The following is a 113,634-nucleotide window of genomic DNA, read 5'->3' as shown; positions in this document are numbered from 1 at the left end:
GAATCTTCTAAAACAACTAATCTCTACTTACAAGACCACTTTCACTTTTCCAGCTATTAACTGAAGAAATTCTGCTGTCTTTATAATCTACTTCTGTTAGATTATCTTCCGTCCAAAAAAACCATTTACCAGTTTTTTGACCCCTTTCGTATTGTCCGATCGTTGTCTTCTCACCTTCCTTGTTGTAAGAAACCCATTCTCCATGGAGTTCTCCGTCCTTGTACGTACCTTCCTGTCTAATATTTCCATCTTCATAATAAAACGTTCCTTTAATTAAATCTCCCTGTTGTTCAAAAACAGGCTCCTTCTCTTGTGCCATCACGGCACTGCTAACGACTAATGCGCCTATCAGCATCATTTGTTTTATCTTCTTCATCGCAGTTCTTTTTTAATGATTACTTTACAAATATAGCATATTATTTACAATTAAGCAATAATTACGTAACCTTAACTTAACATTGGAGATTCAATATATTTACAATGAGACATTTATATGATTTACATTTCCAGATATCTGCGGAAAAGCCTTTGACTTTTATATATTATTAATTACTTAAAAACGCCAATAACTTGTTACTTTTGCACCACTTTAAAATTTAAGGATATTATGTACAGAAGTCATACCTGCGGGGAAATAAGCTTAGCAAATAAAGGCCAGGAAGTTCAACTTTCAGGATGGGTCCAAAAAATAAGGAACAAAGGCTTTATGGTTTGGGTGGATCTAAGGGATCGCTATGGTATAACCCAATTGATTTTTGATGAAGAACGTTCTTCTAAAGAACTAATGGAAAAAGCAGGAAAACTGGGACGTGAATTCGTGATCCAGGTTACCGGGGAAGTAATTGAGCGGGAATCAAAAAATCCGAATATTCCAACCGGCGAAATAGAAATTCTAGTCTCCCAACTAAATATCCTGAATACTTCCCTTACCCCTCCTTTTACTATTGAAGAAGAAACAGACGGAGGTGAGGATTTAAGAATGAAATATCGTTATCTGGACATCCGTAGGAATCCGGTAAAAAATAAATTGGTATTCCGTCACAAAGTCGGGATGCAGGTAAGAAATTATCTTTCACAAGCTGGTTTTATTGAAGTTGAAACACCATACCTTATCAAGTCCACTCCTGAAGGGGCACGGGATTTTGTGGTGCCAAGCAGAATGAATGAAGGTCAGTTTTACGCACTTCCCCAATCTCCGCAGACTTTTAAGCAACTGCTTATGGTAGGCGGAATGGATAAATATTTTCAGATCGTAAAATGTTTCCGTGATGAAGATTTGAGAGCCGACAGGCAACCGGAATTCACACAAATCGATTGCGAAATGGCTTTTGTAGAACAGGAAGATATCCTGAATATTTTTGAAGGACTTACCCGGCACCTGCTCAAAGAAATAAATGGGGTCGATATTAGTGATTTTCCGAGAATGACTTATGCCGAAGCTATGGCAAAATACGGAAATGACAAACCTGATATCCGCTTTGGAATGGAATTCGCCGATCTTAATAAACTTGCAAAAAACAAAGGCTTCAATGTTTTTGACCAACAGGAACTTGTAGTAGGCATCGCTGTTCCCGGAGCTGCTTCTTACACCCGTAAAGAAATTGATAAACTTATTGAATGGGTAAAACGACCTCAGGTAGGTGCAAACGGACTTGTTTGGGTAAAATATAACGAGGACGGCAGCTTAAAATCTTCTGTAGATAAATTCTATTCTTCTGAAGATCTTCTTGGCTGGGCTCAACAAACAGGGGCAAAAGCTGGGGATCTTATCCTTGTAATGGCCGGCGACACAGATAAAACCAGAACGCAACTAAGTGCTTTAAGAATGCACCTTGGAAACGAGTTGGGTTTACGAAATCCTGATGAATTTGCTCCGCTGTGGGTTCTGGATTTTCCACTTTTAGAATGGGACGAAGAAACCCAGAGGTACAACGCGATGCACCATCCCTTTACTTCGCCTAAAAAAGAAGATATTCCGTTGTTGGAAACGAATCCCGGAGAAGTACGGGCAAATGCCTACGATCTTGTCCTTAACGGAAACGAAATTGGAGGTGGTTCCATAAGGATCCACGATAAAAAGACGCAGTCCAAAATGTTTGATTACCTTGGATTTACAGAGGAAGAAGCAAAAGAACAGTTTGGCTTTTTAATGGAAGCTTTTCAATACGGCGCTCCGCCCCATGGTGGAATAGCTTTTGGCTTCGACAGGCTTGTGGCTATTCTTGGCGGACAGGAAACCATTCGGGATTTTATTGCTTTCCCAAAGAACAATGCAGGTCGTGATGTTATGATTGATGCTCCCGCAAAACTGGACGAAGAGCAATTAAAAGAACTACATCTTAAGCTGAGGTTATAAGAGCTATCCTGGATTAAGCAGAATTTTTGTTCCTAATTTAAAACAGAATTTGCGTGGCAAAATCCGTTAAAAATTTGTTGCCGTGGTTTTTAAACTGGAAAACCAAAAATTTAACGCACCATCAGTTTTTGATGGTGCTTAGTTCTTTAATTGGATTTATCTCAGGGCTCATTGCTGTAACTATAAAAAACCTTACGCATTATATTCAGGCTTTACTGGAAGGAGAGCTCGTTATTAATTACCATAACGCTTTCTACTTCATCTTTCCCATTTTTGGTCTTGCGCTCACGCTTATAATTATCAAATTCTGGTTTAAAAAAGAAGTGGGAAATGGTATCCCCACTACCCTGCACGCTATTTCGAGAAAAAGTGGGATTATGCGCCGCTTTCAGACATATGCTTCTCTTATCACCGCTCCATTAACCGTGGGGTTTGGAGGTTCTGTTGGGCTGGAGGCTCCAACTGTGGTAACCGGAGCATCTATAAGCTCCAACATTTCCCGCATCTTTAAACTGAACCAGGCTTCCCGAACTTTGCTAATTGGCTGTGCCGCTGCCGGGGCAATGTCAGCTCTTTTTAAAGCTCCAATTGCCGCAATTATATTTGCTATAGAAATCTTTAGCCTGGATCTAACACTGGTTTCCATGATTCCCTTATTGCTGGCATCAGTTTCGGCTATTCTCACTACGTACTTCTTTACGGGCTCAGACATTATTTTGCACTCACAGCTTTCCGATGAATTTCAGATTTCCCAGGTTCCTTTTTATATTCTTCTGGGTGTTCTGGCTTCTTTATGTTCAATATATTTCACTAAAATTTATTTCAGGATTAATCATTTCTTCAGCAGGATAAAATCTCCTTTTTACAGGTTGCTCATTGGAGGAGCTGCTTTAGGAATATTAATATTTTTCATTCCGCCTCTTTATGGTGAAGGTTACGACGTAATCAACAATTTACTTCAGGAAAATTACATGTACGCCCTTCAGAATAATATATTCGGAAACCTGAATGATAGTATTTGGGTGGTCATTGCATTACTTGCAGGGCTGGTTGTCTTCAAAATTGTGGCGACTTCCCTTACACTTGGCGCGGGTGGTATTGGCGGAATTTTTGCTCCGGTGCTTTTTATGGGAAGTGCCATGGGCCATTGTTTTGCACTTATCATCAACAATTTAGGATTTCTAGCCAGACCATTATCTGTAAGTAACTTTACAATGGTGGGAATGGCAGGACTTATGGCGGGGATTATGCACGCACCACTAACAGCTATTTTCCTTATTGCCGAACTTACCAGCGGATACGAACTTTTTGTACCTCTTATGATCACGGCCGCAATTTCTTTTATGATCACTTCCCAATTTCAGCCACACTCTGTGTATACACTTGATCTTGCAAACCGCGGGGAATTAATTACCCACAATAAAGATCAAATGGTATTAACTTTGCTGAATATAAGAGGGGTTATTGAAACCAATTTTGTAACAGTGGATATTGAGGCGAGTTTAGGTGACGTTATCCATAACGGGGTAATAAAATCCTCCCGGAATCTTTTTCCGGTTGTGGACGAAAATGGTCATTTTATGGGCATCATCCTCCTGGACGACATTCGGCCGGTAATGTTTAATCAAAAACTCTATGACGAAATTACGGTAAGGGAGCTTATGCAGGTAGCGCCGGAAGTAATTGATATAAGCAAGGACAGGACGAAGGATATTATGAAAAAGTTCCAGGACAGTGATGCATGGAACCTTCCTGTAATTGAAAATGAAAAGTATATAGGATTTATCTCCAAGTCCAAACTTTTGACCGCCTACAGACAAAAATTAATTGAAGTAACAGTATAACATATGAACACGATTTTAAAGATTTTAGTAATAGCTATTCTTGTCGCCATTGGTGTAGGTTTTTACTACAAATCAGAAGGGAATGATCCTTTAGGAGACGCTGTAATTGGAGTTGCCGTCTTGGCAAGCGCCTTTATTTTAATGCCTATCTTCCTCTACGTGAGATGGAAAGGAAAAAAACTGGAAGACTACACGCTCTCTGAAAAGAACATGAAAAAGATGCGCGAGAACAACCGAAAATAGAAAGTTAAATCCTAATTTTTTCAAAATTCTCAGAAGATCTTGCCGCCATGTCAAATTTATTATACTAAGTTTGTACTTTAATAATATTTATTTTTTTATAATGGAAGGTACAGTAAAATTTTTCAATGAGTCCAAAGGTTATGGATTCATCACTAACGACGAAACCGGAAGAGACATCTTCGTTCACATTACAGGACTTGACGGCGAAACTCTTCAAGAGGGTGACAAAGTAGAGTACGAAGAAGTGGAAGGAAGAAAAGGAGTAAACGCAAGCAATGTGCGCGTTATAGAATAACATATTTTCTATTGAAGACTTCAAAAAGCCGCTCTAGCGGCTTTTTTTAGTTTTATATCTCTGCAATTTCCGGAGGATCATATTTAAGAGGTGCCTTAAAATGTCAATTATCGACCTGCTGAAGTTTTCCGGTCCAAAACGAAACAAAATAGTCTCTCTCCCGCCTCCACTTTAAAATTCTAAATCAATATTACTTCTGGAGCTGTGCTTTCATGCCTTTCAGCATTTCTGTGGTAAGAGCTTCAATGTCAAAATTATGGTTCCAGCCCCAATCCCGGCGCGCCTGGGAATCATCTATGCTGGATGGCCAGGAATCTGCTATCCGCTGCCTGAAATCAGGTTTATATTGAATAGTAAATTCCGATAATTGCTTTTTAATTTCTTCAGCAAGTTCTTTGGGCGTAAAACTCATAGCCGAAAGATTATAGGCAGACCTGATTTTTATTTTTTCTGAAGGGGCTTCCATAATGTCAATTGTCGCTTTTATGGCATCTTCCATATACATCATGGGAAGCGACGTGTTCTCTGAAAGAAAAGAAGTGTATTCGCCCTTTCTCACTGCTTCATGAAAAATCTCAATTGCATAATCTGTCGTGCCGCCGCCGGGAAGTGTTCTGTAACTAATAATCCCTGGATAACGGATGCTTCTCACGTCTACACCATAAATCCTGTGAAAATATTCGCACCAGCGCTCCCCTGTTTGTTTACTAATCCCATAAACTGTTGAAGGTTCCATAATGGTATTTTGCGGCGTTCCGTTCTTTGGTGTTGTAGGCCCAAATACGGCAATACTTGATGGCCAGAAAACTTTCTCGATCTTTTTATCCTTTGCCAGGTTCAGCACATTAAAAAGAGAATCCATGTTTAAATGCCAGGCTTTCATTGGTGCTTTTTCGGCAGTGGCACTAAGCATGGCCGCCATAAGGTAGACCTCAGAAATGTCATATTTCTCCACTATCTGGCCAATTTGTTCAGCATTGGTGGCATCGGCAACTTCAAAAGGACCGGAATTCATCAAATCTGACTTACCTTCTCTTATATCGCTGGCGATTATCTGCTCATTTCCGTGGATTTCCCTCAGTTTCAGGCTTAATTCGGTGCCTATTTGTCCGCTGGCGCCTATAATCAAGATTTTTCCGGCCATAGATTTCATTTTTTTGCAAATATATCCATTATCACAGAGATTTCTGCAATGAAAAACCTTAAAGCTATCCTATTTTTGAAGTTCTTCTAATCTGTTGAATGATAAATTCTTCAGCTGAAATTCCATGCTTTATTTTCTTCCGAAGAAAAAAGCGATGCTCTTAAAATGGCAATTATCGACCTTCTGTTTTGTTTCCCGCGGAATTAGCCTAAATTTATATCCGGAATTATCACGAAAGGATCTTTTCCAAAAATGCAGTCAAAAGTTTACATGAAGAAAATAGCCTTTATTTTAGGTTTGTTATGCCTGGTGTCCTGCAAAGACAAGCAGGTAGAGGATACTGCCACAACGGAGGTAGACACCACAGAATTTGGAAGGCAGATAGAGGTCACCAACGAGCAGGTACTGCTTTTGCCGGAAGCCCGCGAGTATGCCGCGCAGTGGATAGAATATATTACTGCACAAAATGAAATTGAAAATTTTAAAAATGCCACGCTTCGCGAAGTGATGGATAATGCTGCTCCCCTGGCAGAAATTATGGCATCTTTACAAAATTCGGTGCCAGATTCTTTACGATCTACAGCCGTGGAATCACGATTAAATGTGCTCACTACAAAATCTTTATTGCTGAATCACGCAGCTTCCAAAAGAAAGCCTGATCCTGAGGAAATTGAAGAGATTGCAGAAGAAATCCCTTCAGAATTTAATTATCTGAAGATCCAGATGAACGAAAATTTCCTGAAAACGCTTCAGGATTTTGAAGATGAACTGGATTTGCCGCAGGAGGAAGAGGAAGAGGAAAATGATTCAGTTTCTATACGCAGTCGCCGGATATTAAACGATTCTTAGACCTTCAGTTTCTCAATTTTAATTCCCTATGAAGAAGCTTTTAGCATTTCTGTTTCTCATTATTACCAGCTGCAATTGTTATGCTCAAACTGCTTCTAATGCTGAAGTTTCTGCAAAAAAGCAGGCAGAACAGACCCTTGACTTTTGGCACCAGGCTGCTGCAAACGCAAATTTTGAAGCTTACTTTAGTTTAATGACAAAAGATGCTGTTTTTATTGGTACAGATGCTTCTGAAAACTGGCAAAATAAAGACTTCAGGGAATATGCAAAACCATATTTCGATAATGGGAAAGCCTGGAGTTTTAAAACGCTGGAAAGAAATATTTACTTTGGGAAAAACGGAGATTATGCCTGGTTTGACGAACTGCTGGACACGCAAATGGGAATTTGCCGCGGGTCGGGAGTTTTAGTTAAAAAGGACGAAAACTGGAAAATTAAGCATTACGTTCTTTCTATTACCATCCCCAATGAAAATGTAGATGAAGTTATTGCGATAAAGAAGGAAACAGATCAAGAACTGCAATCCCAACTTCAGAAGAATTAGGGTTCTTTGGCATCAATTCTGCATAAATTATTCACGCTGAAGATATTTACCTTTTTATTACTTTAGCTCAAAATTTTTAAATTTTAGAAACCACATGAATACACTTAAAAATGTTTTACTATTTTCTGTTCTTGGCTCGGCCGTACTTACCGGTTGCAAGAATGAGGATAGAACGGCGCAAGCCGAAGAAGAAGTCCGTGGGATTAACCTCGCCTATATGGACACTACCACAAATCCAAAGGAAGACTTTTTTAGATACGTAAACGGAAGATGGCTTGATTCCACTGAAATTCCGGAAGACAGAACCTCATGGGGAAGTTTTTATGAGCTTCGCCAAAGAACCGATGACGATGCGCTTAATATTCTTGAAGCAGCTTCTTCCAGCGATACTTTAAATCCTGACGGTGACCAGGCGAAAGCGGTTTACCTTTACAAAAGTATTATGGACACCGTTTCCAGAAACGAAATGGGTATTGAGCCTATAAAGCCATACCTGGCCAAAATCGATTCTATTAATAATAAGGAAGATTTACAGCAATTCCTTGTAGATATGAGTGAATACGGCAGTGCCGGTTTTTTCTCTTTCTACGTTGGAGCAGATAGAAAAGACAGTAACATGAACACGGCTTATCTTAATCCTTCAGGATTAGGGCTGCCTGACAGGGATTACTATGTTGCAGACGATTCAGATTCTCAGGAGAAGAGAGAAAAGTACAAGGAATATATTGCAGAAATGCTTCAGTATTTAGATTATTCTGAAGAGGAAGCCACTGCAGAAGCAGAAACTATTCTTGCTTTTGAAACCAGCCTTGCACAACCTCAGCTTGACAAAGTTGAACGTCGTGATGCCAGAAAAACGTACAATCCAATGACGGTAAATGAACTTCAGAATACTGTTCCTGGAATGCAGTGGGAATCTTTTTTTGAAGGAATTGGCGCTAAAGACCTGGACACAATTATTATTACCCAGCCAGAATACATGAAGTCTCTTCAGAACATCATTGCCCAGAATTCTGTTGAAGACTGGAAAGCATATTTAAAATGGAACCTTTTTAACGATGCTGCTTCTACTTTAACAACAGAACTTGAGCATGAAAACTGGGAGTTTTATGACAAAACTTTGCAGGGAGCACAGGAACAGCGACCACGTAACGAAAGAGCGCTAAGTACAGTTAATGGTACTGTTGGAGAAGCTTTAGGAAGGCTTTACGTAGAACAACATTTCCCGGCAGAAGCTAAGGAAAAAGCCCAGGAAATGATTGGAAATATCATTAAAGCCTACGAAAACAGGATTAATGAACTTCCATGGATGAGTGAAGACACCAAGAAAAAAGCTTTGGAAAAACTGGAGAGTTTTACTGTAAAAGTTGGATATCCTGATGAGTGGGAAGATTACAGCGCACTTGAAATTAAGAGTCCTGAAGAAGGAGGTTCTTATTTCCAGAACCTGATGAATGCCCAAAGATGGAGAGTTGAAGAAAACCTTGCAGAACTTGGACAGCCTGTTGACAAGAGTGAGTGGTATATGCCACCTCAAACCGTGAATGCTTATTACAACCCAAGTTATAACGAGATCGTATTCCCGGCTGCCATTTTACAGCCACCGTTTTACGATTACAAAGCTGATGCTGCGGTAAATTACGGCGGAATCGGAGCTGTTATAGGTCACGAAATTTCTCACGGATTTGACGATAGCGGTTCCCGTTTTGATGCTGAAGGAAACCTGAACAACTGGTGGACAGATGAAGATCTTAAGCAATTTGAAGAACTTGGAAGCGATCTTGCAGATCAATACAGCGCAATTGAAGTTCTGGACAGTGTTTACATTAATGGTCAATTTACTTTAGGTGAAAACATCGGAGATTTAGGCGGAGTAAATGCTGCATACGACGGACTACAGATTCATCTTGAAGAGCATGGAAATCCTGGTGAGATTGATGGATTTAGTCCGGAGCAACGTTTCTTTATGTCCTGGGCAACCGTATGGCGTACAAAAATGCGTGACGAAGCTTTAAGAAACAGGATTAAAACAGATCCTCACTCACCGGGAATGTACCGTGCGTATGTTCCGTTGCAAAATATCGATGCTTTCTATGAAGCTTTTGATATTGCAGAAGGAGATAAAATGTACATCAAACCTGAAAACCGGGTGAAGATCTGGTAATATTCAGTAGACTTATAAATAACGAGAGCCGGAAAATTTTCCGGCTCTTTTTCTTTTTAGGTGTTATTGGCCGGGAAAAGATAAAGACCGCTTCGCTGAAAGAAACAAGAATTAAGACTTCAAAACTTTTGATAGGCCTTTTTCCTATTTGAAAAAATAGTTGTGTTCTTCAACATATATATTTTTACAATTAACTGGTTATGGGAACCAATGTCACATCGAGCGAAGTCGAGATGCTTTTAACTTTGGATCTTCCCTTCGACAGGCTCAGGGGGACTGTAACTTCAATTAATTTTTTAGCGTTTTTCGATCGTCAATCACAGAGTCAGGCTGAGCCTGTCGAAGCCCACTACACCAGACTTACCTTCCAATAATATTACTTTCTTCAGAAGTGATAAAAAGCATCTTTTAAATGTTCAATTTTAGTTCCTGCCTGGTTCTTAATGATTGCAATAACATCAAAACGGACTTCCAGATCCAGTTCCTGCTCTTCAGCAAAATAATTCACGGCTTTCAGTAATTGCTGAATTTGTTTCTTCTTGATAAATTCCTGGGGATCACCAAAGTCTGGCGTGCTTCGGGTTTTTACTTCCACTGCAATAAGTGAATTGCTCTTTCTGGCAATAATGTCGACTTCAGCTTTCTGGTAAACAAAATTCCTGGCGACAATAGTATATCCGTTCTTCTGCAGAAATTCGGCAGCCATCTCCTCCCCTTTTTTCCCGAGCAAATTATGTTTTGCCATAGCACTTAAATAAAAAACCTGACAAATTTAATTTAAAGCCTGATTTCAAGCAAGTTAAATCTTTCTAGATTTCTTCAGGACAATAGCCTGCACCTTTAAATTCATATTCTTGATCTCCTGTGGTGATGCTTTTACTACATGATCTCCGTAAAATTTATCTGCAGGTTCATTTTCGGCACCCAGGAACACACGTAGATCAGAATCTTCCAATTTACCGCCATTCCAGACAACTGCGCCGCTGTAATCCCAGCCAAAGCCATAGAAGGAAATCGGAACTTCATTAATCCTGTTTAGATCTTCATAGGTGCTACCAATTTTTATACCCGAGGCAGAATGCCATTTCCCCTCTTCAGTAAAACGAATATCAAAAATTTGCTGATCAGAATTCCACGTGATATGCATTTCATCTTTAGTCCCGGGATAAAGAATTGCGTAAGAACGTTCTACTGTTCCTTCATCATATAAATTAGTTCCTTCTTCTATATTAGCATCGGGATAACGTTCTTTTACCTCCTTCAGGTCATAATCCATAAGATTTTCTGCCACAAATTTGTCTGGTGTATCTGTAGTTGCTTTTTTTGTGCTGTTACAGGAATAAAGACCAACAAAGGCCATTATAAAAAGTAATTTTTTCATGTTATAAGTTTTGCTTCCGCAGTATATAGTGCGAAAATTGCCATTTTTATAGGGTGGCATAAATGTAAAAACTATTCCTTCAGAAGAATGGTCTTTTACAAGAATTTAACTCGTAATATACAGCAGTTGCTTACCTTTACAAGCTCAAAAAAAGATTAGGAATAAATGAACAACTCTCCACAGAGATATACGATCACCGCCGCTTTGCCATACACCAACGGTCCAATTCATATTGGCCATCTTGCAGGTGTTTATGTTCCCGCCGATATTTATGCACGTTACCTTAGAATGCACGGCCAGGACGTGGCTTTTGTATGCGGAAGTGATGAGCACGGGGTGCCAATTACCATAAAAGCGAAAAAAGAAGGGGTCACTCCGCAGGATATTGTGGATAAATATGACGCTATTATCAAGAAATCCTTTAAGGATTTTGGGGTTTCCTTTGATAATTATTCGCGTACCTCTGCAGATATCCACCACGATACTGCTTCAGATTTCTTTAAATCCATGTACGAAAATGGCAAATTTATCGAGGAGACCACAAAGCAGCTTTATGATGAAAAAGCAGGACAATTTCTTGCAGATCGATTTGTAACCGGAACCTGCCCCAAATGTGGAAATGAAGAAGCTTACGGTGACCAGTGTGAGAGCTGCGGAACGTCGCTTAACGCGACAGATTTAATTAATCCGAAATCTGCGATTACAGGAGCTACGCCTACGCTTAAAGAGACCAGGCACTGGTTTTTACCTTTGGATCAATATGAAGACTGGCTGAAAGAGTGGATTCTGGAAGGACATAAAGCCGACTGGAAGACGAATGTCTACGGACAGGTAAAGTCGTGGATTGATGATGGCCTAAGGGCCCGCGCTGTAACCCGTGATCTTGATTGGGGAATTCCTGTGCCTGTGGAAGGTGCTGAAGGAAAGGTGCTTTATGTATGGTTTGACGCCCCAATCGGTTATATTTCTTCTACCAAAGAATGGGCAGCGCGTGAAGGCAAAGACTGGGAGCTTTACTGGAAAGATGAGAACACGAAACTTGTCCATTTTATAGGAAAAGACAACATCGTTTTTCATTGTATTATTTTCCCGACGATGCTGAAGGCGCACGGAGACTATATTCTCCCCGATAATGTTCCGGCAAACGAATTTCTGAACCTGGAAGGCAAAAAACTTTCCACCTCTAAGAACTGGGCGGTCTGGCTGCACGAGTATCTTGAAGATTTTCCGAATCAGCAGGATGTGTTGCGCTATGCTCTAACCGCAAACGCACCTGAAACGAAGGATAACGATTTTACCTGGAAGGATTTTCAGGCAAGGAACAACAACGAATTAGTTGCCGTATTTGGTAATTTTATAAATCGTGTAGTGGTTCTTACCAATAAATATTACGACGGAATTGTTCCTGAACCAAATGAATATTCTGAAGTTGATGAAGCCACAGTTGCTGAATTAAAAGCATATCCAGCAGTGATCGCCAGCTCGATTGAAAAATACCGATTCCGTGAAGCTCAGGGGGAATTGATGAACCTTGCACGCTTAGGAAATAAATATCTAGCCGATGAAGAGCCGTGGAAACTGATCAAGACTGATGAAGACCGGGTGAAAACAGTAATGTACGTGGCATTGCAAATAGCTTCTGCCCTTGCAACTTTGAGCGAACCATTTTTACCTTTTACGTCCACTAAACTAAAAGGAATCCTGAAGATAACAGATGCCGTAGAGCACCAGGGCGAGGAAGAAGCGCAGTGGGATAAAATCGCCACAAAAAAATCTTTACTTCCGGCAGGACACCAAATTGGAAAAGCGGAATTGCTCTTCAGCAAAATAGAAGATTCAGAAATTGAAAAACAACTGGAAAAACTGGAAGCTACAAAAACTGCCAACGCAGCCGAAAATCAGAAAGTGGAGCCGCAGAAGGAAATTGCGAATTTCGACGATTTCACAAAAATGGACTTGAGAGTCGGAACAATTATCGAAGCTCATAAAATGCCGAAGACCAAAAAATTACTGGTTTTAAAAGTCGATACGGGACTTGACAAAAGAACGGTAGTTTCGGGTATTTCAGAGCATTTTAATCCTGAAGATATTATCGGCAAGAAAGTAACTGTCCTTGCCAATCTCGCTCCCAGAAAGTTACGCGGAGTAGAAAGCGAAGGCATGATCCTAATGACTGAAAACGCTGAGGGGAAACTGGTTTTTGTAAATCCTGATGAAGATGGCGTTGAGAATGGAACGACGATAAATTAGTAATACAAGTCTAAAGGAGCGAAGTCGAGGGGTTGGTTACAAGCAGGATCTAGGTACTAACGCCGTTCTCGACTTCGCTCGAACTGACACCCTGATGAGGATAGAAAACGAAGAAAATCAAACTGAAAACGATTGTCCCCCCGAGCGGAGTCGAGGGGTCTGTTGAAAGCAATAAACACTCTTTATTATGAAATTGTACTATGTCTACATCGTAGAGTGTAACGATAAACTGCTTTACACAGGAATAACCAACAACATTTCGCGCAGACTGGCAGAACATAATTCTGATAAAAATGAAAATAGTTTTACCTACAGCAGAAGACCGGTTGAACTTATTTTCCATCAAGAATTTAACGATGCAAATCAGGCAATTTATTTCGAGAAAAAGATAAAAAAATGGAGTGCTCAAAAGAAAAAAGCACTTGCAAATGGTGATTATGGTCTATTACAAATTCTCGCCGAATGCAGGAATGCTACTCACTACAAAAATAAAGCCGGGAAAGAATAGTTCTCGACTCCGCTCGAACTGACACTTTAGAGGCGAAAGAAAAAAGAAAGATCAGTTTAAATACAAATGTCTCCCCGAGCGAAGTCGAGGGGTTCGTTAGAAGTAGGAAACTTTCTTAGGTACTAACACCGTTCTCGACTTCGCTCGAACTGACACCCCGAGTACAATAGTAAAACGTAAAAAAAGCAGCCTGAAAATAAATGTCTCCCCGAGCGAAGTCGAGGGGTTCGTTAGAAGTACGAAACTTTCTTAGGTACTAATCCGTTCTCGACTTCGCTTGAACTGACAAAAGGGGAGAGCCACGAACTAACAAAAACCAAAAAAACATTCTTAGCTTTGCGTTCCTGAATCAGATTTCAATTACTTATAAATGCTCAAAATCGCTTACCATTCCATCTATAAACACCCTTTGCCTGAAGGTCACCGGTTTCCGATGGAGAAATATGAGCTTTTGCCACAGCAGTTGCTACTGGAAGGGACCTGCAGCGAAGAAAATTTTTTTGAACCTGAAATTCCGGAGGATGAGCATATTCTTACTGTGCATGATTCGGATTATTATTACCGGCTGAAAAATCAGGAGTTGAGTGCGCGGGAGGTTAGGAAGACAGGATTTCCGCTTTCAAAAGCGCTTTACGAAAGGGAAATTATTATAGCCGACGGCACGATGAAGTGTTGTCATTTTTCACTGGAACACGGAATTTCTTTCAACATTGCCGGTGGCACGCACCATGCGTATTCAGATCGTGGCGAGGCTTTTTGTCTTTTAAATGATCAGGCGATTGCGGCACGTTATCTTCAGAATAAAAAATTAGCGGAAAAGATTCTAGTCGTAGACCTGGACGTTCACCAGGGAAACGGTACTGCTGAAATTTTTCAAAATGACCATTCAGTTTTTACTTTTTCGATGCGCGGAAAAGGCAATTATCCGTTTAAAAAAGAGAAATCAGATCTTGATATTGAAGTTCCGGACGGTTCGGGAGACCAGGAATATCTTCAGCTTTTAAAAGAAACACTTCCGGAGCTAATCGAAAATGAAAATCCGGACTTTATCTTTTACCTCAGCGGTGTAGACATATTGGAAACGGACAAACTCGGCAGGCTATCCTGCAGCGTCGCGGGTTGTAAGGAACGTGACCGATTCGTGCTTCAGCTGTGCAACGAACTTTCTATTCCCGTACAATGCAGCATGGGCGGCGGATATTCGCCCGACATTAAGACTATTATCGATGCTCACGCCAACACCTACAGGCTGGCGCAACAAATCTATTTTTAGCTGAATTTTATCTTTAAAGAGACCTATCTAAAACCCCAAATCAACCTTGAATTTGTTGAAATTATGAAAGAAAACAATAACTGACGCAGAAAATTGCTTCAGGAACATTAAGCTAAGCATGGATATTTCAATTTATACCTATATTTAAGCCTAAAACACACTTATGAGGCCTTCAACTATATTTCTGATTCCATTTTTATGCTTTTTTCTGAATTTTTCAGCTGTTGCCCAAATAAATGACGAAAATTCAGGTTCAGAGAAGATCCGAATCAATCAAATTGGATTTTATAACGAAGGTCCTAAAATGGCAATTATCGTCACTTCAGATGCTACCGACTTCTCTATTCTTACGGCAGATGATAAAAAAGAAGTTTTTTCAGGAAAACTCAGTGATGCTAAGGAATGGCCACATAGCAAAGAAATAGTAAAACAAGCAGATTTTTCTTCCGTAGAAAAGTCGGGGGAATATATTTTGCACGTTTCGGGAACTGGCAGCAGTCATCCTTTTGAAATAGGTGAAAATGTGCATTTTGAGCCGGCAAAGGCAAGTATGAAAGCGTTTTATTTTCAGAGAGCTTCCACAGATTTACCCGCAGAATACGCCGGAAAATGGGCAAGGGAAGCTGGCCATCCCGACGATCAGGTTAAAGTTCACAATTCGGCGGCCACAGAAAATCGTCCGGCGGGATCTACAATTTCCAGCCCCGGAGGCTGGTATGATGCAGGCGATTACGGAAAGTATATCGTAAACAGCGGAATCACCATGGGAACGCTGTTTTCACTATATGAAGATTTTCCGGAATACCTCGACACCCTGAATCTCAATATTCCCGAAAGCAATAACAATATTCCCGATTTTCTTGATGAAACATTGTACAACCTAAAATGGATGATGACAATGCAGGATGATGACGGCGGAGTTTATCATAAACTCACCAGTGCAAACTTTCATGGTGCAGTCGCGCCCCAAGATGCCACTTTGCAGCGTTGGGTAGTGCAAAAAGCAACAGGGGCCACCTTAGATTTTGCAGCGGTAACTGCGCAGGCGGCAAGAATATTTGAGGACTATAAATATGAACTACCGGGATTATCAGATTCGCTGCTGGTGATGAGTGAAAAAGCCTATCGCTGGGCGAAAGAAAATCCGGAAGTATTTTACCGCCAGAGAGAATTACAAGATCCTGAAATAAGCACCGGCGCCTACGGAGACCACAGTTTTAAAGATGAACTCCAATGGGCGGCGACAGAGCTTTTTATCACCACCGGAAAAGAAAACTACTACAAAGACGCCGACCTGGAAAGCTCTCTGGAATCTGACTTTGGGATTCCTGCATGGCCAAATGTAAATACCCTTGCCCTCTACTCCCTTGCGAGGCATAGCGATAAATATCAGGATAGTGAGCTTGTAGATATAGACGCAATAACGAATCAGCTTAAGAAAATGGCCGATGATCTGGTTCAATCTTCAGAAAATTCAGCTTATGCGATTCCGATGGGAACCGATGAGTCAGATTTTGTCTGGGGAAGCAATTCAACAGCAGGAAATCAGGGAATACTTCTTTTAAACGTGTATAAAATGACAGGCGACGAGAAATATCTCAACGCTGCAAATGATAATCTGGATTACCTGCTGGGAAGGAATGCCACGGGCTTTTCCTTTTTAACGGGTTTTGGCGAGAAAGCTACAAGAGATCCGCACCACAGGCCTTCTGAAGCTGACGATAACGAAGATCCCGTTCCGGGGCTCCTGGCCGGAGGACCAAACCCCGGGCAACAGGATATAGCCGGTTGCGGAGATAAATATACAGCTGCGCATAAACATCCGGCGACTTCGTATATCGATGACCGCTGCAGTTATGCGAGTAATGAGATCGCGATTAACTGGAATGCACCCTTTGTGTATCTCTCCAATGCGATAGAGGCAATGAGGTAGTCGCAGTTTTAGATCTCACCCAAATCTCACCACATATTATTAACAGCCGAACCATGTATTTTTAATTAAAATCATATTAGTTCATTTCTTAACGCAACCTTTGGGCATTTTTCGCATCTGGTAAGAGTAGGAACTACTAAACTCAGCTAAAAATGGAAAAAATTACTAAAGTATGCTTACTATTGATGCTCTTCATCATTATTGGATGCAATGAAGATTCTTTACATGAAGAAACCGGAGACTCTGGAGAGGCACTGAGGAATTCCTATAGCGGAGATTCGGATGGCGGAGAGCCTTCCGCTGAAAATCCCGATAACGGGAATGACGGTTCTGATTCTTCGGGGCAAATAACTGCCGGAGAATGGAATGACCTTGAAAACTGGAATTACTGGACAGATTTAAAAAACAATCAGGAATTTGCTGATAGATTATACCACTGGAACTTTTATTTTAGTAACAGGATTTCCGTTTCTGTAAAAGATTTAAACGGAATGCCTGCCATAGATGCAGTTGTAGCTTTAAAAACTGATGATAGTACAACCATATGGGCTGCTAAATCAGATAATAAAGGAAATGCCGAACTATGGATAAATCCTTTTGAAAAATCCACTAATTCAGACCTGGAAAATTATTCGCTTTGGGTGGATGGAGAAAAACTCAGCATCAATTTGAAAGATTTTAACCAGGGTGTAAATGAGATTCAAATAAAAAATACAAGTGTAGCTCCAGACAATGTTGAGATAGCATTTATTGTAGATGCCACCGCTTCTATGTCAGACGAGTTAGAATTTCTAAAAGATGATTTAAAGAACATTATCCAACAAGTAGAAAATTCAAGCTCCAGTCTTGACATATTAACTTCATCAGTCTTTTACCGTGATGTAGAAGACGACTATGTTGTGAGGCATTCGAATTTTACAGCTGATATTAATACCACTTTAAATTTCATTAATAATCAAGCTGCTGATGGAGGCGGCGATTTTCCTGAAGCAGTCCACACAGCTCTCAATACAACTCTAAATGACCTACAGTGGTCCTCTAACGCACGCACACGTTTAGCATTCCTTATATTAGATGCCCCGCCACATCATAATCAGGAAGTTATTTCTGATATTCAGAATTCGATTAAACAAGCCGCTGAAAAAGGAATAAAGCTTATCCCCGTTACCGCTAGCGGAATAGATAAAGAAACTGAATTCCTTATGCGTTACTTCTCGATGGCGACCAATAGTACTTATGTGTTTATAACAGATCACAGTGGAATAGGTAATGACCATATTGAGCCTTCTATAGGTGAATATGAAGTAGAATTTTTAAACGAATTACTAGTAAGATTAATTAAACAATATTCTGAGTAATTTACCTTAATTTCATTATTTAAATAGAAATGAAATTTACTACATTCATTACCTCCATGGTCTTTTTATGCGCGCCGGCATGTGCTGTCCACCCGAAACAAATTTTGCAAACCAGGACAGTGACAAGTTTCAGTTTAGCGTAGCATAAAAATATATTAATTCACCAAAGTATGAACAAAAAATTACTTAGAGGGAGTTCTGGAATACGCTACCGATTTCTACAAAGTAAAACACGCTAAAAACGGCTATGAAAAAAATTATACTGATTGCTTTTATTTTTCTAATTGGCACTCTTGAAGGAAAATCACAAAATTTAGAAGTCGGATTTGGACTGGGAACCGGATCTGCATATATGTATGAAAACTTTGATAGTAGTATTGATATTAATTACTCGCTACCGTTTAGTTCATATCTTGATTTGAAATATTCAAACGCTGAATCTTATTTTGGACTTAAACTAAAATTTCAGTATTTAAACGCCGGAATTGAAGGAAGGAACTGGAAAAATAATAATGAGCCAATTGATGGCGACGTTACTTCATTAACTTCTATGATTTTGTTAGAGCATCTTAAAGAAGATAACACATGGAATTTTGGGTACAACTTTGGATTTGGATATACACAACAGGAATTGAGACAGGATTTAATTAATTTATCTCAGGGAATTACAAGTAATTATATGAGCGTAAATTTTTCCGGAATTATAAGTTCTAAAGTGACTGAAAATTTAGCCCTTCAAATAGAACCGACCTTATTGTGGACTGATCCCGTAGGCTCCCTTCGGGCAAGTGAAAAATGGCAAATTGCCGGAGAAGATGTAAACCTCTTAATGCAAATAGGAATTAAATATAAAATTAACTAATACCGCGTTCGAACTTTATTTCCTTTAAAGAGCAGATTTCCCCGGGATATTCCAGAGACCAGGGAGTGGCGGCGGACCCGGTAGAATGTACCTCATTACAGAGCAGCAATTTTATTAAATTGGTAAAACAATTAATGTCTACCTATTGATCAGATTTTCTAAAAGCAATAATAGGTTTATAGCACTTTAAAGCTTGGGAAAGCTATCTTTGTAAACTTCCGAATCTTTTAATTTTCATTTTTGAAGATGAAACTATGGTAGCGCTAAAATAAACTCTATGTCGTTCAAAAAATTAAACACTCCACTAAAAGAAGCACTTGACAGACTGGGATATGAAAGTCTCCTGCCTTTTCAGAAGAAATTAATCCCTAAGATCAAGAGCGGAAAAAACCTTTTTGCAATCGCTCCCGAAGGTAGCGGAAAATCGACGGCCATTGTAATCAGCACCTTGCAGATCCTGGAAAGCAAAGCTTTTGAAGATGCTCCGCGAGCACTGATTTTTGTAAAGGACAAGCAGGCTGCCTTAGAACTGGAAGAAAAATTCAACGAGTTTACCAGGTATATGGATGTAAGGGTTTTTAGCGCTTATGACGAACCCGATATCGAACAGCAAAAGGTTTCCATTTATGAAGGTGTGGACGTGGTGATCGCCACTCCAAATAAGCTGTTCAGGCTTTTTAAGATCACCGGAATAAATGTGAGTCAGTTAAAGGTGTTTATCGTGGAAGATGCCGAATTCCTTCTTAACAGCAGGGATTTTAACGACCTGATCCGGATTCCGCCACACATTGCCAAATGCCAGTATCTCGTTCTAGCTTCGGAATTTAATTCCAAGATAGAACGGCTAAATGATTCCTTTATGTCACATTCTGAAGTGGTGCGCGCGGCAAAATAGCTTCGGATTTTCCCGCAAACTTTTCCGGGTTTTAAAGCGGACTAATTTTTAAGCACGAAATAAAGGTGGCTTATTTTCTGAACAAGAAAATCTAAACCACCTTTAACTCGAACCTTTACTTCTGAAATTTTCCAGAACCTTTACAGGACTCCCGGAATTGCGCCGGCTACTTGCCCATCAACAGGATTTCACTACAAATCACTTCGGTTACATAGCGCTTTGTGCCCTCTTTATCCTCATAACTTCTGCTGGTAAGTTTTCCTTCGATTCCCACCTCTTTTCCTTTCGGAACATAATTCTCGATTAACTCAGCGGTTTTTCCCCAGGCAACTATATTGTGCCATTGCGTATCTGTTATTTTTTCTCCTTTGGAATTTTTATAACTCTCATTTGTGGCGATAGAAAATTTCGCCAGCTTTTTTCCCGATTCAAGATTTACGATTTCAGGATCATTACCTACGTGACCAATTAACTGTACTTTGTTTCTTAAAGTGCTCATAACTATAGAATTTATTGCAGCTGAAAATCATTAGTTCATTTCAACAGGACAAACATACTGCAGCAGTTAAGTGCTAATCGGTTATCAATTATTTGCTTACGTTTACATCCGTTTGCAAACGTTTAAAAGTGGTTAATGAGGTTTAGATGGGCAGCAAACGCCGACGAATTAGTTGCTGATTTAAAATCTTTTTTCTTAAAAGAAGGTGGAAATCTTTAAATCCCTACAAGAAGATGCTGAATTTTAGTAGATTAGTTGGGAGATAATAAGTCTATTCATGTACTGGTGGATTTATTCACTTGTTGGCAACAAGCTGAAAAAAATTATGGGATTAAGAGATATTTTTAAAAAAAGAAGGGAAGAGGAAGCAAAATCAATTCCGTCAAAAGTATTTTTTAATCATTTCTTTGCAATTAATTATTGTATTTCCTGTGATGACGATAGGTATAACTTAAAGAAAATTCCATTTTACAACCAGATAAAGATTAAAAACTCTGAGTTTGATATCGAACAAGTAAGAAAACTGCTATGGAATTCCTGGAGCACAGAATATGCATATAAAATAGGAGAAAAAATAGATAATAGTGATTATTACAAATTTTCACTTCATTGGAATTTTCCTCAAGCATATTATTCTGTTTATCTCTGTATGACTGCATTTCATGAAACACAGGGAATCGCAAATGACCAGCACGAAAAATCAATAAAATTATTTGGAAATTCTATTAAAGATGGACATTACCCCTCTGCCATAAGTTTTTACTCATCCGGACTTAAAGATGATTTTGAATATAAAGGATTGGAAACCTTTGAAAACTTTCCCAAGAATAATAGTGTTCTGACTAAAATTGATTGTTTGGAAGATGCAGAGTTGCAGGTTGCTACTTTTCTAAAGACTACAAGGAAGAAAAATGCAGATGACAAGAAACAACGTTTCAAAAAGCAAAATGATAAAAGGTTTTTTAATAAAAAGAAAGAATTTAGTAAGTCCTTTAAGAAACATCACTGGGATATTATTTATAAAACCATTCCAATAACTTCAGTTTTTAATTTACTCTATAGACTGAGAATTAAGGCAAATTATCGCGACATTGAAAGCTTTATAAATGCAGATATTGACTTTAAAAGTTTCCATTCAAGTTTAGGGGATTTAATTTACTATTTAAATTTTATTCACGAAGGATACATTGCAAAAGCTATAGGTATAGAAAAATATGAGAAAATACTTAATGATTTTCCCAGTCATTTAAGCGATGATTCAGCTAAAGATAGATTTAAGAATTATATTAAACCGCTTAAATAAGCCAGTTGACAACAAAATATAAAAACAATGCTTAGTTTGGTCTCGACCCGAAATTTTGTAGTTTTTTGCAATGATTGGTTTTCCCGAGAAATTAAAGCTTACCAACCGCACAGTTTTTATATGGGACGTTGGGCACAATTAAAAACAAAAATTAAATGAAAAACAGCGAAATAAAAAAACAAATAAAAACTGCCAATGAAAATATTCTCAGAAATGTAATTTCTGAGAGAGATGATGTATTTGGAAACGCAAAAGATGGAATCGCTTTTAAAATAGATTTCGGGAATGAAAATATTACAAACAATCGGACTGTCTCCATTCCCATTCCCGGGTTGGAAAAAGCTATCGAGGTAATCAAAGAAATTGATACAGAATCCAGGGATAGTGAAATGAAAATTCGTCAAATTTTTAATCGACATCGCAGTTACTCTAATTCACCGTTATATATGAATTGTCATTTTAGGAGATCTGATAGTTATTAAATGGAAAACGAAATCATAAAAATAATTCTCGCAAGTTCTCTTATTGCAGCAATTATTTCAGCCGTTGTCTCTTATTTTACATCCGTTAAATTAAAGAGCCTGGATTTTAAAAATGATTACTATAAAGAAATTTTGAAGAAAAGATTAAACGCATACGAGTTAATTGAAAATCAAATAATTCTTTTAAAAACAGTAGTTTTAGGTGACGACCAAAAACCTTATCACATAATCTTCGGCTCCGGAGATAAAAAATTCTTTGAATTTCAACAGAATTTACATTTAGCTTCTGTACACGGGTTGTGGATTGATCCCAAAACAACTAAATCATTAGAAAAATTGAACTCTTTATTTTTTAATTTGAATATTAAAGTACATTCGAAATCGGATATAGAGATAGAGACAATTGGAAAAGAATATTACCAGAAAATCTCAGACCTGAGATTCACTTTAGAGAATGACGTTAAGAAAGGACTTTATAATTTAACGGATATGAAGAAAACCTTCCAAACGACTGATAAAAATGAAAAAAGAATTATTTATAAAGAATAAACTGTGCCCAACACTATAAAAACAATGCTAAAACCTATCTCGAATCGAAACTTTCTGGTCGATTTCTAAGCGGATTGTCCTGCGGACAATCACGCCCACCCGCCCCCACAGTTTTTATATGGGACGCTTGGCAAAATATATTAAATTAGATTCGTTAGATTTGAAAAAACAAATAAAGACACCAGAAAAATATTGATCCTGCATTGCGATATCGAAATGTAAACTCTAAAGTGAGGAATTAGATTTAAGTTATTTAAAACTTTTTTCTTCTAAACATTTATATCTTTATACAATTTACTCTTTATAAATGCTCTCGCCCTCACTTTTATAGTTGATATTTATACTTTATGAATTATGACTTAACAAAGCTCATACACAAGTGAATATGTCTGGTGTCTTTTTAGATAAACTTCTAATTGAGAATACAAAGAAGAGGTTTGATCAGATAAATAATTTAAAGGACTTCGTTTCTTTACTTAATTATTTAGAACTAAGAGCTTTTAAAGATCCACAAAAACCATTAACTGTACCCCATCTTTATTATTTATCCAAAACAAAAAATAATAGATATGAAGAGTTTGATATTCCTAAAAAGAATGGTGAAACTAGAAAAATAAAATCACCTGATGGTAGGCTAAAGAGAGTTCAAGGCCTAATAAACATTCTCCTTCAGATAGTTTTCGAAGGCCATTCAAATTATTCTACAAATGGATTTCTTTTTGGAAAAGACATTAAAAGAAATGCATTGCCTCATGTAAATAAAAATTATTTATTAAATATTGACTTACAAAACTTTTTTCCTTCTATACCATTTAGAAGAATAAAAACAGTTCTTGAACTTCCGCCTTTTAATCTTGTAAGTAACAGAGAAACAATCGGATTTTTAATAGCCAACTTAGGTACTTATAAAAACTCTCTTCCACAAGGTGCTCCGACAAGTCCAATCCTTTCTAACATTGTTACACAACGACTAGACAGGAAAATAGTTAAATATTGTATTGACCATAGAATAAAGTATAGCCGATATGCTGATGATTTAAGTTTTTCCTCAAATTGGAACGTTTTTGAATCAAATATTATAAAAGAAATTGAGGGTATAGTCAAATCCGAGAATTTTACTCTAAATTCAAGAAAAACCAGAGTGAGGAGTTCTATGCAGAGGCAAGAAGTTACTGGACTTGTAGTCAACTCAAAATTAAATGTCAAAAGAGAATATTTGCAAAAAGTAAGGGCAATGATTAATAATTGGGAAAAGGGAGGTTTTTCATTCGCAATAGCCCAATTCAGGAAACATCAACCACCTGAAAAGAAATTTTACGATTTTAAAGAAGTTCTATTGGGGCATATTTCGTTCTTAAGATTAATAAAAGGTGAAAATAATTCCGTAATTCAAAATCTTCAAATTCGCTATAATTTTTTAGTAAATCTTCTAGACTACAGCTTCATAGAAGAAGATAATGTTCGGTTAAAAATTGAAGAGGATAATCAAAAAATGGAAAAAATTGCATTTGAAAATGACCAAGGGAAAGAAGAAACATTTATTTCTTTCTGTACTGGTGCATTTCATCAAATAGAAAACCTGCTAAACTTTTACTACTGGAAGAAATTTCCCGAAATAGATGATCTCAAAGATTTTATGTGGCACAATAATCCCCTCTTTCAGGAAAGATGGAAAAAATTAAGGAAATCTAATAAGGAGAACAGACTTAAGCAATTAAATAATTATAAAACAGTGCGAGATTTTGATATAAATACCCTCGTATACTTATTTGAAAAAGAGTTCTATTTTGACCGCCATAAATCTTACAAGCAAAAAATCACCCATTTAAGAGAGATAAGAAATGATGAATCCCATCGATGTACAGTTTTAGATACAGACAAAGAAGCAATAAGGATCCAATACGAAAAAATAAGAAAGGAAAGAAAAGCGAAAAAAGAAAAAGGAAAACAGTTTATTCTAACCCCTGGACAGCAAAAGGACGAGATGAATTATTTGACACTCAAATATATTGAAGAAAAGAATTACAAAAACGTAAGAAATGTTCTTCGTGAAGTTAGAAACAACATAAAAAAATCTTTGCCGAACATCGGTTTATCGGAAATACTGGGTTCAAGCGAAATAGCCTAATTTAGAGACTATGGAAGAAAATAGTTAAACTGTCAAGTCCGTGTCCCTACTCCGCACCTCTTCTCGAAACCGCTGTACCAACCTAACATGAAAAACCTTCTCCTAATCTTCATCCTGATTTTTGGCAATTCAGCTTTAGCACAGGAAAGCGAAATTGACAATTTAATGGTTGAAGCAAATAAGGCTTTTAATGCTTCAGACTTTCAGACGGCTAAAGATAAATATGCATCAGTCATTAAAATTGACTCCACAAAAAGAGGTGCCTTGTTTAATTTAGGAGCAACTCATTTAAATCTTGGCGATAATAATAAAGCCTGCAGTTTATTTCAGAAAGCCTATTCACATGGAGATATAGATTCGTATGATGTCATCATGCAGTATTGCGGGAAGCTGGAATATTCTGAAAAGATGTTTCAGTGGCACGTGGACGAATCATTCAAATTTCAACAGGAGGGACAGTTTGTAGAAGTGATTCTGAACAAAAAGGAGATCAATCCCGATTTCATAGAACTTTTAAAGTCCGAAATAAAAAAGTCCAAAGAACTGAAACGTATAAAAGAAAAGGTCATAATCACCCTGAACGTTGATATAGGTGGAAACTTAAAAACAAAAGTCGGCGGAAAAATAAGTTCGGAGCAAAAACAGAAACTTCTGGAAATCCTCCACACGATGACCGAATACCAACCTGCAACTTATCAAAACCGGAAAGTGGAACTATTCGGTGGAGGCTATGCTTTGCCGCTTATAATTAATAAATAATTCATTGTTCGCTGTTAATACGTCGATAATTGCCAATTTTGAGCATCGGTTAAGAAGCATTCTGCAAATAGAAAATGGAAACAGAAAATTACACATTAAAAGAAATAGAAGCGTCTGACATAGAAAATATTCACAAAGGACTATCCAACCCAGACGTAACAAGATTTTACGATGTACACTTCTCTACATTAGAAGAAACAGAAGAGCAAATGGAGTGGTACCGGAATTTAAAAAAAGAAGGTGCCGGAATTTGGTGGGGAATTTATGATAAACAGAATAATCAGTTTTGTGGCGCCGGAGGTTTTAACGGTTTAGATAAACAACATAAAAAAGCTGAAATCGGACTCTGGCTTATAAAAGAGCTTTGGGGAAAAGGAATCCTCAAAGAAATAATGCCGAAGCTATTTGAGCACGGCTTCACTGCACTCAATTTAAACCGTATAGAAGGTTTCGTTGTAAGCGAAAATACGAGGTGTAAAAGTGCACTGGAGAAAATAAACTTCCGGTATGAAGGAACCATGAGGGAATGCGAAATCAAAAATGGCGAAAAAATTAATGTTGATTTTTATTCGATTTTAAAAAGTGAATGGCAACAGCAAAACTCATTTTAGCAACACATATTTGATTAGGAAATAACGTAAGACTGAAAATTCTTATCTTCATCAACTAATCAGGTCTAAGCGGGCAAATCTTTGGCTCCTACTCCGCCAATTTGTAACTTAATCGTAAGCATTCTAAAAACCTAATCCTTAAACTGACTAAAGCATATGAAAAAGCTAACCTTAAATGACGGAAATAAAATACCAATTGTAGGATTTGGAACCTACAAAGCTACAGGGCAGGAAGGAATAGAATCAGTTAAATCTGCCATATCCAGCGGTTATTCGCTAATCGATACGGCAGCAGCTTATGAGAATGAAGAAGCTGTTGGAAAAGGAATTAAAGCCAGCGGAGTTTTAAGAGAGGATCTTTTTATAACTTCCAAATTGTGGCGCGAGAGTTTAGGTTATGAATCAACAAAAAAGGAACTCGAAAACTCCCTGAAAAGACTTGATCTGGAATATCTGGATTTATACTTGATCCACTGGCCTGCTAACGAAAAGAATTACGATAATTGGCAAAAAACCAATGCCGATACGTGGAGAGCAATGGAAGAATTACAAGCTGAAGGAAAAATAAAATCTATTGGGGTAAGTAATTTTTTTGAAGAACATTTAGACTCGTTATTCGAAACAGCCAATGTCATTCCGTCAATCAACCAGATAGAATTTCATCCCGGATATTGGCAAAAGGAATTGGTAGCATACTGCAAAAGACAAAACATAGTAGTAGAGTCCTGGTCTCCTTTGGCAAGGGGAAAGGTATTTGGGAATGAAGTGCTGGAAGAAATTGCCAAAAAACACAATAAAACTGTTGCCCAGATTTGTCTGAAATGGATAATTCAACACGATGTAATTGCCATTCCAAAATCAAATTCACCCAAAAGAATAGAAGAAAACATAGATCTGTTCGATTTTGAATTGTCTGCAACAGATATGAACCTAATAAATGACCTTCCTGAAATGGGTTTCAGTGGAGAATTGCCCAACATCTGGCCGGATAGAATCTGAGGGAAACGTCTTTTAAAATCCTCCTTATGTTAGGACCTGGTCTCCCCCACCCGGAAAATCCTGCGGACTTTTTTATCTGAGGGAAGGCTATAATTCAACTTTAGCACACAGAAATCGGATTAATAAATTAATAGCTGAAGGAGCTCAAGATCAATTAACGATAAGCAAACTACTGTTCATCAGCCGAAAATTGCTATTTTTAAGCATCGACTAAATTTTACAAAACATTTCTGGTACAACTTCAGCATTTCAGCAAATCCCGTTCTATATGCCGATAATTGCCATTTTTGAGCGTGCACCAGATTTTAAAACCCTCACCCCTTAGCTAACAGATTATGCAAAAATTAATCATCTGCCTTTCCTTATGTCTTATCGGAAGTATTTATTCCGGATCTTCTCAGAATGTCTATTTATTATACGATAATGCTGTTCCCCAGGCAGAATATGCTGCGGAAATGCTCAAAAAAGCTCTTGTTGAGCAGGAGTATTCAGTTTTGGAGGAACGTACAGGCTATGATTACCTCATTAGTATAGGCGTAAATGCTGTGAATCTTGGCAGTGAGGCATATGCTATTATTCCGGAAGGGAAGATCATCACGATTTATGGCGGTGATAACAGGGGGATGATCTACGGCAGCCTTTCGGTTGCTGAAAGTTTGCGAAATGGCACTTCCCTTCAGAATATAGAAAAAAGTAGTGAGAGTCCGCACAATGCACTGCGGGCAATAAAGCACAATACTCCGTGGTATACTTACCGGCCGAGTTCCGCGCTGGATCTGCATTATGAGACTGTCCGCGATGTGAAATACTGGGAAGCTTTCCTGGATATGATGGCTGAAAACCGCTTCAATTCCCTTTCCTTATGGAACCTTCATCCGTTCGTTTTTATGATCAAGTCGAAGAATTTTCCGGAAGCGAGTCCGTTTAGTGATGAAGAAATGGAAGAATGGAAACATTTGCACAGAGAAATCTTCCGGATGGCAGACGAACGTGCGATCGACACCTATATTATTCCGTTTAACATCTTTGTAAGTCCGGAATTTTCCGAAGCTCATAACGTGGCTCAGGAAAATGTGTATCCGAATTATTACATTCCCGGCGACACTTCAGAAATTGTAAAACGCTATACGCGGGAAAGTATAACCCAAATGTTTCAGGAATATCCTACGCTTACCGGTCTTGGCCTTACACTTGGCGAAGGAATGGCAGAAATGACACCTCAGCAACGTGAAGATTGGATCTATGAAACTTATATTGAAGGTATGCGCCAGGTGGGGAGGGATTTAAAACTTGTACATCGTATCCCCTTTTCAAGTACTTCGGAATCTTTGGGAAAAACCAGTGTGGAGTTGGAACAGTTGACCCGAAATGCTATAGAAAGAGAAGCAAGTCTGGATTTCATACAGGAACCTATCTGGGCAGATTTAAAGTATAACTGGTCTCATGCACATTCTACTCCCGAATTGGTAAAAGTACATGGAGGAGAAATGTTTGATACTTTTTATAATCCGTTGCCAGAAGGATACAAGGTAACGTACACCGCCCGGAATGAAGATTTTTTTGCGCTGCGTTGGGGAGTTCCGGATTTTATTCGTGAGCATATCGCCCTGAACAGCCAAAGCTATATCGGCGGATATTTTATAGGATCTGAAACCTATATTCCTGCCAAAGATTATTTCACTGCCATAGATGCCCCGGTAGACTGGGATTACGCTTTTGAACGGCAGTGGCTGTTTTATAAGCTTTGGGGAAGATTGCTGTACAATCCCAAAACTCCGGATAAAATTTTCCAGGCCGAATTCAATGAGCGCTACGGCAGCCGGGGAGACAACCTCCTGGAGGTTTATTCCCTTGCTTCGGCTACACAGCTGCGCCTTGCCTCCCTCTACGATTCGCGATGGGACTTTACGCTTTACGGCGAAGGTTTTATGGCTCTTATTGGAGATGACACGCAGTATATTTCGGTAGACCAGTTGATCAACCATCCTACTCTGGATCCGGATTATGTATCTGTCAGCGAATATGTGGAAAGACGCGCTTCCGGAGGTTCTTTTGAAGAAAATGAAATTACTCCGCCTGTTCTGATTGATATGCTCGAGGAGGACACTCAGAAAGCTTTAAGTTTGGTTGAAGATATAAATACTGAAGATAATGCTTCTCTAATGTATGAAGTGGCAGATATCAAAACCTGGTCGTATTTAGGTTTACATCTTGCTGAAAAACTGAAAGGTGCCGTAGCGCTTCAAACCTACCGGATTAAAGGCGGGGATGAAAACAAGCAAAATGCCGTGGATCACCTGGAAAAAGCATTGGATCATTGGGATAAGGTAATTGAAATCACCCGCCCGATTTACAAGGACATGCCCTTGACACATTACAACGGAAGCAGCCACGACAGGAATGAAGATAACCTTTTCCATTGGGCGCTTATAAGACCGGAAGTTGCTCAGGATATCGAAATCACAAAAGATGCGACGGTTGATGAAAGCAAATAAAATGGTTTTATCTGAAGAAATTATGGTCTATTCAAGATTAAAGCTCGATAATTGCCATTTTGAGGCATCGGTTAAAAAATCTTGTACTGCATCGCAGCTTTACTTACCTTTGACGTTACTAACGTGGAACAGAACTAGTTGTGCTAAAGTCATTTGCCGACAAAGAAGCTGAAAAAATCTGGGACGGGATCCCGTCAAGAAAGCTTCCTGCTAATATTCAAAATGTAGCTCGTAGAAAGTTAAGAATGATAAATAATGCCCAAAACATAAATGATTTAAGAATTCCTCCAGCTAACCATTTAGAAAAGCTTAGCGGAAATTTAGAAGGATTCCACAGCATTAGAATAACCAGACAATGGAGAATAATGTTTAGATGGGAAAATGACAATGCTCTGGAAGTTCAGATTGTTGATTATCATTAATCTTAAAGAAATACATCTATGAAAAACCTAAATAATATACACCCCGGAGAAATCTTAAAAGAAGAATTTTTAGAACCAATGGAAATTAGTGCCTATCGCCTTTCCAAAGAAACATTTATTCCTCAAACACGAATTAGCGAAATCATAAAAAAGAAAAGAAGAATAACTGCTGATACCGCACTCAGGCTTTCTAAATACTTTGGAACAACTGCTAAATTCTGGTTGGGATTACAGGATGATTATGATTTAGAAGAAGAGATAAATTCAAAAGAAAAAGAGTTTAACAACATCAAACCATTAGAAAACAATCCGGCGTAACATCGGAAATCGCTCCCATGGATGATAATTGCCATTTTTGAGCAACGGTTATAAAAGCTTAGCGGACTTCAAACTTAACAGCTTCAGAAGAAACTGAATTTCCGCATAACTGGAAAAGATGGCCATTCCGGTGGTTTTCAGTATTCTTCCATGCTTCCGATATACAAAATATCATAAAATTTTCGATTTAAAAGATCAAAGACAGAATAATCACTTATATTTGTATCGCAAACGATTTAATCTTTAGCGATATTCAGCAATAAAAAATAACGAACTATGAATTTTTACGATTTTGAAGCAGAAACAATTACCGGCGAAACAATTTCTATGGACCGGTATAAAGGCAAGACGGTCGTTATCGTCAACACCGCCAGCAAATGTGGCCTTACTCCTCAATATGAAGGATTGGAGACTCTTTATCAGCAATATGAATCCCAGGGCCTGGTGGTTCTTGGTTTTCCCTGTAACCAGTTTGCCAACCAGGAAAGTGGAAACGCTAAGGATATTCAGGAATTTTGCCAGGTAAATTATGGGGTAAGTTTTCCTATGTTTGCTAAAGTCGATGTAAATGGTAAAAATGCACATCCTCTTTTTAAATACCTGAAATCTAATCTTCGCGGCGGACTCTTCGGAAGTAAAATAAAATGGAATTTCACGAAATTTGTCATAGATAAAAACGGAAAACCTGTAAAAAGATTTGCCCCGACTACCAGACCTGAAAAAATGGAATCCACGATTAAAAAGCTGTTATAATGGATAAAAACATCACAGATTTATACCTGGAAAATCAGCTGTGTTTCCCTTTATATGCGGCTTCCAGGCTCACTACCAAAGCTTATGCGCCTTACCTCAACAACTTAAATATTACCTATCCGCAATATTTAGTGATGCTGGTATTGTGGCAGTATAAAGAACAGAGCGTTAATGAAATTGGGGAACGCCTGATGCTTGAATCCAACACCCTCACGCCTTTGCTGAAGCGGTTGGAAAGCAAGGAATTTCTTCTTCGGAATCGTTCCAAAACAGATGAACGCAGCGTAATTGTCTCCCTTACCGAAAAAGGAAATGCCCTGAAAGAGGAAGCCAGTTCAATTCCCACAAAGATCATGGGATCATTCAAGGATACCAGTATTTCTGAAGCTGAAATTATTAGTTTTAAAGAAACCCTTCATAAACTTGTAGCTGTCCTCGACCAGAAAAATTCCGGAGGAAAAATATAGAAAAAACTTAGCTACTTAAACTAATCTGGGTTATTTCCAGTGTGAATATAAAAGTGGAAAATATCATAGGAGCCATATCGAAAAAAGACAAAATTGCGCTACTTTAGCCGAATGATCAAGGCGATAAGAAACAGCGCATTTACCAAAGTCCTTTGGGGACTTATGGCGCTTTATTTCCTTAATATAAGCGTAGATTCAGCAGATCCTTTTCCAGAGCATATTTCAGAGGATTTATCAATTAATGACCAGGAAAGTTTTATCGAATTAGTGGTCGAGAAAATCCTTGGTTATGAAAATGCCATAGAAGAAAATGATGATAATGACTCAGGTGAAAACATAAACAAAGTACCAAAACTGGTTTTCACTGTTCATCCCTCCATAGACAATATTAGTATTAAAGCTTTTTCCGGAAAAAAGAAATCTGCTTATTCTGGCTACGAGGCTTATCTAAGTAGCGGCTTTTATCAACTTGACACCCCACCACCTAAATTTTGATTTGTTCTTTCTAATTAATCTCTCTGCACAATATGTTGGTGTAGAGGTTTCTTAATCATTTAAAACAAATCATAATGAACATCAAAAAATTACTGGTGCTAATTACCTTATTAGTACCATCAACCTATGCTGCAGCACAAGTTTCCAATGCAGAAAAAGATAGTCTTTATATAAAAGAAGTAGAAGAAAGTAAAGAACCTGTTAAGGTTTTACACGCCGAACCCCTATACATCGATCTTATAAGGGATTTAGGAGCAAGAAAAGGAGAAAAGGAATGGAACCTGGGTTTTGGCCTGACAGACAACCTGGAATTTGATTCTTATGAAGCTTTGGTAGAATACGAATGGGCACCTGTAGATCGTTTGGGGTTAGAAGTGGAGGTGCCCTTGACCTTTTATTCACCTTTAAACGGAGTATCCCGGGATTCAATCCCCTCCAATGAAATAAATAGCCTGAAAATTGCTGCTCAAGGGTCCTTTTTTGTTAGTGAACCACTGGCTACTTCTATGGCCCTTGGATATATAAATGAATTTGAGCTTTCTCCTTTCAGGAGTTTTGGAAAACCGCTTATTACAGGTAATGTTTACAATCCATTCTTCGTAATTGCAAAACGCTGGGGCAACAATTATCACTCCTTAATTTATACAGGTCCTGTCTTTGAACAACATTTTGAAACCAATAAAATCCATACCTCCTATGACGTTAATACGAGTTTTCACTACATGATTACAGGCACAAAGAATTTTTTGGGAGTAGAACTAAACAAAACTTTTAATGATGGCGATTTTGATATGACAGTACGACCTCAAATGCGGGTAGGTATTGCAGACAACTTACTGGTGGGAATTGTAGCAGGAATTCCTGTAAGCAGGGAAAATGAACGGTTCAGTTCATTTCTAAGGCTCATTTGGGAACCTAAACATCATGAGAATTAGATTTTTATGGCGTAGAAGCGGGTTGAATAAAAATTCAATCCGCACTACGCTATTATCTCTCATGCCAGGCATATAGTAAGTTTATAGAATTCCTGAAAATGACTGATACTTATAGCTTAAACGACTAAGGATATTTCACCTCAACTATCTCGTCCATTAAAGGAATCAAGGATTTCTCAGAATCTAAATCATCGGTATAATATACAGTCCTGTCACCACCTTTTTCAAGAAACCTGGACTTATTGCTTCCGTAAGTATCGGTTTTTATACCATCAATTTTCTCTTTTTTGTAATAAAATTCTGTGGAAATTAAAGTTTTAAAACCAAAAAGGAGTGCAATTTGTTTAGCTGGGATTTCTGTACACCCAGTAAGCAATACATCTGCAGTTTCCGGCCTTTCCAATAACTCCTTACCTAAGGGAGTGAGAGAATTTAAAAATTTCTTTTTGTAGTGTTCCTCAAAATACTTTTCGAGTTTACTTTTTTGCAAACCTTTAAATAACAAAATGATCACGAGGTTTCTCGATCGGTATGGGTCATAATTTCCTGTTCTCATCAGGGTTACCATAATTATCTTAGTAAGGTATAACCTGAAAAATTTATTGCTATGCCTTAAATATCCTTCTATAAAATCAAATGTACTGTTTAAGGTAGATAATGTCCCATCCAGATCGTAATAATGAATCGTCTTCTCTGCAATTTTCTCCATGTGTATTTGACTGTTATCCATTTAATTAGGATCCATACAAATATCAGGCAATTCCCACAAATAATATTACTGAATAGTAAAACTTTAAGCTGAAATGTTATCATTTTACTAATATGAACTTAGAAAGTAACGAAATATCAAAATGCAACACCTACAACATTTACTCGTCTTTATTTTAAACCTTCAAATGAAGATTATTCGTCCTATATACCTGGTGGTACTATTTTTATTTCTAACTCATTCCATATTTTCACAAAATCTGGATAACTGCAGAGCAACAGTAAAAAAGACTTTTGAAGCATTAAACCAGCAATCATCTGCATCTATAGAAAGCAATTTATCTGATGATTTTAGTATCGCCGGACAGAAAGGGGAAATTGCGAAAAAAGTCCTGGCCCAGCTTTTTTCACAATTAAACGACAGTGTGATAGCCTTTAAAGAAGTAGATGTAGTCGAGGGATCCAACTCCGCAGAATTTATATATTCAGTAGAATACAAGAAGAAAGGACCTACAAATTCAACATTTCTTTTTAATAAAGAAAATCAGCTAAAAGAGCTGAGTCTTTTTGAAATGGAAGTGAAAACTCTTACAGATAATGTGAAGACTGAAAAAAGCACTCAACATCCCATTGAAGTTCCTTTTGAGCTAGCCAGAAAATTAATTACCGTAAAAGTCAATTTGAATGGTATTGAAAGAACTTTTTTGCTGGACACAGGTTCACCAAGAGTAATTTTGAATTCCAGGTATTTAGAAAACTCCACTGAAGAAACTCTTTCCTCTACCAGGGATGTTAGTAACAATAACATTTCGGGAATGGATATTGTGCAAGTTAATAATTTGAATTTTTCCGGCATCACTTTAAGAGATCAGCAGGTAATTTCATCTAATTTAGAACATCTGGAAGAAAGTTTGGGAATTAACATCCACGGACTTATTGGTTATGAAATGATTCGGGATTACGACATACTTTTTGATTATGAGAATCAGAAAATCATACTTATTGACCCGGAATCCTTTGAAAAATTTAGCAGAAAAAACCTGGGAGAAGATCAGGTTATCTTACCTCTTCATTTAAATGGCCATCTTCCCACTGTTCAGTCGCAGATTGGAAATCGGACTTTTTACTTTGCAATTGATTCCGGCGCCGAAACAAATTTAATCGATGCTCATCTTTTTAGTCAAATGGAAACAAATTTTAAAAAAATTGGAACCAGCGACTTAAAAGGAGGCGGCAAGAATTCTAATGAGGTTAAAACTGCTGTTCTAAAGAAAATGCACATTGGAGGCGCGAAATTTAAAAACATTCCAACCCTATTTTCTAATATAAGCCATCTGAATAAAAAAGAACACGAAACAGAAATTAACGGAATTATAGGCTATCCAATTTTATCCCGACAAAAAACATTGATATCACATAAAAGGAAAGAAGTAATTTTCTTCTATTGAAATTTTACCATTTTAGTATTAAAAAAGCCGATAATTGCCTTTTTTAGCCTAAAGCTTAAAAGGAAGGAATTATCCGGGCCTGGACATGATTTGTCCTCCTAAGTTCGATAATTGTAAAGTTTTAGGAATCCCTTCTGAAGAGGTCTGCTACAAAAGAAAATCAAGACCTTAAACTTTTAGCCAGATAAGTCATTTTTCAATTGATTTTTTGTGTAAAAAAATCTCTTATTACACTCATAATAGGCCTTCCGCTCCTGCTCCTTTGCTTAAGGATGTGAAAATTTTTAAAAAAATTGTTCCAATTTATAAGAAATATAAGCCTCCGGCTGAACAAAAGTTAAAATAAATCCTCCGGCAACCCAATAAAATCGGGCATTCTCAAGAATTTTAGCCTTAGCTCCTCATTCCCTGACCCTTAAGAAATTTTTAGAAAAAAATATTCTTACAAATAATCTTCATATATGTATATTTGTCAAAATTCAATACCCAATATAAACAATAAAATAATTATACTATGAAGAAGTTACTGATTTTTACATTATCCTTATTTTTAGGCTTTCAAATGCAAGCCCAGGAAATAGACAATAATAATGTTGAAGTAGGCACTATTTTGGAAATTAATGAGGCTGAGGCATATGGCTTTAAGCATATTCATTTTCCCCGCCCAAATTTTATAATAAAAAGAGGTGGTATTGCCAATTATAATAGTGTTGAAGGAAATCGCGTAGAAATTACTGCGGTGACCACAAAAAAAGATGGAACCAGAGAAGTTGAGCTAAAACGTGTAGATGGGCGTAAATTTTTTAGAAATTTTGCCACTGTAAAAGCAGACATCGATGAAGCTCTTGAATCTGGCGAAATGACATTATAATATTTCGCTGTCTTTTAAAGAAGACAATTCTATAAATCAGGAGGCTGACTAAAAGCGCCAGTATCTATAAGGTTCGCGGAAAATTCAAACATTCCGGAATTAAAATATAGGTCGATAATTGGCAATTTTAGGCAGCCTCTTTTTTTATTCAGAAAAAAGAGAATTGCCATTCTTACTTTTTCTTCATCTTATTTAACCAGATGATGGTACCGGTGACCGGCAAACTTGTTGCAATAAGGCAGGTAATAAAGTAGATGATTTTAGAAAACACCCCGAAGATTTCTCCCGTATGGATCGGCTTTATTAAAGAAGCAACTTGTACATTTAATGGTTTTTCTTTAAATAATTCTTTCTGAAGCACTTCCCCATCCCTGTCCAGCACCAATTGATCTGAAACGACCGGGGACCAATTATTATTATTGGTCTTTCTTATCTGGTAAACCCCTTTTTCTGAAGAAGGAAAGGAAATACTGGTAGTTCCGCTATAATTTAGTTCCTCTGAAGCTACTTTATAAATTTCTGCAATAGTTAATTCTTCCGAAGGATCAAAATCTGCCTGTGATTCTATTTGCGGACCACCACGATTTCCAAAAATTTTGGTTCCCAGGACCGTACTTCCCGCTTCCCGATACCATTCAAAAGACCAGCAAAGGCCTGTAAGGATCATAATAACAAGAAAAATACAGGAGTAAAAACCCAAGGTGTTATGAAGATCGTGATTGACTCTTTTCCATTTTGCTGAAAATTTAATTTTAAAACCAGCCTTAAAATTTTGCCATTTCCACTTTTTTGGAAACCATATAACAATTCCACTTACTGCCAGAAAGAAGAAAATAATTGTCGCCACACCAACTATAGGACGACCAATTGATGATTCCAGCAACAGCCAGCGATGCAGACGAAACATGCTCATAAAAAATCCATCAAGGGAAGATTCAGGTGCTTTTAAGGTCTCACCTGTATAAGGATTGACAAAATAGGTAGTGCCGCGTCTGTCCTCAGGTGATGTCTTTACCCGAAACTGGTATGGATCATTACTATTGTTACTAATACTTATACCCGCTACTTCACCTTCAGATTGTAAGCTTTCGGCAAGGCTTCCAACAGGAATAATGTCCCCCTGAACTTTAACTTTTAAGTCTTCAGCAAAAATTGCTTTAATTTCTTTTTCGAATACCAGCGCTGTTCCGCTAAAACAAACTAAAAAAAGTATTATCCCGCTACCTAAGCCAAGCCATAGGTGAATATCGGTCATCAATTTCCTGAAGGTGTATTTCTTTTTTTTCTTCATTGTAAAGGGGAATCAGTTACTGGTTTTTATTTAGACTTAGTTTAAATAGTAGTCAAAAGTAACATAGTCATTCTAAATATTAAAATTTTATTTAGAAATATTTTAAATACTGTTTAAGTGCTGAAAGAAAAAATTTTTGAAGCAGCCTCTCCAGGCTTCAGATTCTGAAAAACTTTGCATATTTCTGAATATATCGTACTTTCGAAACTTTTCTAATGAACTTCTATGTCGCAATTCTGGTTGTATTTTAACCTGGGCCTCGAGCATGTTCTCGACTGGAACGCATACGATCATATGCTTTTCCTGATCGTGCTTGTAGTTGGCTATGGTTTTAGCAGCTGGAAAAGAATCCTTTGGCTGGTAACCCTCTTTACAATTGGGCATACCCTGGCGCTCTTTCTCTCTGTTTACGAAATTGTAAAAGTCGATTCTGATTGGGTGGAGCTTCTTATACCTATTTCAATTCTTTTGACAGCTCTATTTAATATTTTTAATGCAGGAAAAAACGAAAGAAAAAACAACTTAAACCTTTTACATTTCACTACCCTGTTCTTTGGACTTATCCACGGCCTTGGTTTCTCCTCTTATTTTAAAATGGTCTCAGCGTCTGGGGAAAGCAAACTTCTTCCTCTTTTGGAATTTGCCCTGGGGATAGAAACAGCCCAGGTAATTATTGTCCTTGTAGTTATGATCATTGGTTTTGTTCTTCAAAATGTTATCCATGTTTCAAGACGGGACTGGATACTCGTAACATCTTCTATAGTACTGGGTATTATTTTGCCGATTCTTCGGGACAGTTTTGCTGCTATTTAATATTTTAGCATACGCTGTAATTTTTCAGTTAAAATTCATACTTATTCACTTACAAGGATTTAGCTATTAACAGTTAAATTTGTAATCTTACTTATGCAAAAGACAAAACAATTAAAATACGATAAAGCTTATTTACGAATAGCCCGGGAATGGGGAAAATTATCGCATTGCAATAGAAAACAGGTTGGCGCGCTTATTGTAAAAGACAGAATGATAATTTCTGATGGTTATAATGGTACTCCCAGTGGTTTTGAAAATCCTTGTGAAGATGAGGAAGGGTATACAAAATGGTATGTATTACATGCAGAAGCAAATGCGATTCTAAAAGTAGCATCTTCCACGCAGTCCTGCCTGGGGGCCACACTTTATATTACCATGTCGCCCTGCAAGGAATGCAGCAAGCTCATCCACCAGGCAGGAATTACACGATTGGTGTATAATGTAGATTATAAGGATAACTCCGGACTGGAATTTCTAAAAAAAGCCGGAGTGAAACTTGAGCAGATAACAGATTTAGATAATTGAAAAACAAAAATAAAATATATATCCCGCTGTTACTGGGAATTGCGTGCGCCCTGGGGATTCTCCTTGGCGCAAAACTTGATTTTACAAGTTCCGACAGTCTTTTTTCCCGCAATCCCAAGAAGCAGAAACTAAGCCGGCTTATCGATTATATTGATTATGAATATGTAGACGATGTCAATACAGACAGCATTGTAGATATTACTGTAAATAAAATCCTTGAGAACCTAGATCCTCACTCGGTGTACATACCCAGCAGGGAGTACGATCACGTGAGTGAAAGCATGAAAGGCGATTTTGTGGGAATTGGGGTGAGTTTTCATACCGTTGGGGATACCATCGTGGTTATTCAGCCACTGGAAGGTGGACCCAGTGAAAGAACCGGAATTAAAGGTGGCGATCGTATTCTATATGCTGACGGAACCCCTCTCTTCGGAAAAAATATCAGCACAGATTCTGTTATAAAACGCCTCAAGGGGGAAGAAGGCAGCAAAGTTGACCTGAAGGTTTTACGTAAAGGAGAAGAAGATCTCTTAACCTTTAAAATTAACCGCGGAAAAGTCCCCTTAAAAAGTGTTGATGCGGCTTATATGTTAACCGACAAACTAGGTTATATTAAAATTAACCGCTTTTCAGAAACGACTTACGACGAATTTGATAAGGCGCTGGAAAAATTAAAGAGGGAAGGTGCAAAAGAAATTGCCCTGGATCTTCGTAACAATCCCGGAGGATATCTTTCTGAAGCCATAAATATTGCTGATGAGTTTTTAGAAGACGACAAGCTCATTCTTTTTACCAAAAACAAAAGCGGCGCTATTGAAGAAACCTATGCACATCGTGATGGAGATTTTGAAAACGGAAAAATATATGTTCTGATAAATGAAGGTTCTGCTTCTGCCAGTGAAGTGGTAGCCGGAGCTCTGCAGGATAATGATATAGGTACTATAGTAGGGAGACGCTCTTACGGAAAAGGTCTTGTACAACGGGAAATGGAACTTGGGGACGGTAGTGCCGTTAGGCTAACCATTGCACGATACTACACCCCAACTGGCCGCTCCATTCAAAAACCTTATGGTGAGGATAATAAAACCTATTACAATGATTACATGCGTAGATATAGAAATGGTGAATTACAAAGCGCCGATAGCATACATGTAGAAGATTCCCTTCGCTATGAAACCCCGGCAGGGAAAATAGTTTATGGCGGCGGCGGGATAATTCCAGACATTTTTGTTCCAAAGGATATGGAAGCAGAGAAAGAACAATATATGCTGCTTTTAAACGGTGGCTTTATGAGTAGGTTCATTTTTGATCTTATGGAACAGGATAGGGATTATTACAATTCTCTTACCAAAGAACAATTCGATAAACAGGAGATTGTCGATGATCAGGTAATAAGGGATTTTATTCAATATGGCAAAAATCAGATCCCGGGAATTAACATTCAGGTAAATCAATATCAATCATTACTGAGACAGTATTTAAAAGCTGTAATGGCACAGCAACTATTTGGTACTAATGCATTTGAACGGATAAAAAACGAAGGTGATCGAATAATTGACAAAGTAATTCAATTGTCGAAGGAAAAAACCTAATTTGGAGCTGTGAATGCTCTGAAGGAATATATATGGTTATGTCTAACCCTTTCGCCTCTTTTCTTTTTTATAATAGCGGTAACTTTTCGCTTATTGGATAATAGTGCATTGCTTTTTCTTCAAAAGGAAATACTGGTAACTTCTTCAAATGTTTCGGTAAAAATAATCAGGGAGCAAATCCATTCCAATCCAGATGAAAATTTCAGGAGACAACTCCGCAAGGCTTTAATCTTCAGAAAACTACACCGAACTTTTATTACATTAACGATCGCATCCCTTCTTGGGGTCTTAATTTATGTTCTTTTAACTTAGTTTATCGTGCACCTTAGTGTGCTCCCCCTCATTCCATTCGGTTAAAATATCTGTAGCAACCGCAGCTCCACTGCCACATGCTATTGCGTACTGGCTCCTCCAGCCCGCCAGAGTACCGGCAACATAAAGCCCGGGAATTACTACATGATCTTCATTAATGAGCTGAATCCTGTTTTTGGAAGCTTTCGCTTTTTTATGAGGAATTATATATTTTTCCAGCCCCTTAATTTTCATCAGGTTGGAATAACCCACTGCCACTACGACTTGTTTTGTAAAATAGCTGTTTTTGTTTGAAGTAACCTGGAAACCTTCTGCTAAAGGTGTGATCTCTTTCACTTTCTCTTTTTCTATACAATGTACGCGGGGATATCTTTCTTTAAGTTGCTGAAGCCCACTCTCTAATATAGACTGTCCTGATGTTCCCGGAGGAATTCCCAGCGCATTATTAAAAAGCGCAGATTGCAGGTCAGAAGTTTTTTGATGAAGAATTATGCCAACCTCTCTTTTAGCTGCGTAAGGCTTCTCCAGGGCAGAACCCAAAACCAAAGCACAGGACATACCCGCTGCCCCACCTCCTACGATAAGAACATCAAATTCCATGGATCAGGAATGCTTACCAGATATCTTTCTGGACACCAGCAGGATAGCCATTAGCAAAATAACACAAATACTGGCAAGAATTGCTGCCGCTGCTTTCGCACTTTCGCCTTGCAAAAGATTCTCAAAATCAAGGATACTTACATGGTAACCTATAAGGATAACCGCCAGAATAATGACAGAGTAGATAAAAATTTTCATTGAAAAAGACTTTGAATATTTGTAGCAAAGAGCTTCACGGCTATTGCGAGAAGAATCACCCCAAATATTTTACGAATTACATTAATTCCCTGCTGCCCTAAAAATCCTTCAATTTTACCTGAAGATTTTAAGACAGTATATACAAATATAATATTCATAATGATAGCCACAATAATATTTATAGTTTCATATTCAGCTCTTAAGGAAAGAATTGATGTCATTGTACCCGCACCGGCGATTAACGGAAAAGCAAGTGGGACTATGGAAGCTGTTTCATGAGCGTCATCTTTATATAGGGAAATACCTAATATCATCTCCAGCGCAATAAAGAACAGGATAAAAGCACCTGCCACAGCAAATGAATTTACGTCTATACCTATAAGGTTTAGAATCTCTTTTCCAACAAACAGGAACATAATCATAAGAATTCCGGCTACTATAGAAGCTTTTTCACTTTCTATGTGCCCTGCCTTTTTTCTTAAATCAATAATTATTGGAATACTTCCAATAATATCTATTACAGCAAAAAGCACCATACCTGCTGTAAAAATCTCCCTTAGATTAATAGTTTCTTTTATTTGGAGGATAATTTCTGTCATATCGTGAAAATTGAGGCAAAATTAATCTTTAATTCAGAGAACTCAAGGGGTTCCAAAATGAAAATTTCCAGAAATTTTTAACCCGACTTTCGTGCTTAAAAAGCTTAGAAAATTATATTTGCAGAATGTTTCAATTAGGAAAAACAATAGTATCTGAAGAAATCATTAAAAATGATTTTGTCTGCAACCTTTCTGCCTGCAAAGGAGCTTGCTGTATAGACGGTGACGCCGGTGCGCCTGTAGAAGAAGAGGAAGCGAAAATCCTCGAGGATTTATATCCAAAGATCAAACCTTTTCTACGCAAAAAAGGAATAGAAGTTATAGAAAAGCAGGGAACATCAATAATTACCGAAAATGGTGAAATTGAGACTCCCTTAATAGACGGTGCAGATTGTGCTTACGTAACTTTCGACGATAAGGGAATTGCCCTTTGCGGCATTGAAGAAGCTTATAACCAGGGCGAAATAAACTGGAAAAAACCAGTTTCCTGCCATCTATATCCTGTTCGCGTTCAGGATTATTCAGAATTCTCTGCAGTAAATTACCACCGCTGGCAAATTTGCGATGATGCCTGTAGCCTTGGAGCAGAACTTCAGGTACCGATTTATAAATTTGTTAAAGAAGCCCTCATCCGGAAATTTGGTGAAGACTGGTACCTGGAACTGGAGAAAGTTGCAGAAAAAGTAAAGTGACCCCATAGCATAATATATTAGTATTCAGCTATTTCCTTTGCTTTTCTCTTTTTATTCTTTATATTTAATCCTGCGATATACTTATAGCCCAAACCTTCTGTATATCCTAATATTTATTCCCCAAAACCCCTTAGTGTTATAGGGCTCCGGGATTTAAAATCCCGACCTCAATGCAACAGGCAACCCTCCCCAGGGCTTTTCCCCACGTCTGTATTTATTTCTGAATCTTAAACAGTTAATAATATACAACAATGGAAAAATTTCAACATCCACACCCAGAAAAGCTAAACGTCTATCCTCCAGACATAGTCCTTAGAAATTGGTGCATATAAGGATTCGCTTCCTCCTAAAGAAGGACAAAAGCACACGTGTGATTTTATGAATTAGAAGAAAACTTTTGGTAAAGCTTCCGAAGACCACTCATTTCTGTCCAATTTGGATCATTTAAACAATGTATAACCACAAAAAGAAATAATTATGAAAAAAATACTGATTTTATGTCTTTCAGTTTTTATGATTGGCACAACCGCAGAAGCACAATTTCTCAAGAAACTGAAAGATAAAGTGCAGGAAAAGGTGGAGAACGCTGCTATAGATAATGTATCAGATAAAGCCGCAAATGAGACCAATAAAGGCCTTAATTCAATGTGGGAAAAGAAGTTGAGTGAGGGTAATATTGCTATGGGGATGGAAAGGGTAAATCCGGAAGAAATTCCTGCGAGCTATGACTTTGATTGGGTTTATAATATGCACATTACCCATAAGAACGGGGAAATGGACATGCTTTACCATCTTAAAAAGGATGCTCCATATTTTGGAATGGAAATGCAGCAACAAGGGGAAATGTTTATTGTTTTTGACGATAGAAATGATCTTAGTGTAATGTTCATGAATTCTGGTGAGAACAAATACCTTATGGCCACTAAACTCAATATTGAAGATACTTCTGAAGAAAGTGAGGACTATTACGATGATATGGAGCTAAAAGAAATAGGGTCGAAAACAATTTTGGGCTTTGAATGTCAGGGTTATCAGGGAGAAAATGAAGATTATATCTTCAACTTTTATGTAACCAAAGAGGCTGGAATAGGGTTTACAGGAATGTTCCAGGACAAGCAAAATAATATGCCAGAAGAATTTAATCCGGAATGGCTGCAGGATGGGGACGCGCTCCTTATGGAAATGCAGATGGAGGATAAGAAAAGAACCAATAACAGTATGAGCATGACCTGTACAAGGATAGAGAAAGAATCTGTGACTATAAGAAAATCGGATTTTAATAGTATGGGAGGCCAGTAAACCTAAAAGTTTTCAGACTGAAAAAAATTTTAATTCAGAAACATACCCGTTGCAGATAGTGGTATGTTTCTGGATTTTTTTATGCCTAATCTTTTCCTTAGTACAAAATGTATCTCAAGCTTTTTTTACATTAACTTCTGAAGAAAAGATCACTTTCCCGGTTTCTCTTTGCCCCTTAGTAATATCAAAAAATTTATTTTTTATCGCAACAGATATTCCGTGGTAAACACCTATTAGCACTGGTGTTTTCCTGTATTTAAAGTCGTCTGTGATTTGCTTTTCCTCGTTTATCAACATTTTATAAATTTCTTTTAATCAATCACTTACAACACCTAATTAAAGCTACATCAGTACTTCGGCTTTTCTTCTGTGTTAAAAACTTTGTTGAAAAGCTTTCATCACTCCCTTTCAAAGTTCCCTTACATTTCTCCATATTTGTTATCAATAGTTTTGTTAAAAAATCCTCAAAAAAATAAATTTATGGCGCAGCTTGAACCCATTTTACAAGAGAACAAAGATCGGTTTGTAATTTTCCCCATCAAACATCACGATATTTGGGATTGGTACAAAAAAATGGAGGCAAGTTTCTGGACAGCCGAAGAAATTGATCTTCATCAGGATCTTGATGACTGGAATAACAAGCTTAACTCTGATGAGCGCTATTTTATAAAACATATCCTGGCTTTTTTCGCGGCTTCAGACGGAATTGTAAACGAAAATCTTGCTGAAAACTTTGTAAACGAGGTACAGTATGCAGAAGCTAAATTCTTCTATGGATTTCAGATAATGATGGAAAACATTCACTCTGAAACCTACTCCCTTCTCATTGACACTTACGTAAAGGATGAGAAAGAAAAAAACCAGCTCTTTAAAGCCATTGAAGTATTTCCTGCCATTCAAAAGAAAGCTCAATGGGCTCTTAAGTGGATAGAATCTGATTCTTTTGCTGAACGCCTTATTGCTTTTGCCGCTGTAGAAGGGATTTTCTTTTCAGGTTCTTTCTGCTCAATTTTCTGGCTTAAAAAACGTGGACTGATGCCCGGACTGACTTTCTCCAATGAGCTGATTTCACGTGACGAGGGAGTGCACTGCGACTTTGCGGTTCACCTGCACAACCACCATCTTGTTAATCAGGTGCCTAAAGAACGTATCAGAGCAATTCTTATTGATGCGCTTAATATTGAACGTGAATTCATAACCGAATCATTACCGGCAAGTCTTATTGGTATGAATGCCAAACTCATGACGCAATACCTGGAATTTGTAACAGACAGGCTTCTTGTAGAGCTGGAATGTGAAAAAGAATATGGCTCATCCAATCCTTTCGATTTTATGGATATGATTAACCTGCAGGGAAAAACTAATTTCTTTGAAAAAAGGGTAGGGGAATACCAGAAAGCCGGGGTAATGAACAAAGATAAAGACTCAGATAAAATCAGTTTCGACGCTGATTTTTAAGCCCCCTAACCCCCAAAGGGGGAATAAAACCATCTTCCCCGGCTCCATTACAGGGAAGCACACTTAGAGAATTAACGTCCACAACTCCTCCCCTTCGGGGAGGTCGGGAGGGGCTCAAAATATTAGTATTATGTATGTAGTAAAAAGAGACGGGCACAGAGAACCCGTAATGTTCGACAAGATAACCGCCCGCGTTAAAAAACTTTGTTACGGGCTTAATGAACTGGTGGATCCCGTAAAAGTTGCAATGCGTGTAATTGAAGGTTTATACGATAATGTAACTACCAGCGAACTTGATAATCTTGCTGCGGAAATTGCCGCCACGATGACCACTTCTCATCCCGATTACGCTAAACTTGCTGCACGCATTTCGGTTTCCAACCTTCATAAAAATACGAAGAAGACTTTCTCTGAAGTAATGACCGATCTTTATGAATACATCAATCCAAGAACCGGTGAAAAAGCACCTTTACTGGCAGATGATGTTCATGAAGTGATTCAGAAAAACAAAGAATTACTGGACTCCACGATTATTTACAACCGCGATTTTGGCTACGATTATTTCGGTTTTAAAACCCTGGAGCGTTCCTATTTGCTCAAATTAAACGGCAAAATTGCTGAACGCCCGCAACACATGCTTATGCGTGTTTCTATAGGTATTCACCTGGACGATATTGAGGCCGCCATAGAGACTTATGAGTTAATGTCTAAAAAATATTTTACGCACGCTACCCCAACACTTTTCAACTCCGGTACACCAAAACCACAAATGTCGTCCTGCTTTCTGCTTACCATGAAAGATGACAGTATCGATGGTATTTACGACACCTTAAAACAAACTGCAAAAATTTCCCAATCTGCAGGTGGGATAGGCCTCTCTATCCACAATGTTAGGGCAACAGGCTCCTACATTTCCGGAACCAATGGAACTTCTAACGGAATAGTTCCCATGCTAAGGGTATTTAACGATACCGCCCGTTATGTAGACCAAGGTGGCGGAAAGCGTAAAGGTTCTTTTGCCATGTATGTAGAACCATGGCACGCCGATATTTTCGATTTTCTTGACCTTAAAAAGAACCACGGAAAAGAAGAAATGCGTGCGCGTGATTTATTCTACGCCATGTGGATGCCAGATCTTTTTATGAAACGTGTAGAGGAAAATGCTGAATGGACTTTAATGTGCCCACATGAATGTCCGGGATTATTTGATATCCACGGCGAGGAATTTGAAAAGCTTTATACGCAGTATGAAGCTGAAGGAAAAGGACGAAGAACAATTAAAGCCCGGGAACTTTGGGAGAAAATCCTGGAATCCCAGATAGAAACCGGAACGCCTTATATGTTATATAAAGATTCGGCGAATAGAAAGTCGAATCAAAAAAACCTGGGAACCATCCGCTCTTCAAACTTGTGTACTGAAATTCTCGAATATACGAGTCCGGATGAAGTTGCGGTTTGTAACCTGGCTTCCATTGCTTTGCCAATGTTCGTGAAAAATGGGGAATTTGATCATAAAGAGCTTTATAAAATCACCAAACGTGTAACTAAAAACCTGAACAAGGTAATTGACCGCAATTATTATCCGGTAAAAGAAGCTGAAAATTCCAACATGCGGCATCGGCCGGTAGGACTTGGAGTTCAGGGGCTGGCAGATACATTTATCAAACTCAGGCTTCCGTTTACAAGTGATGAGGCAAAAGCGCTTAATCAGGATATTTTTGAGACTTTATACTTCGCTGCAGTTACAGCTTCTATGGAATTGGCCAAAGAAGAAGGACCATATTCTACTTTTGAAGGCTCTCCAATAAGTCAGGGAGAATTTCAGTATAATCTCTGGGGAATAAAAGATGAAGACCTTAGTGGAAGATGGGAGTGGGCAAAACTGCGCAAACAGGTAGTGAAAAACGGAGTGCGAAATTCACTTCTTGTTGCACCTATGCCAACCGCTTCCACTTCACAGATTTTGGGTAATAATGAGGCTTTTGAGCCTTACACCTCCAATATTTACACCCGTCGCGTACTTTCCGGAGAATTTATTGTGGTTAATAAACACCTGCTGGAAGATCTTGTGGAGCAGAATCTTTGGACAGATGATGTAAAAAACGCCATTATGAGAAATAACGGGTCGGTTCAGGATATAGATGTGATTCCGCAGGAACTTAAGGAGCTTTACAAGACTGTTTGGGAACTCAGCATGAAGGATATTATTGATATGTCCCGCCAGCGTGGTTACTTTATAGACCAGTCACAGTCGCTCAACCTGTTTATGGAAAATGCGAACTACGGGAAACTCACCTCCATGCATTTCTACGCCTGGAAAAGCGGATTAAAAACCGGAATGTACTATTTAAGGACCAAAAGCGCCGTAGATGCTATAAAATTTACCCTGGAAAAGGAGAAAAAAGCAGAACCAATAGCTGAAACCACTCAAAAAGCTCCGGAACGTGCTGCCGAAATAGTACACAATAAAGAGTCGGCCCCTGCAAACGTGGTTACAGACGAAAGTTCCCTTTCTCCGGAAGAGTTACGTGCGATCATCGCACAATCCAAAGAAGGCGAAGGTGACGACTGTTTAATGTGTGGCTCTTAAAATGGCAATTATCGGCATGTAATTAAAAACCCCTCCTTTTTTAGCGAGGGGTAATTAAAAGCCGCTGTGTTTTGTTATTTTTGTTTCAGTTTTTATGGCGTTACCCTTTGGGTCGGGCTTTCGCTACTCGCTTCAAAATGAAAAATTTTGATAGCTCAAACATGTCGCTCAATCCCTAACGCAAACACAACAAAGAATAATGAACTGGGAACAACTCCTGTCACTTAAACGCTACGGCGATACGCACAAAAGACTTAGAAAAGAACAAAACGAAACCCGCTTAGGATTCGAGGTTGATTATGACCGGATTATTTTTTCCTCGGCCTTCCGCAGTCTTCAGGATAAAACTCAGGTGATTCCGCTTTCAAAGACAGATTTTGTTCATACACGGCTAACGCACAGCCTGGAAGTGTCGGTAGTAGGACGATCTTTGGGAAGGTTGGCAGGCCAGAAAATTTTAGAAAAACATCCGCACCTTTCCACAATTCATGGTTACCAGATGAACGATTTTGGAGCTATTGTTGCCGCTGCCTCTCTGGCCCACGACATTGGTAATCCGCCGTTCGGGCATTCCGGAGAAAAGGCAATAGGAGAATACTTCAGCCATGGTAACGGGCAACGCTTCAAAAAACAACTCACTGCCACCGAATTTCAGGATCTGGCAAAATTTGAAGGCAACGCCAACGGATTCAAAATTTTAACCGAAAACAGGCCCGGAATTGATGGCGGAATTCGGCTTTCATACGCTACTTTAGGAGCTTTCACGAAATATCCTAAGGAATCCCTTCCGCATAAGCCCTCTATAAATATTGGTGACAAAAAATTCGGATTCTTTCAATCTGAAAAGGAAATTTTCCGGGAAGTGGCAGAAGAACTGGGACTAAGCCAAACCAGAAAGGGCGATAATGTGGGTTTTTCGAGGCACCCTTTAGCCTTTCTTGTTGAAGCTGCAGATGATATTTGCTATACTATTATTGACTTTGAAGACGGTATTAATCTTGGATTAATCGACGAAGAATATGCGCTGGAATATTTAATAAAACTGGTAAAAAACAGCATTAATACCTCTAAATACAACAGTCTTACCAATACTGCAGACAGGCTGAGCTATTTAAGAGCCCTTGCCATAAACACCCTGATTACCGAAGCTGTGGAAATCTTCCTTAAAAATGAAGAAGCTATTCTTGCCGGGGAATTTCACAAATCCCTGTTCGATAATAGCAGTTTTGAAGCACAGATCAAGGACATCATTAAAATAAGTGTAGAGCGCATCTACCAGAGCGAAGAAGTGATAGGCAAAGAAATAGCAGGTTATAAAATGCTCACTCACTTACTGGATACATACACGCACGCATTTTTACCCGAAGAATCAGATTCAGAATCTAATTTTCATAAATTGGTGAAACGATCTGTTCCCAAACTGAACATTGCTGAAGGACAATCTGTTTATGAAAGTCTGTTACAAATCTGTTCGTACACAGCTTCTCTTACAGACGGATTTACGGTGGCTTCTTTTGAAAAATATAAAGGCTTTAGAATTTAATTCCGCCAGAAATAGCTTTTAAAGTTAAGGTTTAAAAATTTAGAACTCATAGACTACGCCTATTCCCAGGGTCTGCTTAAACTGAATTCTTGGCCCCGTGGTTTCCAGTTCTCCATCGCCATCGATATCTTCTTTATATTTTACATCGTCGTCATAACGAATCTGCGAACCTACGTTAGCTTTTATAAAATCGTTGACTTTTAAATTAACGTTTACCTGCCAGTCTACATCAATATTTCCGAATTTATTGAGGTAATCTGAATAGAGGCTGAGCCTGTTTCTAAGATTTACATTCTCAAAAATCTCCTTAGAAAATTTACTGGTAAGCAGCATACCGAATTCTGTTCTTACTTTTTCACCTTTCTCAATCAAATTTCCGTCCTCGTCCCTTACCGCGGGGGTGACACCAAACATCCCTTCATTGGCCAGGCGCTGGTCCAGAACAAAAGTCGATTTTTGGGTGATAGGAGAAAAATAGGCCGTTAGATCTTCATTAGGATGGGAAAATTCTGCTCCCACCCCAAGAAACAAATATCCCGGCGCCATAAATTTAGAAATAGGATTTTCTGTATCGGGATAACGGTAACCGTTTGTGAATTGCGTATTAAAATCCATTTTTGCTGAATAGTACCAGTTAGAAGTAGAATCTCTTCTGGAACCAAAAGAAGAACTTATTACCAGTTCATCTTCAGTCTTTCTTATTTCACGCCCTTCCTGAGCATTGATACCATACCTGATAATTGCCGAATTTCTCCAATTGGTAAGCTCTTTTTTATAATTACGTTCAAAATCCCCATGAATTAAAGCCGAAACTGAATTATTACCACCACTGCTCCAGTTTATAAAAGCAACTTCGCTAAAATCCAGCCCCACAGCATTTTTCTCGTCCCAGTAATTAACAACATCTGTCTCTACTGAATCCTGGACAATGCTATTCCTTTCGGCCTCTGTTGTATCAATGATTATAACAGGTATCTGATAGAAATTTGAAGAAAAGGATGATATAGAATAAAGGCACAGGATTAAACTTAATAATCTGATTTTCATTTTAGATAAATTCTCGGAATTGCAAAAATAGAAATTTTAAACCAGCGTTTTTAAAAGTGCCAGTATATTTTGAACGCTAATTCCGGAGATTTCTTGTAATTCAGATACATTTCCTTGTTCAATAAAATTATCTGGCACTCCCAGGCACCTGATTTTACCTTTAAAATCCATTTCTGAAGCAAATTCCAATACAGCGCTCCCAAAACCGCCTCTAACTGCCCCATCTTCTACAGTAATTACTGTCTTATACCTTCTGAAGACCTCCTGAAGCAACTTTTCATCCAGCGGTTTCACAAAAATCATATCATAATGACCCACTTTTTCTTTTTCTGAAGGATCTAATCCTTCAATAGCTTCAGAAACATTGGCGGCCATAGGACCTATGCTTAAAATGGCAATTTTCGATCCTGAGTCAAGACAGAGACCTTTTCCGATTTTCATTTCCTCAAACGGAAGATCCCATTCGGCTTTGACTCCGCGGCCCCGTGGATATCGGATTGCCAGGGGATGTTTTAAATCCAGCTGTGCAGTATAAAGCAAATTCCGGAGCTGTACTTCGTTGGAAGGCGCAGCAATAAGCATGTTTGGGATACATCTTAAATACGCAATATCAAAAATCCCGTGATGGGTGGCTCCATCTTCCCCAACCAGTCCTGCACGGTCCAGGCAAAACACCACCGGAAGATTTTGTATAGCCACATCGTGAATTAATTGATCGTATGCCCTTTGCAAAAACGTGGAGTAGATCGCACAGAAAACTGCAAATCCCTGTGTAGCCATACCCGCTGCAAGGGTCACCGCATGTTGCTCTGCAATTCCCACATCAAAAGCCTTTTCGGGAAAGGCTTCCATCATATATTTAAGGGAGCTGCCAGTAGGCATTGCAGGCGTAATACCAATGATTTTCTCATTACCTTTTGCTAGCTCTACCAATGTCAATCCAAAAACATCCTGATATTTTAGCGGTAAACCTTCAGTATCATAAGGTAAAAGTTCGCCGGTATCGGGTTGAAATTTTCCCGGAGCATGGTATTTCACCTGGTCTTCTTCAGCTTTTTTTAGACCCTTTCCTTTTTTGGTAATTACATGAAGAAACTTTGGACCCGGTATTTCCTTTAACTCTGAAAAAGTTTTTAAAAGCGAATCCAGATCGTGCCCGTCTACAGGGCCAAAATATTTAAAATTGAGGGCTTCAATCATATTATTCTGCGCCGGTTTATATCCTACTTTAGCTTTGGTGAGATATTGCTTTAAAGCGCCTACACTGGGATCTATTCCTATTGCATTATCATTTAAAACAACAAGCAGGTTAGCTTTGGAAACCCCGGCGTGATTTAACCCCTCGAACGCCATTCCGCTGGCTATAGATGCATCTCCAATAACGGCAATATGCTGTTTTTCTGTTTCTCCCTTAAGGTTTGAGGCAATAGCCATTCCCAGGGCTGCAGAAATTGAAGTTGAGGAATGTCCTGTCCCAAAAGTATCGTAAATGCTTTCCTCACGTTTTGGAAATCCGCTAATTCCGTTTAAACGGCGGTTTGTTTCAAAAATTTCCCTGCGTCCGGTTAAAATTTTATGTCCGTACGCCTGGTGTCCCACATCCCAAACCAGCAGATCTTCAGGCGTGTTAAAAGCGTAATGCAAGGCGATGGTTAGCTCCACAACTCCCAGGCTGGCGCCGAGATGACCTTCTTTAGTGGCGACGATATCAATTATAAATTTCCTAAGTTCCCCTGCCAGATGTTTTAATTCTTCCGGAGATAATTTTCTCAGATCGTTTGGGGAATTGATATTATTTAAAAGCTTTCCTGCCATTATTAAATTTAAAATTTATCATCTGTTTTTCCTGAAAAAATCAGTTCGTATTTCTACCTTTAATAGAAGTACTTAATTTTCTGTAAAGATAGAAGCAGAAATTAAAGCCCGGAAATATCAGGCATAAGAATATTAATAAATCTATTCTTCGGGTTAATTTTTAATTTTTACCTTTCCGAAGTAAACTATCCCGAAGCTCCTTAAAAGAATTTTATTAGCGATAATATAAACTTCGGGGGGAAGCTTTTGGGACATATAAATCTCGATGTATCGAGTAAAAACAGGATATGATAAAACCCTTTGATGACGCCTATTTTATGAAAAAAGCTATGGATGAAGCTCATGCTGCTTATCAAAAAGGGGAAATTCCTGTTGGCGTCGTGGTGGTAATCAATGGTAAAATAATAGCCAGAGGACATAATTTAACTGAAACCCTCCATGATGTTACTGCCCATGCAGAAATGCAGGCAATCACGGCTGCCGCAAACTTTTTAGGCGGAAAATATTTGAAGGGCTGCACGATGTATGTGACTTTGGAACCTTGCCAGATGTGCGCCGGTGCTTTATACTGGAGCCAGCTTTCACAATTGGTTTATGCGGCAAACGACCTGCAGCGCGGCTTCAGGACAATGGGTGTTCAGCTACATCCTAAAACAAAGGTGAAATCTGGAATTATGGAACGTGAAGCTTCAGATTTACTGAAACGGTTTTTTGTCGAAAAAAGAAATCTCAATTAGAAGGTTTAAGCTTCAGATGGATAAATACATCAGCATTAAAAATTAGATAAGTTTCTTACCGGCTTTAAATTCTTCTATATTTATCCCGTGAAAATTGAATAATAGCCATGGCATTTAGAATAAACTTCAGATTCTTATCGATAACCAGCTTTTTAATCATTACCACATGCTTCTTGACAGGGTGTAAAGACACAAAACAGGAATCGGGTGACAAAGAAAATCGTCTTGCCAATGCCAGTAGCCCTTATTTAAGAGAGCATGCAGATAATCCTGTAGATTGGTACGAATGGGGGCCTGAAGCTATTGAAAAAGCAAAAGAAGAAGATAAGCCCATCATAATTAGCGTTGGTTACGCTTCCTGTCACTGGTGCCATGTGATGGAAAGGGAAAGTTTTATGGATTCCAGCGTGGCTGCGATTATGAACCGTGATTTTGTTTCTATAAAAATTGACCGCGAAGAACGTCCAGACATTGATAAAATTTATATGAATGCCGCACAGCTTTTAAACGGTAGCGGTGGCTGGCCTTTAAATGCTGTAGCACTTCCAGATGGAAAACCATTTTTTGCAGGAACTTATTTCCCGCCTGAAGAATGGAAGAATATTCTAACTAAAATTGCCACGGTTTATAAAGAAGACAAGGAATCTTTAGTAGAAACCGCAAACGCTTTAACTGAAGGAATTAGAAGTACGAACATTCTTGGTAATCTTGGTGCGCAGAAAAATGAAATTTCCGAAGCAGACTACCTTTCTATTATGGAAGTCTGGGAACCCAGGTTTGACAGGGAAAGCGGTGGTTACCAGGGAGAGCAGAAATTTCCGTTACCAGTAAGTTGGGAGGCTCTTTTGCAGCATTATTATCTAACGGAAGATGAAGAAGTACTGGAGATGGTAAAGACCACTCTGGACAACATGGCCCGGGGAGGAATTTATGATCAATTAGGTGGTGGATTTTCCCGGTACACTACAGATCCCGAATGGCTGATTCCGCACTTTGAGAAAATGCTTTACGATAACGCGCAGTTAATAAGTTTGTATTCCAAGGCTTATAAAGTTATACCTTCAGAAGAATACAAAGCTGTTATAGAGGAAAGCCTGGAGTTTGTTGAGCGGGAATTGTCAAATAATGAGGGTGGTTTCTATTCTTCTCTAAATGCTGATACTGACGGGGAAGAGGGTAAATATTATGTATGGTCTACTGAAGAACTCCGCAATACTTTGAGTGGTTCTGAAGTTGAGCTGGTGACGAATTATTATAACATTGAACCTTACGGCAACTGGGAAAAAGGAAAGAATATTCTATACCGCAGGTCTTCCCCTGAAGATTTTGTTCGTGAAGAAGGTTTGGATTATAAGGAATTTAAAGCTAATCTTAACGATGCCAGGGAAAAGCTTCTGGAGGAAAGAGAAAGCAGAAATCGTCCCAAAGTTGATGATAAATCCCTCACCTCCTGGAATGCCTTAATGGTAGACGCCTATTTGGATGCTTTTTTAGCCCTGCGAAATGAGGAATATTTGAATAGAGCAGTAAAATGCGCCGATTTTCTTACCACAAAAATGCTAAACCCTGATTATAGTCTATGGAGAAGCTATAAGGATGGCAAAGGCCAGATAAATGCATTTCTGGATGATTATGCATTATTAAGCCGCGCTTATATAAATCTTTATCAGGTAACCCTGGATATTGAATGGCTGCGAAAAGCACAGAAAATCATCGGTATTGCTATTAAAAATTTTAGAGATGAAGAAAGTGGTATGTTTTACTATACTTCCAGTGATCACAACAATCTTGTCGCCAGAAAAATGGAGCTGGATGATAATGTGATCCCTTCTTCAAATTCGGTGATGGCACAAAATCTCTTTGCCCTTGGTACACTGCTGGAAAAGGAAGACTATCTCACAATGAGCGAAGAAATGCTTGGGCAGATGTATGATCAGGCGATGGAGGAGCCATCTTTTTACGCAAATTGGACAAAATTAATTGGCACCAAAGCTTTTGGAGCTTACGAAATTGCCATTATGGGTGCAGACGCTCAAGACAAAAACTTTGCTATTCAGAAAGAATATTTACCAACATCAATTTTCATGGGCGGCAAAAAAGAAAACCTGCCACTCCTAAAAAGCAAACTTGTTGAGGAGGAAACGCTTATTTATGTTTGCCAGAACAAAACCTGCAAATTTCCTGTCTCCTTAGTAGAAGAAGCTGTTGATATTATAGAGAACTACCGCACTGGCAGGGAGGAGAACAAGAATATCTGGAATTAATTTCTTCTTGAAATCTTCTTATCAACCAGGGCGAAAACTTAAAGCAAATCTTTCCAATTCTTTCATTCCTCTTCCAATTCAATTTTGTTAGACGCTGATTTTTAAAAATTTAGCTCAGGACATTTCCTAAAATTGCAAAAATCTTATCAGAAAATGATAAGATAATATTAACACTTTAGTTGGCTTATCCATAAATTCGATATCTATAATTTTTTGTTATAATTTTTGCAAAGCATACATGTTGTAAGAGAAATTATTGAAGATTATTCAAGTTAAAGTCCCTATTACAAGGAATACACATAACTTTAAAAAGTGTTAAACAAGCTGGAAGACCAATAGCCTTTCTTAACATTATTATTAACTAATCCTTAAAATTTTAAAAATGCCTATGATAGAAAAATTACCTAATTAAATCTTTTAGATAACTAACCATTTTCTAATTAATAACTAACTCAATGAACCAACTAAAAATTAAATTATGAACAAAACGCTCAAAACAATGTCCTCAGGTTTACCTTGGGGAATTAAATATTTGCAGGCGGGACTTATCGTCTGCGCGTTATTTGTGGGTTTCGGCATACCGGAATCCTATGCATTTGACGGTTTTGAAGAATCTCTTCAGCAGGAAGTAAGCGGTACAGTGGTAGATGCGAATGGCTCACCACTTCCGGGAGTAAGTGTTTTTATCCAGGGCACCTCAACAGGGGCAGCTACAGATTTTGACGGGAATTATTCCATAATGGCTGATGAGAATGCTACCCTTGTATTTAGTTATGTGGGTTTTGCCACACAGGAAATTCCAGTAAATGGAAGGTCTGTAATTGATGTAACAATGGCAGAAGATGCTGCCGCACTTAGTGAAGTTGTGGTAACAGGATATAGCAGCCAGAGCACCAGGGATATTACAGGTTCTGTTTCTGTTGTTGAAGCCGAAAGCCTTGAGGCAGTTTCCCCTTTGAACATTGAAGAAGCTTTACAGGGCCAGAGTTCTGGTGTTGTTGTAGGAAATCAGGGAGGTCCGGGACAGGGAGCCGTAGTGCGTATTCGTGGTTTTGGAACAATTAACGGAAACGATCCCCTTTATATTATCGATGGTACACCAACAGGTGCAGGCCTTACGGACATTAACCCTAATGATATTGAATCAATCCAGATTTTAAAAGATGCCTCTTCTGCTGCTATATATGGTAACCGTGCAGCAAACGGGGTAATTATTATAACTACAAAAGGAGGCAAACGCGGACAAAAAGTAAGATTTAATGCTAACGCCTATACAGGAGTAGATTTTATTCCAGATTCAGTTTTTCCTGAAATGGCTTCTCCACAACAACTGGCAGATGCAATATGGCGAGCTGCCGCAAACGACGGAACAGGTAATCCCAGCAATCAGCAATTTGGAAGTGGTCCTGAGCCAGTAATTCCGAATTACCTATTCCCACGAGGGGCACAAACTGCTGATGAAAGTCAGTACAGTTTTCCTGATAACAGGATTACCCGGGCGAATCAGGAAGGTACAGACTGGTTTGACGAATACTTTAATCCTGCTACCACCAAAAACTTTAATGTTAGTGCAGCCGGAGGTTCAGAAAGCGCAAGCTTTTTTATGTCTTTAAGTGCATTGGATCAGGAAGGTACAGCTTATGCTACAGATTATACTCGTTATACTTTAAGGGCTAATTCAAATTTTGATGTAACAGATAATTTCAGGGTGGGTGAGAATATAACGCTTTCTTATTCAGATCAAACTATTCCTCCGGGAGTAGACGTGAATGATGGTACAATAACTAACCTTTACCGAATGCATCCTCTTATTCCCGTAAGAGATGTTGGAGGCAATTTTGCCGGAGTATGGGTGCAGGGATTGGGTAACTCAGATAACCCAATTGCAAATGCACACAGGAATAAAGATAATGCTATCTTAGGATTTAGAGCGCTGGGTAATATCTTTGCGGAATTAGATATTCTTGAAGACCTGACTTTTAAATCAAATCTTGGTTTTGATATTGAATCTACTAACACTACCAATTTTGCTCCTGCAATTTTTGAAGCGGAAGCGGCTACTGACAACCTTCTAACGGAAAGTTCTTCCTTCTTTAGGACTTATACCTGGTTTAACACCATAAACTATGACAAAATTTTTGGCGATCATAGCTTTAATGTTTTAGCCGGTACAGAATATCATAAAGAGTGGTTTAGAGGCTTCAGCGCCAACCGTGGTGGTTTCTTGTTTGACGATGTACAAAATATCAGATACCTGGATTTAGGAACACGTCCTTTTGCAGGATCGGGTAATGGTTTCATTTCCGCCTACTATTCTGCTTTTGGAAAAGTAGACTACAAGTTTAATGACACATATTTGTTGAGTGCTACTGTACGTTATGACAGTTCTTCTTTATTCCGCGAGGACAACAGGGACGGGGTATTCCCTTCTTTTAGTGCAGGGTGGAGAGTTAGCAATGAAGCATTTATGGAAAATTCTAATGTATTCACAGACCTTATGATAAAGGCGGGATACGGGATTGTAGCAAACAATGGTAATATTTCAACATCTGCTACGGTAAACACCTATTCTCCAAACAATGATTTCTATGCTTATCCTACTGGTCTTAACAGTGTTGCTTCCGGTTACGGTCTTAATGCCAGGGGGAATCCAAATCTGGAATGGGAAACAACCACTACCTTAAACCTGGGTATCAGTTCAAGATTATTCAACACCCTTAACTTTGACTTTGAATATTATAATGCTGACACAGAAGATATGCTTCTTTTTGTACCAAGTGATCCAACAATTTTTGGAATTACTAATGGTACCATTCAAAATCTGGGAAAAATGAACAACACCGGTTTTGATGCTGCATTATCTTATAACAGTTTAGGGGATTCCGATTTTAATTTTAATGTAGGTTTTAACATTTCAGCTTACAGAAACGAAGTAGAGTATTTAAATCCTGACAATCTTGATACTTTTATACAGGGAGACCGCGTAAGGGACCAACTTCCTAATAGAACTATGGCAGGACAGCCTTTAGCCTCTTTCTACGGAAAAGTATTTACCGGTATAGAAGACGGGAGAATGCAGTTTGCAAATGATGGAGAGACTACTTTTATTGGTAACCCTCACCCCGATTTTACATACGGCCTTACTTTTAACGGGGATTATAAAAACTTTGATTTCTCATTACTTGTACAGGGTTCGCAAGGAAACGATATTTATAACTTCCTGAAGTTCTTTACAGACTTCAACACCTTCCCAGGAGGAAAAAGTGTAGATTTTGTTACTGGCAACGGATTGCCTGATTTAACAAATGATGCTTCCGTTATTTTAAATGAATCTGCTCCTTCAACATATTATATTGAAGATGGATCTTATGCAAGGTTAAAAAACATCCTTATTGGATATTCTTTACCTGCAAGCACCGTAGAAAGTCTTGGTGCAGAAAAAATAAGATTTTACCTACAAGGTAAAAACTTGATTACTATTACTGATTATTCTGGATTAGACCCTGAAATCAACCTTAGAAATGCGCCGGGAACCAATGCTAACCTGACTATTGGCCTTGATAGTGGTGTTTATCCTATAGACAGATCAGTAATACTTGGTTTAAACGTTTCATTATAAATTTTTACTATGAAAAAAATATTTGGATTACTAATGTGTACAGTGCTTGTATGGTCCTGTAATGATGAGCTGGATGTACCTATTCAATCTGTGATTTCAGGTTCTGATGTACCTTTAAATGCCACCTTCATCAACACTCAGGTTATTGCAGCTTATGGAATGCTGGATGGAAACCAGGCTAATGATAACCAATGGCGTGCTGCGCCTTCTAACTGGGTATACGGAGAAGTTGCTTCAGACAATGCTTATAAAGGCAGTGACGCCGGTGACCAATCAGAAATAACCGCTTTCGAAACTTACTCGGCCGCTGCACGAAACTCTTATGTAGATTACAAATGGGTATCTATATTTGAAGGGGTTTCCCGTACCAATATTGCAATAAATGCAATACAGGGCGGATTGGAAGCTGGAACATTGACCGAAGAAGAAGCCAACCAGTTTCTTGGAGAAATGAGATTCTTAAGAGCTCATTATCATTTTGAGGCAAAGAAAATGTTCGGAAATGTTCCTTATGTTGATGAAAACACAACTGAAAGCACCACAAATATGGGTGTGGATGTATGGCCAAGAATTGAAGAAGACTTTCAGTTTGCTATAGATAACCTGGATCCTTTGAGCACCAGAGTTGGAGGGGCAAATGAATGGAACTCTAAAGCTTATTTAGCAAAAGCCCATATGTTCCAACTTGATTATGCAGCAGCCAAACCTTTGCTGGAGGACATCATTAATAACGGTCCATATGCATTAAACACTTATTTCCATGATAATTTTAACGCAGAAACCAATAACAGTGTTGAGTCTGTTTTTGCTGTACAACATTCTGTAAATGATGGAAGTAACAACAGTAGTAATGCTTCCTGGGGTGAAGTTTTAAATTTCCCTAACGGAAGTCCAATTGGTGGTGGTTGCTGCGGGTTCTTACAACCCTCTCATAACCTTGTAAATGCTTATAAAACCGATGCTTCAGGATTACCTATGCTCGAGACTTTTAATGAAACGAACATTAATAATGTAGATCCTCAGGACGATTCTTCAAGCGGATTTGCAGACGATGAATCATTTGTTGAAGAGCCAGGAAATCTGGACCCAAGGCTTGACTGGACAGTTGGCAGAAAAGGAATTCCATTTCTTGGATGGGGAGATTTTCCGGGACTTGCATGGATAAGGGATCCAGGAAACGGGGGTCCTTACGTTTCGAAGAAGATTGTATATAATGCCAGCCAGGCTGGTTCTGTAAATTCTCAAACAGGTTGGAATACAGCGATAAACGGAATTAATACTAACATTATTCGTTACGCTGAAATTCTTTTATGGCGTGCAGAAATAGCTGCTGCAGAAGGTGATTTAGCTATGGCAGCCAGTCTGGTAGACCAGGTAAGAGCACGTGCTGCAAATCCCGATACCTGGGTAATGGAGGACGATGGTACTCCGGCCGCTAATTATGAGATTAGCTTATACGCAGATAATGGCGGTTTTCCAGATCAGGAATTTGCAGAAGAAGCTGTGATGTTTGAATACAGGCTGGAAACTGCTTTAGAAGGTCATAGGTTCTTTGATCTTGTACGCAGAGGAAAAGCAGAGGAAGTTCTTAATGAGTACATTCAGGAAAATGACACTCGTGCTTATCTTCAGGGGGCTTCTTTTAGTCCCAACGCAACTGTTTTCCCTATTCCACAACCTGCTATTGACCTTAGCGGTGGCATGATTGAACAAAATGACGGCTATTAAAAAGCTAATTGTAATTATTTGTATTTCACCAACAGAGTTTATGTATTTAAACTCTGTTGGTTTTTTCAAAAATCCCCTTCTATTTTAAACTCAATGTTCTGCAAAATTAAAATACTTGCTATAGTGGTCTTTTCTTGCTTATGCATCTCCTGTTCTAAACAGGAAACAAACATGGGCAAACAATTTCAGCAGCTTGATAAGGATCAGACAGGTATTTCTTTCCAAAATTCTATTACTGAAAACGATAGCCTGAATTTCTTTACTTATTCTTACATATACCTTGGAGGCGGGCTAGCAGCAGGGGATATTAATAATGATGGTCTTGCAGACCTTTTCTTTACCGGGAACATGGTACCCAATAAACTTTACATCAACAAAGGCAATCTTCAATTTGAAGATATTACAGAAGATGCCGGTGTAGCAGGAGACCAAAGATGGTTTACCGGAGTTACAATGGCCGATGTAAATAATGATGGATTTCTCGACATTTACTGCTCTGTGGGTGGCCCTGATAAACCTAAAAATAATATTCTATACATCAATAATGGAGACGGAACTTTCACAGATAAAGCAGCCGAATATGGAGTTGATGATGAAGGTAATAGTATACAGGCAACTTTTTTTGACTATGACCTGGACGGGGATCTGGATCTCTATGTAGCTAATTACCCTCCTACCCGCTTTAGTGCTCATAATGACTATTATAAATTTAAAACTGAAAACACACAAGATATTGAATCTGATCAGCTATACCGCAATGACGACGGACACTTTACAAAAGTTACTGACGAAGCAGGATTAAAATCTTTTGGTCTTACTCTGGGAGTAACAGTTGGAGATCTGAATGAAGATGGATGGCCGGACCTTTACATTTCAAACGACTTTAGCATTCCAGATTACCTTTTTCTCAACAACCAGGATGGCACCTTTACAGAAGCTGTTAAAGAAGCTACCCGCCAAAACTCCTTCTACGGCATGGGTGCAGATATTGCCGATTATAATAACGATGGGTTTCTGGATATTATCCAGGTAGATATGGCCCCCAAAAATAACCGAAGGGCCAAATCCAATATGTCCAGTATGAATCCGGATATCTTTTGGAGTACTGTAAATAGCGGGTTCCATTATCAATACATGCAAAACACCTTGCAAACACATTCCGGTGTTGTAATAAACAACGTGCCTCAATACAGCAATACATCCCGTCTCGCAGGCTTATCTTCTACAGACTGGAGTTGGGGACCCCTTTTTGCCGATTTTGATAACGACGGACTTAAAGATGTATTCGTTTCTAACGGAACACGAAGGGAAATTAACAACAGGGATTTCTTCATTAACCTGGCGAATGATCCTAATAAAAGAGATAGTCTTCTTCAGAAAAACCTTGCTATACCTTCGGAAAAAATAGATAACTTCATATTTAAAAATAAAGGGGACCTCACTTTTGAAAGGGCAAATGAAGAATGGGGAATATCTCATAAAGGATTTTCCAACGGTGCTGTTTATGTAGATCTCGATAATGATGGGGATCTGGAAATAGTTACTAATAATATAGATGACCACGCTTCTGTATTTAGAAACAATAACTCAGAAAAAAATAATTTTCTCAATTTCCAGTTAAAAGGTCCTGAAAAAAACAGGAATGGTTTAGGCACCCGAATCTACGTTACCACTTCCAGGGATACTCAAATGCAGGAGCTTACACTAACACGCGGCTTTCAATCTTCTGTAACCCCCCAAATATATTTTGGTATGGGAAAAGAGCAGGTTGCCAAAGAAGTAAAGGTGATCTGGCCCGATAGGAAAGTGGAAATTTTAAAGGATGTACCAGTAAATCAACTTATGGCTTTGGATTATAAAAAATCCTCTGTTTCTGAAATAGAAGAGCCCAAAAGTAACACTGCCATATTTACAACAATTGCTGCAGCTTCTTTAGGATTGGAGCATAAACATACAGAAAACTATTATAACGACTTTAAAAAAGAAATTCTCCTCCCCCATAAAACTTCGATGTTTGGACCCGCATTGGCTGTAGGTGATTTAAATGGAGACGGTCTGGATGATCTTTATATTGGTGGGGCTTCAGGATATCCTGCAGGTATCTATTTTCAGGACAAAAATGGTTTCGAAAAACAAATTTTTGTAGATATAGACAATGATCAGCAATACGAAGATTTAGGAGCTTTAATATTTGATGCAGATAACGACGGGGACAGTGACTTATACGTTGTAAGTGGAGGAAATGAATTTGAAAAGGACTCTGAATGGCTTCAGGACAGGCTATATATAAATGAAAAGGGAAACTTCAAAAAATCTGCAACAGCATTACCAAAAATGTTAACCAGCGGATCCAGGGTATATGCAGAAGATTTTGATAAAGATGGTGATTTGGATCTTTTTGTAGGTGGCAGACTCGTACCGGGAAATTATCCTTCTCCGGCAGATAGTTACCTCCTGAAAAACAATTCCCAAAGAGGCAACCCAAAATTTACAAATATCACCCCTCAGGCTGTTCCCGGATTGGAAAAACTTGGGTTAGTTACCAGTGCAAGCTGGACAGATTTTGACGGCGACGGCTGGACAGATCTTATCGTCGCCGGGGAATGGATGCCAATTACAATTTTTAAAAATCAGAAAGGAAGATTTGTAAATATTACCCAGAAGATGGGACTCACGAATACTACAGGATGGTGGTTCAGCCTCAAAGCAGGTGATTTTGACCAGGACGGGGATATAGATTTTATTGCGGGCAACCTTGGTTTAAATTATAAATATCAGGCGAAGGAAAAGGAGACTTTTGATATCTACTTCCATGATTTCGATAGCAATAATGAGAAGGATATCGTTTTAAGTTATTTTAATGATGGTGAAAAATTTCCGGTTAGAGGACGGGAATGTTCTTCCCAGCAAATGCCGGGGATAAAACAAAAATTTCAGAATTATCAATCTTTTTCAGAAGCAACTCTTGAAGATATTTATACCGAAAAATATCTGGATGATGCATTGCATTATCAGGTTAAATCTTTTGCAAGTCTTTATATTGAAAACACAGATGGTGGTTTTAAATTACATGAACTTCCTGTAGAAGCACAATTTTCCAGCATCAATCAGGTACTTGTAGAAGACTTTGATAATGATGGTCATTTGGATGCATTAATTGCCGGAAATTTATACAGTTCAGAAATTGAAACTCCGCGTGCAGATGCCGGGATCGGACTTTTCTTAAAAGGAGACGGAAAGGGAGAATTTAAAGCTGTCTCTGCACAAAATAGTGGCTTTTTTGTTCCCGGCGATGTTAAAGACATGGCTCAAATAAATACTCCTTCAGGAACTTATATAATCTCCGTTAAAAATAATGACTTTATCCAGCTGATTAAATTAAACCAGAATACTTCAAAGAATTTGCCCCTTGCGGCGAGTAAAGATTAAAATCAGGATCAGATGAAAAACAAGAGAATAAACCCTGCTAAAAAAGACAGATACGATGCAATAGTTATCGGGACCGGGATTACAGGCGGCTGGGCGTCTAAAGAACTATCTGAAGGTGGTCTAACTACACTGGTTTTAGAAAGAGGCCGGATGGTAAAGCATGTAGAAGATTATCCCACAATGAATGATGATCCCTGGGATTATAAATATAAAGGGCAGGTAACCCGTGAAGAATATGGAAGGCAGTCCAAACAAGCCCGTACAGGATATACCATTAACGACGCCAGTAAACACTGGTTTGTGGATGATATTGAACATCCATACAACGAAGAAAAACGTTTCGACTGGATTCGCGGTTATCATGTTGGCGGAAAGTCCCTTATGTGGGCACGTATGTCTTTTAGATGGAGTGAAATGGATTTTGAAGCAAACAAAAATGACGGCTATGGCGTTGACTGGCCAATTCGATATAAAGATCTGGTTCCCTGGTACGAAAAAGTTGAAAAATATATAGGAATTACCGGAAAAGCAGAAAATCTCCCCCAATTGCCCGATAGTATTTTTACACCTGAAATGCCCCTGAACTGTGTAGAACAGGATTTTAAAGAAGGTGTAGAAAAGAATTTTGATGACCGTAAAATAATTAACAGCCGGGCGGCCAACCTTACAGATCCCTCGGGAAGAGAAGGGCGTGGACCCTGCCAGTATAGAAACAGATGCATTAGAGGCTGCCCTTATGGGGCTTATTTTAGCAGTAACTCTTCTACCCTGCCCGCTGCAGAACGCACAGGAAATATTACCCTTAGGCCAAATTCGATTGTGCATGAAATTATATATGACGAGCAATTGGGAAAAGCTACGGGGGTGCGGGTTATTGATGCTGAAACTAAAGAAAAAATGGAATTTTATGCAGATGTCCTTTTTTGCTGTGCCGGCGCTATTCCTTCTGCTTCTATTCTGATGCAATCAAAATCTGATCGCTTTCCCAATGGAATTGGAAATGATAGCGGAGAATTGGGCCATAACCTAATGGATCACCATTTTAAAGTTGGAGCGAGTGCGATATCAGACAGTCATAAGGAAGATTATTATAAAGGCAGGAAACCTGCAGGATTTTTTGTTCCGAGATTTAGAAATGTAGATGAGCAAAGTAAAACCAGTAAATTTCTTCGTGGGTATGGAATGCAGGGTAGCGCGAGCAGGACAGACTGGACAAGTGCTATTGGGGAAATGAACTACGGCAAAGAGCTTAAGGAGGCTTTACAAAAGCCCGGGGACTGGCAAATAGGCGTGAATTGTTTTGGGGAATGCCTTCCTTATCACGAAAATAAAATGATGCTGAATTATGATAAGCCTGACCAATGGGGACTTCCCACGATTACTTTTGATTGCGAATACAAAGAAAATGAAATGGCCATGAGAAAAGACGCTCAGGAACAGGCAGTAGCCATGCTAAAAGCAGCTGGCTTTAAAGATGTAAAGGGTTATGATGACCCTTGCTTTCCTGGTAACGGAATTCATGAAATGGGAACGGCCAGAATGGGACGGGATCCCAAAACCTCAGTTTTAAACGGAAATAATCAAATTCACACTGTTCCAAATGTATATGTGACAGATGGCGCCTGTATGGCTTCTTCAGCCTCACAAAATCCGTCTTTAACCTATATGGCCCTTACTGCCCGGGCTGCAAATCACGCTGTGGAACAATTTAAAGCAGGGAAATTTCGAAACGAGGAAAAAGTGAGTTAATTATAAATTTAAACCAAAACAGTTTCAGATTTTTAAAGTAAATTATAAAGCTTTTCAGCTAATTATCAACTAACTAAAACCAATATTATGATACATAGAAGAACCTTTCTCAAACAATCCGGTCTTGCTCTCGCGGCTACTACCCTTTTACCAGGAACGATATTTGCCAATTCCGGCAACCAGCCTTTGGGGCTACAGCTCTACTCTTTGCGCGAAACCATTGGAAACAATGTGAAAGGTACAATTGAAAAATTGGCCGAAATTGGTTTTAAAGAAGTCGAAACTTATGGTTATTCCAAAGACAATGGATTTTTTGGGTTAAGTGTCCAGGAATTTAAAGAAATACTTACCCAAAATGGTATAAATACTCCAAGCGGTCACTACGGAATGGATCCTTTTTTGGAGGAAAAAGGCACAAAAGACGATGTGAATTATATTCTGGATGTAGCCAAACAGCTCGATCAGAAATATGTTATTATTCCTTATATAGCTGAAGGTCTTCGCAGTTCAATAGATGATTATAAACGTATTGCGGAAAAACTGAACACCGCTGGCAGAATGTGCAAAGACGCAGGCCTTAAACTGGTTTATCATAATCATGCTTTTGAATTCGATAATTATAATGGCAAAAATGGATACGATATTTTTCTTGAAAATACAGATGAAGATCTTGTAGATTTCGAAATGGATATTTACTGGGTGGTAAGAGCAGGTATAGAACCTTCAGAGTTGTTCAACAAATACCCTGGCAGGTTCCCATTATGGCATGTAAAGGATATGCACAAACAAAAACCCGAACTAAATACTGAAATTGGAAGCGGCTCTGTAGACTATAAAGAAATCTTTAAATATACCGAAGAAGCCGGAGTAAAACACCTCATCATTGAGCAGGAAAACTTTGAAATGGATCCCTACAAGAGCCTGGAACAAAGTTTCGACTACCTTCAGAACAAATTAGTTACAAAAATGTAATCGCAACTATAAACCCGGGGGAAATCCGGTTTTTTATAATTTCTGTTAATCAATCATTCGCGAATATTTTAATAATTGAACGTAACCGGTATTAAATTCAGCTAAAGAATGGAAAATCAAGCTAACAACAAGAAGCAATTTCTCATCAGGAATACGATAATTGCCATTTTTGGCCTTGCACTTTTTTTGACACTTGCATTTTCCTCCCGCAGCAATTCTTCAGAAAATGACATGTCACAAACCAGTCTTATTCCAATTCCCGTACAAATAGAAGATTCTGAAGGCAGTTTTGAGCTCACTTCAAGAACCGCTATCCTTATTTCTGAAAATGAAGCCGAAATTGAGTCCGTTGCCAATTATCTCTCTGAATTTTTAAAGCCAGCAACAGGTTTTGACCTTCCGGTAAAGCAAAATTCTGAAGAAAATAGCCGTTCCGGAAATATTATCTTAGCCCTGAGTAAAGATTCTGAATTTCAGAATGAAGAAGCTTATATTTTAGAAGTTTTAGACGAAAATGTGCATTTAGAAGCCTCCTCTTCAGAAGGTTTATTCCGCGGAATTCAGACGCTGCGTCAGCTCCTTCCGGCAGAAATTGAAAGCAACACTGTTCAGGACATCAAATGGAATATTACTTCAGGAAAAATTAAGGATCACCCGCAGTATTCCTATCGTGGCGCTATGTTGGATGTTTCCCGGCATTTCTTCAGTGTAGAAGAAGTAAAACAATATATTGAATTTCTTGCTGCTTATAAAATGAATAAACTGCACCTGCACTTAAGTGATGACCAGGGCTGGCGCATAGAAATTAAGAAGTGGCCAAAACTTACCAGCATTGGAGGATCTAAGGAAGTGGGCGATACCGAAGGCGGATTTTACACTCAAGAAGATTATAAAGAAATCGTGAAATATGCGCAAAAGCATTATATAATTGTTGTTCCAGAAATTGATATGCCGGGGCACACAAACGCTGCACTCGCCTCTTACCCGGAATTAAATTGTGACGATAAATCACCGGAGCTTTATACAGGAATAGAAGTTGGCTTTAGCAGCCTGTGTGTGGATAAAGAACTTACTTATGAATTTATAGACGATGTGATTGGCGAAATTGCGGCTATCACTCCCGGTCCTTATTTCCATATTGGTGGTGACGAATCGCATGCGACCAGCAAAGAAGATTATAACTACTTTATAAACCGGGTTCAGAAAATCGTAAAGAAATACGGCAAAAAGATTATTGGCTGGGACGAAATTCAGACTGCAGCTATTGAAGAAGGTGTTATTGCACAATTCTGGGCGAGCGAAGAAAATGCTGTTGCAGCTAAAAAGAAGAAGGCAAAAATCCTCATGTCCCCTTCAAAACGTGCATATATGGATATGCAATACGATTCGCTTTCCCCTCTAGGACTACACTGGGCAGCTTATATTGAAGTAGATGATGCTTATGACTGGAATCCTTCAAATCTCGTACCTGAAATTACAAAAGATGATATTGTTGGAATTGAAGCTCCGCTTTGGACAGAAACTATCGAAGATATTGAGGATGTGGAATATATGGTTTTTCCAAGATTACCGGGTTACGCCGAAATTGGCTGGTCACCCGATAGCCTCAGAAATTGGGAAGAATATAAAATACGTTTAGGAAAACAATACAAAAGATTTAAAATCATGGATCTTAATTTCTATGAATCGCCCAAAGTACCCTGGGAGAAATAGTTATTCCTCCAGAGCGGTTACCTTGATGTAATCTACATAATATTTCTTCGGAAAAATTGAATCATCTACTTCGGGGCCGCCAAAATTGCCACCTACCGCCATATTTATCAGAAAATAAAACGGCTTTCTGAAGGGATAATGCTCCGCATCATATTTCTCCGGAATAAAATTATAAACGGAATTACCATCCACAAAAAATTCAATATTATCGGCAGTCCAAATCACTTTAAAGACGTGGTAGCCCTCTTCTATATTGTCGATATTTGTCTTTTTAGAGCTTGCATTTTCTCCGTGATGCGCAGGATAATGTAGCGTGGTATAAACCGTATTTGGTTCACGGCCCACATACTCCATAATATCGATTTCTCCTGAAGCAGGCCATCCTACTTGATTAATATCATTGCCGAGCATCCATAAGGCAGGCCAGATACCATGACCTTCCGGCACATTTACCCTTACTTCAATTTCCCCGTATTGAAATTCAACTTTATCTTTAGAAATAATTTTTCCGGAGTAATATTTATCACGTTCTTTAACAGCTTCTATCACCAGTTTCCCATCTTCCACACTCACATACTCGCGATTGTAAGACTGGCGTTCGTTGTTTCCCCATCCGCAAAGATCGGGACATCCATTGCCTTCTTCATAACTCCAATGATCCATATTTAGCTCACTTCCATCAAAGTTTTCTTCAAAGATTACCTTCTGTCCGTTCATAAATACCGGAATCATTACAAGCAGTAAACCTGTAATTGTATATTTCTTCATAACATTATTGTAAAATGATTGCTTCATGGAGCGGAGCCGGAGATTTGAGTGTCTACTCCGCTCTCTGAAACAAAAAAGTGGATTATTTATTAAGGGTAAATTCTGCTTTTTTAAGGTCCCGTGAATTTGTGCCGACGAATACTTCAAAATCTCCGGCTTCAGATTCCCACTTTTTATTGGCGCTATAGAACCTCAGCATTTCTTCATCGATTATAAACTCGACGGTTTTCGTTTCTCCGGGGTTCAGCTCAATCATTTCGAAGCCTTTTAGTTCTTTTATCGGTCGCGCTTTACTGGCAACGAGATCCCGCAAATACAACTGCACAACTTCTTTGCCTGCTACGTCTCCCGTATTGGTCACCGGGACACTTACCATAATCTCTCCGTTTGCATTCATTTCTTCTGCGGAAAGCTGTATTTCCCCGTATTCGAAGTCGGTGTAACTTAATCCGAAACCGAAGGGATAAAGCGGCTCCTTATCAACATCTGTATAACTTGAAAACGTTACATGCTCCTCGCTATATGGCCTGCCGGTATTCTGCTGATTATAATAAAGCGGCTCCTGACCCACTGCCTTTGGAAAAGAAACCGGAAGTTTCCCTGAAGGATTATACTTTCCGAAAAGCACATCTGCAATAGCATGCCCACTTTCTGAACCAAGCTGCCATGCTTCAACAATAGCCGGAATATTTTCTGCAGCCCAGGTAATTTCCAACGGTCTTCCGTTAATCAACACCAACGCAATATTCTGGTTCACTTTATAGATTTCTTCCAGCAATTCCTGCTGAACACCAGCCAGACCAATTTTCGCCTGACTCCGCCCTTCGCCTGTCTGGAAAGCATCTTCTCCCAACACCATGATCACTAAATCTGCATTTTCGGCTTTAGAAATCGCATCTGCAAAACCAGATTTATCAGTTTCGTTTATTTCCAAAGGCATTAGGAAACTCCGTTCCCCAATACCTAGAGGGGCACCTTCAGCATAAGTGATTTCTACATTATCACCCGCCGCTGCTTTGATTCCTTCAAGTACAGAAACTGCAGAATTTGCCTCTCCCTGTGCTCTCCAGTTTCCTATTGGCGTGTCCTTATCTGCTGCCAGTGGGCCGATAATTGCCATTTTTTGCACCTCGCTTTTTATCGGCAAAATATCATCTTCATTCTTCAGAAGCACAACGGATTTTCTGGCAATATCACGTGCCACTTCCCTATGCTCCTCATAAGAAATCTGCTCTGCCAGTTCAGGATTCGAATAGCGATAAGGATCTTCAAAAAGGCCCATTTTAAATTTCACCCGTAGAATTCGTTCTACCGCATCATCAATAAGACTTTCATCTATTTCCCCTTCTTCTACCAGCTCCAAAAGCCCGGCTTCATAAGCTCCGCCTTCCATATCCATATCACTTCCGGCTTTAAAGGCAATTTCGGCTGCATGTTTTTTATCCTTTGAAAATCCGTGGTAGATCATTTCTGTTATAGAACCCCAGTCTGAAACTACAAATCCGTTCCAGTTCCAGTCGCGCTTCAGGATATCTCGTTGTAACATTTTACTGCCTGTAGCGGGCGTACCGTCTATAGTATTAAATGAATTCATAAAGGTTGCCACCCCGGCATCTGCCGCAGCCTTAAACGGAGGTAAAATGAAATTATGAAGCTCATACTCTCCTACATTGGCCGTATTATAATCACGACCGGCTTCAGCAAAGCCATAGCCCGCAAAGTGCTTTGCAGTGGCTGCAATTGTAGTACTATCAGAAAGATCATCTCCCTGGTAGCCTTTTATTTTTGCAACTCCAACTAAAGAAGTGAGGTATGGATCTTCTCCCGAACCTTCCATAATTCTTCCCCAGCGCGCATCCCGCGATACGTCTATCATGGGCGAAAATGTCCAGTTTACACCATCGGCTACAGATTCTATCGCTGCAATCCTTGCCGACTTTTCCATTGCCTCCAGGTCCCAACTCGCGGTTTCCCCCAGCGGAACAGGAAAAATGGTTTTATAACCGTGGATCACATCATACCCGAACATTAGCGGAATTTTGATCCTGGAATTTTCCATCACCAGCTTTTGCGCTTCCCTTGTAGCTTCTACGGAAAGTACGTTGAGCATGGAACCTACAAGACCTTTTTTAAGACGCTCTTCCTTTTCTTTATTCCCCATCTCTGAAGCGGGGCCGGTTAAATCCCAGCTCCCATTATATTGCACGAGCTGACCAACCTTCTCCTCCAGGGTCATCATAAAAAGAATAGAATCTACTTTAGTTTCTACATTTTTAACGGAGCTTGGAATTTCGCTATTTTGAGCCTGCAGGCCCAACCCTCCCGTAAGAAGGAACGACATCAGGATAATATATTTTTTCATGTTAAGATATTAGGTTAAAAAGGGCGGCAGAAAAAGATTAACTAACTACAACTATGAAGACTCGTTTATAACCGCCCTCTCAACATCTGATTTTATTGATATACCCTTATGTAGTCTATTTCCATTGAAGATTCCTCGAAATCTTCAGCTATTTCACCCCCAAAAGTTCCTCCCATTGCTACGTTTAGGATAAGGAAGAAGTCTTTATTAAAAGGAGAATCGGGATTGTTCTGGTAGGTATGGTAAACCACACCATCTACAAGAAAGACAATTCTTTCTGAAGACCATTCCATGGTATAGGTATGGAATTCTGAAGAAACGTTCTCTACGAGAATTGAATCCCCATCTGCATTACCTGCAGACCTTCCGGGATAATGCAGTGTACCATGAATGGTATTCTGTTGGTTCCCCACGTGCTCCATAATGTCTATTTCCCCGGTTTCTGGCCAGCCAACTTCTGCTATATCTGCACCCAGCAACCAAATTGCCGGCCATGTTCCTGCACCTTCAGGAAGTTTAGCTCTTGCTTCCACCCTTCCGTAGGTAAACTCAAAATTATCCTGAGTGGTGATTCTGGAGGAGGTATAATCGAAGCCGTTCATCTCTTCAGCTCTTGCAGTAATTACAAGATTGCCATCTACAACCTCAGCGTTATCTTCAGTATAATACTGTGCTTCCTCATTTCCCCAGCCGTTTTCGCCATTTCCTGTTTCAAAATTCCAAAGTTCTGTATCTAAAGGCTCATCAAATTCCTGAGACCATGTGAGCTCTTCAAATTCTGTTTCAAATTCTTCAGGTTCTTCAGGTTCTTCCGCTCCCTGGGAAGTGGTGAACTTAAGGTACCATGCCAGTGAAGGGTCATTGCCCATCACTCCCCTTACGTGCATCGTATTTTCATCTATAGAAAGAACCTCATAAGAACTTGCACCAAAATAGTAGCTCATGAATCCGCCACCGGCGATATTAATTACCGTACCTGTAGAATTATCTTCAGGTATTCCTGAAGTAGCAGGTGATAAAGAAACAGCCTTTGGTCCTGAGGTATCATATTCCAGGCATTGATCCTCTGCTCCGCTTCCGCCGAAATCTGCACCATAGGAAGCATTAAAGAAGGTACTTCCCATATTATTCTGATTATAAATAATTTCTTCTCCTTCTAAACTAAAGGTAAGCTCGCCTTCATAAAGACAGGAACTAACATCAGCTCCTGCTTTCTCAAAAGGAGCGGCAGCATAGTATACAGGAGTAAACAAATCTGGCGCACCACCACTTGCAGGACCAACACCCAAATGAGCAGGTTGTGCAGCCGCTACATACCAGGTTTTGGAACTTCCACCAGTAAGCAATTGCTTGGTCTCAGGATCACTAAAATCACTAAAAACCGTCACCGTTGTAGTGAGGTTTGAAGATACTCCACCCGTACCCGAAGCAATTACAGTGACCGTATAATCGTTTACTCCATTTTCATTAAAATTATGAGTGGTCGTGCCATCGTAAGAAACTTCTTCAAAGCCATCCCCATAGATAAATTTATAGGTAATGGCATTATCTGCCGATGCATTAAAAGTCACAGCACCACTACCATCACCATCAGGCATTTCTTCTGTAACACCAAGAACTTCGGTTTCTACAGTAAGATTGGTGGGTGTTGTAATTTCTCCAATATCATAGTCTTCTTCCTCGCAACTGTTAAGCACAAACAGAAGGCTTAGCAACAGACTTATATTTATATATATTTTTTTCATCTTTTATACTTTTTTAATTCTAATTATGGAAATACACATTATCGATATAAACCGTTGCCTCTCCGGAAGGTGCAGCAGAATAAATAAACTGCGCAATATTTGCTTTACTGGTAAGATTGGTAAAATCTGACAATGGAATATCCAGGCTTACCCATTCTCCCTGTGCCGGATTCTCTATTACGATCTCATGCTCAGTATCATCTCCTCCCTGGTAGATTCCGTTCGGTCCGAAATCGACTAATTTGATCCTGAAAACAGTGGCATTATCTGTCCAGATTTCGGTATGGAAATGAGTCATTTCTGAAGCATCAATTTGATTTTCCCCGGTTTCTATTCCAACAAAATCAAAATTGCTGTACAGTTTTCTAAGCTCACCCTCGAATTCCACTTCTTCATAATCTGTCGCAGACCAGTCGGTACGCCAGGTAGCTAGAGGTACATCATCCCCCAGGTCACTGAAAAGTGATATTACCTGAACCCCACCTAAAGAGATATCATCAATATAAAAAGTACCTGCTGTATTACCAGGTCCATCAATAAACATCACCATGGTAGAATAGTGTCCTGTAGGCACAAATGCCTGCCCGTTATCTGATGCTCCGTCAACATAGCTTGTGACCGCATCTGCAGCAAAATTGAAGCTTAATTCTTCCCAGCCAGATCCACTGTGGTTGGCTGTAACTTCGTTTTGGCGCTCGCCATTTACCCCATTTTCGAACTTGAGTAAAACAGGAACAGCTACATCAGACCATAATTTCATAGTGATAGTTTTATCCTCACCACTAAAATCAACCGGCACATCCAGATTAAATGCTCCACCTTCCCAATTATTTCCGGAATTTGTAATTGCCCCAACCTGTGAACTGGAGGTATTTACACCAGACTGGTCAGGATTTTCCACAACCTCAAAAGAGGTTCCGTTAAATACCCCAAAATTGTAAGCAAGGTTTGGATTGTCAAAAGTGATTGGCAACTTAAACTGTACCAAAGTTGTTTGCCTGATATTGTCAAAATAGTAAGTCTCACCAGTTCCCGCAACATCCATATTAAAGAACAGTACCAGATTGCTGTATTCTTGTGCAGGATCTATCGAGGTAAGGTCAAAGGTTAGGGTTTCCCACTCATTACTTACTGTAGTTGTTGCTCTTACTTCTACATTAATATCCGCATTGTCGATATTTTCAATTTTAAAGAGTACATCTGCCCCCTCAATTGGCGACCATACGTCCACACTTATATAACGTCTGGAGGAAAAATCTATCGGCTCTCCAAGCGGAATACTTGTTCCTGCCCATGTTTCAGAATTTTCTGGTTTGGTATAAGAAGCCACCAATTCACTGGAATTTACTTCTGAAGGATCTGGATTTTCTACAATTGGCACTCCGGCACCTTCTCCACCTCCAAAATTGCTGAACGTATAGTCCAGAGTTTCAGATTCAAAATCTATAGGAAGGAACAAAGGATCTGTAATTGTAACCTCTTCATTAACTTCAGTAGTTGCCGCGCCTCCACTTAAAGCAACTACGCGCACATTGTAGGTGCCTATGTTGTTGTAAGTGTAAGAAACGGTTTCTCCTTCCATTAATGGCACAGGCTCCTCATCTTCATTTTCGCCAAAAAACACCTGATACATTGCCGCATTTTCTGCAGTAGCCGAAACTGTAACGGTATAATTATCGTTTGGATCTTTTGTTATGGTTGTCTCCAGATTCTCGGGTGCAAGGAAAGAAACAGTTAGCGACTGCGTTCCCTGTGCGGTTTCCCCATTTAAATTTTGACCGGTAATTCCAACTTCATACTGGCCTTCTTCATATACATGTTCCACCTGTTGCCCTACTTTAAGTTCTTCGGAAGCAGGAGAACCATCTCCAAAATCTACCGTATAAAGCACGGCTCCTTCGCCGGTGGGAATAATGGTTACCAGCCCGGAATTATCCTGGGTAATTTCAAAAGTAGCACCCAGATTAGAAGGAGCTTCAAGAGTGCTCAGGTCTACCATTGCATCGTCATCTTCGCTACAGCTAAACAAAGCTGCTGAGAGCACTAACGACAGGATTATTTTTAAATGTTTTTTCATATTTCTAGATTTTAATACCCGCCCATTTTGAAGCAAGCCGGTAATTCATGCTGATTTTAGTAATTAGAATTTTGATCCCAGTTTCCTTCAGAAAATTCAATTTCTTCCAGCGGAACAGGAAATACTTCATGTTTACCAGAAACAAATCCGTCAATATTCGCCGCTGCCCTTCCTGTACGAACAAGGTCAAAGAATCTATGGCCTTCACCAACGAGTTCCTTTCTTCTTTCGTCGTAAATTGCTTCAGTTAAATTGTTTCCGGAAACAGTTACGGGATCAAGACCAGCCCTATCCCTTACCATATTAAGGTAAGTTCTCGCTCTTCCATCATCTATTCCTCCACGGTTTAAAGCTTCCGCAGCCATTAAAAGCACATCGGCATAACGTATTGCCCGGTAATTATTAGGCTGAGTTAAGTTGGCATCTCCCACGTTATTATTCTGACGCGGAAGGTATTTGCGGTTATAAAACCCTGTGTGTTTTTCTACATTACCTATAGCGTAGGTGGCACCGGTTTCTTCTGTCCATTCTTCAATATTTAAAACTGAAAGATCTCTACGAATATCATTTTCACCAAACATATCGTAAGCCTCCTGTACCGGAAGATTAAAACCAAATCCAGGCTCAAAAACAGGTCCGGAGTAATTCCTGATACCCTGAAATCCTACTGCAACATTACCTTCACTACACTGCAAACAATCGAAGCCCGCACCTTCTTCTCCTGTATACTGTACTTCAAAAACAGATTCCTCATTATTCTCTCCTTCCTGTTCGAACAAGGTGGCAAAATTGGAAAGGGAATAAGGTCCGTTATCAATTAAATCTGTAAGTACGCTGGCAGACTCAGAAAATTCATCCTGGTATAAATGTGCTTTTCCAAGCAAGGCCTGTGCGGCTCCTTTTGTAGCACGTCCTGTTTGCGGAGCAGTATAATCCAGATGTTCAATAGCATATTGAAGGTCTGACTCTATCTGAGCATATACTTCGCTTACAGGAGCACGCGGAATGGATTTCTCATCTCCGAGCACAAACCGCTCATCCCCTTTTAACGGAATTGGACCAAACCATTTGACCAGTTCAAAAGTAAAGTAGGCTCTAAGGAACCTTGTCTCTGCAATTATTTGCTCTTTTCCTTCAAAATCTGTTTTGTCTTCAAATTCCAGGATGTAATTGGCCCTTTGCACTCCGGCGAAATTCCAGTCCCAAACATCGTCCAGGTTATCGTTAACCGGAGTATGCTGCATATCGTCTACCTGTTGCCATCCTATTACATCGGTAGCGCTTTCTCCTCCACTCACCGTATTATCGGAAGCAATTTCCCCCAAAATAACATTTACATAAGTGGATTGAAGAACATCATAAACACCTATAAGCGCGTTGTAATATTCTTCTTCAGAATTAAAATAATTTTCAGAGTCAATAGTATATTCTTCGGTTTTCTCCAGGTAATCTTCACTACAACCTAAGCACATCAAAAGTGCTAGAAGCAGTAAAACCGGTTTGTTTAGATTATATGTCTTCATGTTGTAGTTTTTTAAAAGTTAAGATTAAGTCCTGCCATAAATATTCTTGGAAGAGGATAGAACCCATAGTCTATACCACCTCCAATTGCTTCTCCTGTAGAGGCAGAAGGATCATAGCCTTTATAATCTGTAAATGTGTAAAGGTTGTTTACTGAAGCGTAAATCCTCAATCCTGTAATACCTACATCTGAAAATGCATCTTCAGGCAGGGAATACCCCAGCTGTACATTTTGTATTCTCGCGTAGGAAGCATCTTCAACATAAAAATCTGAAAAAGCAAGGTTTGTAGTAGCCCCTGTAGTTACTCTTGGGACTTCTGTACTTGTTCCGGGTCCTGTCCACCTGTCCAGATAATATGCGTGACGGTTTACATTTGGCTGACTTCTTTCATAGTTCCTTACCATATCATTACCCAAAGAAGCATAAGTATAGGCTGTGAAATCCCAGTTTTTATAATTCACATTGATATTAAAACCCATAGTTGCCGTTGGAATAGGATCTCCAATATTGGTACGGTCATCTGTTGTAATCACTCCGTCCCCGTTTGTGTCTACATATCTTAGATCGCCAGGAGCGGGGGTTGCCCCAAGGGAGGTTTGAGAAGGTGCTGCATCTACCTCTGCCTGTGTCTGGAAGATACCGTCGGTTTTATATCCGTAGAAATAACCTACGGGAAAACCAGCCTGGAAGCGAGAAGGCTGTGGCTGCCCTACCCCAAATTGACCACCCGGCAGGAACTCTGTTCCGTTAACTTCAGTTACCTCATTACGAAGTAAAGTGGCGTTGTAATTTATGTTGAAACTGAAATCTTCACTAAAATATTCAGAATATTTTATCGCGAATTCAACACCTTCATTTCTTGTAGTTCCGGCATTAATTGTAGGAGCTCCTGCCCCAGGTGCCCCTCCTCCAAAAATTCCGGAGACAGGAATGCCTGCTATTAACAGGTCTTTACGGTCTTCCCTAAACACATCTGCGGTAATATCAAATTTATTATTGAACAAACGCAGATCCACACCGATGTTGGTTTTTTGAGCTTCTTCCCATCCTGCGGCAGGATTAGCCAGAACTCCAAGCGCAGTTCCGTTTACCAAAGAACCATCTAAAACATAGGTAGCTTCTCCATCTAATAAAGATCGGTAAAATTGGTTTGCACCGGTAACGTTTCCTCCAGATTCCTGTCCACCGGCTTCATCATTACCCAATATTCCATAACTTCCTCTTATTTTCAGGAAAGAAATTACTTCGGAATCTTCCATGAAACCCTCTTCAGAAAGGATCCATCCACCGGTTACCGAAGGGAAATATCCTACCCGGTTATCGGGTCCAAACCTTGTGGAGGAATCACGCCGAAGCATTCCTGAAATCAAATATTTTCCCTGAAAGTCATATTGAACACGACCGAAAAATGACAGTTTTCGAACATCATATTTATACGAGTCGTTGTTTATACCGTCATTAGTTCCGGTAGTCAGACTGATATCTGCAAATTCCCATGAATTATTAGGGACATCAAATCCTGTAGCATACAAGCCATCACCCCAGTTTTTAATAACAGTCATCCCTCCGGTTGCAGTTATGTGATGATCCTCTGCAAATCTATCTTCGTAAGTACCGAATAAATCGTAGGTATAGCTGTTATCATTAATCCTGTTCTGGTTCACCTGGCTTCTTACATTATTAAAAACCTTACCTGGGCCGTAATTTATTATGGGAGCAAAATCCTTTCCTTTACTTAAAGAAAGGCTGTAACCAATCCTGGAAGTAAATTCCAGCTGAGGAATTGGGGTAAAAATAAGGCTTCCGGACCCATTAAATTTGTTAAGGTTATAATCGTTAAAGGTATTTTCTATCTGGGCCAGAGGATTGATTATCTCATTACCTAGTCTTCCCTCGAGATCTTCCTGATCTACAGCAAAAGTCGGCGCTATGTTTAAAGCATTAAACAAAACAGATCCCAGTCCGTTTTCATTTATAGAGTGTCTTTCGATATTAGTGTAAATGGTATTCAGGTTAAAATCAAACATCTCGCTAATATCAACTCCAAGGCTAATTCTAGCTGTACTCCTGGTGAAATCTGATTTATCGCCTCCAATAATACCTTTTTGGTAAAGATGCGAAGCACCTGCAGCGTACGTTACCTTCTCAGATCCCCCTGAAAGACTTAAATCATGACTTATAATAGGAGCTGTTTCGAGAACCTCATCCTGAAAATCTGTTCCTTCTCCAAGTCCACTTACATCAGTGTATGGTAAATTTTGGCCATTATTGGCATAGCTTTCATTTAAAAGCAAAGCATATTCTGTAGCATTTAGCAACGGAATTTTTCTGGAAGTTTCCTGAATTCCATAATAAGTATCGTACCTAACAGAAGGTGCTGTATTTTTCTTACCAGATTTTGTTGTAACCAAAACCACCCCGTTGGCACCTGCAATACCATAAATTGCAGCCTGAGCATCCTTTAAAATAGAAATAGATTCTACATCATTTGGATTTAGCGTAGAAAGATCCCCCTGGTATCCATCTATTAATACCAGCGGACCATTTACTGTATTGGAAGCCACACCACGTATATTGATGTTAATTCCGGCACCAGGCGCACCAGACGAAGGGGTGACATTAACTCCTGCTGCAGTACCTTGCAGAGCCTGCTCCAGTTTAATAGGTTTCATCTCCTCTATTGTAGAATTCGAAACTGTGGAGACGGCACCCGTAACATCTTTTCGTTGCTGGGTTCCATACCCAATAACGACAACTTCTTCTAAAGCCTCATTATCTTCCTGAAGAACAATATCCAGATCCTCCTGATTATTAATTGTGACTTCCCGGGGAACAAAACCTATATAGGAAAACTGTAGAACATCCCCGGCAGATAAATTATCTATGGTGAAGTTTCCATCAAAATCTGTTGTAGTACCCCTTGATTCATTTTTGACAATTACATTGACTCCAAGTAATGGCATATTATCCTCATCAGTCACAATTCCCTGAACGGGGAAAGATTGAGAAAATGCAGATAAAGTTCCACTTAAGAAGACAATTAAATAGCATGCGAATTTCTTCATTTGATTGATTATTAAAAATTGTTAAAGCAATATATAGATAGAGATGTTAAGTAGCATCAGAATCTACCTTTACAAAAAATCTACAAACAGCTTCGAAACATTAAAAACTTATCAAAATCTCATTAAAAGCTGCTGATATTGTTATTGTGGCAAATTATGGCACTACGAAATATTAAATGGTAAAGAAGTAAAAAAATAGGTATTCTCTGCTCATGTAGAGGTGATGTAGAGTTTTCGGAATGTCTTGTATAGGTTATATTTCCAGGATATAATCGGTAAGATTCTTCTCACGCGGCAAATTCATCTTTTTTCGCAAACGATATCGCTTAATTTCGACACTTTTTACTGAAATATTTAACAGCGGAGCAATTTCCTTTGAAGATAAATTTAACCTCAGATATGCACAAAGTTTTAGATCGTTGGAAGTTAGCTCCGGATGTTTTGTTTTCATCTTCTTAAAGAAATCTTTATCTGCATTGCTAAATGCCTTTTTAAAGAAGTTCCAGTTATCCTCCTCACTAATATCCTGATCTATGGTTTTAATAACAGACTTTACTTTAGCAGATTCAGATTTCTGCAACTGCTTTTTAATACTGGAAAGAAATTCATTCTTTTTAATAAGGCTCATGGTTGAAACTGCAAGCTCCCTGTTCTTATTAACCATATCCTGTTCCAGGCGTTCATTTTCCAGCTTGATTATCTTTTGCCTTGCTTCCAGGTTTTTCATTCGCAGTGCTTTTTCGTTTTCTTCAATAAGCTTCTGATGCCTTTTTTTATAGAAGATGTGCACCAGGTATAGTAAGATGAATAAAAGCAAAATATAAGCTATAATTGCAGTATAGCTCCAATACCAGGGCCGGTCAATCGCAAATTTATAGCTAAGCGTTTCAGTTATGCTGTCACCAACCCTTGCCCTCACTTCAAAACTATAATTACCAAAAGAAAGATTTTCAAAACTAGCCTGTGATACCTCATTCCATTCACTCCACATATCACTCTGCCCCAAAAGCCTGTAACTATATACTGGATTCAGGAACTTTTTAAAAACCGGCACGCTATAGTGAAAGCTAATGTTATTGGTTTTATAATGGAAAGGGTCACTGCCGGCCATAGAAATTAACTGAGGCGACTCTTCCAGAGCAGATGTGGTGATCTGATCCATACGAACCTCATAACCATAAATATTACTTTCAACTTTATCAAATTTTACATAACCATTGGAAATCCCCAGCAGGTACTCGGAGTCACTCAGCATTGTTATATTTTCGTACCCAGAAGTGATATTCCGAAATTCTTTAGAGAGATAAACCGCGTTAAGTTCGTAAGTAGCACTTAAACTGGCAGGACTTATATTAAAAACTGAATTTTTGGCGAAGCCCCAAATTTTACCATTTTCGTCATTTATTAACCTGCCCGAGATCCTTTCTGTATCCTCCAGTATTTTAGCCAGTGCACTGCCGGGCAAAAAATCATCTTCTGCTTCAACATACTGTAAAATACGGTTTCTGGAAGCGTAGTAAAGCGTATCATTAAAGTGAAATATACTCGATGTAATACCTGTGGTTTCATCAATAACATAGTTCCTACTCTCCGTGATCTGATCCAGGGAGTCATTCAAATTCAATTTAAAAACCCCTTTATGTTCGTTACTAATCCAGACATCCCCGCTGCCTTCTACTTCAATAAATTTTGAGGAATGAGGAAACTCCTCCAGCATTGGCAGGTCTTGAAAACCTTCAGAAGTATTTTTAAGAAAGCTAATCCCGTTATAATGACCCTGAATAAAATAACCTGGTTTATTCTTTAATTCCTTTATAAGCCAGGTGCCAAGGCGATCAGAAATTTTTTCAGCCTTATTTTCATTAATAAGATAGGTTCCGTTATTGTGTCCACAGAAAAGGTTGCCGCCCTCCATCTGCAAACTCCAAACCTGACCATTGGTGCCTTCTATAAAGCTAAACCCAGGATCTTCCGGGTTCTTGTAATAAAGCCCCTGATTGGTTCCCAGATATAGATAGTTTTCATCCTGAAAGGAACAATAAACAGATCCAATCCTGCCGGCATTATCCTGAAATAAACGAAATGACGAATCCAAGTTTAGAACACTTATACCATTATCCAGACCTGCCCAAATGTTTTGAGCATCATCGAGATAAAGATGAAGTGCTGTATTATTAAGAAGTACGTTTTCCTGGTCGAAATGACTGAAAATTTTACCATTTTCAGATACATGATAAATACCTTCTCCCACAGTGCCCAGCACCATGCTATTATCAGGTAGTTTTAATGCAGAAAGTAATCCTGCATATTTAATCTCGTTACTTAAACTTTGAAAGTTCTGCTCAATTTCTTCACCATTCCATTTAAAGAAATTTCCCGTAGCCGTAACTATTTGCAAGTCCCCTTCATGCCGGAAAATCTCCATAACTTCCATTTCACCCAGGATAGAAAATGGAATCACCTGCTCCGGCCGACCTTTTTGTATAGTATAAATACCTGCCTGGGCTTTTTGAAAGAAAATTTCATTATCTACTTTAAAGAGGTTCGTAATGGGTTGCCCAGCATCATTAGGTAAAACTACGATCTTATCAGACCCGGGATTATATAGATAAATACCCCTGAAACTTCTAAAAATTATTAGATCATTGCTGTATTCTATATCCCAAAACTGCTCCCCGTCTTGAATATCCTGTGGAAATTGCTGCACCAAACTGATATATTCCAGCACGCCCTGAGAATTCCTCTTCCAATAGCCCACTTCCATATAAGCACCCGTATAGATCCTGTCGCCGGTTACTTTTAAAGAACGAACTATTGTTTTATTGGGCACCGGGTATAAGTTCCATTTCTCCCCTGTAAATTCAAGTAAACCTGCTCCATTGGCAAAATATAAATTCTTGTTTTTATCCTGGCCAATCATCCAATTTTGGTTCCCTGCTCCATAATCGTTTGGATTGTAATTAATAACCGGCGGTAGCTCCTGAGAAATCAGAAGTTGAGAGAAAAGAAGCAGAAGAAAATAATAATACCGCAATGGGGATTCTTTTGAGCTAAAATAAGTTATAATCCACTAAAGCGCAACAGGATTGATTAGGTGAAATCAAATGTTATAAATCGTTAAATTTTTTTATGCTGTAGAAAATTTATTCAATTTTGAGAGTTTATAAAACTGGCTACAAGCCCTACTTAAGTTTCTAATATGCCCACTACATTAAAAATTCCACAATCTTGTTCAATAAAAATTACTGCACTCATATTTCTTTTCACCTTTTCCTCTGCGTTTGCACAGCAGGATAAAATACCTGAAGGAAAAGAAATATCCCATTCTGTTTATTTTACAGCTAATACAGGGCTTAATGATGGCTCTACAGCGCAACGTATATTCAGCCAAATTGTAGAAGCTTCCCAACAGGATGAGGATGCGAGTTTAGTACTCCTGGGAAATATAACTGAAAACGGATATCCGGAAGACGAGGAGAAAAGAGAAGCCACTAAAGATTTTTTACAGAAAAAATTACTGCAGCCCCTTAAAAATTTTAACGGGAATGTAATAATGAATCCTGGGGTAAACGAATGGCGTAAAGGAGGCGGACACGAGAACCTGGATGATATGGAGTCTTTCCTGCAGGATAACAGTAAGGCAGAGTTCTGGCCTAATGACGGATGCCCGCGTGAACCTGAAACGCTTAGTGATGAAGTAGAAATTGTAATGGTAGATTCCCAGTGGTTTCTGGAAGACTGGGATGAACATCCATATATTAACAACAAATGTGAACAGAAAACCAGGGAGCAGCTCTTTATTAAATTTAAGGATGATCTTAAAGACGAACAAAATAAAACAATAATTGTAGCCATCCACCATCCCGTAATGTCTAACACAAGACGGGGGTTTTTCGAAAAAATTGGAGGTTTTTCCCGACAATCCTATTACAATAGTGCAATGGAGGAATTGCGGGGCAGACTGGAAACCCTTGCGAGCCAGTTCGATGACGTGATCTTCGTATCTGGTAACGACAGGAACATGCAATACCTGGAAGATGATGGTATCCCACAGATAATTAGTGGCGCAGCAGCAAAGACAGAAAAAGCAAAAGCCCACGAAGAAGATCATTTTGCTTCAGACAAAAATGGCTTTACAAAACTTACTGTATTTAAGGACAGAAGCTCCTTTGTCCGGTTTTATGAAGCAACTCCTGAGGGTCCAAAGCTGCTCTTCAGCAAGTTTATAAAAAGAGAACGCACCAGGATTGATGAAGTAAGCTACCAACCTAGAGAGAATTATGGCAAAACTTATAAAGCTTCTGTATATACCGACGAAGAAACTGACAAGAGCGGATTTTACGAATGGCTCTGGGGAGAACATTACCGCGATGTTTATAATCGTGACATAGAAGTTCCTGTTCTTTTCCTGAACGATCTCCCGGGCGACCCGGTACCTATTTCAGAAGGAGGAGGTAACCAGTCCAGATCGCTACGAATAATAGATGAGGATGAACACGAATACACTTTACGGGAAATAAGAAAAAGTGCCCTTCGATTCATTCAGACAAAAGTCAAAACTCATTATGTACACAACCGGATTGACAACACGTTTGCAGAAAGAATTGTACAGGACTTTTATACTACGGCCCATCCATACGCTCCTTTTGCTGTTAATGATCTTTCGGCTCCTTTAGAAATCTATCATGCAAACCCTAGGCTCGTCTATCTCCCTAAACAGGAGGAACTGGGGATTTTTAACAATGGCTACGGTGATAAACTCTATATGCTGGAGGAACATGTTGGGGATGAAAACAAAGAATTCGAAACTTTTGGTTCGCCAGATGATATTTTAAGTTCTGCAGATCTCCTTTTGGAACTTCGGGAAACAAAAGATTCCTATGTCCATGAAGGTTCTTATATAAAAGCACGTCTTTTTGACATGCTTATAGGCGACTGGGACCGGCATCAGGATCAATGGAGATGGGCGCAGTTTGAGCAGGAAGATGGAAGGTTGATGTACAAACCCATAGCCAGAGACAGGGATCAGGCTTTTTCTAAATATGACGGACCCATGGTAAAACTGTTAAAGATGGGAGTTCCCGAAGTGCGTGCAATGCAGAGTTTCTCCGGAGAAAAACTGCAAGACGTTAAGTGGTTTAATGTTGCAGCTTATCCTTTAGACAAAACTATTATAAAAACTGCTACCTGGGAAGACTGGAAGGAGCAGGTGGAATTTATTCAGAATGAGCTTTCAGACGAAAAAATTGATGCGGCTTTTGAAGCACTTCCAGAAGACACCAAAGATCAAAGTATAGAACGAATTCAACAAGATCTTAAGGAGCGCCGGGACAATCTTCTCGCAATCGCGAAAGATTATTACACCTATCTCCTGGAATTTGAAGTTGTTACAGGAACAGAGGAGGATGATCAATTTTTGATTACCCGAAAAGATGAGGGAATAACAGAGATTGTTATAAAAAATGACGAAAAGATCATTTTTGAGAATACTTATAATTCGGAGATGACCGATGAAATATGGATTTATGGATTGGATGGGAATGACGAATTTAAGATTGAAGGAGAAGGAAATAAGCTTATTAAATTAAAAGTTCTGGGTGGTGAAGAAAATGATACCTATAATTTCAGCAATACCAGGAAAGCGAAACTGTATGATTATAAAAGCAAAGAAAACACGATTGAAACCCCATCGGCCAAAAAGTGGCTCGTAGATAGCTATAACATTAATAATTACGATCCGGAAAAACGTAAAACCACCACAAATGTATTATTCCCAACTATAGGATTTGATCCCGATGCAGGATTTAAAGTGGGACTGGCAGATACCTTTTCCACTTATGGGTTAGCTAGAAATCCTTTTACGACACAGCACAACATAAGCGCTTTCTATTACTTTGCAACATCAGGTTTTGAGGTAAATTATTCTGGAGAATTTGCACACATCTTTCATAATTGGAATTTCGGGATCGACGCAAGATATACAAGCCCTAATTACACTCTTAACTATTTTGGAAGAGGAAATGAAAGCAGCTATAACGAAGATGCTGTGAGTATGGATTATAACCGGGTACGTATTCGACAATGGAGCATCTCCCCGTCGCTAATCTGGCGCAATGATACCGGCGCCCGCTTCCATTTTAAACCTATGGTGGAATCTCTGGAGGTTGAAGGAAATGACTCAGAATATGTAGGGCAGGTTTTTGATGAAGAAAATGATCTTTTTGAAAATCAACTATACGCTGGTGCCGAAATTGCTTTTCAATACAAGAACAAACCGCAGCAATTGGCTTTTCCCAGACGGGGGATAGAATTTGATTTATTTACAGGTTATAAGCGAAATATTGATGAACACGACAACGAATTTGCATATTTAAAACCATCGGTTTCCATTGTCTATCCACTGCATGAAAGCGGAATTGTAGTTTTAGCCACTAAACTCGGTAGCGAATTTATATTCGGGGACAATTATGAATTTTATCATGGTGCCACCCTTGGCGGAAACCACAGTTTAAGGGGTTATAGAAATGAACGCTTTAACGGTAAATCTGCCTTTTACCAGAGTACAGATTTAAGAGCAGGACTAATAAGAATGGAAACAGGTTTTGTACCTTTAAGAGCAGGGATAAGTTTAGGTTATGATTACGGACGGGTCTGGGCAGAAGATGAAGATTCCCAAATGTGGCATGACAACTATGGCGGCTCCATCTGGATAAATGCCTTTAGCGCCATTACCGGAAATATTGGCTACTATAGAAGTGATGAGGACGACCGGATAATGTTTACCCTTGGATTTAATTTTTGACCTTTATAACAGGGAATCATCAGTTCCTCTTTAAACATTTTTCTATGAAATTTGATGCTATAATTATTGGAACAGGACAGGCGGGAACTCCGCTTGCCGCAAGTCTTGCCGAAAATGGGCAAAAAGTGGCCATCATTGAAAAAGGGGATTTTGGAGGCACCTGTGTTAATACCGGGTGCACCCCAACCAAGGCCTATGTAGCAAGTGCAAGGCGGGCATTTATAACCAAAAACAGTCAGGAGCATGGTGTCACCATAGATGGTGAGGTTAAAGTTAATTTGAGAGCCATTAAGAGAAGAAAAGACCAACTGGTTCAGAAATCCAGCGAGGGTATAAAGAAAATGCTGGAGGATAATAAAAATATCCAGGTTTTTCGCGGAGAAGCAAAATTTAAAGATGACCATACTGTCACGGTAGATAACAATACACTACAGGGAGAAAAAATTTATATTAATACCGGCTCCAGACCAAATATTCCGGCACCTTATAAAAACCTCAACTATTATACTAATAAGACAATGCTGGAACTGGAAGAAATTCCTGAGCATCTTGTTGTTATAGGAGGCGGCTATGTTGGATTGGAATTTGCTCAAATGTTCCGCCGTTTTGGAAGTAAAGTGAGTATTTTGGACCGCGGTGACCGTCTTATGAAACAGGAGGACGCAGATGTTTCTGAAGCCATACTTCAGATATTAAAAGATGAGGATATTCAGGTTTATTTAAATTCAGAAGATATTAAAGGCTCCCAGGGGCAAAACTCAGTTAATTTCAGTTTCAATGTAAATGGTGCAGAAAAGAACATTAATGGTTCTCATCTCTTACTCGCCACAGGTCGGGTGCCAAATACGGCAAATATCGGGCTGGAGAATACCAGTGTAGATTTGGATAAGAAAGGTTATATTAAGGTAAACGAAGAATTGCAGACGTCAGTTCCCCATATTTACGCGCTTGGGGATTGCAATGGCGAAGGAGCTTTTACCCACACTTCTTACAACGACTTCGAAATTGTGGAGTCTAATCTACTTCAGCATAAAAAAAGAAGTTTATTAGAACGGATCCCATGCTACGCAGCATTTATTGATCCACCACTCGCACGGGTAGGAATGAACGAAGCTGAAATTAAAGAAAAAGGAATAAAGGCAAAGCTGGCTTCCAGACCGATGGGTAAGGTGGCAAGGGCGCAGGAAATGGGAGAAACCAGCGGAATGATGAAAATTTACATTGAAGCTGAAACTGATAAAATTCTGGGTGCGACCTTTCTTGGAACAGGCGCCGATGAAGTTATACACGCTGTTATTGATGCGATGTATGCAGGAACACCGTACACCACTATAAGGGATGCCGTACATATCCATCCTACTGTAAGCGAATTGATCCCGACAATGCTGGAAACTCCTGAAGATCTGGAGTAAGAACCGCAGGTATTAATTAAACCATTTGATGGACAAAATCCAGCAGGTCTTCTGCCTCCAAATCTGGTTTTTCTGCAAGAGGGTATAGGGATTTGCCTTTTCTTCTGATGAACGCAGCTTTTAGTCCGCTACTTTTCGCGCCTGCAATGTCCCAGCCGTGGGCCGCTATTAACATCGCATTCTCTCCGGAGACTCCTGCTTTTTGAAGAACGTACTCATATGTTTCTCTGTGGGGCTTATATTTTCTCACCATTTCCACACTAATAATTTCTTCAAAAAAAGTATCGATATTTGCCATTTTCAGCTGCTCCTCTGCTACAGATGGTTTCCCGTTCGTCAATGCTATCATCCTAAAACCCTGCTCCCGGAGCTTATGCAATGCTTCGATTACCTCTGGATGAGGAGGTAGTTTTTTAATTGGGCTTAAAACTTCCTTTATCTCTTCTTCAGAAAAGGACCTATTCATTTTTTTAGCTATCATTTTGAATGTAGCCACTCCTATTTCAGAAAAATCGTGATATTTATGGGTTACTGTTTCCACCAGGGAATACTGTAGCAGCATAGGAAACCAGATATCAAATGCGAAATTATTTTGCATTGCAGTATTTACGGACTCCTTCAAAGGATTAAGGTCCAATAAAGTTTCATTTACATCAAAAATGAGTAATTCAGGCTTTTTAATCATATTATTTATTTAACATAAAAAAGCCAGCTTTACAGCCGGCTTTTAATTCTCTATATATGGAGAATATTATCTGTCTCTATATTCAAACTTCTGTCCTCCAACAGAAACTCCTGCCATTGCACCGGCTTTTGGCATAATTACTACACCAACACCATCCTGAAAATCTACAGATGCAGATTTTCCTTTTTCAAGAATAACAGCAGATGCACTTGCAGTTAATTCATAATCTCCGCTTTTAAACTCTTCTAAAGCAGATTCTGACTGGAAGAAAAGAACTTCAGTATAAGCTTTTCCACCTATTTGAAGTCCAACGTCTACTTGTTTCATTTCTGTGAAGCCCTGTACGCTTCCGTTTTCATAAAGCACTCCGTTTCCTGAAGCTCCTCCCAAAATATAAGCTCCTTTTCCTACATTAGGAAAAATTGCATAACCTGCTGAACTTTGGAATAATTCCTCAAGATTGTTACTGGTTTCAGCTACTTTTTCCTGAGCTTTTTCTGCATCAGAAATTAACTTGTCTGGACTCGTGCTCATAGAACCACAACTTGCTAACCCCATTATAAGGACAGCCAAAAGGGGTATGTAGAATTTACTTGTAATAGATTTCATATAAATTATTTTTAGGTTTCAATCAAAAATAGATATCCAGGCTTAGGTAGCCTGTTAAGCATTTGTTATTTCACGAAAGATTAGCTGAAACCACTCCATATGCTAAAATTTTAACCAGTTTTTAAGATCATTGTAATACTATTATTTTAAAAAAATAATGGAGACTTATGTAGTTTTACACCCCCTTCCTTAGCTTTCCTCCTCCAATTTCAAAGAAAAATTGACCTTAAAGCTGATCATGTGGTTGTGCTTCAATTGATTTCTCCTGGGATAAATGGAAGACTATTCTTGTGCCCTGTGGCTCCCCATCTTTATTTACTTTATCTATAATTTCATATTGAATATTTCCGGAATAGCTTTTATTATATAATTCTATTCTCTCCTGGATAATTTGTGTACCCATGCTTTTATGGGCTTTTTTAGCTGGCTTTGTATTTGCTTTATTCCTACCCACACCATTATCATCTATATTTATTTTTATACTGTTCCCTTCGGGAATTATCTCTATTAGCAGTGACTTTTGTTCCTTTTTACTTGGCAACAGCCCGTGCCAGATGGCATTCTCTATAAACGGCTGCAACAATAAGGGCGGGATAAGCACCTTGTCAACTTCAGGGGAATCGTCACCAATAAACTTATAGGTAAAATCTTTTTCAAAACGATTTTCTTCCAAAGTGAGATAATAATGGGTCAACTTAAGTTCTTCGCTTAGCGGCACCACATGTTTTTGGGAGGTTTCCAGTACCATTCTTGTATAGCGACTAAAAACCACCAGGTATTTAATCGCTTTAGCATTTTGATTACTTTGTATGAGGTAAGTTATAGCATTAAGGCTGTTGAACAAAAAATGAGGATTAACCCTCAACCGGGTAACCAGAATTTCTGCCCTGGCAAGGTTACGCTCGTAAATTGCCTTCATTTTTTCTTTTTCCTCTTTTAGAATCCTGGCGTTTGTCCTCTTCTTTGTCTGCGAATTACGGTATTGTAGAAAAAAGATGATAAGGATTAGAAAAAGCCCTGTTCCCAGGAGAAGCATAAAGATCCTGCGCCTTTCAAGCTGTTGTTCCTGGTTCTCTAAAAGTGTTTGTTGCAGCGCCCTGTCTTTTTCGAGTAATTGAATTTGACTTTCCTTTTTCTCAATATCATACTCACGGATAAGGGCGGCTATTTCAACATTTTGTTCCGAAAGTTTTATGCTGTCTTCATAAGCTTTGGCTTGTTTAAAATATTCTAAAGCTGCGGAAGGCTGATTTTCTTTTTCATTTATTTCAGCAAGTTTATAAGAGTTTTGCATGATCAGGCCAAACTGATTCAGATCCCGGGCCAACTGAAGGGAATTTTCATAATATTCCCGTGCACCAGTAAGTTCATCCTGCTGCAATTTAACTTCTCCCAAACTCCCGAGTATCTGCGCCTGCTGATGCCTGTCTCCCAACTTCTCAAATCGTGCAAGGGCATCTTCAAAATAGGAAGCGGCCTTTTCCAGGTCTTCTCCTTCCACCAAATAGGAATTTCCGAAGAATTCGTAAGTAATTGCCAGTCCGTATAAATCATTCCTTTCCTGATTAATTTTCAGCAATTCATCAAGATATTTCCGGGCTTCAGAAAATTGTTTTTTATTTATATAATAATCTGCAATAGAAAGATAATTCATAGCCACGCCAAGGCTATTGTCCCGCTTTTTTTCAGCTTCAAGGGATCGTTCAAAATAAGCTAAAGCTTCTTCCTCTCTACCCTGAATATTTCCCAGTGCATTACCGATACCGTTACTGGAAATTGCAATATTTCTTAAGTTGTTTTCTTCTTCTGCAATTTTCAACGCCTTCATGTAATAGGAAATCGAGGAATCATATTTTTGATTATAACGTCCTGCCACCCCCGCGTTGTTCGCAAATATCATTTTATGTACAGGATCAATATCCTTTTCTTCCACCAGGTTGTAGGCTTTGATGTGAAGTGGCATGGCTTCCTCATAATCCTGGTGATACCTGTAAAGCAGTCCAAGATTGTCCAAACTACGGGCATACAATAACGTATCTCCCAGCTTTAATGCTCTTTGTATGGCATCCTGTGCATAGGTATATTCTTCTTCTTCGTTGTGATTTCTTCTATGGATCTCCCGACTTAATTGTAAGGCATAATCAATCTTCAGCGAATCCTGAATTTCCTGTTCATAATTATTTCTAAGGCTATCCAGAGCTGTTTGGGCAATGACAGAATTTGCAGATAAGAGAATAAGAAAACAAAATATTTTCCGCAGGAAACTGCAGAAGAAGCTGTGGAAAATATGTGAAGATAAAGTCTGGTTCAAATTAATCTAATCCTAAAGCTAAGCTGTTTTTGTTATGGCATCAAAAAGATTGGTAATGAGATCCTTTTTACTTTTACTCACGGGAATGGACTTCCCATCCTGCATTACAAGGTAACCTCCATCATTGCGATAATATTTTTTCATATAATTGGGATTGATGAGATAGGATTTATGAATGCGGATAAAAAAGTATTTATCGAGAAGCTTTTCAAATTCCTTTAAGGTTTTACTTAAGACCAGCTTGCGATTATCAACCGTAAATAGCAACGTGTAATTGTTCTGGCTTTGGCAGTATAGAATATCATTGGTTTCAATAAATTCATAACCATCGGAAACAGGGACTGCAATTTTATTTTTCAGAATTCCTTCACGCTTCATATAGGTCAACAATTCGCTAATCCTTTCTGAAGAAAGATTTTTCTTTTGTTCCCTCTCCTCTTTCCATTGTAGAACAGCTGTTTTAAATTCGTTCTCATCAATTGGTTTAAGAAGATAATTCACTGCTTTGGCTTTAAAAGCCTGTGCAGCATACTGGCTATAAGCGGTTGTAAAAATCACATCAAAAGAATCTTTGGGGAGTTGATCCAGGAATTCGAATCCATTCATCCCGGGCATTTCCACATCGAGGAACACCAGATCCGGCATGGCCTTAGGTAAAGCCAATAGCGCATCTTCCGGTCTTGTACCTTTATAGACAATTTCCGATTCCGGAAATTTACTTTTTAGATGCAAAACCAGTCCTTCTACACAATGTACTTCATCATCTATAATGGCTACTTTCATGATAAGATATAATTATCTGGTGCTAATACCAAAAGAGGATATCGTATTAAATGTAGCTTTTCTTATTGAACCTATAAAAAATTTACAGCTAAAATGCTGTTTCCCATTAGTATAAACATCATATGATTTAGAGAACCAGATTTCCAGCCGTTCAGGATTCAAAAATCACTTAAATAAAAATTTTCTTCATTTCACTCATCCATAACCGGCTTATACTCAATTCCTGTTGATAGAACCCTGCCATCATAAGATATTTACATCATCAATGAGAAAACCCAAAACACTTATTGCGAAAAATGACCCACAAATAATTGATTAACAAAAATTCTTAAAAATGAAAGCAAGATTACTTATTACCGGAGCTTTATTATTTTTCGCAGGTATTCTTAGCAGTTCTGCACAAACCGACACTCGTCTTGGTGCTATGTTAGTTTACGGTACAGAAATCGAGAATCCCGGAATTGGCGTAACCGCAGAATTCCCAATTATCGAAGATCTCACCATTGCACCAGGTTTTATTTACTACCTGCCTAAAGATGAATCTGGCATTAGCCTTAACTGGTGGGAGATAAACGGAAACGCACATTATTACTTTTCAAATACCGAAAGTCTTGGCTTCTACGGCCTGGCAGGATTAAATTATTCTCATGTAAAAGTTGATTTTGATGGCAGCGGATGGGGAGGTACTGATTTTGGTGCGAGCGACGGAAGGTTCGGTTTAAACCTGGGTGCCGGTGCTAATTTCAACATTGGAAGCAGTATAACTCCTTTTGCTGAAGCAAAATATGTAATTATAGATGGAGGACAACTAGTAATTGGTGCAGGAGTGAAGTTTAATTTATAAACTCTCATGCTGAAGGTTTAAAACCCGCAATATCTCCTACTGAACAATAAACAAACCTGAAGATATTGAGCTGAATGATCACAACAGAGGCTGAAAAATTCAAATTCTGATAAAAAGCCACCGGAATTGAATCTTTTATTCTAAACTTTAAATATTCTGATTATGGAATCCGGAAATACGCAGACAGAAACTAAAAATACTGCTTCAGATGACAAAACAATGGCTATTGTAGCCTATTTGACTATCATCGGGCTTATCGCGGCGTTTATAATGAACAGGGAAAAGAACGATCCTTTTGCCGCATACCACATAAAGCAGTCTTTAGGACTAACCATGTGCGGAGTTGCCCTTTTTATAGTCGGATTAGTGCCTATTTTAGGATGGATCGCAAGTTTCTTAGGTTCCATCTTCCTATTATACCTGTGGGTAATGGGGCTGGTGAATGCCATTAACGGAAAATCCCAACCCGTGCCTTTACTGGGAGATAAATTTGAAGAATGGTTTAAAAATATATAGCTCGTAGAGAGGAATCAAAAATGGCAATTATCGGCCTTTGGTATACGAACTACTAAAATCTCAAAAAACTGAAATTATGAAGATATATTCAAAATTCTTATCACTTATTTTATGTACAACACTTTTTGGCTTTTCATCCTGTTCTGGGGATGACGATGCAGGTACAGATGATGATGTTACCGGCGCTTGTAATGATTTCCAGGGGGAGTGGGAAGATGTAGTCACTTCTCTTAATGCTTATTCTCAAAATCCAAATCCAGAGACTTGTGACGATTATAAAGAAGCAATGATCGATTTCTATCAGGAATTTGAAGATTGCCAGTACTGGGGACAGCAATATCAGGAAGCGATTGATGAAGTACAGGCGATGGACTGTAGTGATGTCTCATCTGACACTTAGAATATTTCAGAGAACGTAATTAAAGTAAAGATTTGAAATCGTGTGGGGACCGGTTTTAAGTCGAAAAATGAATGGACGTCTATAGCGTCCATTCATTGTTTTATTCAGCAGCAAAATCAACTATAATTCTCTTATGCCAATGATATTTATAAGAGAAGAAAGATCGTCTGCATTCTGTAGTTTTATTATTTGGTGATCACCTGTTGAAGGATAATATTTAAAAATACTTTTAGCATTATTTGCTCCCACAAGTTCTGCAAACTCACCACCCTCTTTATTATAGAAGGTTTTATGAGCAAAATGCAAAGCTGATATTTGTGGCACTTCAGATATTTCACTTGAGGTCTTTGCCTGAATATCATAAATTACCGGCCTCACTTCTGCCATTATACTGGAATTCGCTACCGGCACAAAACCAAATAAACTATTCGGACTGCCGCTGTTCCCGAGGTTTGTAATTCCTGCTTCTGTCTCCGAAAAGGGAAGAATTGTAATGGAATTTTGTTCCAGGTCAATTTCCAGCAAATCTGCATTTACTACTCTTTCTGTTTTAGAGGCTACCACATATAATTTCTGTCCTACCAGACTTGTGGAAAAAACATTCTCATAACCTTCCGTAGCCAGATTTATATCCTGAGAAATTATCTGAAGATTATCTGGATTTATACGAACTACCATAATAGGTCTCTGGTGGTTGCTCTGTTCCATATTTTCTCTGGTGATCCCAATCAGGTCTTGATTCTCCTCTTCCCAGTCTAAGGACAATAAAGCTGTATTTTCTCCAAATTGTTCAGGAAAATCCAGTATGGTAGACTGTATTTGACCACTTTCGCTATTCTTTTCATGCAAAATACCTCTGGGAGGATCAAAACGATGTTCGTAGATAAAAGTTTCAGAATCTGATGAGGTAACGGAATTAAATAGTGTGTTAAACTCTATTCCGGGAATTCTACCCGTTTGCACAACCTTTCCGCTATTATTCCCAATGTTGAACAAGGTACCGTCATTTCTTAGAGCGATATAATAAAAAGTATCTTCAACCTCATCAGGAGTTTCGGTTCCAGACGGAGACTCATCTTCTGAACATGAGAAAACTGCGGCTAGTAAGACCACCATCAGCAATGGCTTAACGTATTTTAAAAACATAATAAGATATTTTTTAGCGGATGAAAGTATATATTTTCCCGCAATGTAACAGAGATGATTAGAAAATTTTTCTTTACCTGGTTACGAGACCATGATCCTGCCAAACAGCAAAAAACCTGAAATTCTAAAAACTTTAGGTTTTGGAGTTTTCTCAATATTTTATATTCTCCTCTAGGAAGATTTGTCGGCCACGTCTTTTACTCTGTCGGCAGTATCAGATTTGGACAATGTTAGTCTCACTGTACTATCTGCTTCAGCTTTTAAATCATGCGGAACGTTTCCTTCCAATTGCACAAGATCACCTTTTACGAGGTTATGGATATTGCCATTAACCCCAAAGGTGATTTCCCCCTCAAAGATCTCCACTACAATAGGAAAAGGAGTTTTGTGTTCTTTCATTACCTGCCCTTTTTTCATGGTAATTCTAATTTCCCTGCTACTGTCGGTATCCATTAAGACCATTACCGCAGGTTTATTTTCGTTGTATTCCAGGTTTTTTGTTAGTGATGCAGTTTTCATAATTTTTTAGTTTTATTATCTATTAATAAGTTGATTCTGATTGTTCTCTACCTTCAGGAATAACAACTTTATTCTCATTTTTCGTTAAAGCTTCAAATTGTATCGCATGTTCCAGGTTTAACCTTCAGGTCAACTTGTTCTTCTGTTACTGCACTCATCTCTAAAACTTAATAATACTCTTCGTAAACAGATTAACCTCCGCGCTTCAGAAAAATTCAGGAATTCTAAACCAAAAGTAAGTACATTCAGAAGGCTGTTTTATGACTTAGATCAGTAAAAAAGCTTTTTCCCAGGCAAAATTGACAAACAGCAGTTAAAAAAAGGAGAAACAAAAATAAGCCGGTACTTATTCCTTCGGAGTAAAAAAGTGCAGCCTTTTAACAGAGAGAGGCTTGTAAAAAATTGTGCATTTCAGAGTCTGTCAAAGCGAGGCCTCAAAAATGGCAATTATCGACCTTTAGTGAATTAATAGACAACTATAGCTCCGGAGAAAAAAGCGCCGGCCTTTGACAGAGAAAGGTTTGTGAAATATCGCGCATTGAAAGTCTGTCACAAAGAGGCCCTCTAAAATGGCAATTATCGACCTTCCGTAAACTGGCACTTGATATTTCAGCTTATTCAAATTAACTTTAGAGAGATACAGTTTGAATTTATTCCACCACAAAAATAACAGTGACCACAGCATTTTTTGTTTGATCTTCTTTAGTCCAAAAAATTTCAGTCATTATTTAATTCCACCAAAAGCTCCAAAACACAGGTTCTTATGAAGGATTTCCACCTTACTAAAGCCTACCTGTTTCATCAAATCCAGTTGATAATTCATTGACCTTGGCGAATCTTCTTTAGCGATATAATCCAGCACTTTTTGCCGGTATTCCTTGCCGTCTATACTTTCTAAATATTCCCCATACTTTTCCCAAACATAATCATTCACCACATCTGTATCCTGGGTAATTAAATCGGATATCATTAAACACCCACCGGGCTTTAGAAGCCTGAACAATTTTTCAAAAGTTGCTTCCCAGTCGCTGTCATCCCTTAAGTGATGTAAAACCGCACCTGCCAGGATGATATCGAAATGATTTTCGGGTAACTCAACTGCCCTGATATCGCCCTGCAACGCCTCAACTTTTCCATTCGCCTTTTGTGACACCCTCTCCACTGCCTTATCCAGCATGGGTTTGCTGAGATCCACCAGTGTGCAATTAAGGTGAGGCATTTTTAAAAGCATCATAAGGGAATAATTACCCGCACCACAACCAATATCCAATAAGTTCTTAGCTTTAGGAGCAATTCTCTTAGATGCTTCTGTAATAAGTTCCAGAGAGATTTTTGCATCTATTGTAGAAAGTTGTCCCCTATCAAGATTAGAAAATCTTTCTGTATCATTATCGAACCGCTTCCTAATCTCTTCTACTGTTGATTTTTTCATTGGTTCTCTGGATCTTTGTTACATTTAAATGTCGTTGCAGCCTTATTTTAGAATAGTTCGATAAGTACGTCATCAACAAGAACTACAAAGTAAATAAAAACCCTGAAAATCATAAAATTAACAGGGTTGGAATTTTAGCCATACAATCAGTTTTTATTTTATGCTTGAATTTATAAGATTGGATATTTTAAAGTCGGACTCATTGATGAAGAATTAAGATACGGTAGCTTAGCTGACATTAATTATCCAGACTAAAAGGTCTTTGATCGATAGAAATTATGTCACTTCTTAATAAGCGGGTATTAGCAGACGCTTGTTTAACCTAAATCGATCTTTCTGCAGTTGAGGCCTGGATTCGGCCCAATTGATAAAATCTCTTACTGTATGAAAATCCTGGCGCACTTTTTCTGTTTCCAACAGATTTACTAAAAAAGAATTTTCTAGAATCATAAGAATTTCGATAAAATCAAAATCACTTTTACAAATAGTCTCAAAATCATCTATTACAGTAACTCTGGCTCCGAACCAATGCGATAAAATTTTCTCGTATTTCATTTCATAATATGATTTAAATATATAATTGCCATTTGCATATAATAATTGAGATTTTGAGGTTATTAGGAGCAAACCCAAGAAACAAAGTGCTATCCCGCTTTTATTTTAGGTCTTTGGGTTTTATAAAAATCAGATATTTAGCGATCCAGCTCTTTCATTACTTTTTTTCCTTTTTCAGTCGTAATGGCATTCATAAAGAACATTAATGCTTCCTGTTGATATCTCGACCTGGAAACCTCACTGGTATCCAGATAAGGCGAGTTGTCATAGGTCATGGTCATCTGGAAATAAAGCCTGGCATAAAATAATGCATCAAAATCTTCCCTGTAAAAACCTTGTTTCCTGCCTCTTTCGATATTATGCATCACTATCTCTGTAAGCTTTTCAGAAAAATATAACATATGCTTATTGAAAATCTGAGGGTAATATTTCATCAGCTGTTTTAGCATAATGGAATCATTTGTTTTTGAAGCCTTTTCAATTTCTCCGTCCCTGGCAAACATTCTCTCTACTGCATTTTCTATGGCTTCATCAAGGTTTTTCATTTTATTTAATACCTTCTCCAAATTATAGGTTAACACCTCTTCCAGTAGAATCTCTTTATTCTTGTACTTTTCATAAAGTGTTTTTTTTGAAATTCTTAGCTCCCTGGATATATCATCCATGGTTACTGTTTTCGCTCCATTTTCCAAAAAAAGCTGTGACACTTTATTTAGTAACTCTGTATCTTTTTCCATACTCATTTATGTTAACACTCATTCCTCTCCAAAAAATCTAGAAATCTGGCTACTGATTTTGCAGCCAGATTTTTCATTTATCTATTAAAATTCAAATTCATGCTTAGGATTTATATGCTCGTACTCTGCTTCCATAAGTTCTTTATAATTTTTATCCTCTTTTTTAGAAAACCTCTCCTCCATTCGAACAAAAATTATAAACACTACCGGCACAATTACCAAAGTTAAGAATAAGGAGGATAACAACCCTCCAATGATTACAATAGCCAGCCCATTATTCATCTCTGCACCTGCTCCAGAGGCCAAGGCAATTGGGAGCATCCCGAATACCATCGCAATAGTTGTCATCAAAATTGGTCGCAAACGTGCATGGTTGGCTTGTATTAGGGCTGTGCGTATACTTTCCCCTTGTGCCAGCCTGTGGTTGGCAAAATCTACCAGTAAAATGGCATTTTTAGCTACCAGCCCTATTAACATGATAATACCAAGAATAGTAAAAATGTTCAAACTTTGGTTTGTTAATGCCAGCGCCCATAAGGCTCCAATAAAAGACAACGGAATAGAGAACAATACAATAAATGGTTTAATAAAATCATCATAAAGTACAACCATAATCATGTACACCAGCATAATTGCAGCCAAAAGCGCAATTCCCAGTGTTCCAAAGCCATCACTCTGATTCTCCATATCTCCGCCCCAGCTCCATGCTACTCCCTTTGGCATCTCGATTTCGGCTAGTTTTTCTTCCCATTCCTGGGCAACTGCACCGGTAGTTTTACCAACGGTTTGTGCACTAACGGTTACCGAAGGAGAACGGTCGAAGCGTTCCAGCAAAGAAGGACCAGATTCATAACCTATATTGGCAAATTGCGAAAGATTCACTGTTTGCCCCTGGTTATTTACAAACTGAATATTTTTTACATCTTCAATATTGTTTCGGGCAGCTTCATCAAAAATTATATTAATATCATATTCGTTACTTCCTGTACGAAATTTGTTATCTGTATTTCCGCTAAAGGCGGTTCTAAGGGTCTGTCCCACCGTGGCCACATTTAATCCCAGGGAAGTCATTTTATCCCGGTTAACACTTACAGAAATTTCAGGATTTCCGTCTTCTACACTGGTTTCAATTTCGGTGGCTCCTTCTATTGTCCTTAAAAGGTCTTCGGCAGTCTGGGCGTAGGCGAAAGCATCTTCAAAATTATCTCCTGTTACCGTCATTTGAAGTGGCGCAGCCTGAGCTCCAACTAAACCAACCGGAACTGTGGTCACCTTGGCACCCACTAGTTCTCTCTCCAATTCTCGTTTGAGCTTGGCAGCAAATACAGAGGTGTTTTCATCTCTTTCAGATTTGTCTACAAGGGTAACTGAAATTTCAGATTTGTTTGTGGTGGTAAGGGCTCCCCCGGCTCCACCACTCCTGGATTGCCCTACAGTGGCAATAAGCCTTTCTACTTCAGGTAATTGTGCAAGGTAATTCTCTGTTTGTTGGGTGATAAAGTTTGTTTCTTCAATAGATGCATCTTTATCAATTTCCAACTGCACCAGGAATTCTCCCCTGTCTGTTCCCGGAAAGAAATCAGATCCTATGTATCCCATTACTACAAGTGCGATAGCACTTGCAAATAATCCAATGACCACTAAGAAGGTTTTTATTTTATTATCAAGAGACCATTCCAAAATCTTGGTCACCTCGCGGGTAAACCAGCTAAGGCCTTGTTCAAACTTTTCAAGAACCTTTCCGAAGAAGGATTTTTCACTAATCATTTCAAGCTTTCCGTACCTTGAAAATAACCATGGAACTACTGTAAAGGAAACCAGCAAGGATAGCAGGGTTGCAATAATTACAGTTACACAAAACTGACTAATGATGTCGGCAACCAATCCTGAACTTAGTGCTATAGGTAAAAATACCACCACAATAACAAGGGTAATAGCTGTAACTGTAAAACCTATTTCCTTTGATCCATCATACGCTGCACGCACTTTGTTTTTTCCCATTTCCATGTGGCGGTGAATGTTTTCGATTACCACAATAGCATCATCCACAAGGATTCCCACCACTAAAGAAAGGGCAAGCAGGCTCATTAAGTTTAAACTGTAACCCAATAGCAGCATACCTATAAAAGTTGCAATAAGGGAGGTAGGAATTGCCACCATTACAATAAGCGCATTTCTATAACTATGCAGGAAAAACAACATTACAAATGCTACCAGTCCTACTGCAATTAAAAGGTCTTTTATAACTGCGTTTGCCGCAGCCAGGGTGAATTCAGAATCATCTTTGGCAATCTCTATCTTCATTCCCTGATCTGCATACTGTTGCTCCAGTTCCACTATTTTCTCCTGAACAAGTTCACTCACAGTAACGGCGTTCGCATCGGTTTGCTTCTGAACCTGAAGTAAAATAGTATTTTGACGGTTGATTCTTGCGATTTTTTCTACTTCCTTTTGAGTATCCTGAACTTCCGCAACGTCTGAAAGCCTTATGTTCTGGCCATTTTGCGAAGCAATGGTAAGGTTCCTTAGCTCCTCTACAGACTGAATTTTTCCGGAGAGACGAATAAGCGTTGTATTCTCTCTCGTGGTCAGGTTTCCGGTAGGGAAATCCAGGTTAGAAGCCGAAATTATTTGCTGAACCATAGGAACGGTAAGTCCGTAGCCCTGAAGCCTGTCCGGATTTAAATTCACTCTAATCTCCCTTTCCTGTCCCCCAACAAGGTTTACCTGCGCAACTCCCGAAACACGTGAAAATGCAGGTTGTATGTTCTGATCTATAAGCTCATATAATTCATTTTCTGAAAGGTTTGCGGTAACCCCCATACTGATTATCGGCATGTCCGATAGAGAAACCTGCGAGAGCGAAGGTTCGTCAATATCACTAGGAAGATCTGAACGAATGGAATTTATTTTTCGCTGTGCTTCATTTAAAGCAAAATCCACATCTGCATCATTACTGAATGTAATAGTTACCAGTGAAAGACTTTCAAAGGAACTGGTTTGTATTTTGTCAATACTTTCCAGCGAAGACACAGCATCTTCAATTTTCCTTGAAACTGTGTTCTCCACCTCGGCAGGTGATGCACCGGGATAAACTGTCATCACCGTTACCACTTTTACTTCAAATTTCGGTATCAGCTCATAATTGAGCTGACTATAACTGAAAAAACCACCAATGATAAGCAATGCAAGCATTACAATCACCAGACTGGGTCTTTTTATGGATACTTCTGCTAATTTCATTATTATATATGGTTTATTTTATTATTTCTACCGCAGTATTGTCGGTAAGATTGATCTGTCCACTAGTGACCACTACATCTCCTTCTTCAAGGCCTCCGGTCACTTGTACCTTAGTTCCATAATTTACCCCGGTGCGAATCTGTTTAAGCCGGGCGACACCGTTTTCTACAACGAAAATCTGATTGTCACTCACGCTACCAACAAAAGCTTCTCTGGGGACGGTAAGTATGTTGTCCATTCCAGCCTGGTTAAACACGGCAGTAGCATACATTCCTGCCCTTAGCTTTGCATTGGAATTGTCAATACGAATTTCTACCGGAAATTTAAGAGCGCCGGTAGAAGCAGGAGAAATAAAAATAATCTCCCCAGTTAGTGTATCCTGACTGACACTGGGGAGGACATTAACAGGATCTCCATCCTGAAGCTGACTTACTAAAGCTTCGTCCACTTCAACATTTAATTTAAGCGAAGAAATGTCTACAATTTCTAAAAGAGGGGTACCTGCACCTACTACCATTCCTACTTCGACCATTTTTTGATTGACAACACCGTTTACTTTAGAACGAATATTAGTGTCACCCGAGTTTAACTGTGCGGCCTGCAGTTGCGCCCTGGCATTCTCTACCTGTAAGCGAGACTGATCCAGCTGGACTGCTGTCACCCCACCAGTTTCATAGGCTGCCTCATACCGATCTAAAGTAGAAATAGCATTATCAAGGTTCGCCTGCGCATTATTTACATTTACGTTTATTTTATCTCCGGAAAGCCTTGCCAGGTTCTGTCCTACTACAACCTGATCACCCTCTTTAACATAAATTTCAACAACCTGCCCCCCTAATTCTGCAGATATTTGGGATCTGGTTTCAGGCTGAAAGGTTCCATTAACTGTGAATTGACCACTCATACTCTCTTTTTGTGCAGTGGCAGTTCTAACGGTTACGATTGTATTCTCCTGTGCCACTATAGCCAGTTCTTCCTGGTTCTGTTTTTTATTGTTCTGAAGGATCAGAAAGAAAGCTATGCCAACACCTACCACAGCAACTATTGTTATTATTGTCTTTTTTTTCATCTTAAAGGTTATTTTCTTTTAATGTTTCTAATTTTCCCTGGGATTTTAGTAGTGACACTTCGGCTAACTTATAGTCCAATTGGGCATTTGTAAGATTATTTTTCGCCTCGGCAAGTTCTCTTTCTACATCCAGCATATCGTTGAGGGAAGCCAGGCCCAGTTCATAATTATTTTGAGTGTCCTCAAGCACTTCCTGTGCAAGCGTTACATTTTCTTCCTGCGTCTCGATCGTAAGAAAGCTGTTTTCCAATTGTGCGATTGCATTTTTATAGGCAAGTTGCAATGCCAATTCCGTTTCCTGAAAATCCTCCTGAGCTTTTTCAATCTCAATCTGATTCTGCTTCACCCTTGCCTTGGTAGCTCCTCCATTGAAAATCGGAATGCTGATATTTACTCCAATAGAACCAAGATCTGACCAGAACACTCCCTGATCTTTCCCATTCCATAATGGAATCTCATTTCCCTGTCCCAGCCAGCCATAGTTTCCCACCAGCGATGCAGATGGATAATACTCAGCCAGCGTAGCCTTTTTTTGCCATTTTAAAAGTTCCATTTGTTTGTCGAGCAGTGCCAGTTCGGTTCTCTCGGACATTTTGAGATCTGTTCCCGGCAAAAAAGCGGGCTGGAAATTCTGTTCAGGCAAGGTAATTTCCTGGGCAATGGACATTCCTATCATAAATTTGAGGGCGTTTTCACTCAATTCCACCGCATTAATTGCCTGCTGTTTGTTACTTATCAAATTATTGAGCGCCACTTTGGTTCGGTCGTAGTCAATTTTTTTAGCGAGTCCGTTAACGTATAAGCCTTCTACTATTTTTAATGTTTGTTCCGTTAGCTCAAGATTGCTGTTAATGTTCTCCAGCATTTGCTGAGATTGATAGACCTGATAGTAAGCAGTAGCAACGGTTTCAATAATTTCTTCATTCGTAAGCTGTGCATTCAGCTGATAAAATTCTTTGGTGGATTTTGCTGCTTTGAGGCCGGTAAATACCGCCTGATTGAACAGGACCTGTGACAGTTGCACATTAGCATTAGAATTCCATTTCCTTCCAAAGGCTACCGCAATATCTTCACCGGGGGCACCAAAAAATTCTCCGGGTAAGATGTTCTGCTGCAAAAGAGGGTTATAGGTAGTAGCCGCACTTGCTGAAATATTAGGTAAGGCATTAGCTCTAACTTCTGCAATCTGAGCATCAGCATTATCAATGTCAAGGCGGGCTTTTTCAGCATCTGCCTTGTGCTCCAGAGCATAAGAAACTGCTTCCGATAGTTCAAGTTCAACAGGCTCCTGAGCGAAGGTAAGGCCGGATGTAAAGAGGAAGCATATCATCAATTTTTTCATTCTAACTGTAATTTGTTCGTCTATGGGTTTAAATTCTGTACAAATATACAGCATAAAAACTAATAAACAATAAAAGTTTTCTAGTTTAATAGTTTTAATGCGAACTTGAATACGCCCGTACTCCCAAAATTCCAGAAGAATACCAAAAGAAAGCCTTAGCTGAAAATAGTTGGCATTAATAAATGAGCACAAGAAAGAATGCCTGGTAGCTTATCTTGCAGAGAATTTAAAATGAATATTTAAAAACTTATAGGAAGATTTCCTGTAATCGATGCAATTGCAACATGACAACATACGCATGTCTGTTACATAAAAAGCTATTTTTGGAAAGATGGTGGCTTTTATAGGCTGATGATTAACCTCATTATTTGTTTATCCCGATGACCAGGTTACGATACCAGATAGGCTTCCAAATAATATGCTCTATATCACCGAAGTATTCTGGATTTGATACTTTCCGGAGAAAGAACTTTCCATTCCACCCTCAACTCCTGATAAAATTGAAAAAGCCTTGAATGTTCCTGATCGAGAAACTGGTTTACTTCTTTAGAATTCGAACTTTACTAGTTATTCTGGTGTAGATAACAGCAAGATTATTTTTTGCACGTTGGGAATAAATCCAGAATAAAACTGAAAATGTTGACTGAGTACACATAATTGATGACTTTAAGTTGAACAATTTCACGAAAGTCAAACCACCAATTGTGCTGCTTCACAGAGTATCAAGATAAGAATTTCAGCTGAAAAAATGTTGACGATCTGTGAACTTTTAAGTCCATATTATTTGATATCAACTGAAATCATAAAAAATAAAAAACCCTGAAAATCATAAGATTAACAGGGTTGCAATTTGTATAATATGAAATGTAGCCTCGCCAAGAATCGAACTTGGATCTAAAGTTTAGGAAACTTCTATTCTATCCATTGAACTACGAGGCCAAATACGGAGCACAAAAATAATAATGTTTTCAGAAATACGTCAATTCAGAACTTAAATCTTGCACAATATTTGAAATCTTAGCTATTTTAGATCAAAAATCTGAGAAATGAAAATTCTTACCACAATCACAGCAGGTATTCTAATCCTTTTTACATCCACATGCAGCAACACAAGCGGTGATAATTCCGCTCTTATGGAAGTTACCGGTACAGTTGAAGCATCCGGAATTACTTCTTACCAATACGGCACTCATACTTTAACTTCTTCAGAAAAAAAGTATGCCCTTAAAAGCACCAACATCGATCTTTCGGACTACGAAGGTGAGACTGTAAAAATTTCCGGAGAAAAAATTGAAGGTTATCCTGTAGAAAACGGCCCGGAATACCTCGATGTGCAAAAGATTGAAAGAGAAAAATAGCTTCTTTATCTACTTAATCCCCTTATATTTGCAAAAAAGCCGAAAATGTTTAAAAAGCACATATTACTTCTAATTCCTCTATTCTTATTTCTCAATTTTAATGCATCAGCCCAGGTTGATGAAGATCAAACCGGCGCATGGTATATGTACTTCTGGAACACTAGTTTTGGTGATAGTCAGTGGGGGCTTCAGGGTGATATCCAATACCGTAACTGGGATCTGGGAGGTGACCTGGAACAATTACTTATTCGGGGTGGTCTCACCTATTCTCCAATGAATGCCGATGTTAAATTTACATTAGGTTACGGGAATATCACTTCCGGGGAATTTGGTGACGGCAACGAAACTTCAGGTGAAAGCAGGATTTATCAGGAAGCTTTACTTCCGCATAAATTAAGCAGCCGCTTTTATTTAACTCACCGGTTTAGGTACGAACAACGTTGGGTAGAAAATCAGGACTTCAGGACCCGTTACCGTTATAATATATTTTTAAACGTGCCTCTAAATCAGGCCAATCTTAATAAAGACGCCGTTTATCTTGCTCTTTATAATGAAATTTTCATCAATGGTGAACGTGAGATTGGTGATGGTCGCAGTGTAGAACTTTTTGACCGTAACCGGTTTTATTCCGCGCTGGGATATGTTATTAAAGATAATCTTAAAGTACAGGCTGGTTATATGATCCAGACTACAGATGCTCTTAGCAAAGGTCAGGTTCAACTTAGCCTGCACCATTCTTTTTAAAAATTCAGCAGAGTTTAGCTATCTTTAGCTTCTAAATGATAGCGGGATTATGAACAAATCTATATTTCTTATCGCTGTGGCAGTTATTTCATCATTAAATAGCAAGGCGCAAAATCCGGAAATTAGCGGTGATGCTTTTGCGCACACCTATTCCATAGTGGCACGGGATACTGTTACCGGCGAAATGGCTGTTGGCGTGCAAAGCCACTGGTTTTCTGTAGGGCCCTTAGTGTCCTGGGGAAAGTCTGGTGTTGGAGTGGTCGCAACCCAATCTTTCGTAAACCCCGCTTATGGTCCAAAAGGTCTGGAGTTAATGGAACAAGGGATTACGGCAGATGAAGCACTCGAATTACTTGTGAATAATGATGAAGGAAGGGAATTTCGGCAGGTTGCTTTTCTCGACATGGAAGGAAATACTGCGGCATTTACCGGTGAAAATTGTGTAGAAGCTGCCAGCCATATTAGCCGAAAGAATTTTTCTGTACAGGCAAATATGATGCTGAATGAAAAAGTTGTTCCCGCAATGGCAGAAGCTTTTCATCTTAATGGAAACCTCCCGTTAGCCGAAAGGGTTGTGGAAGTACTTAAAGCAGCTCAAAATGCAGGAGGGGACATCCGCGGAAAACAGTCTGCCGCACTCATTGTTGTAGGACCGGAAAAAGTGCACAATTCCTGGGAAGATAAAAAAGTTGATTTAAGAGTTGATGATCACGAAAATCCAGTGGAGGAACTGGCGAGGTTACTGAAAACTGCCCGTGCCTACGAGCACATGAACCGCGGAGATCTTGCTGTGGAAAACGGTAATATTGAAAAGGCGCTAAAGGAATATGGAACTGCAGAAAAAATGTTTCCCGAAAACCTGGAGATGAAATTCTGGAAAGCAATCGCCCTTGCTAATAGTGACCGATTAGATGAAGCCAAACCAATTTTTAATGCGATCTTTGCCGAAGATGAAAATTGGAGAACTATGCTAACAAGGCTTCCGAAGGCAGGCCTTTTGAACCTTTCTGAAGAAGAAATTGAAGAGATTATAAATTAAATTAAAGAATTCTATCATGAAAAAAATATTAAAAAACGTAATTTCCGGCTTATTCATTATAAGCTTATTAAGTATGGTGTCCTGTAAAGATGCTGAAGAAAACACTCAGCCACAGGCAGCACAGCAGGAAAATGCTGTGGAATCCAGCTATTTAAACAAGGAAGAATCCAAAGATTCTGAAGTAGTGTACAATCCCGCTCATGGACAGCCAAATCACAGGTGCGATTTACCTGTGGGAGCTCCGCTTAATCAGGCAAAACAACAAAATACTGCTACAAGTACTTCCGGAAATCAATCTCCGGTAAGGCTTCAATCTGCAACTCCGCGAATCAATCCGCCGCATGGAGAACCCGGACACGACTGTGCTGTAGCCGTTGGTGCAGAATTAAGATAAGGAAAACACATTTTACAAAAGCAGCTCATAATACCTGATATCAAGGTATTATGAGCTGCTTTTTTATTATTCCTCAGGCTCTTTTCCCGTTTTGTATTCAACTCTAAAAAATACGGGATTTTAAGTATCTTGCCGCCAAAATTTCCAATTCTACAAAAGAAATGAACCACCTTATACGCTGTTTGAAACTCAAAAAAAGTCTGCATCATTTTTTGCTCATTATCGGCCTTAGTTTTCCGGTGTTTGGGCAGGAAAGCGAGCTTTCAGTAGAAAAAATAATGCAGGACCCCGCATGGATGGGAACTTTCCCCTCTATTGTGCATTGGGGAGCCGATAGTGAGCGTATTTACTTCAATTATAATGCTGAAAATGATCCTTCAGACTCACTTTACAAGATAAATATCAGGAATAGAGGCAAAATTGAGAAAGTAAGCCTCCGCGAGAAACGGAAAATGCTTCCGCGTTATGGGGATTTCAATAAAAAGAGATCAAAAAAGGTATATGCCGAAAATGGCAATTTAAGGCTATACACTTTAAAAACCGGAGAATCCACCACACTCCTGGACCTTGGCAGCGATATTGAAAATCCGAAGTTCTTAAAAGACGAAGATAAAATTGCTTTTCAGCTCGATCAAAATGTCTTTGTATTCAATTCCGAAAACGGCAGTATTCAGCAGCTCACAAATTTTAAAGAAGGATCTGAAAAAGGAGAAAAAGAAACTGAATCTTCAGAAAAAGACGAATGGATAAAGCAGGAAAACCTTCAGCTTTTAGGCGTGGTAAATGAACGAAAGCTGCAAAAAGAAAGTTCAGAAAATTACCAGAAATCCATCGCTGAAGATGAACCTTCCAGTTTTTATCTTGAAGGAAAAACGCTAAGCCAGCTTCAGGTTTCACCAAATGCCAAATTCGCCGGTTTTCAGCTAATAAAGCGCGATAACGATGAAAGCACTATTGTACCCAACTACGTAGACGAAAGCGGATACACGGTGGATTTGCCAGCCAGAAGTAAAGTGGGTGACGAAAATAATATGGTGGAAATGGGGATTTACAACTTCTCCAAAGACACTGTTTTTATCCTCGATACCAGCAAACTTCCCGGAATCAAGGATATACCTGACTACACCAAAGATTATCCCGATAAGGAATGGGAAGAAAAAGAGCGGCAGGTGATCCCTTCAGAGATATTTTTTTCTGAAGATGGGGAAAAAGCAGTTGTAAACTTCAGATCTGCAGATAATAAAGACCGCTGGATTGCCGCTGTAGACCTGGAAACCGGTGAACTAAATGTACTTGACCGCCAGCGCGACGAAGCGTGGATTGCTGGCCCCGGCGTTGGCTATACCTATTGGGGAGGCGCTGTTATGGGCTGGCTTCCCGATAATGAACACATTTATTTCCAATCTGAAGAAACCGGATATTCCCATTTATACCTGCTGAATGTCACTACCGGCGAAAAAACTGCATTGACCAACGGTGAATTCGAAGTTTTTGATCCGTTTCTTTCCAACAACAAAAAACACTGGTATCTGACTACTTCTGAAATTCATCCCGGCGAACGCCACTTCTATAAGATGCCGCTAATGGGTGGAAAGATGGAAAAGCTCACCAGCATGACCGGAAAAAATGATGTCACTCTTTCTCCAGACGAGAAATACATGACCATTTTACATTCGTATAGCAATCAGCCGGAAGAGTTGTATTTAAAAAGAACAAATTCCAGTGCTGAAGCAGAAAAACTGACTTCAGGAAAATCTGAAGCTTTTTCAGCATATAACTGGAGAGAACCGGAGCTAATAAGCTTTGAAGCTGAAGATGGTGCCATGGTGCCGGCGCGGCTTTATCTTCCGGAGGAAAATGTGAAAAATAATGCTGCCGTTGTGTTTGTACATGGCGCAGGATACCTTCAGAATGCTCATAAATGGTGGTCGAGCTATTTTAGGGAATATATGTTCCACAATCTGCTCACCGATCTTGGCTATACCGTTATTGATATCGATTACCGCGGAAGTGCAGGCTACGGCCGCGAATGGCGTACCGGAATCTATCGTCATATGGGTGGCAAAGATTTAAGCGACCAGATAGACGGCGTAAATTACCTCATTAAAAACCACAATATCGATCCTGAGAAAGTCGGCATTTACGGCGGAAGCTATGGTGGCTTTATTACCTTAATGGCAATGTTCACCGAAGCTGATACCTTTAAAGCAGGAGCCGCTTTACGCTCTGTGACAGACTGGGCGCATTATAATCACGGCTACACTGCCAATATTTTAAACGAACCCGCCCTGGATCCTATTGCCTATCGCCGCTCCTCCCCTATTTATTTTGCTGAAGGGCTGGAAGGTGATCTCCTTATTGCCCACGGAATGGTAGATGTAAATGTGCATTTTCAGGATGTGGTAAGACTGTCGCAGCGACTTATTGAATTAGGAAAAGAAGATTGGGAAATGGCAATTTATCCCGTAGAAGACCACGGATTTGTAGAACCCAGCAGCTGGACAGATGAATACAAGAGGATCCTGGAATTGTTTAATGAAAGCCTACTGAAGTAATGGATATTGAATTTGTACGCAGGCAATTCCCTGCCCTGCAGCGCGATTTTGTTTTTATGGACAATGCCGGTGGCTCACAGGTTCTGGGAAAAGTGATAGAACGCATTTCCGGTTATCTCACCCATCACAATGTGCAACTGGGAGCATCTTATAAGGTTTCCAGGGAAGCCGGCGAAAAGCTCGCTTATGCCACAAAACAGATTTCAAAATTTGTAAATGCCTCCCGTCCCGAAGAAGTGGTTATTGGTCCTTCAGCTTCTATGCTGCTGCGTATTTTGAGCATCTGCATCAGTAAACAATGGAAAAAGGGAGACGAAGTGATCGTAACAAATACAGATCATGAAGCCAATGTTTCCTGCTGGACCGATCTTAAGGAGAAAGGAATCAACGTTAAGATCTGGAAGGTCAATCCTGAAAGCCTTCAACTTGATATTAAAGATTTAAAAATTCTTCTGAGCAGGAACACAAAACTCGTAGCATTCACTCACTGTTCGAATATCCTCGGGACGATTAATGCGGTAAAAGAGATTACCAGCCTTGTCCATAAAGCGGGAGCTTTGGTATGTGTAGACGGGGTTGCTTATGCCCCGCACCGACAAATTGATGTTCAGGAGCTGGATGTCGACTTTTACGTTTTTAGCTGGTACAAAGCCTACGGACCTCATCTCGCTATGATGTACGGAAAATACAATCAGCTTTTGAAAATGGATGGAATTAACCACTATTTCTTTAAAAAGAAGGATGTTCCTTATAAGTTCCAGCCTGGAAACTTCAATTTTGAACTCACATATAGTTTACTCGGTTTAACCGAATATTTTGAAGAAATGTACAGGCACCATAACCCGAGAGCTGCAGCTGTTTCGTTTCAGAAAAAGCTGGAAGAAGTGTATGATTTGATAGCCGGCCATGAAGAAAAGCTGAGTGAAATTCTGCTTCAGTATTTAAACACGAATCCTAAAGTCCGCATTATCGGTGCTACCGATTTTCATAAAGAAAACCGCATTCCCACGATCTCTTTTGTACATGCCGAACTAAAAAGTAATGAAATTGTAGAAAAAGTGGATGATTTTAGAATCGGAATCAGATTTGGGGATTTTTACGCTAAAAAGCTGATCAAAGATCTTGGTCTGGAAGAGAAAAATGGCGTGGTAAGGGTGAGTTTGGTGCATTACAATACTCGGGAAGAAGTGAAGCAGCTGGTGGAAGTGCTGAAGAAGGTTCTTTAAAAAGTCAGTGGCTGAAAATGGCAATTATCGGCATTAAATCAGTTTTGTCATGCTGAACTTGTTTCAGCATCTCATCCTAAATGGAAAAATCTACAATTCTTTATCTATCGAGATCCAAAACTCGTATTTTCTCTTCTTCGTAACTCGCACGATGTCACATTGAGCTTGTCGAAATGTCTCTGGTTGGCACCTCCTAATTCCGAATTAGTGGAGCCTCTCGGCCTTTAATGGAATACACAAAGTCACATTGAGCTTGTCGAAATGTCTTTCAGACTAGTTTCCATTCTTCTTTTCGCAGTAAAAGCCTTGAATTTCGAATAGAGGTTTCGACAGGTTCAACCTGACTCAAATAGTTTTCTATCAAAAAGTCCGTGTTTCAAAATGACAATTATGAGTCTTTAAGTAGGCAGGTATAACCCTTATAATCTGAAGTTGATTATAAAATATAAATAAAGATTCACAAGAATATGTTGTGCCATTGTTATAACTTTGCTGTGATATTCAAAATATAACTATGGAAGCGAACCTGGTAAAAATCGGAAATTCAAAAGGTGTTATAATTCCCGCCAAACTACTAAAGCTAATTGGTCTTAAGGAGAAGGTTAATATTGCTGTTCAGGAAAATAAATTAGTTATTTCTCCTTCTGAAAAGAAAGTACGGGAAGGATGGGAAGAAATGATTAAAAAAGAAGTTGAAAATAATGGCACTCCGGAAAGGCTAATGCCAGAAATCTTCGAGGATGAGGAAAACGATGACTGGAAATGGTAAAACAATATGAAATTTACTGGATTTCCCTTGATCCCACTGTGGGAAAAGAAATCAATAAAACCCGTCCCGGAGTAGTTATTAGTCCCGATGCTTCAAACAAGCACCTGGACACTGTTCTTATAGCTCCATTAACCTCTACAATAAGAAAATTTCCTATGCGGGTAAATGTGACATTAGACGAAAAGAACGGACAGGTAGCACTGGACCAGATTAGATGTGTGGATAAGGTGCGACTTCTTAATAAAGCGGGAAAATTGAGCTGCAAAGAAGTTCAAAACCTAAAACTTATTCTTAAGGAATACCTTATCGACTAAGGAGATATTTTTTTAAAAAATCAGTGCCTGAAAATGGCATATGTATCTGCTCCCTTTGGTCATTAAAAAGTATTGATCATATTCATATTTGTTCATTTTTTTGTATGCATTCCTCTCCCTTCGATCGTCGGATGCAGATAAAAACGAACCAAAAAAAGGACACTTTTTTGTAGGTGTTTCCAATTTTGCTGCCGCAAAATTGGAAACACCTACAAAAAAGAACTTAAGAACAAAATTGTTTGCATACATACTTTTTTCATCATATCCCTCCGCTAGAAATTTTTTTTTATCTTCAATCTCCACCTGACTAATCATTTTTCTAATAAAAAGTCAGTGCTCAAAAATGGCAATTATCGGCATTAAATCAGTTTTGTCATGCTGAACTTGTTTCAGCATTTCATCCTAAATGGAAAAATCTACAATTTTTAAATTCGTACTTCTCTTCTTCATAACTCGCACATGTCACATTGAGCTTGTCGAAATGTCTTTCAGACTAGTTTAAGCTTTGAAATCGACATGAGGTTTCGACAGGGTCAACCTGACATCAAAGACTTTTCTATCAAA

Annotated in this window: 92 protein-coding genes and 1 tRNA gene; 59 read left to right on the top strand and 34 right to left on the bottom strand. The window is 38.9% G+C overall.

Annotated elements, in window-relative coordinates; translation table 11 throughout:
• Positions 1-16: 16 nt before the first annotated feature.
• Positions 17-376 carry a toxin-antitoxin system YwqK family antitoxin gene (locus RM549_RS13920; protein ID WP_311685869.1) on the bottom strand — a complete coding sequence of 120 codons (360 nt, stop codon included), beginning with the start codon at positions 374-376 and terminating at the stop codon, positions 17-19.
• Positions 377-607: 231 nt separating this feature from the next.
• Here RM549_RS13920 and aspS point away from each other — a divergent pair, with 231 nt between their 5' ends.
• From aspS to RM549_RS13900, 4 genes are all read left to right on the top strand, one after another.
• Positions 608-2,356, top strand: a complete 1,749-nt coding sequence (gene aspS, locus RM549_RS13915; RefSeq protein WP_311685867.1) for an aspartate--tRNA ligase — start codon at positions 608-610, stop codon at positions 2,354-2,356.
• Between the two features lie 53 nt (positions 2,357-2,409).
• Entirely contained in the window at positions 2,410-4,200 is a 1,791-nt protein-coding gene (locus tag RM549_RS13910; RefSeq protein WP_311685865.1) for a chloride channel protein, read from the top strand.
• A gap of 3 nt (positions 4,201-4,203) precedes the next feature.
• Positions 4,204-4,443 carry a hypothetical protein gene (locus tag RM549_RS13905; protein ID WP_311685863.1) on the top strand — a complete coding sequence of 80 codons (240 nt, stop codon included), beginning with the start codon at positions 4,204-4,206 and terminating at the stop codon, positions 4,441-4,443.
• 100 nt (positions 4,444-4,543) lie between these two features.
• Complete coding sequence (locus RM549_RS13900) at positions 4,544-4,738, top strand: cold-shock protein (protein ID WP_311482759.1); 195 nt, start codon at positions 4,544-4,546, stop codon at positions 4,736-4,738.
• Between the two features lie 190 nt (positions 4,739-4,928).
• On the opposite strand, the gene RM549_RS13895 is transcribed toward RM549_RS13900, so the two are convergent.
• Entirely contained in the window at positions 4,929-5,882 is a 954-nt protein-coding gene (locus RM549_RS13895) for an NAD-dependent epimerase/dehydratase family protein (protein ID WP_311685861.1), read from the bottom strand.
• A 270-nt stretch (positions 5,883-6,152) separates the two neighbouring features.
• Between RM549_RS13895 and RM549_RS13890 the strand changes: the two genes are divergently transcribed.
• The 3 genes from RM549_RS13890 to RM549_RS13880 all read left to right on the top strand — a co-directional run bounded on the left by RM549_RS13890 (position 6,153) and on the right by RM549_RS13880 (position 9,439).
• Positions 6,153-6,731 carry a hypothetical protein gene (locus RM549_RS13890; protein ID WP_311685858.1) on the top strand — a complete coding sequence of 193 codons (579 nt, stop codon included), beginning with the start codon at positions 6,153-6,155 and terminating at the stop codon, positions 6,729-6,731.
• 28 nt (positions 6,732-6,759) lie between these two features.
• Positions 6,760-7,275 carry a nuclear transport factor 2 family protein gene (locus tag RM549_RS13885; RefSeq protein WP_311685856.1) on the top strand — a complete coding sequence of 172 codons (516 nt, stop codon included), beginning with the start codon at positions 6,760-6,762 and terminating at the stop codon, positions 7,273-7,275.
• 94 nt (positions 7,276-7,369) lie between these two features.
• A complete protein-coding gene (locus RM549_RS13880; RefSeq protein ID WP_311685854.1) occupies positions 7,370-9,439 on the top strand; it encodes a M13 family metallopeptidase in 2,070 nt (689 codons plus the stop codon).
• Between the two features lie 385 nt (positions 9,440-9,824).
• On the opposite strand, the gene RM549_RS13875 is transcribed toward RM549_RS13880, so the two are convergent.
• Both RM549_RS13875 and RM549_RS13870 read right to left on the bottom strand, forming a co-directional pair.
• Positions 9,825-10,184: a YraN family protein gene (locus RM549_RS13875; RefSeq protein WP_311685852.1), complete on the bottom strand. Its 360-nt coding sequence runs from the start codon at positions 10,182-10,184 to the stop codon at positions 9,825-9,827.
• 54 nt (positions 10,185-10,238) lie between these two features.
• Positions 10,239-10,820 carry a hypothetical protein gene (locus RM549_RS13870; protein WP_311685850.1) on the bottom strand — a complete coding sequence of 194 codons (582 nt, stop codon included), beginning with the start codon at positions 10,818-10,820 and terminating at the stop codon, positions 10,239-10,241.
• A gap of 165 nt (positions 10,821-10,985) precedes the next feature.
• Here RM549_RS13870 and metG point away from each other — a divergent pair, with 165 nt between their 5' ends.
• The 7 genes from metG (at position 10,986) to RM549_RS13835 (ending at position 19,899) form a co-directional block, all read left to right on the top strand.
• Entirely contained in the window at positions 10,986-13,070 is a 2,085-nt protein-coding gene (gene metG / locus RM549_RS13865; RefSeq protein WP_311685848.1) for a methionine--tRNA ligase, read from the top strand.
• A gap of 187 nt (positions 13,071-13,257) precedes the next feature.
• Entirely contained in the window at positions 13,258-13,578 is a 321-nt protein-coding gene (locus RM549_RS13860; protein ID WP_311685846.1) for a GIY-YIG nuclease family protein, read from the top strand.
• Between the two features lie 370 nt (positions 13,579-13,948).
• On the top strand, positions 13,949-14,851 hold the full coding sequence (locus RM549_RS13855) for a histone deacetylase family protein (protein WP_311685844.1): 903 nt from the start codon (positions 13,949-13,951) through the stop codon (positions 14,849-14,851).
• A gap of 163 nt (positions 14,852-15,014) precedes the next feature.
• A complete protein-coding gene (locus RM549_RS13850; RefSeq protein WP_311685842.1) occupies positions 15,015-16,784 on the top strand; it encodes a glycoside hydrolase family 9 protein in 1,770 nt (589 codons plus the stop codon).
• A 152-nt stretch (positions 16,785-16,936) separates the two neighbouring features.
• A complete protein-coding gene (locus tag RM549_RS13845) occupies positions 16,937-18,142 on the top strand; it encodes a vWA domain-containing protein (protein ID WP_311685840.1) in 1,206 nt (401 codons plus the stop codon).
• 247 nt (positions 18,143-18,389) lie between these two features.
• Positions 18,390-19,004 carry a hypothetical protein gene (locus RM549_RS13840; protein ID WP_311685838.1) on the top strand — a complete coding sequence of 205 codons (615 nt, stop codon included), beginning with the start codon at positions 18,390-18,392 and terminating at the stop codon, positions 19,002-19,004.
• 277 nt (positions 19,005-19,281) lie between these two features.
• Positions 19,282-19,899 carry a DEAD/DEAH box helicase gene (locus RM549_RS13835; protein WP_311685836.1) on the top strand — a complete coding sequence of 206 codons (618 nt, stop codon included), beginning with the start codon at positions 19,282-19,284 and terminating at the stop codon, positions 19,897-19,899.
• A gap of 166 nt (positions 19,900-20,065) precedes the next feature.
• Here the strand turns inward: RM549_RS13835 and RM549_RS13830 are convergent, their stop codons facing one another.
• The gene (locus RM549_RS13830) at positions 20,066-20,398 is read right to left on the bottom strand and encodes a single-stranded DNA-binding protein (protein ID WP_311685834.1); all 333 of its coding nucleotides are present in this window, start codon (positions 20,396-20,398) and stop codon (positions 20,066-20,068) included.
• Positions 20,399-20,723: 325 nt separating this feature from the next.
• On the opposite strand from RM549_RS13830, the gene RM549_RS13825 reads away from it, so the two are divergent.
• The 14 genes from RM549_RS13825 (at position 20,724) to RM549_RS13760 (ending at position 33,114) form a co-directional block, all read left to right on the top strand.
• Positions 20,724-21,701, top strand: a complete 978-nt coding sequence (locus tag RM549_RS13825; RefSeq protein ID WP_311685832.1) for a hypothetical protein — start codon at positions 20,724-20,726, stop codon at positions 21,699-21,701.
• Positions 21,702-21,856: 155 nt separating this feature from the next.
• On the top strand, positions 21,857-22,183 hold the full coding sequence (locus RM549_RS13820) for a hypothetical protein (RefSeq protein WP_311685830.1): 327 nt from the start codon (positions 21,857-21,859) through the stop codon (positions 22,181-22,183).
• A complete protein-coding gene (locus tag RM549_RS13815) occupies positions 22,184-22,732 on the top strand; it encodes a hypothetical protein (RefSeq protein WP_311685829.1) in 549 nt (182 codons plus the stop codon). It begins immediately after the preceding gene.
• 385 nt (positions 22,733-23,117) lie between these two features.
• Positions 23,118-24,860 (top strand): reverse transcriptase domain-containing protein, encoded by a 1,743-nt coding sequence (locus RM549_RS13810; protein ID WP_311685827.1) that lies wholly within the window; start codon positions 23,118-23,120, stop codon positions 24,858-24,860.
• An 87-nt stretch (positions 24,861-24,947) separates the two neighbouring features.
• A complete protein-coding gene (locus RM549_RS13805) occupies positions 24,948-25,619 on the top strand; it encodes a tetratricopeptide repeat protein (protein ID WP_311685825.1) in 672 nt (223 codons plus the stop codon).
• Positions 25,620-25,693: 74 nt separating this feature from the next.
• On the top strand, positions 25,694-26,230 hold the full coding sequence (locus RM549_RS13800) for a GNAT family N-acetyltransferase (protein ID WP_311685823.1): 537 nt from the start codon (positions 25,694-25,696) through the stop codon (positions 26,228-26,230).
• 156 nt (positions 26,231-26,386) lie between these two features.
• Positions 26,387-27,229 carry an aldo/keto reductase gene (locus RM549_RS13795; RefSeq protein WP_311685821.1) on the top strand — a complete coding sequence of 281 codons (843 nt, stop codon included), beginning with the start codon at positions 26,387-26,389 and terminating at the stop codon, positions 27,227-27,229.
• A gap of 335 nt (positions 27,230-27,564) precedes the next feature.
• Positions 27,565-29,724 (top strand): beta-N-acetylhexosaminidase family protein, encoded by a 2,160-nt coding sequence (locus RM549_RS13790; protein ID WP_311685819.1) that lies wholly within the window; start codon positions 27,565-27,567, stop codon positions 29,722-29,724.
• A gap of 140 nt (positions 29,725-29,864) precedes the next feature.
• Positions 29,865-30,146, top strand: coding sequence for a type II toxin-antitoxin system RelE/ParE family toxin (locus RM549_RS13785; protein WP_311685817.1), 282 nt, complete (start codon positions 29,865-29,867; stop codon positions 30,144-30,146).
• An 18-nt stretch (positions 30,147-30,164) separates the two neighbouring features.
• Positions 30,165-30,464, top strand: coding sequence for a HigA family addiction module antitoxin (locus tag RM549_RS13780; protein WP_311685815.1), 300 nt, complete (start codon positions 30,165-30,167; stop codon positions 30,462-30,464).
• 276 nt (positions 30,465-30,740) lie between these two features.
• Positions 30,741-31,217, top strand: a complete 477-nt coding sequence (locus tag RM549_RS13775) for a glutathione peroxidase (RefSeq protein WP_311685813.1) — start codon at positions 30,741-30,743, stop codon at positions 31,215-31,217.
• Positions 31,217-31,684 carry a MarR family winged helix-turn-helix transcriptional regulator gene (locus RM549_RS13770; RefSeq protein WP_311685811.1) on the top strand — a complete coding sequence of 156 codons (468 nt, stop codon included), beginning with the start codon at positions 31,217-31,219 and terminating at the stop codon, positions 31,682-31,684. Before RM549_RS13775 ends, RM549_RS13770 begins: the two co-directional genes overlap by 1 nt.
• A 93-nt stretch (positions 31,685-31,777) precedes the next feature.
• Positions 31,778-32,179, top strand: coding sequence for a hypothetical protein (locus tag RM549_RS13765; RefSeq protein ID WP_311685809.1), 402 nt, complete (start codon positions 31,778-31,780; stop codon positions 32,177-32,179).
• Between the two features lie 74 nt (positions 32,180-32,253).
• Positions 32,254-33,114, top strand: coding sequence for an HAEPLYID family protein (locus RM549_RS13760; protein WP_311685807.1), 861 nt, complete (start codon positions 32,254-32,256; stop codon positions 33,112-33,114).
• Between the two features lie 124 nt (positions 33,115-33,238).
• On the opposite strand, the gene RM549_RS13755 is transcribed toward RM549_RS13760, so the two are convergent.
• Positions 33,239-33,844 (bottom strand): HAD family hydrolase, encoded by a 606-nt coding sequence (locus tag RM549_RS13755; RefSeq protein ID WP_311685805.1) that lies wholly within the window; start codon positions 33,842-33,844, stop codon positions 33,239-33,241.
• Between the two features lie 166 nt (positions 33,845-34,010).
• Between RM549_RS13755 and RM549_RS13750 the strand changes: the two genes are divergently transcribed.
• Positions 34,011-35,270 (top strand): pepsin/retropepsin-like aspartic protease family protein, encoded by a 1,260-nt coding sequence (locus tag RM549_RS13750; protein ID WP_311685803.1) that lies wholly within the window; start codon positions 34,011-34,013, stop codon positions 35,268-35,270.
• A gap of 514 nt (positions 35,271-35,784) precedes the next feature.
• A complete protein-coding gene (locus RM549_RS13745) occupies positions 35,785-36,141 on the top strand; it encodes a hypothetical protein (RefSeq protein WP_311685802.1) in 357 nt (118 codons plus the stop codon).
• A 172-nt stretch (positions 36,142-36,313) separates the two neighbouring features.
• Here the strand turns inward: RM549_RS13745 and RM549_RS13740 are convergent, their stop codons facing one another.
• The gene (locus tag RM549_RS13740) at positions 36,314-37,432 is read right to left on the bottom strand and encodes a PepSY-associated TM helix domain-containing protein (RefSeq protein ID WP_311685800.1); all 1,119 of its coding nucleotides are present in this window, start codon (positions 37,430-37,432) and stop codon (positions 36,314-36,316) included.
• Positions 37,433-37,657: 225 nt separating this feature from the next.
• On the opposite strand from RM549_RS13740, the gene RM549_RS13735 reads away from it, so the two are divergent.
• From RM549_RS13735 to RM549_RS13725, 3 genes are all read left to right on the top strand, one after another.
• A complete protein-coding gene (locus tag RM549_RS13735; RefSeq protein WP_311685798.1) occupies positions 37,658-38,245 on the top strand; it encodes a HupE/UreJ family protein in 588 nt (195 codons plus the stop codon).
• Positions 38,246-38,338: 93 nt separating this feature from the next.
• Entirely contained in the window at positions 38,339-38,770 is a 432-nt protein-coding gene (locus tag RM549_RS13730; RefSeq protein ID WP_311685796.1) for a deoxycytidylate deaminase, read from the top strand.
• A complete protein-coding gene (locus RM549_RS13725) occupies positions 38,767-40,362 on the top strand; it encodes a S41 family peptidase (RefSeq protein ID WP_311685792.1) in 1,596 nt (531 codons plus the stop codon). The genes RM549_RS13730 and RM549_RS13725 overlap by 4 nt, the downstream gene beginning before the upstream one ends.
• Before the next feature lie 303 nt (positions 40,363-40,665).
• On the opposite strand, the gene RM549_RS13720 is transcribed toward RM549_RS13725, so the two are convergent.
• Genes RM549_RS13720 through RM549_RS13710 form a run of 3 tightly spaced genes read right to left on the bottom strand, consistent with a single transcriptional unit; the run spans position 40,666 to position 42,071 of the window.
• Positions 40,666-41,274 carry an NAD(P)-binding domain-containing protein gene (locus RM549_RS13720; protein WP_311685790.1) on the bottom strand — a complete coding sequence of 203 codons (609 nt, stop codon included), beginning with the start codon at positions 41,272-41,274 and terminating at the stop codon, positions 40,666-40,668.
• Positions 41,275-41,277: 3 nt separating this feature from the next.
• Positions 41,278-41,472, bottom strand: a complete 195-nt coding sequence (locus RM549_RS13715; protein WP_311685788.1) for a hypothetical protein — start codon at positions 41,470-41,472, stop codon at positions 41,278-41,280.
• Positions 41,469-42,071: a MarC family protein gene (locus RM549_RS13710; RefSeq protein WP_311685786.1), complete on the bottom strand. Its 603-nt coding sequence runs from the start codon at positions 42,069-42,071 to the stop codon at positions 41,469-41,471. Before RM549_RS13710 ends, RM549_RS13715 begins: the two co-directional genes overlap by 4 nt.
• Positions 42,072-42,196: 125 nt before the next feature.
• On the opposite strand from RM549_RS13710, the gene RM549_RS13705 reads away from it, so the two are divergent.
• Positions 42,197-42,763 (top strand): DUF3109 family protein, encoded by a 567-nt coding sequence (locus RM549_RS13705; RefSeq protein ID WP_311685784.1) that lies wholly within the window; start codon positions 42,197-42,199, stop codon positions 42,761-42,763.
• Between the two features lie 477 nt (positions 42,764-43,240).
• Positions 43,241-44,062, top strand: coding sequence for a DUF4412 domain-containing protein (locus tag RM549_RS13700; RefSeq protein WP_311685782.1), 822 nt, complete (start codon positions 43,241-43,243; stop codon positions 44,060-44,062).
• 114 nt (positions 44,063-44,176) lie between these two features.
• Here RM549_RS13700 and RM549_RS13695 read toward each other — a convergent pair whose 3' ends face one another.
• Positions 44,177-44,359: a hypothetical protein gene (locus RM549_RS13695; RefSeq protein ID WP_311685780.1), complete on the bottom strand. Its 183-nt coding sequence runs from the start codon at positions 44,357-44,359 to the stop codon at positions 44,177-44,179.
• 183 nt (positions 44,360-44,542) lie between these two features.
• Between RM549_RS13695 and RM549_RS13690 the strand changes: the two genes are divergently transcribed.
• The 3 genes from RM549_RS13690 to dgt all read left to right on the top strand — a co-directional run bounded on the left by RM549_RS13690 (position 44,543) and on the right by dgt (position 49,653).
• Positions 44,543-45,520 carry a ribonucleotide-diphosphate reductase subunit beta gene (locus tag RM549_RS13690; RefSeq protein WP_311685774.1) on the top strand — a complete coding sequence of 326 codons (978 nt, stop codon included), beginning with the start codon at positions 44,543-44,545 and terminating at the stop codon, positions 45,518-45,520.
• A gap of 130 nt (positions 45,521-45,650) precedes the next feature.
• On the top strand, positions 45,651-48,110 hold the full coding sequence (locus RM549_RS13685; protein ID WP_311685772.1) for a ribonucleoside-diphosphate reductase subunit alpha: 2,460 nt from the start codon (positions 45,651-45,653) through the stop codon (positions 48,108-48,110).
• Between the two features lie 199 nt (positions 48,111-48,309).
• Positions 48,310-49,653 (top strand): dGTP triphosphohydrolase, encoded by a 1,344-nt coding sequence (gene dgt, locus RM549_RS13680; protein WP_311685770.1) that lies wholly within the window; start codon positions 48,310-48,312, stop codon positions 49,651-49,653.
• A 39-nt stretch (positions 49,654-49,692) separates the two neighbouring features.
• Here the strand turns inward: dgt and RM549_RS13675 are convergent, their stop codons facing one another.
• Together RM549_RS13675 and RM549_RS13670 are read right to left on the bottom strand one after the other, a co-directional pair.
• A complete protein-coding gene (locus RM549_RS13675) occupies positions 49,693-50,700 on the bottom strand; it encodes a DUF3078 domain-containing protein (RefSeq protein ID WP_311685768.1) in 1,008 nt (335 codons plus the stop codon).
• 36 nt (positions 50,701-50,736) lie between these two features.
• A complete protein-coding gene (locus RM549_RS13670; RefSeq protein WP_311685766.1) occupies positions 50,737-52,515 on the bottom strand; it encodes a 1-deoxy-D-xylulose-5-phosphate synthase in 1,779 nt (592 codons plus the stop codon).
• A gap of 287 nt (positions 52,516-52,802) precedes the next feature.
• Here RM549_RS13670 and RM549_RS13665 point away from each other — a divergent pair, with 287 nt between their 5' ends.
• From RM549_RS13665 to RM549_RS13630, 8 genes are all read left to right on the top strand, one after another.
• Positions 52,803-53,252 carry a nucleoside deaminase gene (locus RM549_RS13665; RefSeq protein ID WP_311685764.1) on the top strand — a complete coding sequence of 150 codons (450 nt, stop codon included), beginning with the start codon at positions 52,803-52,805 and terminating at the stop codon, positions 53,250-53,252.
• A gap of 107 nt (positions 53,253-53,359) precedes the next feature.
• Positions 53,360-55,516, top strand: a complete 2,157-nt coding sequence (locus tag RM549_RS13660; RefSeq protein WP_311685762.1) for a thioredoxin domain-containing protein — start codon at positions 53,360-53,362, stop codon at positions 55,514-55,516.
• A 478-nt stretch (positions 55,517-55,994) separates the two neighbouring features.
• A complete protein-coding gene (locus RM549_RS13655) occupies positions 55,995-59,135 on the top strand; it encodes a SusC/RagA family TonB-linked outer membrane protein (protein WP_311685760.1) in 3,141 nt (1,046 codons plus the stop codon).
• Positions 59,136-59,144: 9 nt separating this feature from the next.
• Positions 59,145-60,863 (top strand): RagB/SusD family nutrient uptake outer membrane protein, encoded by a 1,719-nt coding sequence (locus RM549_RS13650; protein ID WP_311685758.1) that lies wholly within the window; start codon positions 59,145-59,147, stop codon positions 60,861-60,863.
• A gap of 171 nt (positions 60,864-61,034) precedes the next feature.
• Positions 61,035-64,292 carry a CRTAC1 family protein gene (locus tag RM549_RS13645; RefSeq protein WP_311685756.1) on the top strand — a complete coding sequence of 1,086 codons (3,258 nt, stop codon included), beginning with the start codon at positions 61,035-61,037 and terminating at the stop codon, positions 64,290-64,292.
• A gap of 12 nt (positions 64,293-64,304) precedes the next feature.
• Positions 64,305-66,041 carry a GMC oxidoreductase gene (locus RM549_RS13640; RefSeq protein WP_311685754.1) on the top strand — a complete coding sequence of 579 codons (1,737 nt, stop codon included), beginning with the start codon at positions 64,305-64,307 and terminating at the stop codon, positions 66,039-66,041.
• A gap of 87 nt (positions 66,042-66,128) precedes the next feature.
• Positions 66,129-67,013, top strand: coding sequence for a TIM barrel protein (locus tag RM549_RS13635; protein WP_311685752.1), 885 nt, complete (start codon positions 66,129-66,131; stop codon positions 67,011-67,013).
• A 108-nt stretch (positions 67,014-67,121) separates the two neighbouring features.
• Positions 67,122-68,726, top strand: coding sequence for a beta-N-acetylhexosaminidase (locus RM549_RS13630; protein WP_311685750.1), 1,605 nt, complete (start codon positions 67,122-67,124; stop codon positions 68,724-68,726).
• On the opposite strand, the gene RM549_RS13625 is transcribed toward RM549_RS13630, so the two are convergent.
• From RM549_RS13625 to RM549_RS13595, 7 genes are all read right to left on the bottom strand, one after another.
• Positions 68,727-69,521 carry a glycoside hydrolase family 16 protein gene (locus RM549_RS13625; RefSeq protein ID WP_311685748.1) on the bottom strand — a complete coding sequence of 265 codons (795 nt, stop codon included), beginning with the start codon at positions 69,519-69,521 and terminating at the stop codon, positions 68,727-68,729. It lies immediately after the preceding gene.
• Positions 69,522-69,576: 55 nt separating this feature from the next.
• Positions 69,577-71,856, bottom strand: coding sequence for a beta-glucosidase BglX (bglX, locus tag RM549_RS13620; RefSeq protein ID WP_311685746.1), 2,280 nt, complete (start codon positions 71,854-71,856; stop codon positions 69,577-69,579).
• A gap of 92 nt (positions 71,857-71,948) precedes the next feature.
• A complete protein-coding gene (locus RM549_RS13615; protein ID WP_311685744.1) occupies positions 71,949-73,601 on the bottom strand; it encodes a family 16 glycosylhydrolase in 1,653 nt (550 codons plus the stop codon).
• A gap of 19 nt (positions 73,602-73,620) precedes the next feature.
• The gene (locus RM549_RS13610; protein WP_311685742.1) at positions 73,621-75,678 is read right to left on the bottom strand and encodes a hypothetical protein; all 2,058 of its coding nucleotides are present in this window, start codon (positions 75,676-75,678) and stop codon (positions 73,621-73,623) included.
• Between the two features lie 56 nt (positions 75,679-75,734).
• The gene (locus RM549_RS13605) at positions 75,735-77,201 is read right to left on the bottom strand and encodes a RagB/SusD family nutrient uptake outer membrane protein (protein ID WP_311685740.1); all 1,467 of its coding nucleotides are present in this window, start codon (positions 77,199-77,201) and stop codon (positions 75,735-75,737) included.
• A gap of 11 nt (positions 77,202-77,212) precedes the next feature.
• Positions 77,213-80,266 (bottom strand): SusC/RagA family TonB-linked outer membrane protein, encoded by a 3,054-nt coding sequence (locus RM549_RS13600; RefSeq protein WP_311685738.1) that lies wholly within the window; start codon positions 80,264-80,266, stop codon positions 77,213-77,215.
• A gap of 253 nt (positions 80,267-80,519) precedes the next feature.
• Positions 80,520-83,300 carry a helix-turn-helix and ligand-binding sensor domain-containing protein gene (locus RM549_RS13595; RefSeq protein WP_311685736.1) on the bottom strand — a complete coding sequence of 927 codons (2,781 nt, stop codon included), beginning with the start codon at positions 83,298-83,300 and terminating at the stop codon, positions 80,520-80,522.
• 165 nt (positions 83,301-83,465) lie between these two features.
• Between RM549_RS13595 and RM549_RS13590 the strand changes: the two genes are divergently transcribed.
• Positions 83,466-87,068 (top strand): metallophosphatase, encoded by a 3,603-nt coding sequence (locus RM549_RS13590; RefSeq protein ID WP_311685731.1) that lies wholly within the window; start codon positions 83,466-83,468, stop codon positions 87,066-87,068.
• A gap of 44 nt (positions 87,069-87,112) precedes the next feature.
• Positions 87,113-88,480, top strand: a complete 1,368-nt coding sequence (locus RM549_RS13585) for an FAD-containing oxidoreductase (protein WP_311685729.1) — start codon at positions 87,113-87,115, stop codon at positions 88,478-88,480.
• Positions 88,481-88,496: 16 nt separating this feature from the next.
• Here RM549_RS13585 and RM549_RS13580 read toward each other — a convergent pair whose 3' ends face one another.
• The 4 genes from RM549_RS13580 to RM549_RS13565 form a co-directional block, all read right to left on the bottom strand.
• A complete protein-coding gene (locus RM549_RS13580; protein WP_311685727.1) occupies positions 88,497-89,165 on the bottom strand; it encodes a haloacid dehalogenase type II in 669 nt (222 codons plus the stop codon).
• Positions 89,166-89,231: 66 nt separating this feature from the next.
• Positions 89,232-89,774, bottom strand: a complete 543-nt coding sequence (locus tag RM549_RS13575) for a lipid-binding SYLF domain-containing protein (protein WP_311685725.1) — start codon at positions 89,772-89,774, stop codon at positions 89,232-89,234.
• A gap of 226 nt (positions 89,775-90,000) precedes the next feature.
• On the bottom strand, positions 90,001-92,085 hold the full coding sequence (locus RM549_RS13570; protein ID WP_311685723.1) for a tetratricopeptide repeat-containing sensor histidine kinase: 2,085 nt from the start codon (positions 92,083-92,085) through the stop codon (positions 90,001-90,003).
• A gap of 18 nt (positions 92,086-92,103) precedes the next feature.
• Positions 92,104-92,868, bottom strand: coding sequence for a LytR/AlgR family response regulator transcription factor (locus RM549_RS13565; protein WP_311685721.1), 765 nt, complete (start codon positions 92,866-92,868; stop codon positions 92,104-92,106).
• 334 nt (positions 92,869-93,202) lie between these two features.
• On the opposite strand from RM549_RS13565, the gene RM549_RS13560 reads away from it, so the two are divergent.
• From RM549_RS13560 to RM549_RS13550, 3 genes are all read left to right on the top strand, one after another.
• Positions 93,203-93,712, top strand: a complete 510-nt coding sequence (locus RM549_RS13560; protein ID WP_311685719.1) for an outer membrane protein — start codon at positions 93,203-93,205, stop codon at positions 93,710-93,712.
• 162 nt (positions 93,713-93,874) lie between these two features.
• Complete coding sequence (locus RM549_RS13555; protein ID WP_311685717.1) at positions 93,875-94,228, top strand: DUF4870 domain-containing protein; 354 nt, start codon at positions 93,875-93,877, stop codon at positions 94,226-94,228.
• Positions 94,229-94,304: 76 nt separating this feature from the next.
• Complete coding sequence (locus RM549_RS13550) at positions 94,305-94,628, top strand: hypothetical protein (RefSeq protein ID WP_311685715.1); 324 nt, start codon at positions 94,305-94,307, stop codon at positions 94,626-94,628.
• A gap of 120 nt (positions 94,629-94,748) precedes the next feature.
• Here the strand turns inward: RM549_RS13550 and RM549_RS13545 are convergent, their stop codons facing one another.
• From RM549_RS13545 to RM549_RS13505, 9 genes are all read right to left on the bottom strand, one after another.
• On the bottom strand, positions 94,749-95,774 hold the full coding sequence (locus RM549_RS13545) for a hypothetical protein (RefSeq protein WP_311685713.1): 1,026 nt from the start codon (positions 95,772-95,774) through the stop codon (positions 94,749-94,751).
• A 171-nt stretch (positions 95,775-95,945) separates the two neighbouring features.
• Positions 95,946-96,293 (bottom strand): cupin domain-containing protein, encoded by a 348-nt coding sequence (locus RM549_RS13540; protein ID WP_311685711.1) that lies wholly within the window; start codon positions 96,291-96,293, stop codon positions 95,946-95,948.
• A 724-nt stretch (positions 96,294-97,017) separates the two neighbouring features.
• The gene (locus tag RM549_RS13535) at positions 97,018-97,725 is read right to left on the bottom strand and encodes a class I SAM-dependent methyltransferase (protein ID WP_311685709.1); all 708 of its coding nucleotides are present in this window, start codon (positions 97,723-97,725) and stop codon (positions 97,018-97,020) included.
• Positions 97,726-98,013: 288 nt separating this feature from the next.
• Positions 98,014-98,280 (bottom strand): hypothetical protein, encoded by a 267-nt coding sequence (locus tag RM549_RS13530; protein ID WP_311685707.1) that lies wholly within the window; start codon positions 98,278-98,280, stop codon positions 98,014-98,016.
• 137 nt (positions 98,281-98,417) lie between these two features.
• Positions 98,418-99,017 carry a TetR/AcrR family transcriptional regulator gene (locus RM549_RS13525; RefSeq protein WP_311685705.1) on the bottom strand — a complete coding sequence of 200 codons (600 nt, stop codon included), beginning with the start codon at positions 99,015-99,017 and terminating at the stop codon, positions 98,418-98,420.
• A gap of 84 nt (positions 99,018-99,101) precedes the next feature.
• Entirely contained in the window at positions 99,102-102,260 is a 3,159-nt protein-coding gene (locus RM549_RS13520) for an efflux RND transporter permease subunit (protein WP_311685703.1), read from the bottom strand.
• A gap of 13 nt (positions 102,261-102,273) precedes the next feature.
• Positions 102,274-103,329, bottom strand: a complete 1,056-nt coding sequence (locus tag RM549_RS13515; RefSeq protein ID WP_311685702.1) for an efflux RND transporter periplasmic adaptor subunit — start codon at positions 103,327-103,329, stop codon at positions 102,274-102,276.
• A gap of 1 nt (position 103,330) precedes the next feature.
• On the bottom strand, positions 103,331-104,671 hold the full coding sequence (locus RM549_RS13510) for a TolC family protein (RefSeq protein WP_311685700.1): 1,341 nt from the start codon (positions 104,669-104,671) through the stop codon (positions 103,331-103,333).
• A gap of 867 nt (positions 104,672-105,538) precedes the next feature.
• A tRNA-Arg gene (locus tag RM549_RS13505) sits at positions 105,539-105,610 on the bottom strand.
• A gap of 107 nt (positions 105,611-105,717) precedes the next feature.
• On the opposite strand from RM549_RS13505, the gene RM549_RS13500 reads away from it, so the two are divergent.
• From RM549_RS13500 to RM549_RS13465, 8 genes are all read left to right on the top strand, one after another.
• On the top strand, positions 105,718-106,029 hold the full coding sequence (locus RM549_RS13500; protein WP_311685698.1) for a hypothetical protein: 312 nt from the start codon (positions 105,718-105,720) through the stop codon (positions 106,027-106,029).
• A gap of 45 nt (positions 106,030-106,074) precedes the next feature.
• Positions 106,075-106,773, top strand: coding sequence for a DUF2490 domain-containing protein (locus tag RM549_RS13495; RefSeq protein ID WP_311685695.1), 699 nt, complete (start codon positions 106,075-106,077; stop codon positions 106,771-106,773).
• Positions 106,774-106,822: 49 nt separating this feature from the next.
• Complete coding sequence (locus RM549_RS13490) at positions 106,823-107,812, top strand: DUF1028 domain-containing protein (protein WP_311685693.1); 990 nt, start codon at positions 106,823-106,825, stop codon at positions 107,810-107,812.
• 16 nt (positions 107,813-107,828) lie between these two features.
• The gene (locus RM549_RS13485; RefSeq protein ID WP_311685691.1) at positions 107,829-108,206 is read left to right on the top strand and encodes a hypothetical protein; all 378 of its coding nucleotides are present in this window, start codon (positions 107,829-107,831) and stop codon (positions 108,204-108,206) included.
• A gap of 182 nt (positions 108,207-108,388) precedes the next feature.
• Positions 108,389-110,761, top strand: coding sequence for a S9 family peptidase (locus RM549_RS13480; RefSeq protein ID WP_432264716.1), 2,373 nt, complete (start codon positions 108,389-108,391; stop codon positions 110,759-110,761).
• A complete protein-coding gene (locus RM549_RS13475; protein WP_311685689.1) occupies positions 110,761-111,987 on the top strand; it encodes a cysteine desulfurase-like protein in 1,227 nt (408 codons plus the stop codon). The genes RM549_RS13480 and RM549_RS13475 overlap by 1 nt, the downstream gene beginning before the upstream one ends.
• A gap of 514 nt (positions 111,988-112,501) precedes the next feature.
• Complete coding sequence (locus RM549_RS13470; protein WP_311685687.1) at positions 112,502-112,756, top strand: AbrB/MazE/SpoVT family DNA-binding domain-containing protein; 255 nt, start codon at positions 112,502-112,504, stop codon at positions 112,754-112,756.
• Entirely contained in the window at positions 112,750-113,070 is a 321-nt protein-coding gene (locus tag RM549_RS13465; RefSeq protein ID WP_311685685.1) for a type II toxin-antitoxin system PemK/MazF family toxin, read from the top strand. Before RM549_RS13470 ends, RM549_RS13465 begins: the two co-directional genes overlap by 7 nt.
• A gap of 12 nt (positions 113,071-113,082) precedes the next feature.
• Here RM549_RS13465 and RM549_RS13460 read toward each other — a convergent pair whose 3' ends face one another.
• Positions 113,083-113,373 (bottom strand): hypothetical protein, encoded by a 291-nt coding sequence (locus RM549_RS13460; RefSeq protein ID WP_311685679.1) that lies wholly within the window; start codon positions 113,371-113,373, stop codon positions 113,083-113,085.
• Positions 113,374-113,634 lie beyond the last annotated feature (261 nt).

It is taken from the genome of Autumnicola patrickiae (assembly GCF_031846525.1).
Taxonomy (GTDB): Bacteria; Bacteroidota; Bacteroidia; order Flavobacteriales; family Flavobacteriaceae; genus Autumnicola; species Autumnicola patrickiae.
This window is presented reverse-complemented; position numbering and strand designations above follow the sequence as displayed.

Excerpts from the sequence above, each read along its gene's own strand:
- RM549_RS13920 (WP_311685869.1), bottom strand. The coding sequence starts at position 376 with ATGAAGAAGATAAAACAAATGATGCTGATAGGCGCATTAGTCGTTAGC.
- aspS (WP_311685867.1), top strand. The coding sequence starts at position 608 with ATGTACAGAAGTCATACCTGCGGGGAAATAAGCTTAGCAAATAAAGGC.
- RM549_RS13905 (WP_311685863.1), top strand. The coding sequence starts at position 4,204 with ATGAACACGATTTTAAAGATTTTAGTAATAGCTATTCTTGTCGCCATT.
- RM549_RS13900 (WP_311482759.1), top strand. The coding sequence starts at position 4,544 with ATGGAAGGTACAGTAAAATTTTTCAATGAGTCCAAAGGTTATGGATTC.
- RM549_RS13895 (WP_311685861.1), bottom strand. The coding sequence starts at position 5,882 with ATGGCCGGAAAAATCTTGATTATAGGCGCCAGCGGACAAATAGGCACC.
- RM549_RS13890 (WP_311685858.1), top strand. The coding sequence starts at position 6,153 with ATGAAGAAAATAGCCTTTATTTTAGGTTTGTTATGCCTGGTGTCCTGC.
- RM549_RS13885 (WP_311685856.1), top strand. The coding sequence starts at position 6,760 with ATGAAGAAGCTTTTAGCATTTCTGTTTCTCATTATTACCAGCTGCAAT.
- RM549_RS13880 (WP_311685854.1), top strand. The coding sequence starts at position 7,370 with ATGAATACACTTAAAAATGTTTTACTATTTTCTGTTCTTGGCTCGGCC.
- RM549_RS13875 (WP_311685852.1), bottom strand. The coding sequence starts at position 10,184 with ATGGCAAAACATAATTTGCTCGGGAAAAAAGGGGAGGAGATGGCTGCC.
- RM549_RS13870 (WP_311685850.1), bottom strand. The coding sequence starts at position 10,820 with ATGAAAAAATTACTTTTTATAATGGCCTTTGTTGGTCTTTATTCCTGT.
- metG (WP_311685848.1), top strand. The coding sequence starts at position 10,986 with ATGAACAACTCTCCACAGAGATATACGATCACCGCCGCTTTGCCATAC.
- RM549_RS13860 (WP_311685846.1), top strand. The coding sequence starts at position 13,258 with ATGAAATTGTACTATGTCTACATCGTAGAGTGTAACGATAAACTGCTT.
- RM549_RS13855 (WP_311685844.1), top strand. The coding sequence starts at position 13,949 with ATGCTCAAAATCGCTTACCATTCCATCTATAAACACCCTTTGCCTGAA.
- RM549_RS13850 (WP_311685842.1), top strand. The coding sequence starts at position 15,015 with ATGAGGCCTTCAACTATATTTCTGATTCCATTTTTATGCTTTTTTCTG.
- RM549_RS13845 (WP_311685840.1), top strand. The coding sequence starts at position 16,937 with ATGGAAAAAATTACTAAAGTATGCTTACTATTGATGCTCTTCATCATT.
- RM549_RS13840 (WP_311685838.1), top strand. The coding sequence starts at position 18,390 with ATGAAAAAAATTATACTGATTGCTTTTATTTTTCTAATTGGCACTCTT.
- RM549_RS13835 (WP_311685836.1), top strand. The coding sequence starts at position 19,282 with ATGTCGTTCAAAAAATTAAACACTCCACTAAAAGAAGCACTTGACAGA.
- RM549_RS13830 (WP_311685834.1), bottom strand. The coding sequence starts at position 20,398 with ATGAGCACTTTAAGAAACAAAGTACAGTTAATTGGTCACGTAGGTAAT.
- RM549_RS13825 (WP_311685832.1), top strand. The coding sequence starts at position 20,724 with ATGGGATTAAGAGATATTTTTAAAAAAAGAAGGGAAGAGGAAGCAAAA.
- RM549_RS13820 (WP_311685830.1), top strand. The coding sequence starts at position 21,857 with ATGAAAAACAGCGAAATAAAAAAACAAATAAAAACTGCCAATGAAAAT.
- RM549_RS13815 (WP_311685829.1), top strand. The coding sequence starts at position 22,184 with ATGGAAAACGAAATCATAAAAATAATTCTCGCAAGTTCTCTTATTGCA.
- RM549_RS13810 (WP_311685827.1), top strand. The coding sequence starts at position 23,118 with ATGTCTGGTGTCTTTTTAGATAAACTTCTAATTGAGAATACAAAGAAG.
- RM549_RS13805 (WP_311685825.1), top strand. The coding sequence starts at position 24,948 with ATGAAAAACCTTCTCCTAATCTTCATCCTGATTTTTGGCAATTCAGCT.
- RM549_RS13800 (WP_311685823.1), top strand. The coding sequence starts at position 25,694 with ATGGAAACAGAAAATTACACATTAAAAGAAATAGAAGCGTCTGACATA.
- RM549_RS13795 (WP_311685821.1), top strand. The coding sequence starts at position 26,387 with ATGAAAAAGCTAACCTTAAATGACGGAAATAAAATACCAATTGTAGGA.
- RM549_RS13790 (WP_311685819.1), top strand. The coding sequence starts at position 27,565 with ATGCAAAAATTAATCATCTGCCTTTCCTTATGTCTTATCGGAAGTATT.
- RM549_RS13780 (WP_311685815.1), top strand. The coding sequence starts at position 30,165 with ATGAAAAACCTAAATAATATACACCCCGGAGAAATCTTAAAAGAAGAA.
- RM549_RS13775 (WP_311685813.1), top strand. The coding sequence starts at position 30,741 with ATGAATTTTTACGATTTTGAAGCAGAAACAATTACCGGCGAAACAATT.
- RM549_RS13770 (WP_311685811.1), top strand. The coding sequence starts at position 31,217 with ATGGATAAAAACATCACAGATTTATACCTGGAAAATCAGCTGTGTTTC.
- RM549_RS13760 (WP_311685807.1), top strand. The coding sequence starts at position 32,254 with ATGAACATCAAAAAATTACTGGTGCTAATTACCTTATTAGTACCATCA.
- RM549_RS13755 (WP_311685805.1), bottom strand. The coding sequence starts at position 33,844 with ATGGATAACAGTCAAATACACATGGAGAAAATTGCAGAGAAGACGATT.
- RM549_RS13750 (WP_311685803.1), top strand. The coding sequence starts at position 34,011 with ATGAAGATTATTCGTCCTATATACCTGGTGGTACTATTTTTATTTCTA.
- RM549_RS13745 (WP_311685802.1), top strand. The coding sequence starts at position 35,785 with ATGAAGAAGTTACTGATTTTTACATTATCCTTATTTTTAGGCTTTCAA.
- RM549_RS13740 (WP_311685800.1), bottom strand. The coding sequence starts at position 37,432 with ATGAAGAAAAAAAAGAAATACACCTTCAGGAAATTGATGACCGATATT.
- RM549_RS13735 (WP_311685798.1), top strand. The coding sequence starts at position 37,658 with ATGTCGCAATTCTGGTTGTATTTTAACCTGGGCCTCGAGCATGTTCTC.
- RM549_RS13730 (WP_311685796.1), top strand. The coding sequence starts at position 38,339 with ATGCAAAAGACAAAACAATTAAAATACGATAAAGCTTATTTACGAATA.
- RM549_RS13720 (WP_311685790.1), bottom strand. The coding sequence starts at position 41,274 with ATGGAATTTGATGTTCTTATCGTAGGAGGTGGGGCAGCGGGTATGTCC.
- RM549_RS13715 (WP_311685788.1), bottom strand. The coding sequence starts at position 41,472 with ATGAAAATTTTTATCTACTCTGTCATTATTCTGGCGGTTATCCTTATA.
- RM549_RS13710 (WP_311685786.1), bottom strand. The coding sequence starts at position 42,071 with ATGACAGAAATTATCCTCCAAATAAAAGAAACTATTAATCTAAGGGAG.
- RM549_RS13705 (WP_311685784.1), top strand. The coding sequence starts at position 42,197 with ATGTTTCAATTAGGAAAAACAATAGTATCTGAAGAAATCATTAAAAAT.
- RM549_RS13700 (WP_311685782.1), top strand. The coding sequence starts at position 43,241 with ATGAAAAAAATACTGATTTTATGTCTTTCAGTTTTTATGATTGGCACA.
- RM549_RS13695 (WP_311685780.1), bottom strand. The coding sequence starts at position 44,359 with ATGTTGATAAACGAGGAAAAGCAAATCACAGACGACTTTAAATACAGG.
- RM549_RS13690 (WP_311685774.1), top strand. The coding sequence starts at position 44,543 with ATGGCGCAGCTTGAACCCATTTTACAAGAGAACAAAGATCGGTTTGTA.
- RM549_RS13685 (WP_311685772.1), top strand. The coding sequence starts at position 45,651 with ATGTATGTAGTAAAAAGAGACGGGCACAGAGAACCCGTAATGTTCGAC.
- dgt (WP_311685770.1), top strand. The coding sequence starts at position 48,310 with ATGAACTGGGAACAACTCCTGTCACTTAAACGCTACGGCGATACGCAC.
- RM549_RS13675 (WP_311685768.1), bottom strand. The coding sequence starts at position 50,700 with ATGAAAATCAGATTATTAAGTTTAATCCTGTGCCTTTATTCTATATCA.
- RM549_RS13670 (WP_311685766.1), bottom strand. The coding sequence starts at position 52,515 with ATGGCAGGAAAGCTTTTAAATAATATCAATTCCCCAAACGATCTGAGA.
- RM549_RS13665 (WP_311685764.1), top strand. The coding sequence starts at position 52,803 with ATGATAAAACCCTTTGATGACGCCTATTTTATGAAAAAAGCTATGGAT.
- RM549_RS13660 (WP_311685762.1), top strand. The coding sequence starts at position 53,360 with ATGGCATTTAGAATAAACTTCAGATTCTTATCGATAACCAGCTTTTTA.
- RM549_RS13655 (WP_311685760.1), top strand. The coding sequence starts at position 55,995 with ATGAACAAAACGCTCAAAACAATGTCCTCAGGTTTACCTTGGGGAATT.
- RM549_RS13650 (WP_311685758.1), top strand. The coding sequence starts at position 59,145 with ATGAAAAAAATATTTGGATTACTAATGTGTACAGTGCTTGTATGGTCC.
- RM549_RS13645 (WP_311685756.1), top strand. The coding sequence starts at position 61,035 with ATGGGCAAACAATTTCAGCAGCTTGATAAGGATCAGACAGGTATTTCT.
- RM549_RS13640 (WP_311685754.1), top strand. The coding sequence starts at position 64,305 with ATGAAAAACAAGAGAATAAACCCTGCTAAAAAAGACAGATACGATGCA.
- RM549_RS13635 (WP_311685752.1), top strand. The coding sequence starts at position 66,129 with ATGATACATAGAAGAACCTTTCTCAAACAATCCGGTCTTGCTCTCGCG.
- RM549_RS13630 (WP_311685750.1), top strand. The coding sequence starts at position 67,122 with ATGGAAAATCAAGCTAACAACAAGAAGCAATTTCTCATCAGGAATACG.
- RM549_RS13625 (WP_311685748.1), bottom strand. The coding sequence starts at position 69,521 with ATGAAGCAATCATTTTACAATAATGTTATGAAGAAATATACAATTACA.
- bglX (WP_311685746.1), bottom strand. The coding sequence starts at position 71,856 with ATGAAAAAATATATTATCCTGATGTCGTTCCTTCTTACGGGAGGGTTG.
- RM549_RS13615 (WP_311685744.1), bottom strand. The coding sequence starts at position 73,601 with ATGAAAAAAATATATATAAATATAAGTCTGTTGCTAAGCCTTCTGTTT.
- RM549_RS13610 (WP_311685742.1), bottom strand. The coding sequence starts at position 75,678 with ATGAAAAAACATTTAAAAATAATCCTGTCGTTAGTGCTCTCAGCAGCT.
- RM549_RS13605 (WP_311685740.1), bottom strand. The coding sequence starts at position 77,201 with ATGAAGACATATAATCTAAACAAACCGGTTTTACTGCTTCTAGCACTT.
- RM549_RS13600 (WP_311685738.1), bottom strand. The coding sequence starts at position 80,266 with ATGAAGAAATTCGCATGCTATTTAATTGTCTTCTTAAGTGGAACTTTA.
- RM549_RS13590 (WP_311685731.1), top strand. The coding sequence starts at position 83,466 with ATGCCCACTACATTAAAAATTCCACAATCTTGTTCAATAAAAATTACT.
- RM549_RS13585 (WP_311685729.1), top strand. The coding sequence starts at position 87,113 with ATGAAATTTGATGCTATAATTATTGGAACAGGACAGGCGGGAACTCCG.
- RM549_RS13580 (WP_311685727.1), bottom strand. The coding sequence starts at position 89,165 with ATGATTAAAAAGCCTGAATTACTCATTTTTGATGTAAATGAAACTTTA.
- RM549_RS13575 (WP_311685725.1), bottom strand. The coding sequence starts at position 89,774 with ATGAAATCTATTACAAGTAAATTCTACATACCCCTTTTGGCTGTCCTT.
- RM549_RS13565 (WP_311685721.1), bottom strand. The coding sequence starts at position 92,868 with ATGAAAGTAGCCATTATAGATGATGAAGTACATTGTGTAGAAGGACTG.
- RM549_RS13560 (WP_311685719.1), top strand. The coding sequence starts at position 93,203 with ATGAAAGCAAGATTACTTATTACCGGAGCTTTATTATTTTTCGCAGGT.
- RM549_RS13555 (WP_311685717.1), top strand. The coding sequence starts at position 93,875 with ATGGAATCCGGAAATACGCAGACAGAAACTAAAAATACTGCTTCAGAT.
- RM549_RS13550 (WP_311685715.1), top strand. The coding sequence starts at position 94,305 with ATGAAGATATATTCAAAATTCTTATCACTTATTTTATGTACAACACTT.
- RM549_RS13545 (WP_311685713.1), bottom strand. The coding sequence starts at position 95,774 with ATGTTTTTAAAATACGTTAAGCCATTGCTGATGGTGGTCTTACTAGCC.
- RM549_RS13540 (WP_311685711.1), bottom strand. The coding sequence starts at position 96,293 with ATGAAAACTGCATCACTAACAAAAAACCTGGAATACAACGAAAATAAA.
- RM549_RS13535 (WP_311685709.1), bottom strand. The coding sequence starts at position 97,725 with ATGAAAAAATCAACAGTAGAAGAGATTAGGAAGCGGTTCGATAATGAT.
- RM549_RS13530 (WP_311685707.1), bottom strand. The coding sequence starts at position 98,280 with ATGAAATACGAGAAAATTTTATCGCATTGGTTCGGAGCCAGAGTTACT.
- RM549_RS13525 (WP_311685705.1), bottom strand. The coding sequence starts at position 99,017 with ATGGAAAAAGATACAGAGTTACTAAATAAAGTGTCACAGCTTTTTTTG.
- RM549_RS13520 (WP_311685703.1), bottom strand. The coding sequence starts at position 102,260 with ATGAAATTAGCAGAAGTATCCATAAAAAGACCCAGTCTGGTGATTGTA.
- RM549_RS13515 (WP_311685702.1), bottom strand. The coding sequence starts at position 103,329 with ATGAAAAAAAAGACAATAATAACAATAGTTGCTGTGGTAGGTGTTGGC.
- RM549_RS13510 (WP_311685700.1), bottom strand. The coding sequence starts at position 104,671 with ATGAAAAAATTGATGATATGCTTCCTCTTTACATCCGGCCTTACCTTC.
- RM549_RS13500 (WP_311685698.1), top strand. The coding sequence starts at position 105,718 with ATGAAAATTCTTACCACAATCACAGCAGGTATTCTAATCCTTTTTACA.
- RM549_RS13495 (WP_311685695.1), top strand. The coding sequence starts at position 106,075 with ATGTTTAAAAAGCACATATTACTTCTAATTCCTCTATTCTTATTTCTC.
- RM549_RS13490 (WP_311685693.1), top strand. The coding sequence starts at position 106,823 with ATGAACAAATCTATATTTCTTATCGCTGTGGCAGTTATTTCATCATTA.
- RM549_RS13485 (WP_311685691.1), top strand. The coding sequence starts at position 107,829 with ATGAAAAAAATATTAAAAAACGTAATTTCCGGCTTATTCATTATAAGC.
- RM549_RS13475 (WP_311685689.1), top strand. The coding sequence starts at position 110,761 with ATGGATATTGAATTTGTACGCAGGCAATTCCCTGCCCTGCAGCGCGAT.
- RM549_RS13470 (WP_311685687.1), top strand. The coding sequence starts at position 112,502 with ATGGAAGCGAACCTGGTAAAAATCGGAAATTCAAAAGGTGTTATAATT.
- RM549_RS13465 (WP_311685685.1), top strand. The coding sequence starts at position 112,750 with ATGGTAAAACAATATGAAATTTACTGGATTTCCCTTGATCCCACTGTG.